Below are 115,343 nucleotides of genomic sequence, written 5' to 3' on the forward strand. Positions count from 1 at the left end.
CACCCGGGATTTCTTTTCAGTATTTTTGGGAACTTGTTTCCGCTGTAAGCGGCTGCAAATATACAATGCTTTTTCTTTATCTGCCAAATGTTTTTTGAAAAAAATTTTGACTTATTTTTAAAAGCAATACCATTTAAAAGAACTTCAAAACAACACCGCTTTTTAAAGCATAACACTCGTTGTTTTTGCGGCTGCAAATATACAACCTCTTTTGATTCTGGCAAGCAAAAAATAAACTTTTTTTGCTTTTATTTTTTTAAGCTTTCTCAATCCTAAAAAAAACACCGTATCCAAATATGTAATGAACTTCCCGCCTTATCTCTCAACCCTCGTTGTGTCGCAAAGCGGGTGCAAATATACTGCTGTTTTTTAGATGCGCAACTATAATTTTAAATTTAATTATTTTTCAGGATTTCCTATAAAATCATTGCATCTTATCCTAATTTCAGTAGCATAGGAGACACCTACAAAATAATTCAACATTTAAAAGGTTAAAAAAGGTCTAAAAGAAAATAACTTCCGCAGAAAAAACTAGAGAAAAAAGTTCCAAACAACACCAAATCGTATCTGGAAATCGGCATAAGGATAGCCGGGAGCAACAAAGTTATTATTCTTATCTATTAAAGAATTTAAATGCTGCAGTTTAAAAAAGATTCGAGTTTGATCTACTTTTCCATTAAAAAAGAAATCCACTACTGGATAATTACCAAATTCGGCTGAGTTCTGCACATAAAGTTCAGCTAACACGGGATCGTAGGCATTCATATTGTAATTCGTAAAATATTTAAAGGTAAATCCGGTTTGAAGGTAAAGCGCCTTATCAAACCATTCATCTTTATAATATATAGTATTACGGGTCACAAATTCAGGAAGGTTTAATACCGAAGCGCCGTCCATTACATTTTGATACATTAAGGTATTATCTATTGCAAACAAACCAAAATCAAAATCTTTACTGGCCTTTAATTTTAAATACCTAACCTGGTCTCCAGACTGGAAAGGCTTAACCAGCCTATCTTCTCCTTCAGTGAAATAAGTATAGTTCTGAATTTGGGTTAGCCTAGCTTCAATATTAAGCAATTTTTTAGAACGCAATTCTCCGTATATACTTTGTGTGTTTACATTATCAAAATTGTTTTGCCAATTGTAATTCACATAATTACTCTGATAAAGAAGAAAATTATAATTGGGCATATGGCTGTTTTGATTAAAACCAAATTGCAACCTGTTCTCCTCATCAAGGCTATAACCTGCCTGCGCCGCAAAATAGCTACCGGTAAAATCTCCAGCCAAATTAAGCATAGCGTCTGCCTTCACATCAAAACCACCTATACTCTTATTATATTCTCCACCTATTGCATAATTTACTCCGGTAAGTTTATTATTAATAGTGTCGTTTTCACGAATATAAAAAGTCTTATACCCATACTCAAAATTTTTGACGGCAGCTTTCGCCTTTACTTCGCCTAAAGTTTCATTAGACCATTGTACATAGCCCTCATTATAAAACTCGGTTAAACGAACGCGGTCTCTTAAATTAGTTTGTTGAAAAGAAGGCCCAAAAATCTCATTTACGGAGTTAGTTTGAAGGAAATCAAACTTTTTATAATCGTGATTAAAAATATGCCCAACTTTTAGCGCATTTGAAGATAAAGAATCTGGTTTAGCAAGGTGATAATAATGATCCAGATAGAAACGCTTTCCATATAGTGTATTTTCAGCATTTTCAAAATTCATTTGCAAAAGGGAACGGTCTTCAAATTCCTCTTCTTTATCAATGTATTGCTGAAGAGCTAAATCTGAAAAACCACCATTTTCCTGATTCATTAGATCATGCGAGACAAAGTGTGATCTTAAATGATACTTCTTATCTAAAGTTTTATAAGTAAGTCCGAATTTAAAAATCCCGGTACTGGTAAGCATGTTTTGATATCTTCCTAACGCACGAACACCTTTATAACCAACAGAAAAGTTCAATCTTTCAGAAGTATTCATGGTAAATAAAACATCTAGCTGCTGACCTTGCTCTGGCACCGTTTTAAAGTAAGCTTCTGTAAAAGGTGTAGGCACGTGATAGTAATTAATGTCTTCTACATCAAGAAAATTATAATGCCTCGCCTGGGCGCCAAATTCGGGATATAACTTTTGTGCGTCAAAATCTATCCCCAGTTTGTTATAGGGGCGCCCTGTATTAGAAAAAGACAATAATTCAAAATTATCTTTTCGCCGATAATTAAATTTATAATCTTTTTCTATGGTAAGCGTAGTATCTACAAAAGTAGTGTCATTTGCTATGGAAATAATTTTGTAAGCGGAAATTGGAGGTTTAATGGTGTCTTCTTGCTTACTTGCGTTTTCGGCATTTTGGCCTCCGGGACCGGCAGAAGGTCTAATTTGCGAAATAGCCACTAAAGGAATTAGTAGAAAAAAAAACAGTGTATAAATTTTCATATATAAAAAGGACTCCCACAAAAGTAAAAATAAAAATCACAGCAAACAGAAATTGCAAGAAACAAAAAAAATAGAGGTCCGTATGCTTTTGCTTTACAATTACCGTAACTAGGTATATTTTTCAAGATGAAAAAGTCTTTTTAAGATTACCTATAGGAAAAACTGTATTAATTCCAACGGTATATGAAGGAGTAATTTAAGCTGCAAGCGAGCAAAAACTATCGGTTAGACAAACAGCTAAAGAAATACTTTACACCGATATGTTATAGGTAAACCAAGTTTATAGAAATAAAAAAGCCGCCTAAAAAATTAATTTTTTAGGCGGCTTATATACATTTAATACTAACTATATCTTACAGCATCAAGTTAATCAGCACTAGAACTTCCACCAAGAGTGAAAGCTTCGGTTGCTTCCTCATCAAAATCACCAGGAATAACAACAAGCTCTTCTCCAGCAAAAGTAAGAGTTACAGAACCCTCGTTAGGAAATGTAAGACCATCTCCATAAGCATCAAAAATGCTAAATGTATAATCTCCATCAGGAAGACATCTTTCTACTGTAGCACTTGCAGCTCCTTCTGCATAAGGACCACCTTCCAAAATAGTGTTTCCATCTGTGTCTTTAACATTCCAGGTAGTTTCATTAGCATAGCCGTCAAAAACAAAATCAATCACCAAAGGACTATCACAAGATAAAGAAACATTTAGTTGAAAATCATCTCCGGTAGAAAAATTCTCCTGCGCAGCAAGGCCTATAATAAGGCTTTCTCCATTAGGACTAAAGTTAACATCCTGAACATCTACAGTAAAAGCAGCTTCGTTAGAACCACCTGGTATAACTACAGTTTCAGGCAGAGAATATGCAGCAGGACTCATGCTAGAAGATTCTCTTACTACTATATCGATAACCCTATCTTCATTTACAATATTAGCTGTATAAACATTTAGTTCATAAGATGTACTTCCCCCCAATTCAACCTTAATATCTGCAGGACCTGCTTGAAGCGCTGCATAATTAGGTGAAGTAAAATCACTTTCATGATCACAACCTGCAAAAGACAGTGCTAAGGTCGCAACAAATAACAATATATATTTTTTCATAATTGTATTTATGTTTTAAAATTTAGACTAATCGTTCTGCGTATTAATCGCGGGGTTATAGATAATCTCTTCTTCCGGAATTTCGAAAGTTAAACGCTCATCATCATAAGGAATCGCTTCTCCAACAAAAGACAAGTGGTTTGCTCCACGCACCACTGTTTCTTTATTTCTCTTCAGAGCCAAGTAAGACTTGCCTTCACCCCAAAGCTCAATACGAGTTTGTAAATAAATTTCATCCTTAAGTGCTGGTCCCGAAAGTGCATCAAGATATGATGTATCGTCCAATCTTAAATCTAAAATAGCAGCTAAAGAAGTCCTAGCTTCAGCATCCATATCCAGATTAGCAGCTGCTTCGGCATTTAATAAGTACATTTCGGCAATTCGCATATAGACTAAGTCTAGAGTAATTACCTGAGACGGCCCTCTTGGTACTCTTGCAGGGTCATAAAATTTCCCCCATGGTTGAAGGAAGTTGGACGAAGAAGGGTCACTCATAAATTGGTTCTTTCTTACATCTTCATCTGGAATCTGACTGTAAAGCCCGGCATCCATAGCCTTATAATCACCATATCCAGCGTAGCTATAAGAGAAGTAATCCATTTGTCCCCACCAGGACAGCAAACCTACACCTGAATCTGAAGTAAGATCAACACCCCACATCCATCCTGGAGTATTCACATCATTAAAACCTCCTCCGGTTGGGTTATCTACATCGTCATCGGTTCTGTCGGCTCTTGCAACATCCTCCGCTGTCATAATGGTAAAAGGAGTATTAGTAATAACATCATTAGTCAAATCCTTAACCTCTTGCCATCTATCACCCTGAGCGGCTAATACATAAGCTAATATACCTTGAGCCACTGGCTTATTAATTTGGTTTTTTGCTGATCTATTAAAACCATCCAACAACGATATGGCAGAATTCAAATCATCCTCCATTTGCTTATAGATTACAGAAGCTGCAACCTTTGGCCCGTTTTCATCCTCTGGCAAAAGATAAATTGGTAATATCTCTTGACTTGGATCATAAGAGTTTTGGTAGTATTGAGCTAGGTAAAAATAAGAATGTGCTCTCATTGCTTTTGCCTGACCGAGAATATACTTGTTTTCATCGGTTTCAGGAATAGCATCATTCCCTCCAACAGCTGCAATCACTAAATTTGCTGAACGAACAAGGCGATAGTAATATCTCCAGGGCATATAATTTCTTCCACTAGTAAAATCTAGAGGTGCCTGGAATTCGGTAATATCAGATCGATACCAACCAAATGAACTTACAGAAAGCGCAACGTCTCCTGACAACATATCTCCGAAAATATCATAACCTTTCTGACCAAAATCGTCGTGATTGGTAGTACCACCAGATCCATCTTCAAACTGTAACGAATAAATACCCGTTAAAGTTCCGGCAAGTACATCAGCATTGGTCTCACCGGCTTCAGAAACTTGCTCCTGTGTTAAAAACTCTGAGGGCTCCTTCTCCAGGTAGTCCTCGCTACACCCCACTAACGTAAGCAGTGCAGATGACAGCAGTGTTAATTTAAATATATTTTTCATTTTGTATTTTTTTTATTTTTAAAATTTAACCCTTACTCCTGCAGTAACTGTAGTTAAAGGAGCATATAAACGACGCCCTGAGTTAGCATCTTCTGCGGTATTCGGAAGAAAACCATCTCTAGCAGTATTCACGTAAAGGTTATCTCCAGAAACATAAAGGTTCACATATTTAATTCCTGTACTTCCAAACATCTCTTCTGGAATAGTATAACCCAATCTTACGTTATTAAGAGCCAGATAATCTGTACTTGTCACAAAACGATCAGAAGTGCTAGTTCCATTAACAAAAGCATTATCTGTTAAAGCAGGAACGTTTGTAATATCTCCTGGATTTTGCCACCTATTAAGGATATCAGAATGATAATTGTTACCTACAGCACCAAAACGGTCGCTCATTAATTCCGCATACTGAAAATCTACCGCGTGTCCTCCAAGGCTATATACTACTTGCGCACCAAAATTGAAGTTTTTCCAGTTTCCGCTCAATCTCATACCACCCCTTACATCTGGAATTGCAGATTTACCTATATACTTTTCTGTGGCATTAGCATAAGTATCAGTCACTTGTCTTTCTACGTTAGCATCTGGATTATCGTGCATGTAGATAGCCATAGTTTGAATGGCATCTTCACCTGAATCAAACAACCCGTTAGCATTAGCATCATTAAAATACTGATACCAAAGCGGCGCTCCATTTGAAGGATCTACACCAGCATATTCTCTAGTGTAAATTTCGAAAATAGATCTTCCTTCAGAATATGCAAAAGGAGCATTTGATACATCTAAAATTCTTTTTTCACCCGTAGAAGGATCTAAAGGCATTTTTGTAATCTCATTCTGAAGAACTTCACCATTAACACTAAGATCTAAATTGAAATCTTTAGTTTGAACTAAATGACCTGTCAAGTTAAATTCTAAACCGGCATTTCTTAAATCCCCATCGTTAACGGTAATAATAGCAATACCCTGAGAAGGACCTACTCTACGCTCAAAGATCTGATCTTCTGTATTCTTAATATAATAATCTACAGAACCATCTAACCATTTACCTAAACCAAATTCTGTACCTACCTGGAACATTTTAGAAGTTTCCCAGGTAAGGTCTGGATTTCCATTATCTAAGGTAGAAAGTGAAATTTCATCGTTAAGGTTATTGATACTATACGTATCGTACCCAGAGTAATAATCTACCCCTGCTTCATCCCCGGTAATACCGTAAGAAGCTTTTAACTTAAGAAAAGAAAATAAGTCGCTGTTAGCAAGAAAATCTTCATTAGACGCTACCCATGCAGCACCAACAGATCCAAAAGTACCCCACTTCTCGTTCACGAAACGCGATGAACCATCACGACGAACAGATCCAGTAAGGTAATAAGTATCTAAATAGTTATAGTTAACCTGACCGAAATAAGATTCGATAGACCTTCCTTCATTATATCCCGTAGCCGGACTTGCTGCAACTACATAGTTATTTAATTCATAAATATCTGCAGCAACTGCTTTAGTTTTAAATGCATCATTGTAATTTAACTCAAAATCATTTGACTCGTGTGCTATTAAAGCATCAACACTATGATCTCCAAATTGATTTTCGTAACGTAGCAACTGTAAGAAGTTAGTTGTCAACTCTTGGGTATCAACTTTAAATAAAGTACCTCCATCCCCTTGTGCAGTACCATAAAATGGATTATCTGCGCTTGTATATCTATCCATAGAATACTGAGCTCCAAATTTGGTCTCAAAAGAAAGATGATCTGTAAGAGTAAAATCTAAAGCAAAACTTCCGTTTAACTCGTGTCTATCTGTATTAACATAATCATACAACGCAGAACCAACAGGGTTCAATCCATCAGATTGTGGTCTTGTTCTAAATCCTGAGAAACTACCATAATCGTACTGATTTCCTCCAAAAATAGGATCTGGCACTAATTCACCATCATTATCTCTTAAAAATACTCCAAAAATAGGAGCGGTTTTATCAGCAAATTCAAAAACGTTTTCAGATCCTACAGTCTGCCCGTTTTCCATTTGCTCTGAATAAGCATAACCAATATTAGCTGCTACATTCAACCATTCTTTAACTTGAGACTTTACATTTAAACGGGTAGTATATCTATCATACCCAGTATTAACCGCATAACCATTATCATTAAGGTAACCTGCAGAAGCAAAATAAGAAGTCTTCTCGTTTCCACCACCAAAGCGAACGTTAGCTTCAGTTCTAATAGCCGCATCAAAAGTTGCATCTTCGTATCTCTCTGGAGTATATTTTCTAGTCACCCCATCTCTAACCATACGAGTATCAGGATTAATTAATTCTGAAGCAGAAGCTGCATTCCAAAGATTATAGCCTGCAGGCACATAGTTATCAGTAAATAATCTAGAGTTAGCATATTGTACTGGATCTGCAGCACCGGTAATTCTACCACGATTATAAATACCTTCCCAAACTAACCCAATATAAGATTCAGGAGATTTTATCACATCATATCTTGGGATCACCTGATCATTTATACCGGTTTTCACATCTACCTCAATATAATCCTCTCCAGAAGTTCCTGTTTTAGTAGTAATTAAAATTACCCCGTTTGAACCACGCGAACCATAAATAGCAGTAGCGGTAGCATCCTTTAAGACCGTAGTTGTCTTAATATCTGCCGGGTTAATAGAGTTAATACTTCCAGAAAATGGAACACCATCTACTACATATAATGGGTCACGGTTACCGTTAACAGAACCAAAACCTCTAATTCTAATAGTAGAAGCAGTACCTGGTTGCCCAGAGGTATTGATCACATTAACACCAGCAACTTCCCCAGCCAAAGCCTGAGAAACGTTAGCAAAGTTCTTGGTTTCTAAGTTTTCTGTATCAATAGTAGTTGCAGAACCAGCAAATGACTGTCTGGTTGCGGTACCATACCCAACTACTACAACTTCACTTAAAGCAGCAGCATCTGTACCAAGCGTAATGTCATAAACATCAGCCGCACCAACAGTGACTTGCTGAGTACCAAAACCTACATAACTAAATGTAATAACATCACCCATATCTACGGAAAGACTGTACTCACCATCAAAATTAGTTTGGGTTCCATTAGTCGTACCCTTTTCAATAACATTTACCCCGGGTAAGGGTAAACCATCTTCATCGATAACCGTACCGGTCACCACTTTTTCCTGTGCAAAAGTAAATTGCACTACAAACGCTAATAATAGCGTAAGAATTCCATGTAATTTGTTTTTCATTATTATTTAAATTTGAATTAGCCTTCGCCAAAAATCATAATAAATTCTTAATAAAACAAATGATTTTTCAATTGAATTATCATTTAATTTATTAAGGCTTTTTTAAAAGATGTAAAAATATGAACGTTTATGGACTTATTTTTTTACGAATTCAGCAAAAAAATGACAATTAAGCAGAACCTGATTTTAAGTAGCTTATAAGCATTTTAATGCCAAAAGAGCGATATCTAGGACAATTTACTATGCATGCCTTGTATTTTTAAAAACTGTACATATAATATATACGATTAAAAAAAGGCAATAGTTTTGTTTTAAACCGGGATTCTTATAATTTTTGCACCATGTTAAAAATGTACAACCTTCCATGCCAGATTGCCGGCACCGATGAAGCCGGTCGCGGCTGCCTTGCAGGCCCGGTAACTGCAGCCGCAGTGATCCTCCCAAAGAAATTTAAGAACAAACTGTTAAATGACTCTAAACAAACCAAGGAAGAAGACCGCAAGAGTCTTAAAGAAATTATAATAAATGAATCGATTTCATATGGCATTGCACACGTATATATGGAAGAAATAGACGAAATAAATATATTAAATGCTTCTATTTTAGCTATGCATCGCGCCTTAGAAAAATTGCAGTGTGAACCTGAGCACATTATTGTAGATGGTAATAAATTTAAACCTTTTCGCAATATTCCACACGAGTGCATTATAAAAGGAGATGGGAAATTTTTAAGCATTGCTGCCGCTTCTATTTTAGCAAAAACCGCTCGGGATGAATTTATGAAAAAGATACACCAGGAATTCCCAATGTATAATTGGCAACAAAATAAGGGATACCCAACCAAAGAACATAGACAGGCCATTAGGGAATATGGAAGCACTCCATATCATAGAAAAAGTTTTAAACTCCTGCCGGAGCAACTCAAACTTAGTCTATAACTTTTATATTTGTTGAAAATCCAGTAGTTCTATGAAGAAAAGCCTCTTCGCATTTTTTAGCATTCTTTTATTTCTTTCCTGTCAAAAATCGGAGAAAATCGAAAGTCTTATCGGTTTTATTCCAAACGATGCAGCGGTAATTATACAAACTTCTAATTTAAAGCAATTTCAACTAGATTTAAATTCACTTCCCTTTTTTGAGGAAAACTCACTCAGTGTAATAGACAATATTCAAAAAGATCTGGGCTTTCTTAAATATACCGACAGCATTACTGAAAGCATCATCACTTTATCTATTTCAAAAGAGGCAAAATTCAGATATACCTTTATAAGTAAGCAACAACCTAATTTTGAATTAGACTCCATTCCAAATAAATCTATTGAAAATATAAAAGTTGAAGGTTTAAATTATCAAAAATTAAGCTTAGAAGGAAATGAATTTTTTGTTTCTATAGGAAATGGACCGTTTATAATTTCAAGTTCTGAAACGCAGTTAAGGCAAATCTTAAAAAAAGAAGACCTGCTTAAAAATAAAAGTTTTACGAAAGCTTATAAAGCCATCTCCCCCAATAAAACATCCCTGATTATTAATCACGCCAAACTTAAAAGTTTTCAGCAAAATTTATTTCCAAATTTAGAACTTGAGAATGTAAAAAATTATGCCGGATGGAGTGCGGTAGATCTAGAGTTTTCTAAAAACGGGTTTTCCTTTAACGGTCTCAGTATTCCGGATAATGAAAAGAACCTTCATAAAATTCTTGCAAAAGCCGGGACAGTTTCAATAGAGTTCGCCAAAATTGTTCCGGAAAATTCAGGTGGATTTGCTGCTTTAGGCTATCAAGACTCGGAAATCTTTCTACAGAATTTAAAAGGATTTAAACAAGATTCAGTTAAAAGGCCCGAAGACAGAATCATATTAAACACCAGGGAAGCTGGAATTATTCTGGCTGAAGAAAATTCCTTACTCGCAATAAAAACATTGATAACCACTGAAGCGACCGACTTAATTTCTGGCTTTGCCAATTTAGAAGAGAACTATCGCGATTTTCCTATATATAAGGTAACGCAACCTGATGTTTTTAAAAACCTTTTCACTCCCTTTTTTAATCCAAAAGCTACTAATTTCGCAGCCGCAATTGATCAACACCTCGTATTTTCCGCTAGCATACCGCAACTTCGCGACTTAATTGCCGGTTATGTAAATAAAAACACACTGGCACATCAAGCTTATTATAAGGACAGTGAAAAAAACCTGGCGGAAGAATCTTCTATACTCATAACCGGAAAAACAGCACAATTAAAAAGCAACTTAGCTAAAGCGGTTTCTAAAGAATTTAGTGCCGAGATGGAAAATTTAAATTTCGGGAAGCATAAATTAGCGATCCTACAATTAGTAGAGGAAGACGATTTTGCCCACATACACGGTAGTTTTGAATCGCAGAACGAGCAAAACACTTCCAATAATAAAACCGAAGAAATGCTTTCGGTAAACCTGGAAGCTGAATTACTTAACGAGCCGGTTTTTGTGAAAAACCACCTGAATAATCAAATGGACATTGCGGTTCAGGATATAAACAACACGCTTTACCTAATCTCTAACAAAGGCACAATTTTCTGGAAGAAAAAACTTAAAGGTCAAATCTTAGGAGAGATACAACAGGTAGATCTTTTTAAAAACGGAAAATTTCAGCTTGCTTTTGCAACTCCTTATTCCATAGAGGTTTTAGATAGAAATGGAAATACAGTAAAACCATTTCCGCTAAAGTTTAAAGATGAAATTACGCAGTCGCTATCCATATTCGATTATGATAATAACAGGAAATATCGCTTTTTAATCACGCAGAAGAATGAAGTTTTTATGTATGATAAGAACGGAAAGAGCGTAAAAGGCTTCGATTTTAGGAAGACTAATTCTGAAATTTTAAAAGCTCCAAAACATTTAAGAATTCAGAATAAAGATTATATCGTTTTTCCTGAAAAATCGGGCAAACTCAATATTTTGAGTCGGCAGGGAGAGCATAGGGTAAAAGTAAAAGAGAGCATAGATTTTTCTGAAAACGAATGGTATGAGTTTGAGAATGATTTTCTCTCCAGCAATGCTGAAGGGAATCTTGTAAAAGTAACGCAAAATGGATCAGTAAATATAGAGAATACGGCTTTTAGCGAAAATCACAGCATAACAGCAAGACCTAATTTATTGGTTAGTCTTTCAGAAAACATTTTAAAGATAAAAGGGAAGGAATTAAACCTTGATTACGGACTTTATACCAACCCGAAAATTTTCCTGGTAAACAACAAATACTACATCAGTCTAACAGATTTACAAACACAAAAAGTATTTGTATTTGATAGCAATGCAGAACTTCTTCCAGGTTTCCCGGTTTATGGAACTTCAGGAATTAATTTAAACAATGCAGATATAGACCAGCGCCCCGAATTTGTGGTAAAAGGTGGCGAAAAAGAGGTTTTGATGTATAAACTTTAAAACTATCCTTCCTCAATTATTAGCTCTATTAATGGTTTAAAAGCATTTTCCACTTTAGCGGCCTATCAAAAATTTATCGTGAAATTTGAAGTGAAAACATCGTAAAATTTTAGGCTGTTTCAGCTAAACGTATTTTGATCCAGTTATTTTTATGAAGGGCGTTCCTAAAATTTAGGTGTAGAACAAAAAAATTAGATAAAATTTCGTAAACCTAAATTTTTTTGGTTCGTTTTTTCATCAATGAAAAAAATGAACATTATGATTTATTTGGAAAGATTTAATACATAAACTCTACTTGAATTCTGCTTCAAACAAATCAGCAAAATGTTTTAAAACCTTCTTCTGAACTTCTGCTAAAGGAATTTCTTTTTTCCCAAGTTCTACATTTAAGGAAGTAACGGCTTTACCTTCAATTCCGCAGGGAATAATATGGTCAAAATAGCCTAAATCAGAATTTACATTCAGCGCAAAACCATGCATAGTGACCCAGCGACTGGCACGAACGCCCATTGCACAAATCTTTCTGGCAAAAGGTGTTCCCACATCAAGCCAAACTCCCGTTTCGCCTTTGCTTCGTTCTGCTTTTAGACCATAATCGGCCAGCGTAAGGATTATAGTTTCTTCCAGAAACCGGAGATATTTATGAATATCGGTAAAAAAATTATCAAGGTCAAGAATTGGATACCCCACTAATTGCCCCGGCCCATGATAGGTAATATCACCACCGCGATTAATTTTATAATAGGTAGCTTGCTTTTTCTCTAGTTGAGTCTCAGAAATAAGCAGGTTCTTTATATCGCCACTTTTACCCAAAGTATAAACGTGAGGGTGCTCCACCATTAAAAGGTAATTTGGTGTTATTTCATTTAAATTCTGCCTTCGGTTTTTAATTTTAAGATCAAGAATTTCTTTAAAAAGACTTTCCTGGTAATCCCAGGTCTCTTTATAATCTTTATAACCTAAGTTCTGCAAATTTATCTGCTTATTCATACGCTTTTTCCAGGGTTATTCAGAATAATAAGTGCCGCGATCACTCCCGGAATCCATCCCAAAATAGTAAGGATCAAAACAATTAAAATAGACCCACAACCCCTATCGTAAACCGCTAGCGGTGGAAATAAAACAGAAAGAATAACACGCCAAACACTCATTTATCTAAAGCTATTACCAATTTATACCGCAAAGATAAGATTATAAATAGAGAAAACTTATTTGATAAAGAAGTGCATTTTTATCTTCCAAATATTATCAAAAATTCAGGTTTATATCCCATTGGTTGGTAGCCACATAGTCACTATATTTGCACTCGCTTTGCGAAAAACAGAAAGACTGTCTAAAAAGTCTCATTTCGTCAAGCTGAACTTGTTTCAGACTTTATCCCGAAAACTTCGGGATTCTAACACGTTTTTGACTATCAAGAACTTAGATTCTGAAATAAATTCAGAATGACGCTTTAAAAACTTTACAGACAGCCTCATAAATTAGAAAATAATATAATTCCGAGCGAAACTTGGGAAAATTAAACCCGAAATAAGGGATACATCAAATTACGAGTATGCAATTATCTGAACAGGAAATAGTAAGAAGAGAGAAGCTTTCTGCATTAAGAAAAGCAGGTATTAACCCGTATCCGGCAGATTTGTTCCCGGTTAAAGACACCAGTAAAGGTATTAAGGAAGACTTTGAAGAGGGAAAGAAAGTGGTGATGGCCGGGAGATTAATGTCTCGCCGTATCCAGGGAAAGGCCTCTTTTGCCGAAATACAGGATTCTAAAGGAAAGCTACAGGTTTATTTTAACCGTGATGAAATTTGTACCGGTGAAGATAAAAGCAAGTATAATGATGTTTATAAAAAATTGCTGGATATTGGTGATTTTATTGGGATTGAAGGGGAGCTTTTCAAAACCCAGGTTGGGGAAATGACGGTGATGGTAAAAGATTTCACTTTACTTAGCAAATCGCTTCGCCCGCTGCCACTTCCGAAAACCGATAAAGAAGGAAATACTTATGATGGCTTCACAGATCCGGAACATCGTTACCGCCAGCGATATGCCGATTTAGCTGTAAATCCAAAGGTGAAAGAGATCTTCGTAAAGCGTACAAAGTTGTTCAACGCCATGCGAAATTTCTTTAATGAAAGAGAGTATTTTGAGGTAGAAACGCCAATTTTACAATCTATTCCCGGGGGTGCCGCAGCAAGACCGTTTGTGACACACCATAACGCATTGGATATACCGCTTTATTTAAGAATTGCCAATGAATTATATCTAAAAAGATTGATTGTAGGTGGATTTGACGGGGTATATGAATTCTCAAAGAACTTCAGAAATGAAGGAATGGACAGAACTCATAATCCGGAATTTACCGCGATGGAAATCTACGTGGCCTACAAAGACTACAACTGGATGATGGATTTCACCGAAAAACTGCTGGAACATTGTGCTCTTGAGGTAAACAAGACTACCGAAGCTGTTTTTGGAGAAAATAAGATCAACTTTAAAGCGCCTTATAAGCGCGTAACTATGACCGACTCTATCAAGGAATTTACAGGATTTGATATTACCGGTAAATCTGAAGCTGAAATTAGAAAAGCAGCTGAAGATATGGGAATTGAAGTTGACGAAACTATGGGGAAAGGAAAGCTCATTGACGAGATTTTTGGTGAAAAATGCGAAGGAAATTATATTCAACCAACTTTCATAACCGATTACCCAAAGGAAATGAGTCCGCTTTGTAAAGAGCACCGTGAAAACCCTGAATTAACTGAGCGTTTTGAACTAATGGTTTGTGGTAAAGAAATTGCAAACGCATATTCTGAATTAAATGATCCTATAGATCAGCGCGAGCGCTTTGAAGAGCAGTTAAAACTAGCCAAAAAGGGTGACGATGAGGCTACTGAATTTATAGACCAGGATTTCTTAAGAGCCCTGGAATATGGAATGCCACCAACATCTGGATTAGGCATAGGAATGGACCGTTTAATTATGTTCCTAACCAATAATCAATCTATCCAGGAAGTGCTATTCTTCCCTCAAATGAAACCGGAGAAAAAAGCGGTGGAGTTAAGTGAGGACGAAAAAGCTGTTTTCCAGTTATTAAAAGATGATTTAATTCAGGAGCTGGAAACTATAAAAACCAAGTCTGGTTTAAGTAATAAGAAGTGGGACAAAACCCTGAAATCACTGAGAAAACATAAAATGATAGATGTTTTTAAAGATGATGAAACAATGAAAATCAAAGCGGTTTAAAGTTTAAAAAAGCTATATCCTTTAGCTAAACAATAGTTAAATTATTATTTTTCAACTTTAGTTTTAAACCTTTTTAATATAAATTAGTCAAAAGATCACCAAATGGTGGTCTTTTTTCGTTTTTGTAGCTTTCGCTTCAGAAAATATATCACTTCTAATTAATCACACAAACCAAAATTTCACTTTATGACCAAACGATTTACGAATAAGCTATTTTTAGTAGCCTTATCGATTTCGGTTTCCAGTTGTGCAGTGTTTCAGCCTAAATCTTCGGCTGATGCCTCCAAAAAAGAAGCCTCAAAAAAAAATGGCGACCTGGAACCTTACGCCAAAGTAATTACTAAAGATGCTAAAAGCGACCAAGGTTTATTCACTGTTCACCGGGTAGACGACAAATATTTTTATGAAATCCCAGATAGCCTTTTCAATCGGGAGATGCTTACCGTAACAAGAATCGCAAAAACTGCCACAGGAATTGGTTTTGGCGGCGGAAAGCAAAATACCCAGGTACACCGCTGGCAGAAAAAAGACGGTCACGTTCTTTTAAGAGTGGTTTCTCACCAAATATATGCTGCAGATTCTTTACCTGTTCACGAAGCGGTAGTTAACTCTAATTTTGAACCTGTTTTACAGCGTTTTCCGGTAAAAACCATAGGGAAAGATTCAGTGAATAAAACTACCGTAATTGAAGTAACCGATCTTTACACCAAAGATGTGAAAGCACTTGGATTAAGAGATGGTTCAAGAAAACAATATAAAGTATCCCGCTTAGACGATAGCCGTTCTTATATAGATACCATTCGTAGCTATCCTAAAAATATTGAAGTTAGGCACGTAAAAACCTATAATGCCGGCGATCCGCCTTCTAATGCAAGTACTGGCTCAATTTCTTTAGAGTTTAGTAATTCTATGATCCTGCTTCCAAAAGAACCAATGAAGCGCCGTTATTTTGACCAACGTGTAGGTTGGTTTGCCCGCGGACAAACAGATTATGGGCTTGATGCTCAAAAAAGTAAAGAAGTAAAATATCTTGACCGTTGGAGACTTGAAGTTAAAGAAGAAGACAAAGAGAAATTTGAAAATGGCGAATTGGTAGAACCAAAAGAACCAATTGTTTATTATGTAGATCGCGCTACTCCAAAACAGTGGATTCCATATATAAAACAAGGTATTGAAGATTGGCAGGTTGCTTTTGAAGCTGCCGGATTCAAAAATGCGATTATCGCTAAAGACCCACCAAGTAAAGAAGAAGATCCAGATTGGAGCCCAGAAGATGTTCGCTACTCGGTAGTGCGTTACCTGGCTTCACCAATTCCAAACGCCAACGGGCCTCACGTTAGTGACCCGCGTTCTGGAGAGATCTTAGAGTCTGATATCAACTGGTATCATAATGTTATGACCCTGCTTAGAAACTGGTTCTTTGTACAAACTGCTGCTATTAACGAAGATGCTCGTAGCGTTGAATTTGAAGACGAAGTAATGGGTAGGTTAATCAGGTTTGTTTCTTCTCACGAGGTTGGGCATACATTAGGTCTTCCACATAATATGGGAAGTAGTGTTGCTTACGCGGTAGAAGATCTTCGTGACCCTGAATTCACTGCTGAATATGGAACTGCACCTTCTATCATGGATTATGCACGTTTTAATTATATCGCACAACCCGAAGACGGTGATGTGGCTTTAATGCCAGATATTGGACCTTACGATAAATATGCAATTGAGTGGGGATACCGCCCAATTCTGGATAAAACGGCTAAAGAGGAAAAAGAAATTCTTGACCAATGGATCCTTGAAAAAGCAGGTGATCCTTTATATCGCTTCGGAAGCCAGCAAAGTGGCGGAGTTATAGACCCAAGTTCTCAAACTGAAGATCTTGGTGACGATGCTGTATTGGCTAGTGAATACGGAATTAAAAACCTGAAGCGCATTATGCCTAAATTGATCGAGTGGACCGCCGAAGACGGTAAAAACTACGATGACCTGGACGATATGTACAGTCAGGTTTTAGGTCAGTTTAACCGTTATATGGGCCACGTAACTGCGAATATTGGCGGAGTTTATGAACACTATAAAACTTACGACCAGGAAGGAGCTGTTTATTCTCATGTTTCAAAAGAAAAGCAAAAGGAAGCGATGAATTTTTTACAAGATCAGCTTTTTGAAACCCCGGAATGGATGATAGATCAGGAAATTTTCAATAAAATCCAGTTCGACGGCCAGGTAGAACGTATTAGAAATATGCAGGAACGCACGCTTAACAACCTACTTGATTTTGGAAGAATGGCTCGATTAATGGAGAACGAGGAAGTAAACGGTGATGAAGCTTACGGTTTAATTGATATGATGAGCGATGTGAGAATGGGAATTTGGAGTGAAGTTTATTCAGGACAAAATATAGACCGTTACCGCAGGAACCTTCAACGTGCTTATATAGAACGAATGGAATATCTAATGACTGAAGAGCAAAGCAATATTCCATCTCAATACAGAAGTTGGATAAGTAGAAGTGACGTTGATGTTGCTCAAAGTGATATTCGCCCTGTGGTAAGAGGAGAACTTAAAACACTACAAAACCGAATTAGAAGAGCAGCCAATCGCGGAGATCGTTTAACAAGATACCATCTACAGGATGCTTTGGAGAGAATTGATTTAATTTTAAACCCCATCAAATAATTCTAAGATTTTTTGATTTGTTAGTTTTTGAAACCACCGTCCCTACACGGTGGTTTTTTTATACACTCTATTAAACCTTTTTAAAGTTTGGAAGTCTAAATACAAAAGCACCAAATTGCTATGAAAAAGATTTTTTAGTAATTAAATATGCTAAAAATCGAACAGGAGCTTTTTTTGGTTAAATAGTTGAGTTTGTTTGAATTTTAAAATGAGAGCAGTATTAAGAGAACCGAAAATCTGAATTTTACATCTTATCTAAGTCAGATAAAATTTATATTCTTGTCTGCTCTCTTTTTTTTAAAGAAAAAACTTCGCTACCAGACCTCCCCCAAGCCACAGGTAACAAACAAAAGCTATATATTTCAAGCTAGTTTCCAATAACTGGCTTTTAGGTGCCATTTCTTTCATATGCATCACATCTTTACGCTTATAAAACCCAAGGTATATCAATACTCCAGAAATTGCTAAAAAGAGTAAATTCAGCCAAAAAGTATAATCTATTTCAAAATGTTCGGCATTGGTTATTTTTACCGCAGAAGGATCTGGCAATAAATTAAAAAAATTAAATCCGTAATGTAATAATAAGGAAGTGCCAATAAGCGCAGTAAAAAGTAGGAAAAGTATAAAGAAAGACATTTTCCAGCCATAATATTTGGCATTAATTCTTAATACTGGAAACACCACCAAATCACTAAAAATAAAGGCCATTACCCCGGCAAAACTTACTCCTTTTCCAAAGAGAAGAGCCGCTAAAGGAATGTTCCCCATAGACCCAATAAAGGTTAGAAAAGCGGCGATAGGTCCTACAATAATGTGCTCAAGAATGGTGAAGAAACCAAAATCTGTATTTCCATCTCCCGTGTTTATAAATAAAGTTTGAAAAAAAGAGTCTGGAACAAAAGCCGCTACTACCCCGGCAATAGTAAAGCCCAACGTCACATCTTTCCAAACCATTTTCCACTCCATAGCATATTGTTTGGATACTTTAGCCCAACTGGTTTCTGACTTTATTTTTTTCTTCCAGGATTTTTCTGAATCTTCATCATCCTCATCCTTTTCGTCCAATCGCTCTCGCGCTTTTTTAATTAATTTCTTCGGATTAATAAGCCTGATGAGTATCCAACTGATAAGAATTAGCAAAATTCCACCAACATATTCTCCTACCACAAATTGCCAACCCAAGAAGATTGCGATTAATATTCCTAACTCTATAACCAGGTTAGTTGATGCAAGTAAAAAGGCAATAGATGAAGAAAAACTGGCACCTTTTTTAAACAAACTTTTAGTTGAAGCTAAAGCAGAAAAACTACAGGAACTACTGATGAATCCAAAGAAAGTTCCCAATAAAATACTTTTAGATTCGTCTTTGCCCATAGTTCTTTCCATACGTTTTTCGGTCACAAAAATCTGGATACAACTACTTATTATATACCCTAAAATAAAGGCCCATAAAGCCATCCAGAAAAAACCGGCACTGGTATAGGCCGCTTCCCCCCACTTGCTTAAAAAATCCTGCATTTCTATTAACTTTTGGTTGTTAGTATTCTACTGTAATTTAGCGCTTTTTAATCTTAAAGCATTTGCAATTACTGAGACTGAACTAAAACTCATTGCTAAAGCAGCGATCATAGGTGATAATAAAAGTCCGAAAACCGGATATAAAACCCCGGCAGCAATAGGTACACCAAGCGTATTATATATAAGTGCAAAGAAGAGGTTTTGCTTAATATTTCGCATTACTTTCTTACTTAGCATTTTCGCCTTTTTCACTGCTTTTAAATCACCTTTTACCAAAGTAATTTCTGCGCTCTCTATCGCAACATCGGTTCCGGTTCCCATGGCAATACCTATATCGGCTTGCGCAAGTGCGGGCGCATCGTTAATTCCATCACCGGCCATCGCTACCTTTTTTCCTTTCTCCTGAAGTCTTTTCACTTCATTTTGTTTATCCTCCGGCAGCATTCCGGCTTTAAATCCGGTTAAGCCAAGTTCTTCAGCAACCGATTTGGCGGTTTTCTCGTTATCGCCCGTAAACATATAAACCTCAACTCCTTCATCCATTAAAGATTTTAAGGCTTCCCTACTCGTCTTTTTAATAGGATCAGTGATTGTGAAATACCCGGCTATTTTTCCGTCTACCGAAACAAAGGAAACGGTTTTACCTTTTTCCTGTTCAGCCGCTACTTGTTTAGTGATTTCTGAAGGAATTTCAATATTTTCAGCTTGCATCAGCTTATCATTACCAATGGCTATTTTTTTATCTTCTACCACCCCGGTCACTCCTTTCCCGGTAATCGAATTGAAATCTGAAGCTTCGGTATATTTCAGCTCATTTTCTTTTGCAAAATCTATAGTTGCTTTGGCCAGTGGGTGCTCGCTTTGTGAATTTACCGAGGCGATAAGCTTTATAATTTCATCTTTATTTTCTTCAGAAATCACTTCCACTTTTTCCACTTTGGGTTTACCCTCGGTAATGGTTCCGGTTTTATCAATAATCAACGTATCAATATCATCCATTTGCTCTAAAGCACGGGCGTTTTTAATAAGTACCCCATTTTGAGCACCTTTCCCCACCCCAACCATAACCGACATTGGTGTAGCCAGACCAAGTGCACACGGGCAGGCAATAATTAATACTGCAATAGCATTAACCAGGGCATAAACATACTGGGGCTCCGGACCGTAAATAGCCCAAACAACATAAGTTATCACTGCTATAATTACCACAACCGGCACAAAATAAGCCGAAATCCTATCGGCTAATTTCTGAATAGGCGCCTGTGAACGGCTGGCATCATTTACCATTTTAATAATTTGAGAAAGCAGGGTCTCCTCACCTATTTTTTCTGCTTTCATGGTAAAGCTTCTGTTCCCATTAATGGTACCCGAACTTACTTTATCACCTTCAGCCTTATCCATCGGAATAGGCTCTCCGGTAATCATCGCTTCATCAATACTGGAATTCCCTTTCTCAATAATTCCATCTACAGGAATTTTATCTCCGGGTTTCACCCTTAGGATATCTCCTTTTTGAATTTCATCTATAGAAACTTCTTTCTCTTCGCCACCAATTACTTTTATCGCTTTGTTAGGAGCGAGTTTTAATAATTCTTTTATTGCAGAATTTGTCTTGCTATGTGCGCGGGCTTCTAAAACCTGCCCAAGTAAAACGAGGCTAAGAATCACTGTTGCAGCTTCAAAATACACATGTACGGCACCACTTTCAGTCTTAAATTGCGGCGGGAAAAAATCTGGAAACAATAAACCAAAAACGCTAAAAAGCCAAGCTACCCCGGCACCAATTCCAATTAGCGTAAACATATTAAGGTTCCAGGTTTTTATAGATCGCCAGGCACGTTCAAAGAACATCCAGGTAGCATAAAAAACTACAGGAATGGAAAGTCCAAGCTGAACCCAGTTCCAATATTCCTGATCTAAAACTTTATAAAGTGGATTTCCGGAAATCATTTCAGACATCGCGATAATGAAAATAGGCAGTGTAAATACCACGGCTATTTTAAACTTCTTAAATAGCTTTTTGTAGGATTTACTTTCTGAAGATTCTTCGGGTTCTTTTGCTACCAGGTCCATTCCGCATTTTGGGCAGGAGCCGGGACCGTCTTGCTCTACCTCTGGATGCATTGGGCAGGTATAAACAGTAGCTTTTGGCGTTAAGCTGGCCTCTTCCACTAAATCCATTCCACATACCGGGCAATCTCCGGGCTTATCGTAAGTTTTATCGCCTTCACAATGCATGGGACAATAGAAAAAAGAGCCTCCCCCCGACCCCCCTCCCAAGGAGGGGGACTTTTTTTTATTTTGTTTTTGGCTCCTCCCCTTAGAGGAGGCTGGGGGGTGCTTTTCCCCATAGGGATGAATTTGATAATTCCCGCCATCATCTTGTAATGCCTGCTGTAATTTCTCTAATGAAACATTCTTATCACCTACAATTTTGGCCTCTTCTTTTTCGAGATTTACCTTGGCAGATTTCACTCCTTCAACTTTATTTAAAGTTTTCTCTACGTGAGACCTACAGCCGTTACAGGTCATTCCGCTTACGGAATAAATTTGCGGCACCTCATCTTTTAGGTGAATCTGATAATTACTGTCTTCCAGCACTTTTTGAAACTCTTCAAGATGAATATGTTTTTGCATCTCTATTTCGGCAGAAGCTTTTTCGAGATCTACCTTAGCATCGGTTACGCCTTTCACTTTTCTTAAGGAATTTTCTACATGGGCTCTGCAACCCATACAGGTCATTCCGGAAATATGATAATTGTGTTTCATAGATTTTATTGGAGAAAAAAGGCTGTTTGAACCTCTGTTATTAGCTACGTCATGCAGGAACTTGTTTCAGCATGTAAGTTGATAGGAATTAGACCCTGAAATAAATCAGGGTAACGTTTATCAGTAGAAATTCAAACAGCCTTAAAAAATTAAATTTTATGCTAAATAAGCCTCGCAAGCTTTTACACAATCGCGGCAGGCTTTTGCGCAGTCCTGACAGTGTTGGTGCTCATGTTGGCCGCATTCATCGGCACAGGCATTACAAACTTCTATACAGTATTGTACCAGTCCGTCTACATTTTTGTAACCGGTAGCTAAAACCTGGTTAAGGGTGCTACAAACCTCTGCACAAACCCTGTCGGTGCGAATACAGTCTTTCATCATTCTTACGTTGTCTTCATCCAAACATGCATCAGCACAATAGTTACAATGATTAATGCAGTTTCCCAAAGCTTTCAACATCTTTTCATTTCTCATAATATTGGTTTTTATTGGTTTAGCTCAAAATTAAGCACTAAAAACCGTAATGAGTTTTAAAATTATGGTAAGAATTTATAATAAAATTAGAAAAACCAGGATCTAAAGCTTCTTGAAAATCAAAGCGCCATAGGCTTAAATATCATCTAAGGATTTACGCTCAAAATGCTTGAGTTTATATTTAGAAGGGTTTAAGCCAGTTTCTTTCTTGAAGAATGTTGAAAGGTAGGCAGCGCTACCAAAATCCATTTTATAGGCAATTTCTGAAATATTTAGCTCACCGTATTCTAACAGCTCTTTAATACGTTCTGCTTTTATTTTGTTTTGAAAACTTTGGATACTTTGACCTTCCGCCTTACTAAAAAGACTGGTGAGATGACTATAATCGTAATTTAGTTCTTCGCTTAGTATTTCAGAAAGTTTTTTAGTTCCGTAATCTTTATGTTCGTAAACTAAATTGATAATCAAAGACTTTATCTCGGTTACGATTTTATTATTTCGTTTAGCTACAATTTCAAATCCGTTTGCGTTAAGTGCCGTTTCCAAATCCCGAAATTGCGCTGCCGAAAGTTGATTTTCAAATTCAATCCTACCTAAACTAACATTTATATAATTAAGGTTTTGTTCCCTAAGCGTGAGCTCTACACTCATTAGACAACGGTCACAAACCATATTTTTTATATGTAGGATATTTTCTTTCAAACTAGTTTTATTAATTAAAAAGTAAGCCAGGCTAAAAATTTTTCATTTGCTCTGTCAAAATCTATTTTAAGATTTTAATCGTGAACTTACCAAATTTTTAGCCAGGCTTTAGTTGAGTTAATTATTGGATAGTTGCTTCTACCCTACCACATTTTAACATTTTATCGCCATAATAAGGATTAAAAATATCTTTTGAGTTTGAATACCAATAATCGCCTTTTCCCTCAAAAGCCATTGGGCAATATTGCTTGAAAATTGCTCCAGATTCTAAAGCATTCATCAATATAGGCTCCATAGCTTCAGTAAGTTTAGAAAAAGCTTCTCGTTGTTTATTTACATCACTACTTTCTGCTATGGAATTAGCAATAGCAGCAATCTCATCATTTTCGGTGGTTTTAGCCAACTCTGATGCTTTTTCACTTGCCATTTTCGCATCAGTATTTACAAATGCATCCTTAATTTCTACATACAAATTATAGGTTTTCGCAGTCTTTTCGTCTTTAAATTGGGCTTGCAACTGTTCACCCTTATAAGTTTCTGTTTTAGCCTGTTCATCTGGCTGATGCATTTCATGTTGCATAGGTTCTGGAGCATCATTTTCTTTTTCCTCGTTCTTACAGGAAAATATCACTAAACTTCCAGCAATAATACTTAGCATTGTTAAGCTTCTAAGATTTCTTTTCATTGTTCTTGATTTATATATAATTTAATTGTTGAAATAATTAATTAATCTTTTATGTTAATTCGATTAATATTTGCGGTACCAAAGACCAGCACAAAGAAATAGAGTATTGTTTCCAAAATCACTAAAAATTTTGCCGATAGCGATAGAGGCACAAAATCACCATAGCCAACGGTAGAAAACGAAATTAGGGAATAGTAGAAAAACTCAAAGAATAAAAATATTGAGGGTTCTGCAACTATCAAATTTGTTTTAAAGTTAGCTGCTTCATTTAAATAAAGCGCATAATAATCTGAGGCAAACGAAAGAACAATAAGGCTTATTATAAGCGTAAAAAGGCTTAAAACGTGCTCTAAATAGTGACTATCTCCTAAAATCTTACTCAACTGTGTAAAAGTTATTCTTACTATTAAAAATGCTTTTACAATTGCAATAGCAATAATAGTCCATTTCCAGGCTTCATTATCTAATGATTTTGGCAGGAATAACACATATAGGAATGCAAGAATTACTATTATCCCTAAGGTCCAACCTGCTTTTGAAAAAAGTTGTCCATAAAATTTCTTGTCGGCTTCTTTTTTGTCACTCATTTATCTCTTATTTTTCATCATTAAATAAGCTAGCTTTTGTACCAATTCCTCTTTTATATTTTATCTTCATGAATTTTTATTTTCGCTTTCATCTTCTCCATGAGTTCCGGGTTTTCATTTGAAAAATCAGTCGTTTGGATCATTATTTTCTGCAAGGGTCTCCAATACAGTTTTTTTGGTTTCACAACTCTATAACAGTGAGAAAATGGACACCAATGTAAATCTGAATATAATAGTATTCAAACACTTTTAGAATCTTGGTTACACTATTTATTTCGCCTCATTCTCCAACCGGTCAATTATCTTTTTCATTTGTGCGATTTCCTTTTTCTGAGCTTCAATAATTTCTTCAGCCAGTTTTTTGGTTTCCAGATCTTTAATATCTGCACGTTTACTGGTTAAAATTGCAATAGAGTGATGCGGAATCATGGCTTTCATATATAAAACATCTCCAATAATTGGGCGTTGTGCTCTCACCAAACCTAATGCTGAAACGAATAAGACAAGACTTCCCAGGTAAATGGCAATATTCTTTTTCTTGTTTTTATACATTTTAAGCATTAAAGAAAGCATAATTACCGCCATTGCTGAAATTCCCAAACAGGCCATATAAAATCTTGTTAGGCTAAAATATACATGATCAAACTCATAAGTATTAAAATACATGGTTATGTACATGGCCATAAAAGACAGTCCGAGCATTAGAAAAAATCTAGCATAATTACTAACTCCACCATTTTGTTTCTTCTCTTTTGAACTCATTATTAATTAGTTTATGGTTATTAAGTACTTTTTATTTTTTCACTGAACCACAATCAAGTAGCCTATCACCAAAATATAGTTTGTATTTTTCTTTGGCACCTTTCTCCATTAAGTTCATTTATAGTTAACCTCTAATTTACAAGTATATAGCACCACCTCTTATCATATTTTCTTAAAGCTTCTATAAAATTTGGTCTATGGAAATTATGTTCTAGGTTTATGTGTGGCCTTACAATTTTCTTTGGGTATCTCCACAATTCATCATTTCATCGCCGAAATAGGGATTTCTAATTTCTTCTGAAAGGCTTAACCAATTGGCGCCTTTATTATTATTCACCATAGGACAATGCTGAATATACAATGGCGTTTCCAGTGTTTCTATATTAGAGACCAAAACAATTATATTCTCTGAAAGTACTTCAAAATGCTGCCGCTGCTGCTCTATATCGCTGCTTTCTGAAATTGCCTCAAGCATACTCTTGATCTTTTTAATATGTTGGGCTTCCATTTTCCCAAGGTTAGAAACGTTAAGGCGTTCTAACTGCTGATGCATTTTGGAAGCGGCAGCTTTAGCTCCCTCCGCATCAGTGTTTACAAATGCATCTTTTAAATCAAAATAAGCCGGTAGCGTATTGGAAAGTTTCTCCTGAAAAGTAATGGGCAAATTCATTTTCATTTGGGCCGGATCTTTCTCTTTTTCACTTTGATTCATCATAGAGTTTTTACCCTGAAGTTGCACTGCGGCATCTACGGTAAAGGTTCCGTGCACCACAATTTCTTCACCCTTTTGTAAGCCTTCTTCCACTACAAAGGAATCTCCCAGCGAAGTACCTAAAACCACTTCTCGAAGTTTAAAACCGGCACCGGCTTGCACTTCCTGCTTCACATAAACCAGAGAGCGTTTTCCTGTCCATAAAATAGCCGATTTGGGAACCACAATTTTATTGTTCTTACTGTCAAGGTTTTTTTCTATAATTCCGGTAGCGAAAACTCCTGGTTTTATACGCTTATCCTTATTGGTAATTTCTACTCTAGCATTAGCTACTCTTGTTTTATCACTTAATAAAGGATCTACAAAACTTATCTCGCCCTCAAAAGTTTCTCCAGGAATAGATCTCATGGTATAATTCACTTTGCTGCCTTCTTCAATCCATGACATGTTACCCTCGTAAACATCAAAAAGCACCCAAAGCTTATCAAGGTTTGCTATCTCGTAGATAGGCATTCCGCGTTCCAGGTAATCACCCTGCTCTGACAATAATTCGGTAACTACACCGCCTACATCTGCAGTAATAGAAAAACGTTCTATAGCCTTACCATTGCTTAGCACTTTATTGATCTGGTTTTCACTAATTTTCCAATTTCTAAGTTTTTGTTTTGCCGCTTCAAAAAGCTCTGGCTGGTTTTTCTTTATCTCTGCAGCTTGCAATAATTCTTCCTGCGCGGTTACTAGATCAGGTGAATAAACACTAGCCAAAACCTGACCTTTATTAACTCTTTCGCCGGTGAAATTTACATAGAGTCTTTCAATTCTTCCCGGTATATGGGTAGATTGCGTATACGTGTTACGTTCATCTACACTAACTTTACCATTTAATCTAATCTCTTTATTAGCTTCTTGTTCTCCTATAACAAGCGTTTCTACATTAGCGAGTTTCATGGCATTTTCACTCATTACAAATACATCTGAATCCAGTGTGTTTTCATTTTCTGCAAGCGGAATAAGATCCATTCCACAAATTGGACAATCTCCCGGTTCGTTTTGTCTTACTGAAGGATGCATAGAACAGGTCCAGGTTTGATTTTCAGCTAATTCTGAATGCTCGTGCCCCTCTTCCGGTTCCTTTTCATTTGCACCTCCAAAAATCAAATACCCCAATAAAATACCCAGCACTAATATGCCAGCGGCTTTCCATATATTCTTATTTCGTTTCATCGTAATTCTGGGTTTTAGCTGATAAATATTCCATTTTTGCCTCTGCCGTAAATCCGGTTTTTAAGGCTTCTATTTGCTGAATTTTCAATATTAAAATATCCTGATTCATCTCAAGGACTTCTTCAAAATCGCCATTATCATTACTAAAAGCGGAAACCAAAAGTTTATTGGCCTGGGCAGAACTTTCCAACTGCCTTTCATACAGCCTTAATAATTTATTGGTCTTCGTTAAATCGTAAAGTGTTGCTTCCAATTCACTTTGCAACTGATTTTTTCTCGCTTCTTTATTCTTAATTGCGGCCTCTTGCATTAATTCTGCCTCCCTTTCAGCTGCTTTATATTTTTTTCTGAAAATTGGCAAAGTCACTGACACCATGGGCATTATCGCATCCTGCCCATTACCAGGCGGATTAGCATCCATACGTTCTGAAATAATCGCGTAATCCAGGCCTATCCCAATGTTTGGTAAACCCGATTTTTGAGCGGTTTTTGCACGATTTTCGTAAGCTTCCCTTTCCCTGTCAAATTTGGTAAGTTCAGGATGCATATTAAAAGCTTCTTCTGTGTTAATCATTCCCTTCCTTAACTCAGCATCAAATACTAATGTATCCTGGATAGCGACTGTCGCTTCCTTATCCCTATTCAGTAAAAGGTTGAAACGTTTTTTTAGGCTTTCCAGTTGTTCTTGTTCAATCGCTATTTCAGTTAAAGCTGCATCTTGTTCTATATCTACTCTAACTACGTTCACCATTTTTGAGCTTCCGCTTCTAAATTTACTCAATGAAAGTTCCCGGTAAGAATCTAAGATATCCAGGTTCTTCTCTTTTAACAGGATCGTTTTATCTATAGCAAAGAGTTCGGCATAAGCCTTCTTTATTTCGAAAAACAAATTGGCCCGTTTCGCTAAATATTCCTGAAACCGGGCTTCTGCCAACAAATCTGCCGCATCTCTCTTTGTCTTTAAAGTTCCAAACCAGGGAAACATTTGCATAAAGCTAAAACGCGCTTCCTGAGCCCCCAGCCTCGTCTCCACCATTCTTCCAAAAGCACTCACCGTAAGTGTAGGATCGGGCAATGAGGCTACTTGTGGAGATTGCTGCAAAGCCGCTTCAAAGTTTGTGTATGCCGATTGTAGTTCCGGGTTATTTTCTGCCGCAATCCTGAGATAATCATTTAATTCCTGAGCTACTGCCCCTCCTAGAGGAAAGGCAATTAGCAACAGGCTTATCATTATTTTTTTTATATCTAATTTCATGATCTAATATTTAATTTCTTCAGGAATTCTGAGTCTCAATTGTGGTTGGTTCTTCTCCACCATTTTCTTCAGCACTATATGGAGCATTTTCTCTCCAAATAGCCTGTAAAATAGGCACAACGAAAATCGTCATAATTTGAATCAACATTCCACCTACAATTGGGATAGCCATTGGCACCATGATATCAGAACCTTTTCCGGTAGAAGTTAATACCGGGAACAGGGCGATTATAGTTACCGCTGTTGTCATCATTGCGGGGCGTACTCGTTTTAAGCCTGCTTCCATTACTGCCTCCCGAACTTCAGTTACAGTTTTTGGCTTTTTTCGTTCAAAAACCTGGTGAATATACGTTCCCATTAAAACGCCATCATCTGTCGCAATACCAAATAATGCGATAAAACCAACCCAAACGGCTACACTTAAATTAATCTCTTGCATTTGAAAAAGATCTCGCATATTGGTTCCAAAAATGCCAAAATCCATAAACCATCCCTGCCCATACAGCCAAATCATAATAAACCCACCGGCAAAGGCAACAAACACGCCTGAAAAATGAATGGTAGAAGCAATAATGCTTTTAAACTGGAAGTATAGTAACAAGAAAATAATTACCAGGCAGATAGGAATAAGTATTGAGAGACGCTTTACTGCCCGCACCTGGTTTTCGTAGTTTCCGGAGAACTTATAACTAATTCCCTCTGGTACATCTAAATCTCCTGCAGCTATTTTATCCTGTATATGCTTTTTAGCATCATTAACCACGTTTACTTCGGCAAAGCCGTCACGTTTATCAAAAAGCACATATCCCGTTAGAAAAGTATCTTCACTTTTAATCATTTGTGGGCCCTGCTCATAATTAAGCTCAGCGAACTCTCTTAAAGGAATTTGGGCTCCCTTTGGAGTTGGAACCAGAATATTTTTAATGCTTTCGGGATCGTCCCGCAATTCCCGAGGATATCTTACCCGTACGGGGAATCGCTCACGCCCTTCTACGGTAGAAGTAATTTCCATACCACCAATAGCGGTTTCTATGGTTTGTTGCACATCTTCAATACTAAGCCCATACCGGGCAATTGCATTTCGATCTATATCTATTTCCAGATAAGGTTTTCCCACGACACGATCTGCAAAAACAGCTTCAGACTTTACCGAAGGAACTTCTTTTAGCAATTCTTCCAATTCCATTCCAAAATCCTGTATGGCTCTAAGGTTTGGCCCGTAAACTTTTATTCCCATTGGTGCACGCATCCCTGTTTGTAGCATTACAAGACGGGTTTCTATAGGCTGTAACTTTGGAGCCGAAGTCACACCCGGAAGATTTGTGCGCTTTGTAATTTCATCCCAGATATCATCTGGACTATTAATATGTTCACGCCAGTTTCGATAGAATTCTCCATCCTCATCTTCAATTAAATGATCGGGAAAAACATCTTGTTGAATAGCTTCAGCGTTAGTTATTGTATCACCAGATTTTAAGATAAACCGGTTTTCATCATCAACTTTAAAGCGTTGCATAGAACCATCTTCAGCAAGAATAAACTCAGGTTTATAATTGATGATATTTTCAAACATAGAAATTGGTGCAGGATCCAGGGCCGTTTCTGCCCTCCCTAATTTACCTACAACAACATCAATTTCTGGGATGCTAGCTACTGCCATATCAAGCTGTTTTAAGGTTTTGGTAGTTTCCTCCATTCCAGCATGAGGCATAGTAGTTGGCATTAACAAAAAGCTACCTTCGTTTAATGATGGCATAAATTCCTTACCTACCCCTGGAAAAGTATGTGCCATGCCGCTCCAAACTGGAGTGGTCTTTACATTCCATCCTATTTTATCAAAACCTTTAGCTACAAAACCGAACATATTTGGAAACCCAAACCAGATCATGGCCCCAAAAAAGATAGTGATAATAGGTAGTGAAAGGAATTTTGCTTTATTGTTTAAGCACCAATTTAAAATTGGTTCGTAGAATTTCACGATCATCATTAAAATAACTAACGTGATACTTAAGAGTAGGATAACAAAAATATAGTTAGCAAAAGCAGATTTTTGAAACCCAAGTGGCATCCACTCTTCAGCAAGGAAGAAAATTGTTACGGCAAGTATTAAACCGGGAATGACGTACCTGGAATATTTACCAAGAAATTGTGGGTCTCTATCTTCAGCAATTTTCACCAATCCAATAAGCGTAAGGGCCAGAGATAACCAGAAACTAAAAACAATAGCCAGCACTATTCCTGAAATTATAAGTATAAAATTCCAGATTCGTTGTGTCTTCTTTTTATTGATTTTAATATTAAAAAAGAAATAGGAAAGCATTGGCAGCACAAAAACTCCGATTAAAAAAGCCGCAACAAGTGCAAAGGTTTTGGTAAAAGCTAAGGGCCTAAATAATTTTCCTTCAGCATTTTCCATAAAGAAAACCGGAATAAAGCTTACAATAGTGGTTGCTAAAGCGGTGGTTACCGCAGGAGCCACTTCAACGGTAGCTTTATAGATTATTCCTGCAAGCTTATTACCTCGGGCATTTTTATTTTCGGGCATTTCGAGCCATCGAACAGTATTCTCAACAAAAACAATCCCAACATCTACCATAACCCCAATCGCAATTGCAATACCAGAAAGCGCCACCACATTAGCATCAACTCCAAAATAACGCATGGCAATAAACGTCATAAGAACTGCCACCGGCAACAAACTGGAAATTAAAATAGAGGCTCGTAGGTTTAAAACCAGTACAATAATTACTATTATACTAATAAGTACCTCGTGAGAAAGTGCTCTCTCCAGCGTATTAATAGTTTCATTGATAAGTTGCGTTCTATCATAAAAAGGCACTATAGTTAATTGGCTTTCGGTACCATCGGCAAGAATTTTTGAGGGCAAGCCTGAAGCTAATTCCTGAATTTTATCTTTAGTATTTTGGATAACTGCCAGTGGATTTGAACCATACCGGGCCACCACTACACCTCCTACTACTTCAGCTCCGCCTTTATCCAGAACACCCCGGCGTTCGGCAGGGCCTAAATTTACCTGTCCCAGATCTTTAATAAATATTGGTGTATTTTCATTCTCGGCAACAACGGTATTTTCAATATCCTCAATAGACTTTATATAGCCCAAGCCTCTAACGAGGTACTCAACTTTATTAATTTCCAGAGTTTTTGCACCGGCGTCACGATTGGAATTTTTTACGGCTTTCATCACCTGATCAATACCAACTCCATAAGCTTTAAGCGCATCGGGATCTACATCTATTTGATATTCCTGGACAAAACCACCTATAGAAGCAACCTCAGAAACCCCTTTAGTTCCACTTAAACCTAGTTTAACATAATAGTCCTGGATTTTTCTCAATTCATGTAGGTCCCAACCCCCGGTTACATTCCCATCTTTATCACGGCCCTCCAGGGTATACCAAAACACCTGGCCTAAGCCGGTAGCATCTGGCCCTAAAGTTGGTTGAACATCTGGAGGAAGCAAACCGGTTGACAGTGAATTCAATTTCTCCAAAACCCGACTTCTAGACCAGTAGAACTCTACATTTTCTTCAAAAATGATATATATGCTGGAAAACCCAAACATAGAAGAACTACGAATAGATTTCACTCCAGGAATTCCCAGTAGTGTACTGGTAAGTGGATAGGTAATTTGATCTTCTATATCTTGCGGAGAACGCCCTGCCCAATTAGTAAAAACAATTTGCTGATTCTCTCCTATATCAGGGATAGCATCTACGGGAACAGGATCGCTTGGAAGAAACCCAGTATTCCAGTCAAAAGGAGCCGCAACCAGGCCCCAGCCTATCAAGGAAACCAATAGCAAAATGGAAACGAGGCGGTTGGAAAGAAAATATTTAATGATCTTATTGAACATGGACTTTGATATACATTTATAAAACAACGAAACGATGTAAAAAAGAATGAGATGAAGAAGTATCTCAAAACCAAACTGTAAATGCAATTATGAATAAAGTGAAGTAAACTGTTTTATAACCTATAAACACAGATTACAATTGGCCTTCCAATAATTAAGATCATTGAGAGACAAAATCACATTTACAAAAATGTATATCAAATAAGAAAAACCTGGTCTTCAAGCTGAATGTCTTTGACCAGAAGTGGTGGAGTGTAATATTTAAACGGAACAATTTCCTTTGGATTATCCTCTAAAATAAAGATATAGGAATAAGCAAAGCCGATAAGAAAAACCTGCTGATTTAAGTCTAAAGAATCAAATTTATGTTTTAACTCATCCTGACCTTCTATCGCTAATTTCTCATTGCTACAACAAGAATCCTGGGCTGAAGCTTCCATATCCATACCACAGGTTTGGGCTTCTGAAAAAATTGCCGTATCTACTAAAAAGCTTCCACAGAAATGTTTATCAACCGTAAAAGAAAAGGTTGAAAACAGCACTAGAAATGCCATGGCTACAGAAATGCTATGTTGAGAAGCTTTTTTCATCAGCTACAAAAATAGGCAAAATTTTGAAATAAAGTACTTTCCGGTTTTTGGGAATAACTTTTAAGATTATGGGTTTTCCCTTTTTTTTAATCGATAATAGTAAAAAGCAGGCAGTAAAATAAGAACGAATAATGGATGAATTAAAAACCTTCTCACATAAAACAAACCCATAACATTTTGTTCATTTAGATTAAAATAAAGCAGACTAAAAGTAGAAAGGCTAATTCCAAATAGCACAGCAAATAGTAAAGTGGCGAATTTCAGGATATTTTTATCCCGAAAAGCTACAAAAAGGATAACAAGAGAAATAATGGTGTTTAGCCAATAACGTAAACTTATATTCAGCAATAGTTTAGGAAAGATAATTTGGGGTACATCCATAGCCAGGTGCCCACCATAGCGATAAAAATCAATTAAGGGATCATAAAACAGCTGATGTTCAAAAAGCCTTACCAATACCAGCAACACCACTAAAATTCCAATCTGCAAAAGTCTCAATAAGTTTTTCATACTATATGCTTTCGGCTATAAATTCGAACCCAGATTACCCAAAGCAGAAATACGGTGCCGTAGATAATTAATGGAAAAATGATGCTATGGAAAAATTCGGTGTGCTGCGGATATTCATAGATCCCAACTGCAAGAATAGCAATTCTAATTATATTCATCGTATAAATTATCACGCTTCCCGCCAGTAAATAAAGTAGGGTTAATTTTAATTTCCCAAAGAAAGAAAGTACAAAGGAAGTAAATAGAATTATAATACTAATGGCGTTACAACCCTCTATAATTCTCGCTAAATAGGCATCATTAACAATTAGTTTCATTGAAAGTTCTGACTGGTGCGGTAAAATTTGCGCGTTATAACCAAAACTATTTATTAAGGCTTCACTTTGTTTGGCTACCAAATGGGTAAAATAGTCGGGGAAATAAACCGGAGATCTAAAAAACTCCAGGTAAAGATTATAGATTAATGTAAGAACCAGATAACTTCCCAAAAACATAAAAATAAAACGAAGTACCGATTTGTATTTAACGAATAACCTGATCAATTTTTGAGGGGGTTTTTAACAAATTTATATAAATATGTGTCTGCGCTTACTATTATTTTTAAATACTTTTGCACTAAAATATCAACTATGCCTTTTCAGAAATTAAAACCGGAAATTAAAACAATTATTGAAAACGAAAATCTATCTGTAGACCATAGATTATCGCAGGTTTGTGAAGTTTTAAAAGAAAATATCCCTTATTACGATTGGGTAGGTTTTTATTTTAAGAATGGCGATAAAGAAGAATTAAAATTACGCTCTTTTGCCGGGGAACCTACAGATCATACTATTATTCCTTTCGGAAAAGGGATTTGCGGGCAGGTAGCGGTTTCTAATGAAAACTTTGTAGTTCCAGATGTAAAAGCACAAAACAATTATATAGCCTGTAGCATTAATGTAAAAGCTGAAATTGTTGTGCCGCTTTTCTTAAATGGTGAAAATGTTGGTCAGATAGATATTGATTCCCATACACCAGATCCATTTTCTAAAGAAGATGAGGCGTTTTTACAATGGGTAAATGAAGAAGTTGCAGAAATTTTAAAAGCCCCATCTGCCTGAAGACATCTTCCCCAAAGGGAAAGAAAAAAACTATCTCCTTACACAAATATTTCACCAAAACTCACCACTTTTACTCCTTACTAAAACTGCGAAAAAAGCATTTATAATCTCGGCAATTGATGGCAGTAGGGTTTGAAACACATGACTTTATAAGGAGGTTTTAATTAAAATCGGCTTAGCCTTCTCTCCCCTTTGGGGAGATGCCGATAGGCAGAGGGGCTTTTTTTACATTCCCGTTCTAATGGCTTCCACCGGATCTAATTTTGAAGCCGAAACGGCTGGAATTATTCCCGATATCAATCCAATTACTGCTGAAACTGCAGTTCCTATAAACATATTCCAGGGCGAAAGTACAAACTCAAAATCACCGGTAAATTGTGAGGCGGCAAGGGAAACTAACCAAACGAGTCCGAGACCAACCAAACCTCCAATTACAGCCAGGATTATAGCTTCAAATAAAAACTGAAAAAGAATAAATTTATTTTTTGCACCAAGAGATTTTTGAATTCCAATTAAATTGGTTCGTTCTTTAACGCTCACAAACATAATATTGGCAATTCCAAAACCGCCAACCAGTAGTGAAAATCCACTAATAATAAGCCCTATCAAGTTCAGTTGTCCGGTTATATTATCTATAAAATCGGCAAATCCCTGAAGCTGATTTACAAAAAAGTTATTAATGTCACCCGGCTTAATTCCGCGGTAATTACGCAATTGTTGCTCTAATACAGCTATATATTCAGCGTTATCAACATCATCTTCAGGTTTTAAGATCAACTGCGGAAAAACGCCCATATTATTATCGCCATAGACCCTTCGTGCTATATTTACGGGAAGAAAAACCTGGCCATCTCTAGAACCACCAAATAGACTGGCACCCTGTTTAGCCAACACTCCAATTACCGTGAATTTACGCCCATACATTCGCACTTCCTTACCAAGCGGATTAAAATTTCCAAAAAGATTATTGGCAATTTCGTGGCCTAAAACAATTACCGGCGAGCCACTAACCGATTCAGATTCGTTAAAAAACCGACCTTCCTCTAATTCAAGTGCTTCAATATCATAATATTCGTGGGTAACTGCACCAACGCCTACACCGGTGCTGGTAACGTCCTGATGTTTTATAGATTCATCTGGAACTCCAATAGTAAAACTCACCGATTCAGTATTGGGAAGATTCCTTTTTAGAAATTGATATTCATCATAGGAAACATTGGGAAATTGCCGGCGTTTCCATTGCGGAACTTCGGTAGGACCAAAAGAAAAACGCATTACAATTATAGTGCTATTATCTAAGGCACTCAAACTGCCTTTGATTTCCCGCTCTAAAGAATCTACCGCGGCGAGCACTCCAATAATGGAAAAAATACCAATAGTCACACCAAGCAAAGACAAAAAAGTTCTTAGCTTGTTGTTTTTTAATGCATTGATCGCAAAATTAAAACTCTCTTTAAGTACGCGTAAATATATTAGCATAATAAATAAAGCTCGGGATATACCCACGAGTCATTGGGTTGAAAAATTAAAAAGACTTTAATCAATTTCAGCACTTTTTAAACCTCATTTATTTAGTAAATAAAACCAGAATTTTTATGTGCTTAGTGGTATGACGCCCGGCTTTATAATTCGTTACAAAATTTCTCGATAAATAAAAGAAATGCCTTTTATGTTTTTGGCTTAAATACTTACTTTTGCCACTTTAACAAACACAACACAATGAGCGACTTAAAAAAAGCAAAATCTGCTTTAATTTCTGTATTTAGCAAAGATGGCCTGGAACCTATCGTAAAAAAACTAAACGACCTGGGAATCACCATTTACTCTACCGGAGGTACTGAGAAATTCATCAAAGATCTGGGTATTGACGTAGTTCCTGTAGAAGATGTGACTTCATATCCTTCAATTTTAGGCGGACGTGTAAAAACACTACATCCAAAAGTTTTCGGCGGTATCTTAAATCGTCAGGATAATGAAAGTGATGTAAAAGAGCTTGCTGAATACGAAATTCCGCAAATAGACATTGTAATTGTAGATCTCTATCCGTTCGAAAAAACTGTAGCTTCAGGAGCTTCTGAACAGGATATTATTGAAAAAATAGATATTGGTGGCATTTCGCTTATTCGCGCCGCCGCAAAAAACTTTAAAGATGTGCTTTGTGTTTCTTCGGTAGAAGACTATAAAAGTTTTGAAAATTTACTGGAAGAAAAAAATGGCGAAACAAGCCTAAGCGATCGTAAACTTTTTGCAGGAAAAGCTTTTAATATTTCTTCGCATTATGATACCGCTATTTTCAACTATTTTAATGCTGAAAACGAAATTGAAGCCTATAAAGAAAGTATTCAAAATGGAAAAACGTTGCGTTACGGCGAAAACCCACATCAAAAAGGTGAGTTTTATGGTGATTTTGATGCGATGTTTGATAAACTTCACGGAAAAGAACTTTCTTACAACAATCTATTAGATGTAGATGCCGCTGTAAATCTTATTAATGAATTTAAAGGCGAAGCACCAACTTTTGCAATATTAAAACATAATAATGCTTGTGGTTTAGCGCAACGAGACACCCTGCACCAGGCTTATGTAGATGCATTGGCGGGAGATCCGGTTTCAGCTTTTGGCGGGGTTTTAATCAGTAATGTTGAAATTGATAAAGCTACGTCTGAAGAAATTCATAAATTGTTCTGCGAAGTAGTGATAGCTCCTTCATTTTCTAAAGAGGCCGAAGAGATCCTTAAAGGAAAAAAGAACAGAATTTTATTGATCCAAAAAGAAACCGAAATTCCACAGAAACAAGTTAGAACTTGTTTAAACGGAGTATTAGTTCAGGAAAAAGATCATAAAACCGATGTTGCTGAAGATTTAAAACAAGCTACAAACAATAATCCAACAGGTGATGAGTTATCTGACCTGTTATTCGCCTCAAAGATCTGTAAGCATACAAAATCTAATACCATAGTATTGGCAAAAAACAAACAATTATGTGCCAGTGGTACCGGGCAAACTTCTCGTGTAGATGCTTTAAAGCAAAGTATTGAGAAGGCAAGATCTTTTAATTTTGATTTAAAAGGAGCGGTAATGGCCAGTGACGCATTTTTCCCTTTTCCTGATTGTGTAGAAATTGCAGGAAACGAAGGGATTTCAGCAGTAATTCAGCCGGGCGGTTCTATAAAAGATCAGCTTAGTATAGATTATTGTAACGAAAATAATATAGCGATGGTGATGACCGGAACACGCCATTTTAAGCATTAATTTTATTACATTTACCAAACCTCAATACCAAATAAACCATGGGATTTTTTGATTTTCTCATTGAAGAAATAGCAATAGATTTAGGAACTGCTAACACCCTTATTATTCATAATGATAAAGTAGTGGTAGACAGTCCCTCTATAGTTGCGCGAGACCGTACTACGGGAAAAATAACCGCAGTAGGGAAAGAAGCTGCGATGATGCAGGGAAAAACCCATGAGAATATTAAAACCATTAGGCCTTTAAAAGATGGTGTAATTGCAGATTTTGACGCGAGTGAGAAAATGCTTACCATGTTCATTAAGGAAATCCCGGCACTTAAGAAGAAAATGTTCACTCCGGCACTTAGAATGGTTATTTGCATCCCTTCAGGAATTACCGAAGTAGAAATGCGTGCGGTAAAAGAGAGTGCTGAACGTGTTAATGGGAAAGAGGTTTACCTTATTCACGAGCCTATGGCCGCTGCAATTGGTATTGGAGTAGATATTATGCAGCCTAAAGGAAATATGATTGTGGATATAGGTGGTGGTACTACTGAAATTGCAGTAATTGCACTTGGTGGAATTGTTTGTGATAAATCGGTTAAAATTGCCGGTGATGTATTTACTAATGATATTGTTTATTATATGCGTACGCAGCACAACTTATATGTTGGAGAGCGTACTGCTGAAAAAATAAAAATCCAGATTGGTGCAGCGACTGAAGATTTAGAAGTTCCGCCAGAAGAAATGAGCGTTCAGGGACGTGACCTTTTAACAGGAAAACCCAAACAGGTAAACATTTCTTATCGGGAAATTGCCAAAGCTTTAGACAAGTCGATATTAAGGATTGAAGATGCGGTAATGGAAACTTTATCGCAAACTCCTCCTGAACTTGCTGCCGATATTTATAATACCGGTATTTATCTTGCCGGAGGTGGCTCTATGCTAAGAGGCCTGGATAAAAGATTATCTCAAAAGACCGATCTTCCGGTTTATATTGCCGAAGATCCATTAAGAGCAGTAGTAAGAGGTACTGGAATATGCTTAAAAACCCTAAATCGCTATAAGGGAATTTTGATAAAGTAGGAGAAGTAGTTTTATGCAGCAAATTTTCAATTTTCTTATCCGGAATAAGAATAATATTCTATTCTTATTTCTGCTAGCCTTAGCTGTATTTTTCACGATTCAATCCCATTCCTTTCACAAAAGCAGTTTTATAAGCTCAGCTAATGTGGTTACAGGAGGCATCTATTCCTGGGCTAACGATTTTGATAAGTATATGCATTTAGATGAGTACAACGAGCGCCTTATGGAGGAGAATAAGCAATTGCGAAATGTACTTACTAATTTAAATGATACAATTTCTGTTGAAAATTATACAGATACCTCCAGTTTTGATGGTACTTATTATTTTAGAACCGCAAGAGTAATTAATAACAATTACGCCAAACCCAACAACTTCCTTACCCTGAACCAGGGTAAAGAAGCCGGGATAAAATCTGAATTTGGAGTAATAACCAGTAAAGGTGTAATTGGTATTATAGACAGGGTTAACAATAGGTTTTCACGTGTGATTTCCATATTAAATTCAGAGTCAAGGATTAATGCACAACTAAGCAAAACCAATCATTTTGGGAGTTTGATTTGGAATGGAAAAGATCCAAATATTGTTCAATTGATTGATGTTCCAAGGCAGGCGCCGGTAAAAAAGGGGGATACCATTGTTACCGGAGGTAAATCATTAATTTTTCCTGAAGGAATTCCTATAGGCAGCATTGAAGATTTTAAACTTGACCAAAGCGAAAGTTACTACAACATTAATGTCATGCTCTTTAATGATATGACCAACATTGGTTACGTATATATTATTGAGAACCTGGAACGAAAAGAAATACTGGAATTAGAGCAGGAAGATGAACAATAGTATTCTAAAAAATATCATCAGGTTTGTGGGTTTAGTATTTATACAAGTACTTATACTTAACAATATTAATTTTTTGGGTTACATCAACCCATATCTGTATGTGTTATTTATCCTACTTTATCCTTTTAATGCTAATCAGAGTGTATTTCTAGTATTGGCTTTTTTATTAGGCTTCAGTATAGATCTTTTTGAAGATAGTGGTGGGATTCATGCAGCAGCCTGTACGGTAATTGCTTTTATTAGACCTAATTTACTCCGCTTCTCTTTTGGAATAAGCTATGATCATCAAAACTTAAGACTTTCTACAACCCCAATTGGGGCCAGGTTGAGTTATATTTTTATAAGTATTTTAATTCATCATTTTATATTATTTTTCTTGGAAATGTTCAGCTTAAACCATATAATAATAGTCCTAAAGAAAACGTTATTTTCAGGTATCTTTAGTGTTATTATGATTATACTAAGTTTAGCCGTTTTCAGCAAAAAATATAGATGAGAAAATTATTATTATACATTATTATCTTTACTACCGGTCTCGTATTTCTCGCCCGGCTTTTCTATCTACAGGTAATTAACGATTCTTTCGCGGTAAGATCCCAGGATAACGCCATAGAAGTAGTTTATGATTATCCGCAACGGGGTTATATTTCAGATAGAAATGGAAAATTAATGGTTTCTAACCAGCCTTCTTATGATGTGATGGCCATTCCCAGAAACCTAAAACCTTTTGACACTACTGAATTTTGTGAAATTCTAAGTATTGAACCCGAAGAATTAGGACGCCGACTCGATAAAGCAAAAATCTATTCTCCTATTCTTCCTTCGGTAATCATCCCGCAGCTCACTAAAGCTGAATATGCCTATTTACAGGAAAAAATGCGTAAATATGAAGGTTTTTATATTCAGAAACGTTCTTTAAGGGATTATCAGGTAGATAACAGCGCCAATGTATTGGGCTATATTGCCCAGGTAAATCAGAAAAAAGTTAATGAAGATCCTTATTACATTTCTGGTGACCTTATTGGTAGAAGCGGTGTAGAAAAAGTTTACGAAGAATTACTACGTGGCGAAAAAGGCGTAAAATACATCCAAAAAGATAGGTTTAACAGAGATATTGGGCCGTATAAAGAAGGTATTTACGATACGCTACCAACCAAAGGAAAGGATATTAGCATAACCATAGATGCGCAACTTCAGGCCTATGGGGAGAAATTAATGAAAAATAAACGCGGTGGAATTGTAGCTATAGAACCCGGTAGTGGCGAAATTTTATCCCTGGTAACAGCACCTACTTATGATCCCGCTCTATTAGTGGGCCGAAAAAGGTCTCCTAATTACACCAGGCTTTATTATGATTCCATTGCCCAGCCACTTTATGATCGTGGACTTTTAGCCGAATATCCTCCCGGCTCACCTTTTAAAGCTTTAACCGGTTTAATTGCGTTACAGGAAGGTGTTGTAGATATCAATGATACCTTTTCCTGTAATCATGGATATACTTATGGTAGAGGCAGAAGAATGGGTTGCCACCCACATGCAAGTCCGTTAGATTTAGTTCCGGGTATTGCAAACTCCTGTAATTCTTATTTCGCCCAGGTATATAGAAAAACCATTGAAAAATATCCCAGTCCACAAGAAGGAATGGATACCTGGAACAAGCATTTAAAAAGTTTTGGTCTTGGACAGTTTATGGGGAATGACCTCAGCACGGGAAGGCCCGGAAAAATACCTGATGCAGATTATTATAACCGAATTTACAATTACCCAACTTATAAATGGTATGCTTCTGCCACACTTTCTAATGCTATTGGCCAGGGGGAGGTTTTAATGACACCCATTCAGCTAGCGAATATGACGGCTATTATTGCAAATCGCGGTTGGTATTACACCCCGCATATTTTAAAGAAAGTTGATGGAGAACCTATTAAGGAAGAAAAGTTTACCGTAAAGAATGAAACCACTATAGATAGAGAACATTTTGACCCGGTAGTTGAAGGAATGCACCAGGTTTATAAAAATGGAACTGCCAGGAGTCTACAAATACCTGGTATTGAAATTGCCGGAAAAACCGGTACTGCAGAAAATTTCACAAAAATAGATGGGAAGCGCACCCAACTTACAGATCACTCCATCTTTGTGGCTTTTGCACCGGTAGACAATCCAAAAATTGCCATTGCCGTATTCGTGGAGAATGGATACTGGGGGAGTCGTTATGCCGGAAAAATTGCAAGCTTGATGGTTGAAAAATATATTAAAAGAGAAATAACCCGAACAGATTTGGAAAAGTGGATTCTAGAACACAGCCTTGAAGAAGAATATGCAAAACCAATAAGCGGGGAACCTTTTATAATCAATCAATAAATGGCGAAAAGCAATACCGGATTCGATTGGATCACTATTTTAATTTATATCTTACTGGTAGGTTTTGGTTGGGTTAATATTTATTCGGCCTCATTGGGAACAAACAATCCCGTTGATTTCCTTAATATGGATGCGCCTTATGGGCGGCAAGCGCTGTTTATATCTTTAAGTATTCTCCTAATAATTTTACTACTCTCTATAGAAGCAAAGTTTTACCAACGCTTTTCTAGTGTTATCTACAGCATAAGCTTACTTAGTTTGGCAGGACTTTTTGTGTTTGGTAGTACCATTGCCGGCCAAACTGCCTGGTATAAAATAGGATCTATTAGTATTCAACCCGCAGAATTTGCGAAAGCTGCAACAGCACTTGCTGTAGCTAAATATTTAAGCGGCATACAAACTAATATTAAAGATTTTAAGCACCAATTAAAGGTTTTCCTAATTATAGCATTACCAATGATTTTAGTGCTTCTACAGCCAGATGCAGGAAGTGCTATGGTTTATTTCTCCTTTGCTTTCGCACTTTATCGGGAAGGGCTGCATTTCGCTTATTTATTATTAGGCTTCTTTGCCGCTACTCTTTTTGTAGCTACACTAGCTTTTGGACCTTTATGGGTAATTGGTGGCATATTATTAATCGCCGTGTTAGTTTATCTTAAAAACTTAAAAAGAAAACCAAACCTTATTAAATATCTTTTTTTTGCAGCCGTAGCCGTAGGCTTCTCTCTTTCGGTTAATTATGTGTTTGAAAATATTTTCAAACAGCATCATAGGGATCGTTTCAATATTGTATTAGGAAAAGAAGTAGATTCCCGCGGAATTGGTTATAATACGAATCAAAGTGAAATTGCAATTGGCAGCGGCGGCTTATTTGGCAAGGGCTGGACCGAAGGAACTCAAACAAAGGGTCATTTTGTTCCAGAACAACATACAGACTATATTTTTAGTACGGTAGGAGAAGAATGGGGCTTTTTAGGCAGCACATTTATACTTATTCTTTTCGTCCTACTTATGCTGCGTCTACTCTATTTAGCAGAACGGCAACGTTCTACCTTTACCCGGGTTTATGGATATGGTGTAATTGGAATTATTTTTATGCACTTCCTGGTAAACATTGGGATGGTTATTGGCATTTTTCCTACTGTAGGTATTCCTTTACCATTCTTAAGCTACGGTGGCTCAGGCCTTTGGGCTTTTACAATCCTACTCTTTATTTTTATAAAGCTAGATTCAGAAAGGATATCTTTTTAATTGCAACGTTCTGCTAGGAGAAGCATTGCAGCGACAATTAAAATGACTAACGGGTAAATATATTTTCGTTTAAGCATAATGCAAATCTAAGTTTTTCAGAAACAGTTTCCTGGCTAAATTGAACAGAATTAGATCAATTTCGCTTTGATGATAAATAAGATACAAACGCATAAAAAAAGCGCCTCATTTCTGAAGCGCTTTTATCTCTTTTAATAGAAAAATTAGTCTCGAATCTTAGCTAATTTATCCTGTCTTATATTATTCTTTTTCATATCGGCCAGCACGTGAATTGCTTCTTCAACATATACATCTTTACTCAAGTTTGTATGCCAACGGTCTCTTTTCTCCTTTAGAATAGTATCGTTTTGAAATAACTCCTCTTCATAAGGTAAAGAAATAAAAGTAAGATTGGTCTTATAGTTCTTAATAGAATCGAAACTTTTAGCCATTTCCTGGTTTCTTTCAGCTGTTAAAGCATATTCATCAAAATTCAGGGAGTGGGAATTATCCTCACTTTGATCTTTTATCCATTTAGCGTGTTTCTCTATAAGCTGTAACTGCTCGTTGGAGTTCATTCTTTCTTTACTTTCTGCAATGGTCTTTTCAAAATTTACATAGCCTTCCCAAACATCATAAGTAGCAGGATCTATTTTATCCCATGGTAACGGATTATCCTGATCTTTCTCTCCTATATCTATAAAGCTGTAACGATCTGGGACCACTACATCACTTTTTACACCCTCTAATTGCGTAGAGCCACCATTTACTCTATAAAACTTTTGCGTAGTCAACTTAAGTGCACCTACATCCCCAAATTCGTTACTTCTTAACCAACGATTTAGATCTATTACATTTTGAACAGTTCCTTTTCCATAGGTTTGTTTGCTACCAATAATAATTGCCCTTTTATAATCCTGCATTGCAGCGGCAAGAATCTCTGAAGCCGAAGCCGAGAGCTCATTTACCAAAATTACAAGTGGACCATCCCAAAGTACGGAAGGATCTTCGTCTGAAAGTACATCCTTTCTTTGTCCATTAGATTTCACCTGAACTATTGGACCTTCTTCAATAAAAAGTCCCGCAATATCTACAACCGTTTTTAAAGATCCTCCACCATTATTTCTAAGGTCAAGTACCAGGCCGTCCATATCCTGTTCCTTCAATCTAATAATATCTTTTTTTATATCGGAAGCAGCGTTTCGCTCTTCATAATCTTCCATATTAAAATAGAATTTAGGCAAATTTATTATTCCAAAATTCTTTCCTTCTTCTTTAACCATAGCTGTCTTAGCATAGGTTTCTTCAATTTCTACAATATCACGGATAAGTGTGATCTCTTCTATATTACCCATTAGTTTTTTACGAACTGTCAAGGTAACTTTAGAGTCTTTTGGGCCTTTAATTAAATCTACGGCATCTTCCAGGCGCATCCCTACAATACTTACAGGATCATCCTCTCCATCTTGCTGCACTTTCAAAATCTGGTCTCCGGCAGAAAGCTCTTCACTTCTCCAGGCAGGACCACCTGAAATAACTTCAGTAATGGTAATATTGTCACTTTTCTTTTGCAGTCTGGCTCCAATTCCCTCAAGTTTTCCTGACATGGCAATATCAAACCTATCTTTATCCTGAGGAGCAAAATAAAAGGTATGAGGATCAAAAGCTTCTACAATTGAGTTCAAATAAATAGAAAAATAATCTTTACGCTGAAGATCATCAGTGAAATCATAATACTCTTCCAAAGAACTTAAAGTCACCTTACGGGCTTCTTTTTCCAGCTCTTCTTTAGACTTCATTTCGTACTCTGAATCTTGTTCCTTTTTCTGTTCTTCTTCTTCAACTTTATCGTAGTAAGTAATAAGCGTAGAAAATTTAAGCTGCTTTCTCCAACGCTCTTTTAATTCCTGCTTTGAAGAAACATAATTGGCTTCAGAAAAATCTGTATTTATATGTTCAGTTTCAGAAAAATCAAAAGGTTTTTCAAGCACTTCTTTAAATATACCTCGTGCTTCTTCAGATCGTTTTATAAGTCGATTGTATGTCAAATCAAAAAAGTCGATTTGCTTTTCTTTGATCTGGTCATCTATTTTACTTCTGTAATCATCAAATTCTTTAATATCACTTTCATAAAAGAAACGTTTAGACCCATCTAAACCTTCAAGATATTTGTCATATACACCTTCAGAAAATTCGTCATTAATATCACGGGCATCATAGTGACCTTCATTAAGTACGTAAGTAATAAGGTCTATAAGAAGCTTATCTTTATTAGGGTCGTCAAATTTTTTAGTAGTAAAACTACAGGAGGTGGCAGCCATTAGAAGCACTACCACTAAGATTTTTAAATTCCTTTTCATAAATCGCATAAATTTCATCATTAAGAGCTCTCCAAAATACATTAAAAATTGTGCCAATAAAGCTAACAGGTAATAATAATTTGTTAAACTACTAAGATAAGGTTTCTGCCTTAAATTACTATTTTAGCCTATATAAAATTAAGCTATGACTAAGAAGAGACCTTTGATTTTAGTAACCAATGACGATGGCATTACAGCCCCGGGAATAAGAACTTTAATAGAAGTAATGAAAGAGCTGGGTGATGTTGTAGTTGTGGCTCCAGATAGCCCGCAAAGCGGAATGGGCCACGCGATTACTATAAGTGACACCCTATTTTGTGAACAAGTAACTATCAAAGAAAACTACAAACATAAAGAATACAGCTGTTCTGGTACCCCTGCTGATTGTGTAAAAATCGCCACTCAGGAAATTCTGCACCGTAAACCAGATCTTTGTGTTAGCGGAATTAATCACGGTTCTAATTCCTCGATAAATGTAATTTATTCAGGTACAATGAGTGCTGCAGTAGAAGCCGGCGTAGAAGGTATTCCCGCTATAGGATTTTCTTTACTGGATTATTCTCTTAATGCCGATTTTGAACCGGCAAGAAAATTTGTAAAAGCCATTACCAAAAATGTGCTTAAAAATGGCCTGCCAACCGGCGTTGTTCTAAATGTAAATATTCCAAAATTATCTTCCTCAGAAATTAAAGGAATGAAGGTTTGTAGACAGGCAAATGCGCAATGGGAAGAGGAATTTGACAAAAGAACTAATCCGCAGGGCAGGGAATATTATTGGCTTACCGGTAAATTTGTAAACAAAGATAAAGGTGAAGATACAGATGAATGGGCTTTACAAAATGGTTTCGTTTCAGTTGTACCGGTACAATTTGATTTAACTGCTCATCACTTTTTAGACGATTTAAATAATTGGGAGCTTAATGATTAAGCAAAACATCTTTATAGGATTTCTGACAGGGATTTCTGCCAATATTGGCGGTGTTTTCCTTTATATCTTAATTTTTTCTGAAATGGGAATAGATGAAACCCTGGACGATGCGATTGCGCAAGGCTATATTGGAAAATTAATTGCCCTGGGTGCAATTTTAAACTTTTTGCCTTTTTTTATTTTTATAAGGAAAAAGCAAAACTATCACGCAAGAGGTGTTTTATTAGCTAGTATAATAGCTGCAATTTTTATTTTCATCTCTAAAATTGTTTAAATAAAGTAGGCAATGCTGGATGTAAATAACTTCAGGCAAGGCCTAAGAAGCATTTTTATAGTAAAATATAATTTGATTTCGAGACAATCTCGATTATCGAGTAAATAGGAAAACGTACACGGATATGACTAAAACCTGTGATAAATTCCCAATTCGGGATTAATTTATAAACTGATGAAATACTACATTATTGCTGGTGAAGCTTCTGGAGACCTGCACGCATCTAACCTGATGCGCGCTTTAAAAGAAAACGATCCCCATGCTGATTTTAGGTTTTGGGGGGGCGATCTTATGCAGGAACAAGGTGGACACATGGTGAAACATTATCGGGAATTGGCCTTTATGGGTTTTGTAGAGGTTCTTTTCAATCTAAAAACTATTCTTAAGAATATTTCCTTTTGCAAGGAAGACATCAGTGCGTTTAATCCTGATGCCATTATTTTTGTAGACTATCCCGGCTTTAATTTAAGAATCGCCAAATGGGCTAAAGAAGAAGGCTACCAGACCCATTACTATATTTCCCCACAAATTTGGGCCTGGAAAGAAAACAGGATCAATGCGATAAAACGGGACATAGACCATATGTATGTTATACTTCCTTTTGAAAAGGAGTTTTATGAAGAAAAACATAATTTTCCGGTTCATTTTGTAGGGCATCCGCTTATTGATGCCATTGGCCAAAAAAACCTCCCAGATGTAGCGGCATTAAAAAAAGAATATGAGCTGGATACAAGACCTATAATTGCCATATTGCCGGGCAGTCGTAAACAGGAAATTTCAAAAATGCTAGAAGTTATGTTGAGCATCACCCCAGATTTCCCTGAATACCAATTTGTAATTGCAGGTGCACCCAGCCAGGATGCAGAGTTCTACGCTCCCTTTATTAAGCAAAAGAACATTAAATTGATAATGAACAAAACCTACGATGTACTAAGTCTTGCCCACGCAGCTATGGTAACCTCGGGCACTGCGACTTTAGAAACCGCATTGTTTAAAATCCCAGAAGTGGTTTGCTATAAAGGCAGCTATGTTTCCTACCAAATTGCCCGTAGAATTGTTAACTTAGATTATATCTCACTGGTAAATCTCATTATGAATCGTGAGGCGGTAAAGGAATTAATTCAGAACGATTTCAATACTAAAACACTCAAAAAAGAGTTTAAGAAAATACTGGAAGAAGAGCATCGCACCAAAATCTTCAAAGACTATTTTGAATTAGAGCAAAAATTAGGAGGAAAAGGTGCCAGCGAAAAAACAGCGAAACTTATTGTCAAATCCATTCAAAAACCTGGAGGCAAAGCCACGAGAAATTAGTAGGGTTTTTTATAATTTCGAGCCAGGCCTCGGAAAATTTAAACCCTCAATGAGGGATTAAAAATTGATCTATGTTGAAAGTTTTTAAATCACTTTTTTTAGGCTTTTTTGTTATAAGTCTTATTTCCTGCGGAAGCTCACGCTCTAAGGTCATCACTACTAAAAGTGAAGAAAATCGTTCTGAGCGATATTCACGTTCAGGAAATACTGAAGTTGAACCCGCCAATAGAAAAGTTTATGATATCATTTCTAATGCAAAAAGTTTTGAAGGAACACGCTATAAATACGGCGGAGCTACGAAGCGAGGCATGGACTGTTCCGGACTTATTTACACCGCATTTTTAGAAGAAGATATCGCAATTCCCAGAACTTCTCGTGCAATGTCCCTGGAAGGTGAACGCTTATATATAAAACAGGTAACTGCGGGCGATTTGCTCTTTTTTGAAACAAATAAGAATAGAAAAGTAATTAATCACGTTGGCTTGGTGATAGAAATAGAACAAGACGATATCTATTTTATTCATGCCTCCACCTCCCGCGGTGTGATTATCTCCTCCCTATCTGAACCTTACTGGAACAACTCTTTTGTAATGGCTCGCAGAATTTTATAAATTTTAGTATCTTCAAAACATTATTGCTGCCCTACTACAAAAAACAATAGGGATGCAATTTTTGAATTTTACCATCATAAAACTTTCCATATTACTGATCCTGGGAATCATTACCGGATTTTATATTGATCTACCCTCAATACTGCTTTTCATATTTTTGGGTCTACTATTTCTTATTTTCTGTATAAGTTTTTTCAGAGCGCGTAGGAAACTATTTGACGATGCCTTCTTCGGAATATGTACCTGGAGTTTGATTTTTAGTTTAGGAATGGCAACCGCTTATTTGCACCAGCCTAAAAACCAGCCGCAACATTACATCAATCTCCAAACTGCGGAAGCAGATGTCATGCAAGTTCGTGTTATTGAATCCCTGAAGCCCAATCTTTATAACCAACCGTATATCGCTGAAGCGGAAAGGATCTTTTCAGATAAAAATTCAATTGCGGTAACAGGAAAGATCTTACTAAATATTTCAAAGGATTCTATTTCCAGTAATATAAAGCCTGGAATGAAATTGCTAGTGCCAAGTAAGCTTAGAAATATTGCAGAGCCCCTAAATCCCTATCGGTTTAATTACCGAGAGTTTATGCAAAAACAGAAGGTAGAAAAGCAATTGCAACTAAGTAAAGTCGAAATACAAATTTTACCGCATACAGAAAAGAAGCTTTTTACTCATTTCTCTAATTTCAGGGAACAACTAGTCCAAAACCTTTCTGAAGCTAAATTCAACAAAAATGAACTGGCCATAATGCAGGCTTTATTATTAGGGCAGCGACAGGATATTTCAAAAGAGATTTACGATGAGTATGCTGCAGCGGGTGCCATTCATATTCTAGCAGTTTCTGGCCTCCACGTGGGTATTATTTTACTTATTTTAAATTGGCTCTTCGCTCCTCTTAATTATCTAAAAAACGGACTTGTTTTAAAAACCTTTATTCTAATTTTTTTAATGTGGAGCTTCGCTATGTTAGCAGGCCTTTCGCCATCGGTAGTTCGGGCGGTAACGATGTTTTCTTTTATCGCTATCGGAATGCAAATGCGAAGAAAAACCAGTGTTTTGAACAGTTTGTTTATTTCCCTGTTTATTTTACTCCTCGTAAATCCATATTTCATATTTCAGGTTGGCTTTCAACTGAGTTATCTTGCGGTTTTTGCAATTGTTACCATTCAGCCTAAACTATTTAAGCTGTGGCAACCAAAATTTAAAATTACAAAGTATTTCTGGGGACTATTGACTGTGAGCATCGCTGCGCAAATTGGGGTGCTGCCCTTAAGTTTATTTTATTTTCACCAATTTCCGGGTTTATTCTTTCTTTCTAACCTGGTAGTTTTACCGGTTCTGGGAATAATTCTCGGCCTGGGAATTCTCGTTATTCTACTAGCTTTATTGAAACTCCTGCCGGACATTCTAGCTAAAACCTACGGAAACCTTATTGGTTTGATGAATCATTTTATTGGTTGGGTGGCAGGAAAAGAAGATTTTGTGTTCACCGATATCCATTTCAATATCTGGCAAAACCTTAGTGCCTACCTATTGATATTCATTTTTATTCTTTTAATCTATCAAAAAAGCTTCAGAAATCTTATTTTCTTTCTCTGTGGAGTTTTAATATTTCAGAGCAGTATGCTCTATAGTAAGATGCAGAATTCAACTTCAGAAAGCATTGTTTTTCATAAACCAAGAAAAACCATGATAGGTCTTAAAAAGAATAATCAATTTACGATTTACCATAATCTGGAAAACCAAATGGAAGCTGAAATTCGGCTTAAAGATTACAAAACAGGGAGGAATATTCACAAAATTGAAGAAAAGCCAATTCCTGATATTTTGAATAATTCTAAGGCATCAATTTTAATCGTTGATAGCAGCGCAGTTTATAAGTTGAGTCATTTTAATCCAGATATAGTCTTACTTCGAAATTCTCCTAAAGTCAATTTAGAACGTCTAATTAGGAATTTAAATCCGAAGCTAATTATAGCCGACGGAAGTAATTATCATAGCTATGTAACTCGCTGGGCAGAAACAGCCAGAAAACAAAAAGCCCGTTTTCACCATACTGGTAAAAACGGGGCTTTCCGCATCTCTACTGAACCTTAAGGCTCACTATCAACTAACACTTAAATTTTACTCTATAAGTAAGACAAACGCGTTGAGATTTGTCCCAATTCAAAAGTATTTTTCAAATTATACCTCATTAAATTCTGCTGAAATATTTCACTCGATAATCAAGTTTTAATGCTCCGAGATTTGCCTCGAAGAAATTTATTCAAAAGAACCTTCAAAATTCTCCTGGTATACTGCAAAAGCTTCCTTTGAAGTCATTTTTTTATATTCATCTTCGGCAAAGAGTTTTAGATAAAGCTCCAGCTGTTTTGGTGTTCTATAACCGGCAATAGGAGCAATTAAATTTGCTTCTTCGTCAAAAAAAACAAGGCTGGGATAGCCGGTAATCTTTAAAGCTCTTGCTAATTGATGCGGCGAATTTCTTCTTTTTTTCTTTTCAGGATCGTATTGCGGATTTTCAAATAGCTGCCCTTTAAAATCAATTTCCTCGTTACCTTCAGCATTAAACTTTACCGGATAATAATTTTCATTTACAAACTCAATTACATCACTGTGGCTAAACGTATTTTTATCTAACATTTTGCAGGGGCCACACCAAACGGTATAAGCATCCATAAAGATCTTTTTAGGTTCTTTTTCCTGTGCTGCCAGAGCTTCGTTCATGCTCATCCAATTAATCTCCTGAGCTTGAACAGCAACTCCTATAAAAATTAAGAAAATAAAAAAAGTAAGTTTCCGCATTATTCTGAATATTTTAAACACTTGGTCGATTTAGATGTTGAACCTAACAAGAAACAAAAAACGTTCCTAAAATTAAAGAACGTTTTTTGTTTTAAAATAGTTTAAGAGTTTCTATTATCTCTTTCAGTATCTGCAATTTCGTATTGTTCCTGCTCCAGCATTTCACGCTCGTTATCTTCAGCACCGTGCGTTAATCGCTTTAAAGGTTTCAGCATAAAAATCACAATTAATCCAAATATCGTTGTGAATATGGTAATACCAATAAAAGTTCTAAACTCTAACTGAGTTTGTACTTCTTCAATTACAAAATCTCCGTAATATCCAACTTTATCTTCCTCCTGCCTAAAATTAAGCATTACATGATAAGGATCCTGGGCAGTCACACCTTCTTCTTTAAGATTTTCTATGATCTCTAACTTTTGATTTTCGTTCTCAAATTCTATAAGCCCCATTACCGGTGCCTCAGTTTCCATATTAGTTACCGCAAGCTCATTATTATCCAGGTAAACGAACCCGTTAAACGTAAAGTCATTTTTATTTTGAAGTATTGTATCGTTTAATTGCAATCTATTAGCCATATCACTGCCCTCTGTGCTTAACTGGACAGTAGCTGGTTCTCCCTGAGAGAATTCCCCAATAAGTCCTGCCATTTTATTTCCAAGTCCTGTAGCAGCAAAATAAACACCCATCATAAGAGAAGCATATTTTACAGGCGCAAGTTTGGTAATAAAAGAAAGCGCTACAGGGGAAGAACAAAGTTCTCCAATGGTATGTAGTAAGTAAGCAAGCACTAACCAATACATAGCCGATTTACTTTCAAAGGCAGAATACTCTTTTGCAGCTATGGCCATAAATAAGAAGCCGAGCCCCATAATAATTACCCCTGTAGACATTTTAAAGATTGAGGAAGCTTCTTTATTCTTCAATTTTCTTTTTGCCCAGAAATTTGCAATTATTACTCCAAAAATAATGATAAACATAGCATTTAAGGACTGAAACCAAGTTGCCGGCACCTCATTACCAATAAGCGGTAAACTAAAAGATAAAGTACGGTCCGTCTTATCGGCTGCATAAATATTCATTAATCCTCCGGCTTGCTCAAAAGCTCCCCAAAAAACAACTACAAGCAGGAAAGATAAGATCATTACCACATATCTATCCTTCATAACCTGCGTAGTAAGGTCTTTGTATACCATAAGCATTAAAGCAACTACAAGAGTTAAAAAGATAAACAGTAATCCAAATGGAATAGATTCTATAATAAGAACATATATAGAGCCTATCATTAATATTGAAGTAATAACCAGTTGTAGTGGTGATTTTAATAGCTCACTAAACATATTACTTAAAGAAGCTCCCTCACTACGCTCTACCTTGGATAAAAGATTCCCAACATTTAACAAATACTTTTGTCCCCATAGATAGACTATTAGTCCAAGTGCCATAGCTATACCAGCAAGGCCGAAACCATAGTGCCAGCCAATATTCTCACCAACATATCCAACAATTAAACTGGAAAGAAAGGCTCCAAGGTTTATCCCAATATAAAAGATGGTAAACCCTTTATCTCTTCTTATATCGCCGGGCTTATATAAACCTCCAACCATTGTTGAGATATTTGGTTTAAGCATTCCAACTCCAACAATAATTAACGCCAGTCCACTATAAAATGCCCACATTTCTTCTACAGCCAAAATACCATGACCAGCTACCAGGATTATTCCTCCCCATAATACTGTCTTCTTTTGGCCCAGAAGTTTATCTGCTATAATACCCCCGGGAATAGAGGCTACATAAACAAGCATGGTATACCAGCCATATAGCGCAATGGCTTCTCCACCTGTCCAACCAAGACCTGCGTTCCCACCGGTTGTGGCACTTACCAAATATAAAACCAGGATTGCACGCATTCCATAATAGGAAAAACGCTCCCACATTTCAGTAAAAAATAAGATGTAAAGTCCTACCGGGTGCCCAAAAAGTTCTTTTTGAGGTGCTCTGTTTGTTGCTGTTGCCATTTAAATTATAGTTTTTCTTTTATAAAATCAGTCATCAGTGTATACAAATGTAATCTTGTATTTCCACCATAAATCCCGTGATTTCTGTCTGGATATATAGCCCAGTCAAATTGCTTATTCGCCTGCACCAAAGCTTCAACCATTCTCATGGTATTTTGAAGGTGTACATTATCGTCTCCCCCACCGTGAATTAAAAGATAATCTCCTTTTAGTTTCTCTGCGTGGTTAATAGGTGAATTCTCATCATAACCTGAAGGGTTTTCCTGAGGCGTAGTCATGTATCTTTCGGTATAAATAGTATCGTAGAATCTCCAGCTAATTACCGGCGCTACAGCTATGGCCATAGAAAAAGTATCGTTTCCTTTAAGAATAGCGTTAGAAGACATAAAACCACCGTAGCTCCATCCCCAAATTCCAATTCGGTCTTCATCTATATAATCCATTGCACCAAACTTTTTTGCCGCAGCAATTTGGTCCTCAACTTCATATTTACCAAGTTCATTTTGGGTTACTTTTTTAAAGGCTGCACCTTTAAATCCTGTACCACGGCCGTCTACAGTTACTACAATATAGCCTTCGTTAGCCAATAATTGATACCAGTAATCGTTAGTGCCGAAATAAGAATTAGAAACCGACTGTGAACCCGGGCCGGAATATTGAAACATTAATAAGGGATATTTTTTATTTTCGTCAAAATCGTTTGGCTTGATCATCCACATATTAAGCTCGTTGCCATTCACCTCAATAGTGCTCAATTCCTTTGGAGCGAAGTTATAAGCCGCTTCTTTTTCCAGTAAAGCCGAATTATCTTTAATCTTTCTTACCAGTTTACCGTTTTTCGCATTATGTAAGGTGAATTCATAAGGAGTTTCGGTGCTTGTGTGAGAATTGATGAAATAGGTATAGTCTGCGCTAAAATCGGCGCTGTTCATCCCTTCTTTTTCAGTTAAACGGTTTTTGTTTTTACCGTTAATTTTTATAGAATATACATCGCGGTTAACGCTTCCGTTTTCTGTACTCTGATAAAAGATCTTCTTAGAATCTTTATCGTAACCATAATAGTTGGTTACTTCCCAGTTTCCTTCGGTTATCTGATTTTCCAGTTCACCGTCTTCATCATAAAGGTAGATGTGATTCCAACCGTCTTTTTCACTGGTCCAAATAAAACTGTTGTCTTCAAGAAAAGTAAGGTTGTTCGTGATATCTATATAAGCTTCATCAGTCTCATTCATTACCACTTCAGCTTCATTATCTTCAGCATCAACAAAAATAAGATCTAAATCGTTTTGGTGTCTGTTTAATACCTGTACACTTAAAATCTCAGGATCCTGCGTCCACTTAATTCTTGGAATATAAAAATCATTATAATCTCCAAGTTCAACTTTTTTACTTTCTTCAGCAGCTAACTCATAAGTGTAAAGGGAAACTTCAGAATTTGTTTCTCCCGCTTTAGGATATTTAAAAACCTGTTGACTCGGGTATAGATCCTGGCCAAACATATCCATAGAAAATTCCGGAACTTCAGATTCATCAAACTTTAGATAAGCCAAATGAGTTCCTGTTTTATTCCAGTCGAAAGCTCTTACAAAGGCAAATTCCTCTTCGTAAACCCAATCGGTAACCCCATTGATCAGCTTATTTTTCTCGCCATCTGTAGTTACTTGAGTTTCTTCGCCTGAAGCGATATCGTAGGTGTAAATATTATTTTCAAAAACATAGGCTACTTTTGAAGCATCTGGAGAGAAAGTTGGTTCCTGTACTTTGTTGTCGCTTAATTTGGTAAGTGTTTTATCTTCTACATCGTAGATGTAATAAATTCCGCGCGAGGAGCGTCGGTAAATTTGCTCTAAATTGGTAGAAAGCAAAATCTTATCTTCATTTTCACTAAGTTCAAATCCCTGAAAACCGGAAATTTCACTAAGATCTGCACTATTCAAAAGACTTCTAAGCTTATCACCACTTTTATAAGAAAATACATCTATGCTGCTCGTATTGGCATTACGGTCGCGATTTAAAACAACGTATTCTTTACCATTATCCAAAGATTGCAGGGACTGTAAACGTTCCTGTCTAAAGGTACCATCGTAGATTTCTTCGAGGCTAACCTCTTTATTTTGAGCGTAAATAGTTGAGGTTGCCGCAATTAACAACCCAACCAATATTTTTGAGAACTTCATAAAATTTATAGAATGAATTTTAAATGCCAAGTTTACTAAAATTTCAGCAAAAAGAGTAGTATTTGAGTGTTAAATACTAAGGATTTGTTAAAGATAAAATGTTTGAATTTTCCAAAATTTGAAAGACTAATGTACTTAAATAACAATTGTATCTTTGTGCACTCTAAATTAGCTTCAAAAATGACAAAACCTATTACCGGCTTTTCCAGGCTAACCAAAAAGCAAAAAATAGACTGGCTTGCTGAAACCTACCTTAAAGACAGTCCAGAAGATGTGGCTGTGCTTAGACAATACTGGAACGAAGACTCCAGATTACAACAGTTGCACGATGAATTTACCGAAAATACCTTATCAAATTTCTATCTGCCTTTTGGACTGGCACCAAATTTCCTGATAAACGGAGATTTACTTGCTATCCCTATGGCTATTGAAGAAAGCTCGGTGATTGCGGCAGCAAGCAAAGCGGCTAAATTCTGGGGAAGTCGAGGCGGATTTAAAGCTGAAGTGATTGACACCAAAAAGATTGGTCAGGTACATTTTAATTTCTTCGGAAATAAACAAAAACTGGAATCCTTTTTTGAAACTGTAAAACCTAAACTTATAGAAGCTGTAAAACCTATTACCCGCAATATGGAAAAACGCGGCGGCGGGGTTTTAGCTATAAAACTTAAAGATAAAACGGCTGAAATAGCAAATTATTACCAGCTGCACTGCGAGTTTGAGACCAAAGATTCTATGGGTGCGAATTTTATAAATTCCTGCCTTGAAAAATTCGCAGAAGTGTTTCAGGATGAAGCCCAGAACTATGCCGATTTTTCTTCCGAAGAAAAGGACATAGAAATCATTATGAGTATTCTTTCTAATTATGTCCCGGAATGTTTAGTGAGAGCGGAAGTTTCCTGCCCGGTAGAAGAACTCAATGAAAATAAAGACATAAACGGCGAAGATTTTGCAAAGAAATTTATACAGGCGGTAAATATCGCTGAAGTAGAACCTTATCGTGCCGTGACCCACAATAAGGGAATTATGAACGGCATTGACGCAGTTGTTTTAGCAACCGGAAACGACTTTAGGGCAGTAGAATCCGGAATTCATGCTTATGCCGCACGAAATGGCAAATACTCCAGCCTAACCCACGCCAGCCTTGAAAACGGAATTTTCAAATTCTGGATAGAAATTCCTTTGGCTTTAGGTACCGTTGGCGGATTAACAAGTTTACACCCCTTGGTTAAACTTGCTTTAGATATTTTACAAAAACCCAGCGCTAAAGAATTGATGAAGGTTGTGGCCGTTGCTGGACTGGCGCAAAATTTTGCCGCAATTAATTCGTTAACCACAACGGGAATTCAACAAGGGCACATGAAAATGCATTTAATGAATATTTTAAATCAGCATAATGCTACCGAAGCTGAAAAGAAAAGCCTTACCCAACATTTTACCACTCACACCGTAACCCACAGTAGCGCTGTTGAAGAACTAAAAAAATTAAGAAATTCATGAGGAAAGAGTTTTACAGCAATGGCAAACTTTTAATTACCGGAGAATATGCTGTTTTAGATGGCGCAAAAGCCCTGGCTCTTCCCACAAAATTTGGACAATCCCTGGAAATACAAGTTTCGGATAGCGAAAATCTAGAATGGAATAGTTTTGATGAAAATGGAATTTTATGGTTTCAGGTAGAATTTGAGTACAAAAATGATGCATTTCAGCTGATTAAAGGAGAGCAAGAAGTTTCAAAACGACTAATAGAGATACTAAACGAAGCTCACAAGTTAAATCCCCAATTATTTTCGACCGAAAAAAGCGGAGTTCAAATTAATACTCGTTTAAATTTCAACAGAAACTGGGGCCTGGGAACCTCTTCAACTTTAATTAATAACATTGCCAGCTGGTTTAAAATTGACGCCTTTAAATTGCTTAAAAACACCTTTGGAGGCAGTGGCTACGATATAGCAGCAGCACAAAACAACCAGGCGATCACGTACCAACTTACCGAAAATGGCCCTTCGGTTCTAAGAACCAGTTTTAACCCTGATTTTTCTGAAAACATCTTTTTTGTTTACCTAAACGAGAAAAAAAACAGTCGTGATGCTATATCGCATTACAGAGCTTTACCTGAAGCTAATAAAGCCGGATTAACCGAAAAAATCTCTTCGCTAACCGAACAGTTTGTGGATTGCAACACGCTCACTGAATTTGAGCTTCTAATCAATATTCACGAAACTTTATTGGCAAAAGCACTCAAAACACCAAAAGTAAAACAAGTACGCTTTCCTGATTTCCCTGGAGCTGTTAAAAGCCTTGGCGGCTGGGGCGGTGACTTTGTAATGGTTACCGGAGACCAAGCAGCGGTTTTTGAGTATTTTAACAACAAAGGTTTTAAAACGATTTTCGCTTTTGAGGATATTATTCTTTAATCAGTAATGCATAAAGATCCTAGGCCTCCGAATAAATTCAGGAGCAGGCTCTGAAATAAATTACCAATAACATATTTTAAAATGTTATTAATATTATTTAAATCGAAAATTTTCTTGATATAGAAGTTTCTTCTTTCATTTTTTGCTCGCCCAAAAAACGAAACAAAAAAAGGCGTCCTATGTGGAGGTGTTTTTTTGGCTACAGGGCCAAAAAATTGCAAATAAGCAGCTAAATTTTTTCCAGGGCTTCAAAAATTATTTACGCTGCTGATTTGCCACACTCACACACGGATTTTACAACTCGCTAAGCTCGCCGAACGTCAATTTTCTACGCTAGATATTTTTTTATCACGGGTCTCAGGGGAACTTAAATATAATCTTCTAAACAATGCTCCTCCCCTTATTTTAAAGGGGAGGTGGCTGATAGGCCGGAGGGGTTTCCTTCTTTCCTGCCCTAATTTCTTCCGCAACTGATCTTCTTTCAGACTTTATCCCGAATTTTCTTCGGGAATCTAATTAGTTTTGAGTTTTAAAAATAAAAAAGCCCCGGCAAAAATCACCGGGGCTTTTCTATTTTTAAACGCTTGTTCTACTAGTAGAATCTTGCACGATTATCTTCAATTTCTGCTTTTTCACGAAGGGCTTGAAAAAGTCTTTGTGAAGCATTCTGTCTTCTTTGTGCAGTTTCTTGTTGAGCGATTCCGCTATACGAATTCATTGCAGGCGCCTCATTTTTACTTTCAAGTTCCACAACGTAAACTCCGTTGTTCCCTACTATAGGACTACTTACACTACCTGGCTCTAAAGCAAACACAGACCCTACAACTTCTGGCTCTCTACCTGCTCCCGGTAATGTTGGACTACCAAGGTTAACCGCATTTGCAGTTTGCACCATGGTATTATTATTGGAAGCGATCTCCTGAAGGTTTTCACTACTAATTCTTTCTTTAAGAATTTCAGCTTTCTTTTCTTTGGTAAGAATTGGAAGCACTTTAGAGGAAGCATTTTCTGCAGTCATCAAACCTTCTTTATTCTTAGCTGTTAATTGCGCAACCACATATCCTGTTGGAATGTCGAAACGCTTAATATCGCCAACATTCGCTTCATCTTCAAATGCCCACTGAACAATTCTTCTTTGTTGTCCAACTCCGGGGATATTCTCATCTAAAGCTTTTACATTATTAACAGTTCTTACATTGTAGTCACCTTCTTTAGCTACTTCGGCGAAATCTTCCTCTCCTGAAGCGATCTCAAATTTAGTAGTTTCGTTAAAAAGGTTATTTCTGGAACGTTCTGAAGCTTCTAATTCTCTTGCGATAGTAGCAATTTTTACTGCTTTTTCTCTATCGGTTTGTTCTTGAATATGAATTACGTGGTAACCAAAATCGGTTTCTACAACTCCAACATCTCCGGGACTATTCCCTAATACGTAGCTATCAAATTCTGACACCATATCGCCTGGCCCAAAATAACCAAGGTCTCCGCCATCCTGGTTGTTAGAACGGTCTGATGAGAATTCAGCTGCTAATTCAGCGAATTTCCCTTTATTTCCTTTAATAACATTCGCAAGGCTATCGGCCAATGCTTCAGCTTCTTCTTTGCTTCTGGTTACATCTGGCGCAAATTGCTGTCCCTGGTAGGCCACAAGAATATGACTTGCTTTAGTTGAATCTGGAATTTCTTTGGTTTCTACTAATTTAGAAAGTTTGAAATAGCCCTCATGTTTGTATGGTCCAAAAGTTTCTCCTTCGTTTAAATTAAAAAGCTCTTCAGCAAATTCTGAAGGCAATTCGTTTTTGAATTTAAATCTATCATCGTAAGGAAGATCTGAATTTGCTTCTACAAAATCTTCATAATCATTTGTAGTATTAAAGCCAGGTAAAGTATCATTGCTACTTGTTACCGCATTATATTCCACACGGTTTTCCTGCAATAAACTTAAAGCCTCTTCAGCTTCTTTTACATCTTCATCTGAAGCTGTTTCTTCAAAATAAACATACCTGATATTTCTTGAAGCTTCAGTTTCAAATTGCGCAGGATTTTTTTTAATGTAGTCTCTTATTTCATCCTTAGTCACCTCTACTTCATCATCTGAAACCGAAGAATATGGTAACTGAATAAAACGAAGGTCTACACTATTATTCTGAAAACGGTAAGCCTGCTCGGCTTCAACAATTGTCGCACCAATACCGGCGGTTACCATAGAGAAGTACATATTTTGGCGAGCAATATCCCCCATATTTTCTTCCATCTGAAGCCATTGTTGGTAAGCCTCAGGCTGTGTAGATCTCAGGCTGGCAATATATTCACGCACCCGGTTTTCATCAAACATACCGGCTTCATTTCTAAAAGCAGGATTGTTCCCCATTTGGGTACGCATCACCTCTCTAATTTGAGCTTTTCCAGCTCTAATACCAAGCTTCTCCAACTCTTCTTTAAGAATCGTTTCACGAAGAGTTTGTTCCCAAACCTGGTTTACAGCCTGACTGGTGCTTGCATTAGCACCCATTTGACGCTGATAACCTTCTACCTGCCGGGCAAAATCTTCCCTGCCCACTTCTTCACCATTTATGGTTGCGATGGTATTTTGGTCTTTTTGCGAAGAAAAGCCTCCGTTACGTATTACATCGGCAAGCACAAAAGAAAAAAGTGCCAATGCAATGATAATGATCAAGAAAACAGAACGCTGTCTGATTTTATTTAATACTGCCATTTGTAGTTGTTATTTATCGAAATATAGTGGGCGAAAATAATGTTTTTAACCTAATTATAAAACTTATAATTAGCAAAATAATAACTAATCGCTATTTAATCTACAGACTTTATTTTTAATTCTACTAATTCTATTTTGGTATTGGAAACTTCCAGTATTTTAAATGAAAAATTATCTATCTGCAATTCTTCATTTTGCTGCGGAATTTCTTCGGTATGGTTCACAATATAGCCACCAAGAGTTTCATAATTTTCCCCTTCCGGAACATTCAATTTATAATTTTCATTTAAATAATCCACCTCTAATCTTGCTGAAAACTTATAGTGTGCTTCTCCCAACTCTTCTTCGGTAAGCACCACGGCATCGTGTTCGTCTTCTATTTCACCAAAAAGCTCTTCCACAATATCCTCTACCGTAATCATCCCGCTAGTACCCCCATACTCATCAATAACTACAGCAATACTTTTACGCTTTTTGGTAAGATTATTCAGCACATCTTTTACCCACATGGTTTCTGGCACAAAAACTACCGGCAGGAGTATAGATTTTATAGATTCAGGTTTTTTAAATAACTCGAATGAATGCACATAACCTATTACATCATCTATAGTTTCATTATAAATTAAGAGTTTGGAAAGGCCTGTTTCGGTAAAAGTATTCACAAGGTCTTTGGGTGCCTGGTGCTGATCTACCGCAATAATCTCGGTTCTTGGCACCATAACCTCCCTGGCTTTTATATCTGAAAACTGCAATGCGTTTTGAAAAATCTGAATTTCAGAATCAACCTCCTCATCGTCTTCCACGGTTTCCATCTGCTCGTTAATGAAATTCCCCAATTCAACTTTGCTAAAAGCGAGTTGCACTTCGTCCCCTTCGGTTTTAAAGAATCTTTTTAAAATAACATCGGAAACCCATATTACAAAAGAAGAAACGAAACTAAAAAGCAGATAAAATATATAGGCCGGGATCGCAAAAAATTTAAGCATTGAATTTGCATAAATTTGAAAGAACACCTTTGGCAGGAACTCAGCGGTAAGCAAAATAACAAGGGTAGAAATTACAGTTTGTGTAAATAAACTTAGATCTACCACTAAATATTCTAGAAATGCACTATTTAAAGGCTGAAGTCCCAGAAGCCAGTTCATCAGCAAATCTCCCATAAAAAAACCATACACCACAAGGGCAATATTATTACCCACTAACATTGTAGCTATAAACTTTGATGGTTTTTTAGTTAATCTCTTTAGAATGGTTGCCAGGAAATCATTTTGACGTTTTTCAATCTCAATATAGATCTTGTTGGAAGAAATATAAGCAATCTCCATCCCGGAAAAGAAAGCAGACAGAATTAAAGAAAGTATAATTATAAGAATTTCAACCTCCATTATTCCTGCTTGTTACGCTCTTCAATCTTACGTCTAAATCGTCTTTTAAAGAAAAACATAAGGATAGATATAACCACAAAAAAGATAAACAAATAGGCTCTACTGCGCTCTGTATTCCATATTCTAAAACTTTCAAAAAGGAAAAAAGCAGCTATAAATAAGTAAGCGTATTCAAAATATTTAAAATATTTACTCATCAGGTTTATCGTCTTTAATTATTTGAACCCCAACATTGGTTCGCGATCGAAAATTACCGAAATTTTGATTAGCATCAAAACCTTCCCCCTCGTTAAGCGCACCATTTGGAAATTTAATGGTATTTGGTTTGTCGGTAAAAATCCAGTTTATGTTTTGATCCCAAAATAACTGAGAAGCTTCAAGCCGCATACTATCTGCGGTAAAAATCACCACATTCCCCTGTAAGTCTACAAGATTAGTGCCTTCGTAGATAATTCCATAATCTGAGGTAACCGTACTTTTCTCATTATTTTCGTCATAAATCTCCAATTCCAATCCATCGGGAAATTCGTGATACGGAAATTCTTTATTGGTAAAATCCATCATTTTGGGGCTTTTTAAATTAGCCACCATTCTGCCAGAATCGGTATACTTTAAGTTTATTCCCTCGGCGATAGCTTGCGGCGCGTCACCTTCTATGTCCAGCGCCCTTATTTCATTTAAATTACCCTGACACGAAAAAAGCATTGTCACGCCTATTAGCGTGACAATGCCTGTTATTATTTCCTTATATGTTAAGCTCATATTACATTTGTGGGATACGCACAGTTTCCCCTATCCAACATCCAATCTTTATAGCTTCACCGGCGCTTCTACCTTGCTGAAAAACATCAGCTTTTTGTGGTGCTCTACCTCTATAAGCAGTTGCAGTTTGATTTGCATTAGATGCAATAGATGGATCTACTCTTGCAGCTCTGGCAGCATAATCTGCTGCTAACCAATACACAGCTCTTTTATCAAAAGTAGTTTCTCCACAACTGTTTGCACTTTGAGCAATCATATTTGCTATTTGCAAATAAGCCCTACCAAAAGATGGTTTGGCATTAATTGCCTTTCTATAAAAATTTCTCGCTTGAGAAAAACTTCCTCTTTCCTTGTAATTAGAAGCGATTCTATAGTAAATTCTAGCCTGATCGCTTGGATCTTTTTCTAACTCTGCAGCCTCATTATAATACTCCAAAGCTTTTCCTCTATCGCCATCTGCTTCAGCCAACTGTCCTAAAGAGTAAGCAGAATTTGCAGAAGGCTCTAGTTGGTGTAATGCTTCAGAAACCTGGAAGAATAATGGATCTTCGGTACAATCTTTAGCAGACAATCTTGCGTTTGCATTCTGCAACCAATTTACATCAGATTTTTTCTCTTCGAAATCTTTCTTATAAAGTGGAATTAAATTATCACAATCTGCTCTGGCACCAAGTTTAGCGTTCAAAGCACCTTTCACCATATTGTAATTTTTCAAATTAATCTCGGCATATTTAATTTGCTTCTCCTCCTTAGACGTAAGCTCTTCACCTGCATCTTGCTTTTCAATTAGCGGCGCTAACTTCACAGCTGCTTGATTTTCCTCTTCTTCAATTTTCGCCATTACTTTATCGTAGTTATCAAAAACGTCCTGAAGTTCTCTCTCCCCGGCATCCTGCATATCTACCATTAACTGGAAGTAAGCATAAAGCCCTTTTGGGCTGGTAAAGTTCTCACGATCTTCTGTGTAAACTCTATCAAAAGCATTATAAAGCTCTTCGGTAGAACCAATTTTATTATCAAATTTTATTTGAGCGATATCTGAATACACTTTTCCTTTTGAAGTTTTATTTGGAAATAACTCCAAACGCTCTTCCCACAAGCCGATAAGCTCTTTTATAAATTGCTCTTTTTCTGCACCTTCAGCATTCTCAATTTTATAATTAAGAGCACGCTCTCCATACTGGAAAGTAGCCAGGCTATATTTTGGGCATTCTTCCCTAACCTTCATTAAAGGCTCATAAGCGGCATCATAATTTTTAGCCTTAGCATCATCATAAGCCAAAGCAGCCATTGTCGCACAATCATTAGATTGTGCGCTTAAAACACTTGAACCTAAAACAGCCCCTGTAATTAATGCTATAAATTTCGCTTTCATCTTTTTGTTTTATTATCGTGGTTAATTAAATTTTCTTCTTTCGAACCATCTTCTGGCTTCGGTAAGGGAAAGCCCTACTGAAAGCCTAAAGTAATCTTCCTGAATTAAACCTGAATCTGTGGTACCGCGCTGTCCATACTCAAATCCAAGGTTTATATTAGAAAATCCCGGCCCTACAGGTAGTCCAACTCCAAAAGTGATGCCAAACTCATTAATATCCTGACTGTTGATACTTAAACCTGTCTCTTCATACCTGAATCCTGCTCTATAAACAATGCGGCTAAAGTAATTAGTAAAAGAATCATGTTGTGGAATAAAATACCCACCAAATTTATATTGCGCAGCATTTGCAAAATTTGCATTCGCGCCCCCTGCACCATTTACACTTAAGAACGAATTATCATCTGTACTCACATATTCCCCACCAAAAAACCACTTTTTAGGTCTTCCAAGACCAAGACCAATTGTATATTTCGCCGGAAGTGTCAATTCAGAGTCTGAAACATCTACATCTCGCTCTTCCACCACTGTCTCACCGCCGTTACCCGAAAAAGCTATTGTCGCCAATTGCCTGGAATTTTCAGCATCTATAGTTGTGGTTGGCGAGTAAGAAGCCGCCGCATGTAATTTAAGTCCGTTTTTAAACTTTTGCTGAAAATCGGCTCCAAAATTATAATTAAAACCTAATAAATCTGTTCTACTTATATCACGAGAGCCCAATTGCACATCTTCACGAACTAATGTTCTTTGATTTTGAAGATTTCCAAAGTTATAATTTACGTCTACCCCAAGGCTTAAAGCAGGAATCACCTGATAACCCGCAGAAAGAAAAACTTTATTCATTCCGCCACGACCTTCCAGCCTACTGGCAACAGATTCTCTAATATCTAAAATTTGATATCCAACCGAAGTATATGGCAACACACCAATACCAAACCCAAGATTCCCACCCACGGGCACCCCAATGGCAAGGTAATCTAAAGAAGTAACCTTCGCGTTATCTTCGGCTGTATCCGAACTTAAGTTTAACCTTTCATGAGAACCACCAACCGCATAGGTTGTTCTGGTTAATCTCCCATATCCAGCGGGATTTCTAAGGTTTAGGTGAATACTATCAGAAAACACACTTAAGCCTCCCATAGATCGGTTCTCTACGGTCCCTTTAAAAGTGTTAAGGCCAATCCCATAATAAGAATAGGGCGATGATACATTCTCCTGAGCTGAAGCAACCACTGTAAAAAAAACAGCTACGATTACTATAAATCGTTTAATCATTGAGTCTTGTTAAATTCTAAAATGTAGTTTAAACCCTCTAAAAGAAAATTCGGGTTGGCAAATATGCTATTTTTTACCCGCTTTGACAAAATTTGCGTATCCCCTCCTGTTAAAATAACTGTTAAATATTTATAATCAGTCTTGTAGCGATCAATAATTCCATCCAACTCTGCACTTACACCGTTTAACACCCCAGATAAAATACTATTTTGAGTAGAATCGCCTATTAAAGGGGCATTTTCACCCAAAGTTACAAGCGGAAGTTTGGAGGTAAAATACTGAAGTCCTTTTAAACGCATTTGCAAACCGGGAGAAATGGCACCTCCCAGGTATTCATTCGCAGAATTTTTAAAATCGAAGGTTATACAAGTACCCGCATCTATTATCAATACATTTTCATTTTGAAAGTTCAACGAACCGGCAGCAACTAGCGCCAATCTATCTTTCCCTAAAGTTTGAGGCGAAGCATAATTGTTTTTAAACGGAAGTTTAGTGTTTTGGTTCAAAATATAAAGCTTAGTTTCCTTTTCAAGAATTTTCTCAAGCTCTGAAGTATCTTTTACCACTGATGAAAGCATGGAAAAAGCGATTTGAGGATAATCTTTTTTGATTTCCTGAAATTTTTCAAAAAAATTTTCAACTAAAAAAGAATAGAATCTCAAAACCCTAGACTCCTGAAAAACAGCAGCTTTTACAGAAGAGTTTCCTACATCTACAATTAAATTCATAGCAATTTGGTTGTGTTGGCTAAATTACAAAAGCATTTTTTTAAAATTTCGTTTGTGAGATTATAAAAATGAATATATATTTGCACCCGCTTACAACAATAAGCAACTGGTGCCTTAGCTCAGTTGGTAGAGCAAAGGACTGAAAATCCTTGTGTCCCTGGTTCGATTCCTGGAGGCACCACCTTAAAAGCCCGATACACTTTGTGTTTTCGGGCTTTTTTAATTTTGGGCTACACATAAATGAGAGATTACGGATCATTTTCAAAAGTTGTGTGTGTGAATTGAAATAATAGTTTGATTTTTGTCTTCTAAACAAAAAACATAAGACTAATTTATAGATTTGATCAAAATCTTATAGCAAGAATTATTGTTTATCCATTTTGATCTAATCCAACACGGGGTGACGCACTAAAATATAGAATTCTTCCTGTTCAGATTAACTACAATTTTTGCTTAGTCCCCAACAATCATGCTTGATCCCGAATTATTCTGTACTTATTCTGTACTAAAGGAAATAAAAAAAGGCTTCACATTTCTGTGAAGCCTTGTCTTTCCTAGTAGCGGGAACTGGACTCGAACCAGTGACCTTCGGGTTATGAGCCCGACGAGCTACCTACTGCTCTATCCCGCGATATCGACTGCAAATATAAGACTCTTTTTGAGTTTCAACAAAGCTTTTTCAATAAAAATTTAAAGAAAAAACAATAATGATATTGCATTACTGAATATCAGTAAATTACCTCGTGGCAAGCCAACAAAGCATTAAATGGAAAGATTTTTTTCGAGACAAGCCTCGGAGCATTAAATCTCGATTATCGAGTAAATTAAAGAAATAATTATTGCTCGATGTTATTCGCTTCAAAAGTCTGAAGCTCATTTTCACTGAATGAGACTCTAAATTCTATCGGATTACAACAATTCTCGCAATCCTCAATGTACGTCTGCTGGCTTACTGACGGATCCAGCAAAACCGAAATTTCCTCCCAGCAATATGGGCATTGAAAAAAATGCTCAAACATAAACTATAAATCAACATTCAACAATTGCCCGGTGAGTTGCAACAATTCCAATTCTGCAATCTTAGCATCGTATTTCGCGAGATTAAGACTGGTGTTAGCGTCTAATAGATTAACCTGAGCCTGCCTAAATTCAATAGAAGTAATTCTTCCTAAATTAAATTGCTCTCGGGAACGCTCAAAATTATCCTTATTAGTAGCTACATTTTCCTCCTGAACTTTATAAATATATAGCCTATTTTCATAATTACCAAGTGCATTAGCAATGTCTCTTCTAATTCCAAGTGCAACCTGCTTTTTTTGTAACTCCTGGTTTTCGTGGTTTATTTTAGCATTCTGAGTCTGGACGCTGGTGGTTCCACCATCAAAAAGATTCCAGTTCAAACTGACTCCTCCAGAAATCCCATCAGTAGTTTGCCTACTTCCCGGGAAAAATGCGGTTGCCGCACTTCGATTGTAATTCCAGCCATAAGACCCGCTAAGATCTATAGTTGGCAAATATCCAGATTTGCTTATTTTTATATCATAAGTTGTAATTTCCAGGTTCTTATCAAGCTGAAGTAAAGAAACATTATTGGTTTCAGCTTCCATAATAAAGGATTCCAACTGAAGTTTTGGAATAAAATTTACCGTAGTATCTACCGTGAAATCTTTACCGGTAATTTGGCGATCCAGCAACACGTTTAAATCCCGCTTTGTATTATCAAGCTGTTGGCGTGTTTGAAGTAGATTAACGCTATCGTTATTAACATCTACGCGGGCATTAAGTACTACCAGGTTATTGCTTTGGCCATAATCAAACTGATATTGCGCCCTTATTACACGGTCTTTTGAAGTTTCTAAAACATTTTCTAATATTGCTACATTTTCGGTAAGCCTGGCAATTTCATAATAAACCGTCAATAGTTGCAGCATTGTATTCTCTATAGTTTCTCTGGCCTGAAGTTTAGAGAGATCGTATTGCTCTTTTAAGCTTTTATAATTGTAGAACCTGCCTAAGCCATCAAAAAGAGTATAATTTAAATTTACTGAAGCATTATAAGAATTACTTTCTATACCTTTCTGATCTAGCGCCTCACCATCTTCAGGCTCGGTTAATCTATCGTTTAAATCGTAGCCTGCTCCTGCCCTTCCCGTAACCGAAGGCAAGTAACCAGAATTAAGAATCCCCTGATTATTCTCAGCTATTTTAACTTCATTTTCAGCTATTTCAATTCCGTAGTTACGCTCTAGAACAAGTGCGATTGCCATTTCTTTAGTAATAACTACTTCCTCCTGAGCAAAGATATTGCTGATAAAAAAAATAGCGATCACAAATATTAGCTTACCCGATCTCTCCATGTGCTTTCTCTTCTTTTTGTTCCTTTATAGCTCTTTCTACTTCTTCATTAGAAACCTTATTTCCACTGGCAAGCCATTTTCCACCTACCTTAATATTATTGCTGATAGATAGCAACAGTGGCAACAGAAGCAATGTTAAGACCGTAGCAATAGCGATTCCGTAAGAAATAGAGATTGCCATGGGCTTTAAAAATTGTGCCTGCCTGCTTTTTTCCAAAAGCAATGGAGCCATCCCTGCTATAGTGGTAAGCGAAGTAAGAAATATAGCTCTAAACCTGGCGCGGCCGGCTTCATAAAGTGCATTTTCAAACTTCATCCCATCCCGCAGATTTCCGTTGAATTTACTAATAAGCACCAGCCCATCGTTTACCATAATTCCCACCAGGGCAATAATTCCCAAAGCTGAAAGTACATTAACCGGAAAGTCGTGAATCCAGTGCCCCCAGGCTACTCCAATAATACTAAAAGGAATCATAATCATTAATAATAATGGCTGACTGTAACTTCTGAAGGTAAAGGCTATTACTGCATAAATAAGGAATAAAACAACCGGCAAAACTCCTTCTGCAGAACTGGTTAATTTATTTGCCTCCCTGTTTTGCCCTTCATAAGAAACAGACAAACTGGGATATTTTGATAGTAATTCTGGCATTACTTTACTTCTAATATCGGCAAGTATTTCAGTAGAACTTCCGTTAGGATCCTCCATATCTGCACTCACCCTAATTTCCCGAAGTCCGTTTAAATGACTTATAGATTCGGTACCGCGAACAATCTCATAATTCGCAATTTCTTCAAATGGCACACGATCTCCACCTGGAGTAGTTAAACGCATATCATCTAAATCGTTAATAGAAGAACGGTTCTTAAGATCATAACGTACCCAAACCCTAATTTCATCCTGACCACGCTGAAAACGCTGTACCGGGGTTCCAAAAAATCCGTTTCGAACCTGACGCATTACTTCATTAAGATCCAAACCTAAAGCATAGGCACTCTCCTTAAGTTGAATATTAATTTCTTTTATCCCCTGCGGATCATTATCTGTCACATCCTTTAAAAGCGGATTGTTTTCGAAATTTTCTTTTAATTCTTCCTTCGCAGCCTCCAATTCCTGAAGGTTATTTCCTAATAATGAAACCGAAACTGGCGATCCACCAAAATTACCTCCAGAGCCAAAAGTAAGATTCTCCACGCCATACACAGGGCCTACTTCATCCCTAATAGCATTGGTAATCTCAGGAGAACCAAAATCCCTTTCTTCTCCGGGAAGTAAATTCACCTGTAATGAAGCTTTGTTGTTTCCGGGACCAACCCGTTTTATAATATTTTCTACAACATTTTTATTTCCACTTTGGCGTTTACTAAAATCTTCGTTTACCCGCCAGGCTGCATCTTCTACCATAGAAATTATAGAATCTGTTCTTTCCGGGTTTACTCCTTCAGCCATTAAAAGGTTTATACTTACACGATCACTGGCAATACTGGGAAACAAAGTAACTCTAATCCAGTTTCCGCCTATAGCTCCAATAGTGAGAATTAAAACAGCTACCAAAATCCCTAAAGCTAACATTTGTTGCCTAAGAACGAATTTTAACACCGGGCTATATGATTTATCTCTCAAAAAGCTCATAACCCTATCTCCGGCACGGTTTACAACCCGCATTTTAATGAAGAGTTTTGCAAGTCCTTTTTTCTTTTTATCCTCTTCTGGATTTCTTGCCTGCAAAGCTTTAGAATGGGCAATATGCGCCGGCAAAATTATAAGCGCTTCTACCAGGGAAACTATCAGTGTTAGAATAACTACTGTGGATACTTCTCCAAAAAACTCCCCTATTCTACTATCTAAAAACAGGAAGGTTGAAAATGCTAAAACCGTAGTTAAAATGGCCGAGATAATAGGCGGAATTACTTCCATAGTACCATCTAAGGCAGCCTGAACGGGAGATTTTCCCATTTCGTAATGCTGATAGATATTTTCACCAATTACAATACCATCATCTACCAGGATACCAATTACAATGATCATCCCGAATAAAGAGAGCACATTAATGGTTACGCCGAATTGCCCGGCAAAAATAAACATCCCCAGAAAGGCAATTGGAAGTCCAAAAGCCACCCAAAATGCCAGTCTTATATTTAAAAATATTGATAAGAATAGTAAAACAAGAAAAATTCCAACCGCGCCATTCTCAAGCAACAATTGTGTTCGCTGACTTAAAGTAATAGAAGAATCTGAAACAACATCTAACCTAATGTTGCTGCTTTTTGCATTGTAATCTTTTATATACGCCTTTACCTTCTTTGCCGCCGATAAAAGATCTTCATTATTTGTATTACTTATGGCAACATTTACTGCGATATTTCCATTGAAATAAGAGGAATTGGAGGTCTCCCCAAATTGATCCCGAACTTCAGCGACATCGCTTAGGCGGGTAATTTGCCCTGTAGCTGAAGATCTTATCACAAGGTCGTTTAAAGCATCTGCGTAGTAACTTCTACTATTTGCCCTTATCAGGTAATCCTCGGCTTCTGTTTTAATAGTACCACCGGTACTTAAAATATTTGCTGCACCAACAGTTCTGGCTACTTCTTCAAAAGTTAAATCATAAGCTAGAAGGTCGTCTTGACTAACGGCTATTTCAATTTCTTCTTCAGGAAATCCTGAAATTTCAATTTGTGACACACCATCTAACTGTCGTAAATCATTTTCAACCTGTTCGCTAATGCGTTTTAACGTTACCAACGGGACACCTTCACCACTAATAGCAAAACTTATAGATTGCCTTACCCTCTCTTGTTTTGAAACTACAAGTGGCTCCATACCACCGGGAAATGTGGGCACACGATCTACCGCGTTTTTCACCTCGGTAAGCATCACATCTATATTCTCGTCCTGTTCAATTTCTACAGTAATAGAACCCCCACTTTCGCGTGCGGTAGATGTTACCCGATCTATACCTACCAGCCCCTTAAGGTTGTCTTCTATTTTTAGAATAATACCTTCTTCAATTTCTTCGGGAGCTGAGCCGGGATAATTTACATTTATATTGATAATCCTGGAGTCCTCCAGTGGAAAGAAAGAAGAGTTTAAACTGGCAATTCCTACAAAACCGAAAATTACAAATGCGAGGATTAGTATATTTACGGCTACCTCATATTTTATAAAATAACTGATTAATTTTCTCAAAGTTTCTCGGCTTTAGCGGTGTCCTCCTTTTCTTCCTGAATCTGCACCTTCATTCCCGGATAGGCACCGGGTACAGGAGCAGAAACCAACTTCTCACCGTTTTTTAGCCCCCTTATCACCACTTTATTACTTGAAAAATAAACAGGGTTAATTTCTTCTAAAACCAGGCTGCTATCTTTCACTACATAAACTTTAGAGCGGTCTATTAGCAGTTCTCTGGCAATTTCTATCGCATTGGCTTCATCCCGGGCATCTAATTGCGCTTCCAGGTACATTCCTTCTCTAATTTCAGGATCTTCAATTCTAATAAAAACCTGAATGGTTTGTGAAGCGCGATCTACTCTTGCGTTAATTCGGCTTACCGTACCCGTGTAGGCTTGACTCCCATCAAGATCCTGTAGCGCAACGTCTTCACCTATTTTTAATAGATCTGAAAACTTTTTAGCCACGGCCACTTCCAGTTCGTAAACCGATGGGTCTATAAATTCCCCAAGTTTTTGTCCCGGTCTTACTAAAGTGCCTGGATTTACCGTAGCTTCAGTTAAAACTCCATCAAATGGAGCTATGATAGTAAACTTCCGAAGACGTTCTTCCAGATTTTTGATCTCGTAATAAGCCGACTGGATTCCGCGACCGGTAATAAAATATTTCTCTTTATCTGAATCTGGCTCAGGTAATGCTTTTGTGGTATTATTTACATCGAAATTATTGAGGTAATTCTGCCATTTCTGAAAAGATTCTGGATAATCTAATCGAAGATCTGGCATGATGGAAGTAATATTATTGAATAATTCACTTTGAGCGGAACGCACACTAGCTGCGTATTCTTCTGAATTTATACCTAAAAGCACCTGCCCACGACGATAAGGTTGTCCCGGCCTAAAATCTTTACTGCTTCTTTGAAAAATTCCCTGTACTTCAGAGAAAAGTTCCAGTTTTTTAAGAGCGGTCACATTCCCATTTGCAGGAACAACAATAGGCACCTTCCGGTTTTCTACTGTCTCTACAAATACATTTTTTACAACTTTGGTGCTTTCCGGCACTTCCTTTACATTACTATCAATAATTGCTTTTGCCCCAAAAATTGCTAAAACAATAAGTAACACTCCAATAACAGAAAGAATGATTTTGCGTTTATCCATGTTTATAAGACCTCTTTCTTGTTATTTGGTTTAATTTAGAACTTAAATTTTATAAAGAGCTACTGTAAACCATCCAGCCGCTCCTGAATATCTTCCCATTCCTGCATTAAAGAATTCAGCTCTTTCTTTTTAGTTTTATACTTATCTAAATATCCTGGCTTCGCTACAACTTCATCATAACTTGTAGCTAATTCCATATCCCTTGCTTCAAGATCTTTCTCCAGCTTAGTAATCTTAGATTCGGTATTACTAAGTTTATTTTTTAAAGATTTCAGCTTCTTCTGGTCTTTGTAGGCTTTTTTGTTGGTAGAACCGGCAGCGTCTTTTTGTACTTTAGCCGCTTTTTCCTTTTTCTCTACACTACGCATATCTTCCAACTTACGCTGATCTAAGAAGTAATTAATATCTCCCAGGTATTCCTTAATTTTTGAGTCTTTAAATTCGTAAACCTTATTGGTAAGGCCCTGAAGAAAATCCCTATCGTGAGAAACTATAATTAAAGTACCTTCAAACCTGTTTAACGCTTCTTTTAAAACGTTTTTAGATTTAATATCAAGGTGATTGGTAGGCTCATCCATAATAAGCACATTAAAAGGCTGTAACATTAGTTTACAGAGCGCCAATCTATTTCTTTCTCCACCCGAAAGCACTTTTACCTTCTTATCTACTTCATCACCTCTAAAAAGGAAAGATCCCAGCATATCGCGAACCTTGCTTCGGTTCTTTTCGTTAGCAGCATCAATCATAATCTCATGAACCGTTTTTTCGCCTTCCAGATAATCTGCCTGGTTTTGGGCAAAATAACCCAATTGCACGTTATGGCCCAGTTTCAAGTGCCCTTGGTAAGAAATTTCATCAATTATAATCTTTGCAAGCGTGGTTTTACCCTGTCCGTTTTGCCCTACAAAGGCAATTTTACTACCTCTTTCTATTAAAAGATCAATTCCCTTTAATACCTGGTTATTACCATAAGCTTTCTCTATATCTTCAGCTTCTATAACTACTTTTCCCGGTTGTATAGAAAGCGGAAAACTAACATTCATCACCGCATTATCATCTTCATCTACCTCTATACGATTTATCTTATCCAGTTTTTTGATAAGCGATTGCGCCATAGAAGCTTTTGAAGCTTTTGCACGGAATTTTTCGATAAGCTTCTCAGTAGTTTCAATTTCCTTTTGCTGGTTCTTCTGTGCGGCCAGTTGTTGCTCTCTTAACTCCTCTCTAAGCACAAGGTACTTTGAATAAGGCTTATTGAAATCGTAAATTTGCCCGAGCGAAATTTCTATGGTTCGGTTAGTTACATTGTCAAGAAACATCTTATCGTGAGAAACAATAACCACGCAGCCCGAATAATTATTAAGGAAGTTCTCCAGCCAGATAATACTTTCAATATCCAGGTGGTTGGTAGGCTCATCCAGTAGAAGAATATCATTATTCTGAAGTAAAAGCTTTGCAAGTTCTATACGCATTCTCCACCCCCCCGAAAAAGTTTCGGTAAGTTTATCAAATTGCTCTCGCTGAAAACCAAGCCCTAATAATACCTTTTCTGTATCGCCTTCATAGTTATAACCGCCAATTATTTCGTAGGTATGCGTAACCTCACTTAAGTCCTGAATAAGCTGGCTGTAAGATTCGCTTTCATAATCGGTTCTTGTAGCCAATTGATGGTTAATATCATCTATTTGCTTTTCAAGTTTCTTTATTTCCTCAAAGGCCTGTTGCGCTTCTTCCAAAACAGTTCGGCCCTGTTCAAAATCAATATCCTGTTTTAAAAAACCTATATTCAGTTCTTTATCTCTCGCAATCTGCCCTTCGTCATACTCCTGTTCTCTGGCAAGTATTTTAAGCATTGTAGATTTTCCGGCACCATTCTTTCCAATTAGTCCCACGCGATCTCCCGCACCAAGTCTAAAGGTTAATTCCTCAAAAAGATATTCTCCGCCAAAAGAAACAGAGAGGTTATGAATATTAAGCATTTGTATATTTTATTTTTGCAAATATGCCTAAATTTACAATGTGAAAAAAATATGTTCACGCTCAATATACACACTCACATAAATATATAACTCCCTGAAAACCAATTATGAAATTTTTAGAAGGAAGTAAACTTTACAGTATTTTCACTGGAACCTGCCCAGTATGCCACGAAGAAAGCATGTATAAGGAGAGTAACCCCTATAAATTGAACCGCGTTTTTGATATGCACGAGCATTGTTCTAATTGCGGCACTAAATATAAAATAGAACCCTCTTTCTTTTTTGGAGCTATGTATGTGAGCTATGCTGTTGGGATCGCTTTTGCCGTTGCCGCCTTTGTAATTGCTTATTACTTTCTTGGCGGTGGCTTAATGACTTCGTTTTGGGCCATCATAGGAACCCTGGTGGTTTTTATGCCATTAATTATAAGATTATCCCGGAATATCTGGATCAATCTGTTTCTTCACTATAAACCAAATGCCGGTAAGAATTAGACAGGAAAATGCTTTTTACTCGATAATTGAGATTTAATGCTCCGAGTCTCGTCTCGAAATTGAAAATATTATTTCTATGAAGGCCCCGTGTGCTTGTTCCGAGGTAGTTTACTGAACCTTTGTATATCTATTTCGGGGGGAAGCTGAACCTCATTTTCAGCAAACTCAATTAATTGTTCTGAAACCATTGGGGAAATAAGCACACCTCTACTTCCAAAACCATTACAGCAATAAAGGTTCTTATGTTTTGGATGCCTCCCCAACATTGGTTTTCTATCTTTACTGGCAGGCCTTATTCCTGCCGACTGGTCTACTACCTCAAATTTACAATTGATGAGTTTTGATAGTTTTTTTTCCAGTTCTTCCCTGGCTTCCAGGCTGGGTTGTGGGTCTTTATCCTGATTATTGTAAGTTGCCCCCACTTTATATAGACTATTTCCCAGAGGAATAATAAAAACCGAGGACTTCACGGCTTCCTGAAGTTGCAATTCTTCTGAATAAATTGTGAGGTATTCTCCTTTATTTCCGCGTAGCGGAAGATAATTAAAGAAAGGATTATGTTGCATTCCAAAACCTTCGCAAAAGATAATTTGCCTGGCTGAAATACCTTTATATTCTACTGAATCTAAATTAATTTTAAGATCATTGTATTCAAATCTTTCAAATTTTATTTTGCCCTCTTTCTTTAAATAAGTTCGGTATTCGCTTATTAAAACATCAGTATCAATAATTCCGGTTTGCCGAACCCTACCAAATGAAAATTCAGAAGGAATACAAGGATTAATCTCCTTAACCAGATCGGTATCCAAATATTCCGACAGCAGAGGTTTATCTGCTGCTTCAAACCAATTATTCTGTTCTTCAGCAGAAAAGAATTTCCTATAAATATCTAATGGATAAACGATCTTAGCCTGCAATTTAGTCTCCATTTCCTTATAAAAAGGAATCGCAGTCTTCATATGATCATTTGCATTCCAGGCCAGTGTAAACCGCTTAAGAATTACCGGATTAAACAACCCGCCGGCAACGAGAGAAGACTTTTGAGAGTTGTCCTCAAAAACTACAAATTGCTTATTCCTTTTTTCTAAGCCTCGGCTTATGGCAATACCACTTAAACCTAATCCAACTACTATATAATCTAACATAAGTCAAAAATAAAAAATTAAAGGCAATTAAACCCTGGCCTATAACTTAGAAGAGAAGTAAACTACTTCGGAGCAAGCTCACGAAGCATTATTATTGAAAAATATAATTTGATTTCGAGGCAAGCCTCGGAGCATTCAATCTCGATTATCGAGTAAACTAGTAATTGAGGAACGGCTTTGTAATTAAGGCTATCGATTCCTTTATCAGGATTTTAAGTTTTCAATATTGGCATATGATAAAACAATTTAGTTTTGAGACCCAATCCTAAATAGACCAAAAAAGAAAAGCGCTCCCAGGGGAACGCTTTTTTATAATTTATATAAGCCATATTGGAATTAGTAATTCCACATATCCAACTCAAAATTTCGAATCTGTTCTTTTATGCGCTGTGCTTCCAGAAGCTCCATAAACGCATTATCTACAATATAATCATCTACTTCACGATCTCCATAAACATTATCTTCTTTATAGATCATTGAAGAAAACCTTCTTGAGTTAAGCAAATGATCGAATGTGACCGTTTGCGCAGAGCTACTTCCTGTAAAGGCCTTGTTTTCGTGTAAAACCTCTCTGGCATCAGGAAACCATATCCAAAATAGTTCAACAAGATCGGTTTGACCAGAGTCTATAAAGTTAACATCTGGAGCAACGGGTGCAATACCTAAAAGACGATACTTCATTTCAGCCTGGCGTTTATCAAAATACCACATTCCACGAATATGATATTCGGCTATATCAGCAGCACCAAGATCTCTACGATCTATAAACTGCGCATCTACCTGTTCCCCTGCATTATATTGTTCAATACCAAGATCTGTAGTATCAACTTTAGAGATAGTTGCCTCAATATCTTTTAAAGTACGCTTTTCGGTAAAATAAGAATCGGCATAGATATTTTTAATTTTTCCATCTTTAATAGCAGTAACCAAAACATCATAAAGTGAACGGCGATTATTTCCAATATTATTAACATCTATTGGGTAATACAATGGGAAATTCACTCTTTCATCAAGATCAATTTTCTCCCATACGTTTTTAGACCATAACACATCCCGATCTTCAATGTATCCATACTCAAGTGGCTTATCGTTAAGGTCACTTTGAGTCTGAGCCTCGGTTTTCTTACCTATATCATCTGGACTCTTGGCGTTTAAAATATTCGCCTGACCGTAGGATGCTACCGTAAAAACCAACACCAAAGCATTCAATAAAAATCCTCTCCAACTCATCTTCTAAATTTTATTAGTTTGTCAACTCAACAATAACAGGAGCTACCTTTTTAAGCTTGTAACTTGAGTTACCAGCAATACCGGCCTGAATATCGAAAATCTGTACAGTCTCACCTCTACCTGCTCTTCTTAGAGCTGCCTTTGCATTGTTATCTAGCTTACTCCCGCTAACTCGTATAGTAGGCTGTCCAGGAACCTTGAAACTGAAGCCTGAAACATTAAGATTAAGATTAAAGTCAAAGTCTGGTAAACTTGCACTAATAGTAGAGATTTCTAAACTATTACGTTGCATCTTAACCGCTCCATCTTCACCTCTTACTGTTCCTACTGGTTGAGGAATATCTTTAATCCTAAAGGTTTTACTATCTGAAACAGTTTCTCCCCCTGGAAGTTTACCACTTACATTAATAGCAACTTCCCTTGCCTTTAATGTAGTAACATTCATCACATATTTCCCAGCACCACCGGCTGAAGAAAGTCCAGGTGCCTGGGCGCTAACACTACCTACACCAGGAATGGAAATCGTCATAGGGTTTTGAACCCCACGATAAAGCACATTCATTTTATCAGCCGAAATAACAGCTGAATTTGGTTTTGGTATAACAGCATAAGAACTATTAATTGGAATTCTAACAATTGAATCCCCTTCTTTAAACTGAAGCTCCCCATTTATCTCTTTTTCTCCTACATTTCCTGCAGGAAAATCCAACATTACCTGACCGGCTTGAGTACTTTCTACATCATTACCGTTTATGGTTACGTTTTCAAATTTTAAAGTTGGGTCTACACGACCTAAAACAACTTTACCTTTAAAATTCTCTCCACTAAAAAAAGCAGTCTTATCTGGCACCACAATTGCCTGGTAGTTTGTTAAAGAAACATCGCTTTGCAGCTGTCCTTCAAGCATTGCAGACAAGATATCATTTTCTGTTGATGTCACATCAGATTGTATCTGCGTTAGTTTTGTAAGCGAAGCAATTAAAGGAAACCCCTGATAGTTATACATTAACCAGGGTTTGGTTACATTTTCATTATTTGTTACTTCTTCAGTAGAAAAATCTTTTGCTACTTCACTTCTAATTTGCGGGAAACCATCTCCCAAAATAGCAAGCACTTCATTTCTATAATTATCTATTTCAGCTACAAATTCTTCACCTCGTGGGGTTACTCTTCCACTGGCAAAAAATAAATTGTCGAGCTTATCTGCCCTATCCATAGCCTCATAATTACTCTTATCTTCTACCTCAAATTCTGACAATAATTCGTCTTTAAGACTTCCTATGGTGGTATATAAATTATCTGAAAGCGTACTAATTTGTTCTGCTTTAGCTTTTAATTCTTCATATTTTGCAGGTTGTTCCTGGGCTTTAGCGGCTAAACCAGCCATTGCCATATCGTTACGTTGAGATGTAGTAGCATTAGATTCCTCCAGGTCCTCATTCATTTGACCGAAGGCTGTCAATACTTCTTTAGACATATTTAGTGCCATCATCGCGATGAATACCAAATACATCAGGTTAATCATCTTCTGTCTTGGTGTTTCTTTTCCAGACGCCATGTGCTAATTAGTTTGGTTCATTAATAATTTAGTTTTTCAGGTAATGCAATCACTAATTAGACATGCTACGGGTACCATTCATTGCTGTAAGCATACCCCCATAAACTCCGTTTAACGAGGAAAGGTTTGCAGCAAGCGATCCCATTTCCTGGTTTAATTTACCGGCATTCTCAGCAACCTCCTGGTTAATTTCTGCTTGACGAGAAGCTGACTCTACCTGAACTTTATAAATGTTATTTAATGTTTCCATTTGAGTAGCAGCCGTGGTAAGTTCTTCACTATATTTCTTTTGTGAAGCCATAGCGTCTACAGTTGGTGCAATTCCTTTTGCAGCTCCTTCAAAATTGCGAATGCTATCTCCAAGACTATGCATTAAACTTGCATCTATTTTAGCTTCTTTAAGCATTTCATCTAATTTCTTAGAAAGTTGCCCTTGCGTTTCTTTGTTTTCCTCAATTACAGTAGCGCTGCGGCGACTTCCCTGTCCACCGGCTAATTCTGGATATACCAAAGACCAGTCAAGATCATCATCTGCCGGTTCAAAAGCAGAATAAGCAAATACAAAAGCTTCTACCACAAGCCCCGCAATAAGCATAGGGTTTGCATAAGGCCAGTGCATAATTTTAAAAAGGGCACCTAGTATTACAACTGATGCACCTAAACCGTACACCATGTTAGTTATTCTCTTAGTTGAATTTGATTTTGCCATAATAATAAAATAGATTTAGATTCTCTACTGGTTAAATAGGTTATTAATTATCTGTTAGGTTGATTTAGGGTAACATCTGTCCCAAGGTAATCCTGAACTGTTCTAAAGCCAATGTAGCTTCTTGCTGAATCTGCATACTCGTAATCCCTTGAGCTTACCTGAAGGAAATAAGCAACATCCTTCCAGGAACCTCCACGAACTACTTTTCGCATATCATCAGGATTATTTACGGTTGGGTTCATTGAAGACATATATTCATAAGACGCAGGATCGTAAGACGAATCTACCCACTCTCCAACATTTCCTGCCATATTATAAAGTCCATAATCATTAGGATCGTAAGATTTTGCCTCTACGGTATACAATGCCTGATCTGCTGCATAATCTCCTCTTAAAGGTTTGAAATTAGCCATAAAGCATCCACGGTCGTTTTTAGCATAAGGCCCTCCCCATGGATAAGTAGCTCCTTCCAATCCGCCACGTGCAGCATACTCCCATTCACCTTCAGTTGGCAAACGGTAAGAAGGCACATTGTGATCTCCTTTTTCTCTTCTGTAATAATTATGATATAAAGTTCTCCATTGCGCAAAAGCCCTTGCTTGTTTCCACGAAACTCCTACTACCGGATAATCATCAAAAGCGCTATGCCAAAAATAATCGTTATGCATAGGCTCATTATAAGAATAATTAAAATCTCTAATCCATACCGTGGTATCGGGATATACCGAAATCTCTTCTCTTTTTATAAAGTTACTTCTATTACCTTGTTCTTTCGCAGCGTTCTGAACATCCATCCACGAATAAGTAAATTTCAATTTTTCAACATCAATGGTACGCTGTCCATTATAAACCTCTTCCATTGGAATGTACATCATATCCATTACCTCGGCATAATATACATCTGGATAATCTTCAGTATCCCAAATAATATCTATATCCTTATTTAAACGACGATTCTCGTAAGTATCTGAAACACCACCCTGGCCATAAGTATTCAGCATATATTCTTCATAGGGCGTCATATCGGCTTCATCGGTATCTAGAAATGCATAATCACCAATCCCATCAGAACCTTCGGTTTCACCCATATTTTCAGCCATAATAGCCAATTCAGTCCTAACTATAGAGTCTTTCACATAATCTACAAACTGACGGTATTCGGCATTAGTTATTTCGGTTTCATCCATATAAAAAGAACGCACTGTTACCGTTTTTGGTGGTGCATTACGTTGGCCTGCGATATCATCATCAGACTTACCCATAATAAAGGCACCTCCAGGAATTAATGTCATCCCCAGCGGTTTCTCCGGATTCCACTTTTCCCCTTTCGCACCAACCAGCTGTCCACGATCTCCACGCCCACAACTTGCAAGTAAGGCTAGAACAGCTATTAGCGAAATAAATTTCTTCATAGTATTTCTTAGGTTAAGACATCTCAATTTACGGCAGTAAACCTATCTAATTATTTTTTAAAAAACAATATTTTGGATAAAAATACAGTAAATCAAATTAATGCGTGAATTTATTTTAAACTTCGTTTTTTCTTTTTGCTTTGTACCACCTTTCAGGAATTACCTGATTACAGGCCTCTAAATAATCTTCCTCACTGCATGGTAATAACGTACTTCTTTTAAGTTTAGTATCCACATGAGCAAGAAATGGAATTTCTATCCACCACCGCCCACTCACAGGACTTTTGTAAAAAACTAAAACTTCATCATCTATAGGCACCTGGTACTTTATAAACTCTTTTTTTGCCGAAATAGTATTTTCATTAGTTCGGTAATTTACACCTTCAGCAAAATACCACATCATTTGCGCCATTAACATAGCTCCTAAATTCCCGAATTTAAGGTTATCATATTCGTAAATTCCGAAAGAGCTCACTTTGTCGCTAATCCCGGCATAGCGAGCTAATGCGCAAATTTCTTTACCGTCAAATCCGTTAGGCGAAGAAATATCACGTGAACCAGAAGAAGGAGCACTAACCGCTGCTAAATCTATAGCAACCATATTTGCATCACGCATTACCGGTTCTACCAATTTAAAATTATTACTTACCTCCCCCAGACGATATGCATCAAAAAAGAGGCGCTCCATTAATTCTATTTCGTCCTGGGAGTTAAAATAGGTTTGATAGCCAATATTTGAATAATTAAACAAATTATATGGCTGATTCACCACTATTTTACTAATATAAGACCTGTTGCTAATCGAATTTTCCGTATCTCCCAAATCGAAACGGCTATCTATATTTACAAGATTTACCATTTGATCTAAAGTATCGTAAGCCCGGTATTGTGCGTAAACCAAATCCTGACTTCCACCTAAAAGCACTGGAATCACATCTTTTTTCACCAATTGGGCCACCAAAGTCTGCACCGCAAAATAAGTATCTTCTACTGTTTCTCCTTTTTCAATATCTCCCAGATCAGCAATATTAACATGCCAGTTCCCTGGAAATAAACTATAAAAAGCCTTTCTTACATCAACAAAATCGAGAAAATCTATTTCTTCACCAAGACGGTTTTCTTTAATACCAACAATGGCCATTTGCACGTCTTCCATGTCTGGAAAACCTTGAGCAATGGTATGTTTCTTAACTAAATTAGCCAGAGAATGCTCACCAAAACCGGCAATTTCTCTTAGTAAATCTTCAGAAAGGGGACTCAGAAAATCTAAATCCATATATTATTTCTTCTTTTTGGTAGTGGTTTTCTTTTTAGCCGTGCTTTTCTTAGCTGCCGACTTTTTAGCCGGAGCTTTCTTTTTGGTGGTTTTCTTCTTCTTTTTAGACTTTTCTTCTAAAATCTCCTGCACCTCCTGTAAAGTCAAATTCTCGGCATCTGTGGTTTTCGGCATTTCAATTTTAGTCTTGCCTTTTATGATATTATATCTTCCCCAACGTGCTTTCTCAACTCTAATTCCTTCTTCTTCCCAATTGTGGATCAACTTCTCACGCTCTTTACGTTTTTTATCCTCAATTAGGGTTTCAATATCTTCAATAGAAAGATTATCAAAATCGTATTTCTTATTTACGTTAATGAAAATACCATTCCATTTTAAGAAAGGACCAAAACGACCCACACCTTTTTGCACCGGCATATCTTCGTAATGGTGAATTGGCGCATCTGCCTTTTCCTTTTCCTTTATCAACTCCATTGCACGTTCAAAATCTACGTTTAATGGATCTTCTCCTTTTTCAAGGGAAACATATTTCTTACCAAATTTCACATAAGGCCCAAAACGGCCATTATTTACCTCAACTTTTTCATCTTTATATTCTCCTAATTCCTTCGGAAGCTGGAAAAGATCCATCGCTTCTTCGTAAGTAACCGAATCTAAAGTTTGGTCTGGACCAAGGCTGGCAAATTTTGGTTTTTCATCGTCTTCTACCGAACCAATTTGAACCATAGGCCCAAACTTTCCTAAACGCACACTTACAGGTTTACCGGTTTCCGGATCTTCGCCTAAAATTCTTTCTCCAACTTCACGGTCGGCATTCTTAGCAACATCTACAACCTGCGGATGAAAGTCTGCATAGAATTCTTTCATCATATGCGTCCACTCTTCATTTCCTTCCGCGATATCATCAAAACTTTGTTCTACTCTCGCGGTGAAATTATAATCAAGAATGTTTGAAAAATGATTTACAAGAAAATCGTTCACCACCATTCCCACGGCAGTTGGCACTAATTTTCCTTTATCACTTCCAACGGTTTCAGATAATTTATTTTCTTTAATATCAGCACCTTTCAGTACAAATTGCAAATACTCCCGCTCTGTACCATCTACCGATCCTTTTTCTATATAATTTCTATTCTGAATGGTAGAAATTGTAGGCGCATATGTAGAAGGACGCCCAATACCCAACTCCTCTAGTTTCTTAACCAAAGAAGCCTCTGTATACCTATAAGGTGGTCTGGTAAATCGCTCTGTAGCGGTAATATATTTATTGTTAAGCGGCTGATTTTCCTTTAAAGCAGGCAACATCCCGTTTTGTTCTTCTGCATCTTCATCATCGTCTGTACTTTCTAAATAAACTTTTAGAAAACCATCAAATTTCAAAACTTCTCCATTTGCAGTAAACTGCTTATCGTGTTTAGAAGCTTCAATTTTCACATTGGTACGCTCTAGTTGGGCTTCACTCATTTGTGAAGCGATAGCTCGCTTCCAGATCAGCTCATATAAGCGTTGTTCGTCACGATCTGCTCTTACCGAATGGTTAGCAAAATTAGTTGGCCTAATCGCCTCGTGAGCTTCCTGTGCACCCTTTGTTTTTCCTTTAAACTGCCTGGATTTAGCGTATTTATCTCCGTACGCCTTTAAGATTTCTTCTTTGGCACCTTTTCTCGCATCTTCGGAAAGATTCACCGAATCTGTTCTCATATAAGTAATATGACCCGCTTCGTATAAACGTTGCGCCATAGTCATGGTTTTACTTACTGAAAAATACAACTTTCTGGCAGCTTCCTGTTGTAAAGTGGAAGTGGTAAAAGGCGGTGCCGGGGATTTCTTCGCAGGCTTGGTAGTAAGTTCTGCTACTTTAAAATCTGACCCAAGGTTTTGTTGAAGAAATGCTTCGGCTTCTTTCCTGGAATCGAAGTTCTTTGGAATTTTAGCTTTAAAAGATTTACCATCTTCCGTAGTAAATTCGGCGTCTATTCTAAATGAAGCTTCCGCAGTAAAATTTTGAATTTCTCGTTCTCTTTCTACAATAAGTCTCACTGAAACAGATTGTACTCTCCCGGCAGAAAGACCTCCTTTAACTTTCCGCCATAAAACCGGTGATAGTTCATACCCCACCAACCTATCTAAAACCCTACGGGCTTGCTGGGCATTTACTAGGTTATAATTAATTGCTCTTGGATTATCAATAGCTTTAAGAATAGCCGATTTAGTGATTTCGTGAAAAACAATTCTTTTTGTTTTATCCTCTTTAAGCTTAAGCTCCTCTGCAAGATGCCAGGCAATAGCTTCTCCCTCCCGGTCTTCATCACTTGCCAACCAAACCATTTCAGCATCTTTAGCAAAGCCTTTTAGTTTTCTAACTACATCTTTCTTGTCTTTAGAAACTATGTATTTTGGTTTAAAATCGCCTTCAGTATCTACACCCAATTCTTTTGTAGGTAAGTCGGCAATGTGCCCAAAACTGGACGCTACCTTATAATCTTTACCTAAAAATTTTTCGATGGTTTTTGCCTTGGCAGGGGACTCTACAATCACTAAATTCTTTGCCATAACTCTCTTTTTTCTAGCTGCAAAAGTATATCAATTTTTTTTTAACAACCTAAATGATTTTACAAAACAACTATAATTAGCTGGCAAAACAGCCACATTCAAGACTTCCCACCATAAAATTTTTTTATTCAAAAGGTATAAAAAAACCCCACAAGAATGTGGGGTAACCTTAAAAAACCAAACATAACAAAATCAATTCAGACTGAAAGTACTTAGTAATTCAATCTCATTTCCCTTATAAGTATATTGGAAAAGTGTATTATCCCCAACCATTAACAGCACCTCCTCTAAAGGGATGACGTCATAGGTGTTAATGTCCTGAAAGTGATCTGTTAATTCCAGGCTGGGGGTATTTTTTGTATCATATATTTTTAATCCGGCGGTACCATCGCAAACAAACAACCAATCGTCTTTTACACCCAACCCATAAGGATTTTCCATATCATAAGATTGCAGTAATTGCGGATTGGACTTATCGGTTACATCTATTACATCAAGCTGACTCCACTCCTGTCCACAAGCATTTCCGCCCCTAATAGTCACATAAGCAATATCATCCTTTACCACCACAGGATCACAACCTAAAATATGACTAAACATAGATTTAAATTGAGGTACAGCCGGGTCTTCTAAACTATAAATGTACATACCACGAGAACTTCCAAGATACAGATGGTTCTCTTTATAAAAGATGGTTTCTATATCTCTTCCCACCCATTCGCTTTTTATCAATTCCGGATTTTCTAAGCCCGCAATATTAAAAACTGATAATTCATATTCATCTACTATATATAAATAATCCTCGTTGATATTAAATCGGGCAAGTGAACCACCGGTTCCCGATCCGCCTGCGGAGTTTGCTTCTGAATTTCCAAAGAAAGAATCCTCCCACACTGCTTCATTCGCCATTTCAATCTTCCTGGTTTCCATTAAATATCCCATTACAACTTCGGTTTCGGGATTAAATTTATTTCCATCTACAAAAGATGCATTAGCAGGAATTCTACTATTATGGTTGGGAAAAACATTCTTCATTCTTTTTTCCTCCTTAATATTATTCATGTCACTAACATCAAAAACCACAAGATCCATTGCTGAATTAGCAAACAGTATATTATCCTTTATCGCGACATCTGTATTTAGCGGAATTTCAAGAAATTTAATTTTAACGGGGTTATAAGGATCGGTATTATCTATAATATGCACTCCTTTATGAGCGTCATTTATAAAAACATAATCGCCATAGGTATATATTTTACCCGCTTCTGTAATAGCTCTTGGTTCAGATATTTTAACCATCGCCCTAAATTCTTCAATAGGTTTTACTATAGGGACTGCAACATTATAAAAATCTCCTTCAACATCATCTTTTTCACAAGAAGTGAATAGAGCCACTATGGCCAGGAGAAGCAACATAATTAAGCTGTAGAAAAACTTCATAATTATTAGGTTGGTTTCTATATAGATACAGCAAACACGAAAAGGTTGCGTAAGAAAATTAAAAAAATTGCTGTCACTTTGTCAGAAGTCGGTTTTACCCTTATCTTTGCATTTCTTAATCCTGAAAAAGGAACTTTGAATTATGGAGAAGAAAATAGACGAAAAAAAACAGGGAAACACCCTGGTGATGGAGCCTAAGCAGGAAAATAGCCGTAAACTTTTTATTGAAAGTTATGGGTGTGCAATGAATTTTAGCGACAGTGAGATTGTAGCTTCTATCCTGGCAAAAGAAGGTTTTAATACTACGCAAAAACTTGAAGAAGCCGATCTTGTTTTGGTAAATACCTGTTCTATCAGAGAAAAAGCAGAACAAACCGTTCGCAAACGGCTTCAAAAATACAATGCGGTAAAAAAAATAAACCCGGGAATGAAAGTTGGCGTTTTAGGCTGTATGGCCGAGCGTCTCAAAGAGAAATTCCTGGAAGAAGAAAAAATAGTAGACCTTGTAGTTGGGCCAGATGCCTACAAAGATCTACCCAACCTAATAAACGAGGTAGAAGCAGGTCGTGATGCTATAAATGTGGTTCTTTCTAAAGAAGAAACCTATGGCGATATTTCTCCTGTGCGACTACAAACCAACGGAGTTTCTGCCTTTGTTTCTATAACCCGTGGTTGCGATAATATGTGCACATTCTGTGTAGTACCTTTTACCCGCGGAAGAGAACGAAGTCGCGACCCACAAAGCATTGTTGAAGAAGTAAACGAGCTTTGGGATAAAGGTTTCAAGGAAATTACGCTTTTAGGTCAAAATGTAGATAGTTATCTATGGTATGGCGGCGGACTCAAAAAAGATTTTAAAAATGCTTCTGAGATACAAAAAGCTACCGCTACCAATTTCTCCCAGCTTTTGAAATTAGTTGCAGAAGCACAACCAAAAATGAGAGTTAGGTTCTCTACTTCAAATCCGCAAGACATGACCTTAGATGTGATTGAAGTTATGGCTGCCTATCCAAATATTTGTAAACACATTCATTTACCTGTTCAAAGTGGAAGCGACAGAATCTTAAAAGAGATGAACAGGCTGCATACCCGGGAAGAATATTTTAAACTTATAGATTATATAAGAGAATTAATGCCGGAATGCTCCATTTCCCAGGATTTGATAGTTGGTTTTCCAACTGAAACCGAAGAAGATCACAAAGATACTTTATCATTAATGGAATATGTAAAGTATGACTTTGGATACATGTATGCTTATTCTGAAAGACCGGGCACTATGGCTGCACGTAAACTGGAAGATGATGTTCCAGCCGAAACAAAACAACGGAGATTAGCTGAAATAGTAAAACTTCAACGGGAACATAACCACTTTAGAACGCAACGATTCCTTGGAGATACCGTAGAGGTTTTAATTGAAAGAGAATCAAAAAAATCCAGTGAACACTGGAGCGGCCGAACCACACAAAATACAGTAGCTGTTTTCCCAAAAGAAAACTACAAAGTTGGGGATTTTGTAAACGTAAAAATAAACGATTGTACCAGTGCTACATTGATAGGCGAAGCCTCCCCTAACCCCTCCGAAGGAGGGGAATAAAAAAAGGAAGAAAACAAAAAAGATATAAAAGTTATGACATTCTTAAATATAAATATTAACTACCGCATCTCACCCTTTGGGGGTTGGGGGGCTTTTAATTCCCCCTTTGGGGGCTAGGGGGCCTATGGAATCAATTCAGGCAGTAAAACAGCGATTTGGAATAATTGGCGACGATCAACGCCTTAACCGCGCTATAGAAAAAGCAATCCAGGTTGCGCCTACAGATATTTCGGTATTGGTAACCGGGGAAAGTGGGGTTGGTAAAGAAAGTATCCCAAAAATTATTCACTCGCTTTCTCATAGAAAACACGGAAAATACATTGCGGTAAACTGCGGTGCAATTCCCGAAGGAACTATAGATTCTGAATTATTTGGACATGAAAAAGGGGCTTTTACCGGCGCCACCCAAACCCGTAGTGGTTATTTTGAAGTGGCCGATGGCGGAACGATATTTTTAGATGAAGTTGGAGAATTACCACTTCCTACACAGGTTAGATTGCTTCGTGTTTTGGAAAACGGGGAATTTATAAAAGTAGGTTCTTCTAAAGTGCAAAAATCTGATGTTCGCATTATAGCGGCTACCAATATTAACATGCAGGAATCTATCAAAAAAGAGCGCTTTAGGGAAGATCTTTATTATAGGCTGAGTACGGTAGAAATCAATCTTCCTCCATTACGAGATCGTAAAGAAGATATCCATTTATTATTTAGAAAATTCGCCTCAGATTTCGCACTGAAATATAAAATGCCTACCATTAAACTTCAGGATGATGCGGTTAGTTTATTGCAAAAATACCGATGGGGAGGTAATATTAGACAGTTAAGAAATATCGCTGAACAAATTTCGGTTTTAGAGCAGGAACGCATTATTGGCCCTGAGCGTCTAAAAGAATACCTTCCAAATATTGGCAGTAATTTGCCCGCGGTAATTTCCGATAAAAAGAAGGAAAGCGACTTTAGTAATGAGCGTGAGATTCTATATAAAGTGCTTTTTGATATGAAAAGCGACCTCACCGATCTTAAGAAACTTACCTTAAAGTTAATGGAAAGTGGAAATACAAAGAAGGTTCAGGATGAAAATGAAAGTCTTATCCAAAAGATTTATGGTGACAATGAAGAAGGGGAAGATATAGATGCCGAAGAACTGGACGCGCTAAGCAACGAAAACCTGGAAGTCTTACAAATCCCGCAAAACAGTCCCAAATCTGAACTTAACAGAGAGAAAGACAAATATTATTTTGCTGAAGAAATTGAGGAAGAAGAAACCCTTTCTTTGCAGGATAAAGAACTAGAACTTATTAAAAAATCTCTGGAAAGACACAGTGGAAAACGCAAAGCTGCTGCTGAAGAATTAGGCATAAGTGAACGTACACTTTATAGAAAAATAAAACAATACAACCTCTAATTTTAGTCCCCGATTTTATGAAAAAGTCTGCTTTTATTTTATCTATGGTGCTTTTATTTTGCACACAATCTTGTGGGATCTACTCCTTTACGGGTGCTGATACTGGCGCTGCCGAATCTTTTCAGGTAAATTTCTTTCAAAATCAGGCCGATTTGGTAGAACCGGGAATAGATAGAACCTTTACCCTGCAATTACAGGATCTTATTCAAAATCAAACCAGTTTAAGCCTGGCCAATAGCAACGCCGATCTAATTTTTGAAGGTGAAATCATTGATTTTTATGTAGCCCCAATTACCGCTACTTCCGATAATACAGCAGCACAAAACCGGCTCACCATTGCAGTGAATGTTCGGTACTACAACACTTTGGAGCCCGAAAAAGATTTTGAAAGACGATTCTCTTTTTATGAAGATTATCCTGCGGAGGCTCAACTGGTTGGGGGCACCCTGGAAACCACGGTAAATGAAATCTTTACGCGTTTAACCCAGGATATTTTTAATGCGGCGTTAACCGATTGGTAATTATGGAAGCACCCGAATTCATAAAATTGCTGCAAAAACCTGCTAGCATTACCGCTGAACAAACTGGCGCTTTAGAAAAACTTATTCAAAAAGCTCCATATTTTCAGTCAGCTCGTGCAGTTAGACTAAAAGGTTTAAAAGAGCATCAGGAATTTAGTTACAATAGTGCGTTAAAAAAAACAGCTGCCTACACTACAAATCGTAGCGTTCTATTTGATTTTATTACTTCTAAAGAGTTTAATCAGAACAAAATTGCCAGGCAAATTCAGGATCAGGAAGAGCAATTGCGAAATATTACCGTTTTTGAACCCGAAGAGGTTTTTGCCAAAAGAAGCATGGCCATAGATGAAGCCATTAAGATGCAGCAATCAGAATCGGAACAGGTGATGGATCCCGATTTGTTTTCAGAAAAACAACAGAAAGCTAAAGTTCAAAAGGAACCTGATTCAGAGAAGAATGAATTAAAGTTAGGTGAACCTCTGGAATTTGATGCTTCAGAATCACATTCTTTTTCAGAATGGCTAAGACTTACATCGGCACAACCGATAAAAAGAGAAAAACAGTTAGAGCAAGAATCTCAAAAAGATGAGCTTCAGCATAAAAAGTTTGAGCTTATTGATAGGTTTATTTCCAAAAGTCCTAAAATAAAACCAGGCAAACCTACTAATAAATCCAACCTGGCCGAAACCAATACAACTCCACCAGAGTCCTTGATGACAGAGACTTTAGCCCGGGTTTATTTGGAGCAAAAAAATTATAAAAAAGCCATTCAGGCATATAAAATATTAATTTTGAAAAATCCCGAAAAAAGTGGTTTCTTTGCTGACCAAATTCGGGCAATCGAAAAATTACAAGAAAATAACACAAAGCAAGAATGAGCACATTCACGATTTTTTTAGCATTAATAGTTATTGTAGCCTTTTTACTGGTAGTAGTAATTATGGTACAGAATCCTAAAGGCGGTGGTCTATCTTCCTCTTTTGGCGGTAGCGGACAACAAGTAGGTGGAGTTAAGAAGACCGGAGACTTTTTAGATAAAAGTACCTGGACCCTGGCTACCCTTTTATTAGTCCTTATTTTACTTTCTAACGTAACAATTATGGATGATGCTGGTTATGGTGAATCAAAGGTTTTTGATGAATCAGCAATGCCTGAAAACACTGCTACTCCACCGGCTCAAATGCCAGGACAGTCAACAGAATCTGACAGCGCTCAATAAAGGCTTCATTCTTTATAGATATTACAAATGCCAGCTTATGACAAGCTGGCATTTTTTATTGGTAATTGGCAGTAAAAAAGAGGTGGCATAATTTTAGAAATAGGCCTAGTCGCTTATTTAAAGATTAATTAACCTAAATAAATTTATAAAAAATGGGACTAAACATTAAACCGCTCTCAGACAGAGTTCTTATTGAACCTGAAGCAGCCGAAACTAAAACGGCATCTGGAATTTATATTCCCGAAACAGCTAAAGAAAAACCACAACGTGGCAAAGTAGTGGCAGCAGGTAAGGGTACTAAAGATCACGATATGACTGTGAAAGTTGGTGATACTGTGCTTTATGGAAAGTATTCTGGTACAGAATTAAAACTGGAAGGAACAGACTACCTAATGATGAGAGAAGACGATATCCTTGCAATAGTGTAAGACTTCTTTTCCCCATTCCCGGGGAAATTTCAAAATAAAATATTATTAATTCAATTTCTGCTTCGGCGGAAATGACAAAATTAACTAACAATGGCAAAAGATATAAAGTTTGACATTCAAGCTCGCGATGGAATTAAACGCGGTGTAGATGCATTGGCAAATGCCGTAAAAGTAACTTTAGGTCCTAAGGGGCGTAACGTAGTAATAAGCAAATCTTTTGGTGCACCCACCGTAACTAAAGATGGTGTAACTGTAGCAAAAGAAATTGAACTAGAAGACCCACTAGAAAATATGGGAGCTCAAATGGTTAAGGAAGTTGCTTCTAAAACCAATGACCTTGCAGGAGATGGTACTACTACCGCTACTGTACTTGCCCAGGCTATCGTAAAAGAAGGTCTTAAGAACGTTGCAGCAGGTGCAAGCCCAATGGACCTTAAAAGAGGTATAGATAAAGCTGTAATTGCAATCACTAAAGATTTGGAGAAACAAACCAAAGAAGTTGGTGATTCTTCAGAAAAAATAAAGCAGGTAGCTTCTATTTCAGCAAATAACGACGAGCATATTGGTGATCTTATTGCTAAGGCTTTTGGTAAAGTTGGAAAAGAAGGTGTAATTACCGTAGAAGAAGCTAAAGGTACCGAAACTCACGTAGAAGTAGTTGAAGGTATGCAGTTTGACCGTGGTTACCTTTCTCCATATTTCGTAACGAATTCAGAGAAAATGACTGCAGATCTTGAAGATCCTTACATTTTATTGTTCGATAAAAAGATCTCTTCTATGAAAGATCTGCTTCCTGTTCTTGAGCCGGTAGCACAATCTGGAAAGCCACTTTTAATTATTGCTGAAGATGTAGACGGCGAAGCCCTTGCTACTCTAGTAGTAAACAAACTACGTGGTTCTCTTAAGATCGCTGCTGTTAAAGCTCCAGGTTTTGGAGATCGTAGAAAAGCAATGTTAGAAGATATCGCTATCCTAACCGGTGGTACTGTAATTTCTGAAGAAAGAGGATTCTCTTTAGAAAACGCTACTATTGATATGCTAGGTACTGCAGAAAAAGTAGCTATCGATAAAGATAATACTACTATCGTAAACGGTGCTGGTGATAACAAGCAAATTGAAGAACGTGTAAACCAGATCAAAGCTCAGATCGAAACCACTACTTCAGATTATGATAAAGAAAAACTTCAGGAGCGTCTAGCTAAATTAGCTGGTGGTGTTGCCGTACTTTATGTTGGTGCAGCTTCAGAAGTTGAAATGAAAGAAAAGAAAGACCGTGTAGATGATGCCCTTCACGCAACCCGTGCGGCTGTAGAAGAAGGAATCGTTGCCGGTGGTGGTGTTGCGCTTGTAAGAGCTCAAGCTGTTCTTGCTAAAGTAAAAGCTGAAAATGATGATGAGGCTACAGGAATTCAGATAGTGGTTAGAGCAATCGAATCTCCACTTAGAACTATCGTAGAAAATGCTGGTGGTGAAGCCTCTGTTGTAATCAATAAAGTTCTTGAAGGCAAGAAAGAATTTGGTTACGATGCAAAAACCGACACATTTGTAGATATGATGAAAGCCGGAATTATAGATCCTAAGAAAGTAACAAGAGTTGCACTTGAAAACGCTGCTTCTGTTGCCGGAATGATCTTAACTACCGAATGTGCCCTTGTTGATCTTCCAGAAGACGACAAAGGTGGCGGAGGTATGCCAGGCGGAATGGGTGGTGGAATGCCCGGAATGATGTAATAGCCCATCCATAACAAATATTAAAAAACCCGTTTCTTAATCGAAACGGGTTTTCTTTTTTTTCAGGAGCCTAAAAAGATAGATCCTCTTAATCTCAATTAGAAAATTATTATTCCAATCCTGGAACAATTCTTTTGCCGTGATAAGCCTTAGCATTGATTTTTCGGTGTAATTCTTCGATATTTTTTGAAGTGATTTTCCCAGCACAAATAACTTCCATATCCCCCGCCGTGGCAATTATATTTTCCAGCTGAGAAAGACCTTCCATTGCGGTACTTTTCCCACCGGAAGTAAGGATACCATTTACAACACCTGATTCTCTTAGAGATTTCACCGCTTCTAAAATAGCCGGGGTTTCATCAATGGCTTTATGAAATACAAGCTTTATTGGTTTTGCTATTTCCGCCAGTTTTTCAATAGCCTCAATATCTATTGATTTATTTTCTTTCAAAATCCCTAATACCACGCCATCTACCCCGATTTCTTTACAAAAGCTAATATCCATGGCCATTTGTTCCATTTCGGCATTATTATACATAAAATCACCAGCCCGGGGCCTAATCATAACGCGCACCGGAATATCCAGTTGAGAGCTAACCGAAGTAATCAATTCTCTTGAAGGCGTTAAACCGTCCAGCTCTAAATTTGCACAGAGCTCAATTCTATCGGCTCCATTTTTTTCTGCAATTACTGCCTGTTCCAAACTTTCTACACAGGCTTCTTTTAAATAATACATCACACTAATTTAATTTTTCTTCATAAAATCAAAGCCTCCTTTTCTAAGATTGATTCCAAATTCTAAATAAGCCTTTAAACAAGCAAGGAAATTCGCCCAACCCTCAGTATTTTGACCATACCACTTAATTCCCTTATCGTCGGCTTGCATTTTACCTTCGGTGATTTTTACAAGTGTACTATTTTGGGAAACTTCGGTCAGACTAATCTCAACATGCAGATTTTCATCTTTCATACCTTCCCATTCAAAAGAGACCAATTCATTTGGAGTTAATTTTAGCACAGTTACCGGTACATGTTCATCAAATTCGGGAAACTTCCAGCTTATAGATTTCCCCTCTTCCATCATCCCGGAGCTTTCAGCAATAAAATAATGCTTCATATATTCAGGATCTATAATAGCGTGGTAAATCTCAGCTTTTGGTTTAGCGATTTGCAGGGCGGTTTTAATTTCTAGCATTTTCATAAGTTGCAATTTACATCAATATAAAATAGAAATTCCAAACCTCATAGGTTTCAAAAACTTGTGAGGTTTAGTTTGGTTTTCGCAAAAAAATAGCAAAAAATGATTTTACGGATTCCTAAAACGAAGTTGTCAGGAATAACTCGTATTAAAATTTTTGAACAAGGTTAGTTATAGCGATACAGATTTCGGTAATTATTAGAATAAAATCATAATATACCCGGTTCATATCTTAAATCACTTCTGAGGTTCCTTAATGCAGTAATTGAAAGCCATTTCTCAAAACGCTTCCAGGGACTATAAAGCAAACAAAATACCTAAATTTTTCAAATAAAAAAGAGGAGATATATCCCCTCTTTTTTTTAACAAACAACTATTCAGGCTAATCCTGTGCCCACCATAATTCAGTTCCCTGTTCATCAGGCCCCTGCTCCTGTAGAGCTGCTTCAACATTTGCTCCATTGGTATTATATTCCTGGTTTCCATACCTCATTCGCTGTGGATATTCTCCATTTAAGTCTCCTGCCGCATAAATATCATAATCAGAAACTCCACTTGCTAATTCAGTCGGATAACCTGTATCTCTCACTACAGCCCAGGCTTCAAACCCATCTGTATAAGCAACAATCCATCTTTGAATAGCAATTTTCTCTAAGTTTTCCTCATCGGTTCCGTTTAATAGCGCCATGTCTTCGTTAGCAATAAAGGTTTCTATTGCGCTTTCTTCTACACTCCAGATTTTCATAGCCTGTCTTATTCCTTCTTGATATAATGCCTGGGCATCGCCAGAGCTAAGACCTTTTACGATAGCCTCAGCTTGCAAAAAGTTTCCTTCGGCTGCAGTAAATACTACTTCAGGAAAAATTTCTAATCCCTGGTTTTTTGGATTAATTACCCAATCTGCCGGTTCAGAAAATAAATTGTTTTTTACATGCGGATAGATTTCAGGATTTAATCTTGAAGGTTGACCAACATAATAATCCTGATCTGCAGAAACAGAAAGTGTGAATTCATCTCCCGAGCCAGTTTTTGTATAAGATACTCCGGCATTATCGAGTTCATCCAAAATAAATTCTACATGCTTATCAAAAAGGCTTGCTCCTGCCCCCTCAGCTGGTCTTGTAAAGGTGAAATCTCCACCAATTATTGGCTTGGCGTAACGGGACAGTCTTGGATCGTTATTATCTCTTAAATAATCAATGAGTGTTTTTCCTACATTCCATTTCGAGCCAATCCCTCCGAAATTATGCCAAATATCACCATAAGCTGCATTTCCAAATTGATCTATTTCGGTATCTTTTGCCATAAGTGCATTATCCATCTCAGTATTTAAAAGTGGAGCCTGCATAGCTTCTGAAATAGCTGTTTCGGCAAAATCTGCTCCTGGAGATCCCTGAGCTCTCAATGCCATTCTTAGCTTCAAGGTATTCGCTAATTTTTTCCATTGTTGAAGATCTCCATTAAAGAACAAATCGTTCTCTGCAAGAAACTCAATACCATCACCTGTTTCGGTTTGATCACCAATAATACTCATTGCCTGGTCTAACTCGGCTATCACCCCACGATAAATTTCAGATTGACTATCTAATTTTGGAGTAATGATATCTGGGTCTAATGCTTCTGAATACGGCACCATTCCAAAAGTATCGGTATACATTTGGTAATACAGTCCTTTCATCACAAGACCAAGAGCGTAAAAATTCTGATTTTCCAGATCTCCGCCTTCACCCACAAAATTTTGATAAACACTTAGGTTACTAACATAACCAGCTATCCAATTATAAGTGGCATCGGTATAACCTGCGCTGTAATCATACCCCAGGGAGCCAGTCCACCAGCAACCGTTATAACCAAAAGTAAATTGACCTGCATACCTATCGGCGTGTATTAATTGCGCTCTCCAGTAAGGAAACCGGTTAGGCGCATAAAGTTCTATTTGAATTCCGGTAAGAAAGTATTTTGCACTTACTTCTTCAGATCCAAATGCATCGGGTCTTGTATTGATCTCCTCAAAATCGGAACATCCGGCAAGTAAAAAGACCAACAACAAGCTTGTGCTAATTGTCTTTAAAATTCCTTTCATAATTATGTTATTAAAATTTAATATTAATATTTAAACCCAGACTACGAATAGTTGGTGCATTGTTAAGGGAAATACCCTGTCCTGTAAGCCCTGTACCTATTGAAGCTTCAGGATCAATATCATCGGCTTCCTTATAAATAAAGAACAAGTTTCTACCAATTACACCTACAGAGGCGGAAGTTAAACCTATATTACTTATAGATTCCCCTGGCAACCTGTAAGTTAAAGCAAATTCTCGTAATCTCACATTGGTTTGATCATAAACATAAGGCGCGGTAATATCAGAATAATTGCTCCAGTATTGTTGCGCGGTAATCTGAATATCATTTTGTTCTCCAGTAGCTTCATTAATTGCATCTATTGTTATCCCGCCATCTCTATATTGAAGACTTCTTTCAGAAACACCGGCACCATCAAGATAAGAGGAAGTAGCCGAGTAAATTTCGCCACCGAATCTTCCATCTATCAAAAATCTGAAATTCCAGTTTTTATAGGTAAAAGTATTGGTTAAACCTCCAATAAAATCTGGCTGAGCATTCCCTAGTTTTTCACGTTCAATAGAAGTTACCGGAAAGCCCTCTGCGTTTACTAACCTTTCTCCATTTTCATTGGTTTTCCAGGTTGTACCATAAAGATCACCAATTCCGCCACCAACTTCTGCTCTAACAGAAAGGCCTCCTAAACTATTTAAAACAGTATAATCTAAACCATCAATTAATTCTACCAACTTGTTGTTATTTCTGGACATATTTACAGAAACATCCCATCTAAAGTTTTCGTTTTGAATAGGTATTCCTCCAACCATAAGCTCAAATCCATTGTTCTTTACTTCCCCAACATTTTCTTTAAAGAAGCTGTATCCGGTTGAAAAAGGAACAGGTACATTAAAAATCATATCGTTCGTTACGATCTCATAGATTGAGAAATCTCCATACAACCTATTTTTGAACATATTAAATTCAACCCCAAATTCAGTAGATTTTACACTCTCTGGTTTTAGGTCTGGATTTAATTTTACGCTAGGACCCTCTAAAACAGTTAGTCCTAAGTAACCTTGTTGTGGAACACTAAATGTTTGGTATAATTGATAAACTCCTGTATCGTTACCTACTTCTGCCCAACTAGCTCTTAGTTTAAGCATATCCAAAAATTCTCTATCCGGATCTATAAAACGGTTCACTAGCAATGCATAACTTACGGAAGGATAAAAGAAAGAACGATTATCTTCACTTAATGTCGAGGACCAATCATTCCTGGCAGTTAGATCCAGATACATAAAATCATCGTAGGAAAAGCTAAAAGACCCATACAGTGAATTAATCTTCTTAACCCCTAAAGGAGTATGTGTACTAGTTTGAACGTTGGTGTTATTTAAAAATGCTCTGGAAGGCAATCTAAATTGATTTCCGCTAACACTCATTCCTTCAAAAGTACGTTTAGACAAACTACCCCCAACGTTGGCAACCAGGTTTAGTTTTTCGGTAAGATCTTTATCGGCTGTAATTAGAAAGTCACTATTTATTTCTACGTTTTTCCGATTACCAAAATTTAAGCGACCATCATAGAAAAAGTGATGTCCATAATCCTGAATATTTTCTGTTCTAACATTAGTCACATCACCACCAATTCTAATAAATGCAGAAATCCAATCATTAAATTCATAGTTTAATTTTGTGAACCCCAAAAAACGATCTCTACGCTCATCATTCGTGTCCTGTTTTAACATCCAATATGGATTACCAATACTTTTGTTCTGGCCTGCATAACTTATGGCCGCATATTCGTCGGGAAACATTTCTGGATTAGGCCATAGCGAAGGCTTATATCTTTTAAGATCATCTATAGCCACATTTCTTGGCGTTCTATACACATACGCCAAAACACCCTCTGTACCAACATTCACTCTATTTTCAAGTTCCTGGGTAAAATAGGTAGCTTTAGTATCTAATGTTAATTTATCAGATAAATCTATAAGTCCTCTTAGATTAAAGTTATGACTATGAAGTTCAGAATTTGGGATAACCGAAGTTGTCTGGTTATTAGTGTAGGAAAATCTTACACTGTGGTTTTCTCCACCCTGATCCATTGAGATGGTGTTTATACTTTTGATTCCATTTTCAAAGAAATCTTCTACATTATCTGGTTGTGCGGTATAGGATCTTTGTTCTCCTGTATAATATAACTGTTGAGAACCATCTAATAATGGCCCCCAGGAGCTAGAGCCGAAGTTATCTAAATCTGAATAAACTGCAGCGTTAGTTCCCTGTCCATATTCATTTTGATAATCTGGAAGAAACATGGTTTCTTCTATAGAGATATTAGAGTTAACAGAAATACCTAAACCTGCACCTCTTGTTCCTTTTTTAGTAGTAATTAGTATCACACCACTAGCAGCCCTTGAACCATAAAGCGCAGCAGCGTTTGGCCCTTTTAGCACTGATACTGATTCTATATCTGCAGGATTAATATCTGTAATTCCCCCGCCTGTAACGGTACTATTAAAAATACTTCCGCCAGATTCATTTCCTGAGGCATCAATTGGAATACCATCTACAACTACCAAAGCCTGGTTATTTCCCGTTAAAGTGTTATTACCACGAATAGTAATACGAGAACCAGAACCTACTCCACTAGCCTGATTAACTACTAAACCGGCTACCTTACCTACCAAAGAATTCGCAACGTTATAATCCTTTACAGTGTTTACCTCTTCCGAATCTAACTCGGTTACGGCATAACCCAGGGATTTTTTCTCTCTTGTTAATCCTAAAGAAGTTACCACTACCTCATCTAAAGCCTCAGTATCTGCAGAAAGTTGCAGATTTATTGTGGTTTGTCCATTTACAGGTATTTCCTGTTTCATATACCCTACCATAGAAAAAGCTAAAGTAGCGTCATTGGCAACCTCCAAAGAGTAATTCCCGTCAAAATCTGTAGAGGTTCCGTTACTGGTTCCTTTTTCCAATACAGTAACTCCCGGTAAAGGCATTCCGTTTTCAGAATCTGTTACTGTTCCTGTTACTGTCTGCTCCTGCGCAATCAAGTTTTGATTAAATGAAAAAAACATTAATCCTAGCAGGAATAATAATTTTTTACCCATGTGTAAATAGTTTTGGTTAGAATTTCACGCCTTAATGACGCATTTCAATTCTAAATATAACTAAATGTTACAAGAGTGTTAACTATTTAACAGTTTATTCGAGAAAAAACATATTTAATACGTTAAAATACACATTATACACAAAAACATTACGAATAAAAATTAATAAGCATTATATCTTTTATAAATTTTTAGGCTAATTTTCAGGAGTAATTAAATTTATTTCTTTAGAGTTTAAGAAAGTATTATGATCTATAAAAAAATCATTGGTGAGAAATTCAGGGATTTGATCACTAACAATTGTTTCTTTTGAAGGCTGAAAATTCAATATAATACTCTGATTATCATAATATTTAGCATTCAGATTTATTTTTACTTTTTCAAAAGCTGGTTTCGTAAAGGTATAATTAGGCTCTGAAGGAGTCACAGGATAAAATCCCATCATTGAATATACCAACCAGGCACTCATAGTACCGGTGTCATCATTACCAGGAAGACCATCTGGGCTATTTTTATAATATTTTTTTATAAGTTCAGTAACTTTACTTGAAGTTTTATTTTCACTGCCTTTAATATAATTATATAGGTAAGGGTAAAGTATATCTGGCTCGTTGGCCATATCGTAATGCCCCCCATCAAAAACCTTATCCAGTTTATTTTCAAATGCTGCAGCGCCCCCCATTATGTTCATCAAACCTTTGATATCATGAGGCACCATAAACAGATACTGCCAGGCATTCCCTTCTATATATCCAACATTCTTCTCAAAATTTGCTCCTGCTAACGGATCAAAAGGCTCATACCATTTACCGTCACTATATTTTGGTTGCAAAAAGCCTGTTTTTGGATTATAGAGTTTTTTATAAGACAAAGATCTGTCTAAAAAGGTGTTGTAATCCTTTTCTTTACCAAGACTTTTTGCTAATTGCGCGATAGCATAATCGGCTATATTATATTCCAGGGTTGTTGATACCGGCCCCGCAACGCCGCTATCTACGCCTAAATATCCATTATCTATATAGCCTTTAAGACCCGGACGCAATGGATTGTTAACAGTATCAAGCGCACTTTTCACCATAGCCTCATAAGCTTTCTCTACATCAAAATCTGTTAAGCCCCTCAAATAGGTGTCAGCTAAAACTACTGCTGCAGGATCTCCTACCATGGTAAAAGTCTCTGTTGAATTTAATTCCCATTTCGGCAACCATCCATTCTCATCGTACATCTCAAGCATAGAATTTACCATTTGCAGCTGCTCTTCAGGATATAACAAACTCATTAACTGATGATAATTTCTATAGGTATCCCATAATGAAAAAGTGGTATATCTTGTACCCTTGGTTTTACCAATTTTCCCGGTAGACACCTCAGGGTATTCCCCATTAAAATCGTTTAAAATATTAGGGTGAATTTGAGTGTGGTATAAAGCCGTGTAAAAAATAGTTTTATCATCCTTACTTCCGCCTTCAACCTCTACCACCTGGAGTTTTTTATTCCAGGCCTCTTTTGTTTTCGCATAAACTTCTTCAAAAGACGAAGCACCGACTTCTTTTTCTAAGTTCTCCCTTGCGTTATCAATACTCACGTAAGAAACACCAATTTTAACTTCTACCTCTTGTGGCTGCTTAAAATTGTAAGTCATATAAGCCCCGATACTATCACCTACTACTTCCCTTGTAAAACCTTCTTTTATTCGGGTTTTACCATTGTAAGCCATCCATTGAGCTTCTTCGCCTTTATATTTATAAGGGGTTTTCCATACTCCAAACTCATCTGCAGGCTTCGAGAATTTCGCCACGAAGTAAACGGGATAAGCTGCCTCAGCATTGTTATAGCAAAAAGATCCCACTGTGCGCATCCCTTCAATCTCGTTAGAAGAAACAACACGAACCATTGCTCCCTGCTCATTGGTAAGCCCTAAGCCTAAATTCAATAGAACATTAGATTTTCCCGCCGGAAAAGAATATCTGGAAACACCAACTCTTGTACTCGCTGTAGCTTCTGCTTTTACATCATATTTATCAAGATTAGCCGAATAATACCCAGCCTTTGAAACTTCATTTTTGTATGTACTCCCATATTGTAAATGATCTGTTTGCAACTCTCCTGTGGTGGGCATAGTAATAATCACTCCAAGATCGGGACAACCTACTCCGCTTAAATTAACATGCGAAAATCCTGTTAAAAACTGGTTTTCATTAACGTAAGGATTAGACAGCCATTGGCTATCTTTCTCCAGGGGGTTAAGTTCTATTCTTCCTGCAACATTAAATGGAGAAACGCTAGCCATACCTCTTGGAGCTATGGCTCCAGGATTAGTAGCTCCATAATTAGAGGTTCCTATAAATGGGTTCACATAATCTACCGGAACTTGTTGGGCGTTGATACATCCCGAAATTACAACAGCGAGAAAAGGTAAAATGATATTTTTCATAAATCGAATTAATTTTTATCTGAACTCAAAGAAAAAGGAAGCGCTTCTTTATTAACAGCTCTATTAGTATTAGGAGTATCGGTTAATTCAAATTTAAGTGTACCTCCTTGCATTAAATCCTTATAATTTAGATAGGTTTTATCCCATTCCTGCCCATTGAGGGAAGCCGATTCTATATAAAAGTTATCTTCGGAATTTTGATTAGCTATAATCTCAAATTTATTCCCATTCTCTAATTGTAATGTTGCTTTATCAAAAAGCGGACTACCAATTACATATTGACTGGCTCCCGGTGTAACAGGATAAAATCCTAATGAACTAAACACATACCAGGCTGAAGTTTGCCCATTATCTTCATCTCCAGGGTAACCATCTGGTGTTGGAGCATAAAGTTTAGTAAGTACTTCTCTAATTCTCTGCTGTGTTTTCCAGGGCTGCCCGGCGTAATTATACAGATAAATCATATGCTGAATGGGTTGGTTCCCGTGCGCATAATTACCCATATTCACTATTTGCATTTCTCTTATTTCGTGAATAGTAAACCCGTAATAAGAATCATCGAACTTAGGAGGCATTTCAAAGACAGTATCCAGTTTTTTGGTAAATGCCTTTTTTCCTCCCATTAAATCAATAAGTCCATTAATATCCTGAAATACACTCCAGGTATAATGCAAGCTATTACCTTCTGTAAAAGCATCTCCCCATTTTAGAGGATTAAATGGTTCCTGAAAAGTGCCATCTTCATTCTTTCCGCGCATTAGGTTGGTGGAAGGATCAAATAACTTTTTATAATTATAAGCTTGTTTATAAAAGCGATCTGCAATTTTTTCTTTTCCCAGCTCTTTCGCCATTTCTGCTATGGTCCAATCGGCATAGGCATACTCCAGCGTTCTTGCAGCATTTTCATGAATATCTACGTTGTATGGAACATAACCCAATTCATTATAATAATCTACGCCTTCCCTTCCTACAGAAGATACCGGCCGCCCTTCTTCAACATTGGCATTTTTTAGGATTGCCTCAAATAACACATCAACATCTTCAGGGTATACATTTCCTTTTAAATAGGCATCTACAATTATAGGAGCAGAATTCGAACCAATCATTACACCTCTATGACCCGGGCTGGCCCATTCCGGCAACCAGCCAGATTCTTTGTAAGTATTGGCCAAACCAGCCATTATTTTTTTATTCAGCTCTGGATACATCATATTAAAGAAAGGAAATACAGCTCTAAAAGTATCCCAAAAGCCATTATCGGTAAACATATAGCCCGGTAAGATTTTACCATTATATGGACTATAGTGCACGCGTTCTCCCTCTTTATTTATTTCATGAAATCTTCTTGGGAACAATAAAACCCTATATAAACTTGAGTAAAAAGTTTCTATATGATCTGAATTTTCTCCCTCTACCTTTATCTTACCAAGTTCCTGGTTCCATATTTTTTTGGCATTGGTCTTTACCTCCTCAAAATCCCTATCTCCAATTTCTGAATCTAGATTTAGTTGTGCCTGCTCTGCACTAATAAAGGAAGAAGCAACTTTCACATTCACTTCCTCACCTTTTTTGGTTTTAAATCCAATAATGGCCCCCACATGGTCGGCTTCTGCACTTGTAGAATTTCGCTGAAGCTCCCAATCATCTTTCCAGGTGTGCTTAATCTCAAAATCCTTATCAAATTGAGCAACAAAGTAATTATGAAAATTTTCAGGTACACCGCCGTGGTTGTTTCTGGCATAGCCAATTATCTTACGCTCTTCGGGAATAATTTTCACCATAGATCCTTTATTAAAGGCATCTAATACAATATATGAGCTGTCAGAATCTGGAAAAGTAAACTTAAAATGCGCCGCTCTTTCTGTTGGCGCTACTTCTGCCGTCACATCGTAATCGGCTAGATAAACACTGTAATAATGCGGTTTTGCAGTTTCAGCTTTATGAGAAAACCAGGATGCCCTTTCCTCTTCTTCAAATTTCAAATCCCCGGTTACTGCCATTAAAGAAAAAGCTGCATAATCATTTAACCACGGACTTGGCTGATGTGTTTGTTTTATTCCGCGAATTTTATAATCGTCATATTTATAGGCCCAACCGTCTCCCATTTCAGCCGTTTGTGGTGTCCAGAAGTTCATCCCCCAGGGAAGTGCAATTGCAGGATAGGTATTCCCATTAGACAAATCGAAAGCAGAATCTGTACCCATTAAGGTATTTACATAATCTACATAAGAGACTTTACTTTCTTGCGCGTAAGTACTTGCTGAAAAAACAAGCGCAAAGAGTGTGCTGAACAATAGACGTACTTTCATTTTTATATTTTTATTTTAATTCCACAACATTTGCCTAACGGCAATACCATTATAATCCGGTTAAGCAGAACTTTATTCTACAATTATTTCATCTAAAAATAGCCAGGCTCTACCTCTTCCGGGTAAGCCTTTATAAACATCTACTTTTAACTTTACAAACCTGGCTTCCTGCGGCTCAAAATTGATCTCAAAATCTTTTAAGCCAATAGCTCCATTGATTTTAAACTCCCTGGAAACTTCACCAACCTCAGTATAATTTTCTCCATCCTTAGAAACAAAAGCAGTTACTTTAACCGGAAAATAGATCCCAGAGCCCTGGTTTTCCATAGCTCCAACTTTCAGATTTTCTATTGTTGTTACTTCACCTAAATCTACAGTGGTTTCCACATCTTCTCCTAACCATCCAAGCCACTGCCCATCATGGAAATTCTTGGTAGCCCTAATCACGTTAACCGTAGTATTTTCTCCTACCCCTGTATAACTATCGTGATACATAGGTTTATAAGTAACTTCTTTACCTACAGCTTTATGAAAATGAAAATCTTTAACCAGGGTATCTCCTTTAGGTTTTCCATTCTCAAAGACAGCAGCTCTTAACAAACTGCTACTATCAACATTAATAGGTTCCTTATATAAAGTTGAGGAAGCATTTAAATCCTTATCGTTTAATGTATACCTGATTTCAGAACCTGGGAATTCATTTTTCAAACCTATTTTAATCTCACCGGAGGTAGCATCTACTTCGCTCTCTGCAGTTACTGAATATGCACTGGTAGCATAATTGATTCCCATAAGGTCGAAACGCTTAAAAATTACCTGCATCCTTCTGGAAAAATCTGCCCAATCCTTATCCTCTTCCGGAATCCAAAGTACTTCAGACAAAGCTGCTAATCTTGGGAAAAGCATATATTCTGAAAGCTCTGGAGTATCGATAAACTCAGACCATAAATTTGCCTGTCCGCCTAAAACATGTTTTTTCTGAGCTACGCTCATGCTATCTACTACCGGATCAAAATCATAGACTTTACTTAGCGGTGTAAAACCAGAAAATGCCATTGGCTCAGTATCAAAGTCTCCCTGATAAAAATTAAAATACACGTGACTTCCCGGGGTCATAATCACATCATGACCTTGCTCTGAAGCTTCCCAGCCACCTTTGGTGCCTCTCCAGCTCATCACTGTAGCGCCAGGCGCCAGACCACCTTCTAAAATCTCATCCCAACCAATTAAAACCCGATCATGAGAACTCACAAACTCTTCCATACGGCGAATAAAATAACTCTGCAGCTCCTCTACATCAGCTAATCCTTCTTCTCTTATTCTACGTTGACAATCGTCACATTTTTCCCATTCTGTTTTTGTAGCCTCATCGCCGCCAACGTGAATATATTTTGCAGGGAATAATTCCATTACCTCCAACAATACGTTCTCTAGAAACTCAAAAGTTTCGTCTTTACCTGCACAATAAATATCGGTTATTGGCCAAAGACCCCCCGAAGGTACCGCTACCGGTTTCCCGGTACAGGAAAGCTCTGGGTATGCAGCAATCGCACTAGTAACGTGTGCAGGCATTTCAATCTCAGGAATCACATCAATTCCATGTTTACCGGCATAAGCTACAATCTCTTTAATATCTTCCTGAGTATAAAAACCTCCATAAGTTCCTTTTTCTCCAGGTTTATTATCGCTACGGGCATCCCAATGTTTATTTTCCTGGTCTACTCTAAAACCTCCAACTTCGGTAAGTTTTGGGTATTTCTTAATCTCAATTCTCCATCCCTGATCGTCTACCAAGTGTAAATGCAGGGTATTCATTTTCAAGAAAGCAAGTCTGTCTATAGTTTTAAAAATATATTCTTTCTCAAAAAAATGTCTGGAAACATCCAACATTAATCCACGCCATTCAAACCTAGGTTCGTCGCTTATCTTTATTTGTGGAATTTGCCAGCTTATATCATTTACTTCTTCTTTACTTTCAATTTCCAGGGGCAATAACTGTCGTACAGTTTCAAGCCCATAAACAAAGCCCGAATAAGACGCCGCTTCAATAACAATCTTTTTGTCATCTACTAAAAGCTTATAAGCTTCTTCATTCAAATCCTGATTCCCTTTAAACTGAATAAAATTAGTTTCGGGTTTTTCCTCAAGTATTTTTAGCTCCCATCCTGCAACAGCTTCAAACTTCGCACTTAATAATTCTGCAATATCACGTTGATTTTCTCCTTCTAAGACAAAGCCGGTTTCATTTGTAAAATTAAAACTACCCTCGTTTAACTTTAATTCTTTAGGCTTGGGAATAAGGTTTAATTCATCTTCTGAAAAAGTCTTTTGCTTGTTCCCGGAACAGGCCGATAAAACTAATACTGTTAAACATAGTAGGTAAGAAAGAGATTTCATCATTTGTAAATTTTATTTGGCTTTGGTGTTTTAATTTGAATATTTCCAGGTTTCTGCTTTTCGGGCTTATTAGTCATTTTAAAAATTAACTCCCCTCCAGAAACTATTTCCTTATGAGTTATATATGCACGATCCAGCTTTTTACCGTTAAGGTGCACACTTTTCACATAGATATTGTTAGGAGAGAAATCTTTTGTTTTTATGCTAAAAATATTACCCTCCGGCAAACTTATTTCTGCGTTTTCAAAAAGCGGAGCTCCAAGAATATAAGTACCCTGCGCAGGGTTTACAGGATAAAACCCAAGAGAGCTAAATATATACCATGAAGACATTTGTCCGCAATCTTCATTTCCACAATGGCCAGCAGGCTCATTTTTATATTGGGTTGTAAGTATCTCCCTTACCAATTTTTGTGTCTCAGACGGATTATTTAAATAATTATATAAATAAGCGACGTGATGACTAGGCTCATTACCATGGGCATATTGGCCAATCATTCCTGTACTAAAAATTGGTAGCTTATCTGTGGCCAGTGGATGATAAGCAAACATAGAATCTAATTTTTGCTCAAACCTTTGCTCCCCTCCCACTTCTTTAACCAGTTCCGGAATATCTTGTGGTACAAACCAGAAATATTGCCAGGCGTTACTTTCACTAAAATATTTTGTATATTCCTTTGGAATAAAATTCTCTACAAATTCGCCATTTGCAGTTTTGGGACGGAAAAAAGTACTTTGTTCATCATAAATATTTTTCCAGTTTTGAGAACGTTCTAAAAAATATTCATAATCTGCAGTTTTACCTAAATCTTTAGCAAACATAGCTATGCACCAGTCGTCGTAGGCATATTCCAGCGTTTTTGAAACACTCCAATCTTCATTTTCTTCTCCCGCAGGTACATAACCCAATTCCCGGTAAACGTCGATTTCCCTGTCATTGGCCATAGCACTTGCTTTACAGGCTTTATAGGCTAAATCGGCATCAAATTCGAAGCCTTTAAAATAAGCATCCACAACCACGGGTACTGCGTGATATCCCAGCATCATATTGGTTTCGTTTCCTTGCATAGACCAAACCGGAAGCAAACCGGTTTCTTTATAATGAGCTAACATCGATTTTATAAAATCTGGCACTTTTTCCTGCTGAATAATAGTATAAAGTGGATGCGCTGCACGAAAAGTATCCCATAACGAAAAGGTATCGTAGCGCTCAAAATCTTTGGCTTTTTCTACTTCTCCATTTGCACCTTTATAATTTCCATTAGGGTCACTAAGCAGGGTTGGTGCCAACATAGACTGATACATCATGGTATAGAAAACCGCTTTTTGATCTTTATTGACTGTCTTAATTTTTATTTTCTCCAGTTCATGCTGCCAAACCTCATCGGCCTCTGCGCGGTAACTATCAAAATTAAAATGTGGGGCTTCTGTTTGCAAACTGGCATAAGCTCCCTTTATATTCGCTGAAGAAACTCCTGTTTTTAGAATGATTTGCTCTCCTGAAGTAGTTTTATAATTCAGGATAATTTTAGTATCGGCTGCTGTAATTTGTTTTTCTGAAACCTTTTTTCCGGCTTCGAAAAGCTCAAAATCTTTAAATGGTTTAGAAAACTTCATTACAAAATAAACCCTTTGATCATTTGCCCATCCGGTAGACTTTCTATAGCCCTCAATCACCGAATCATTTACTACTTTAATATGAGTTTCAGTTGGGCGATCCCAATTAAGCGCATAGCCCAAATCAACATGAATTTGAGACCTGGAATCTTCAGGAAAGGTGTATCGTTGTATTCCTGTTCTTTTGGTTGTAGTAAGTTCTGCTTTAATATCGTAATCTAGCAGTTGCACCGAATAATAACCAGGAGAAGCTTCCTCCTGCTCATGACTAAAATTTGAAAAAGGCTTATTATTATTTTCCGGAATTCGTTTAGAAAAACGACTATTGGTTGGCATCACCAAAATATCATAAAGATCTCCTGCACCGGTTCCGGAAAGGTGCATATGGGAAAAACCACTAATTATAGAATCCTGGTAAAAGTAACCAGAAATACGATCCCAACCTCCAATCCCATTATCGGGACTTAACTGCAGCATCCCATATGGAACTGTGGCACCGGGATAGGTATTTCCCGGGCCATCGGTTCCAATAAAAGGGTTTACATATTCCGTAAGTCTTTGCTTTTGGGCAAAAACGGAAACAGTAAACAGCATTAATAAAAACAAACCTAAATTCTTCATCTACTTACTTGCTTCTTTTATAGCTTTTAATTGCTCTTTGGTAAGTGCATTTCCATCAAAAAACGAAATACCTTTAGCACCATTTTCTTTAGCAAGTTTAATTGCCTCGGTAACATCTTCTCCACTCATAGGAGGTAAATACACTCCCGTATGCAAATCAGTATTTCTGCCTTTTAGATCTTCTACACCCTGTTTTGTTGCATATCCAATCCAGTCTAGCTCTTCGTTATAGAAATTATGGTAAATCATTGGTAAAACGGCGTCAATTTTCCATTTATCCCAACGTTGTCTCACCATGTGATCTGCCATCTCTGGATAAGGAAATACAGCTGCAGTTAATTCTTTATTATTCGCATGTACAATTTCGTAAGCATCGTTAACTACATCTCTAATTTTATTTAAACGGAATTGCTTCCATTCCATATCTATAGCAGGATTTTCAAAATCTCTCGGGTTTTTGTGGTGAATTTGTTCAAATTCAGCAACACAAACATCACAGTAACAGAAATCAAACTCAGCAAGTTCTTCCTCCTGTTCTAAATCATATTTAGGCAATAATCCTATTGGCAAAAAGATATCAGAAAACCGTATATAATCAAGGTGTACACTCGCAACACCATCAACCTTAGACAAACCTTCCACTAAACCTAGCACGTGATTTCTTGATTCTTCTCTTGTAGGGCATAGCCATTGGTAATAATCTACATAAGGCCTGGTATCGTGAGTAGAATTTCCATCTCTACTTACGGTATACCATTCTGGGTTTTGTAGTGCAACACTATCTCCCGGGCGGTTCATAGCCATAATCCAGGCGTGTACTTCCAGCCCTTCTTTTTTAGCCAAAGGAGCTAAACGAGAAAGCAACTCAGGATCGGTATTGGTATTTATAAGTACCGCTTCAATTCCATTTTCGCTATATTTTTTAAATTCTGAAGTATAAGAAGAGTCTGCTCTTTTTACATCTGCAGTGGTCCAGACCCAGAATTTAAAATCTTCCTGTTCTTCTTCAGTATTATTATCCTGATTCTTTTTTGAAGCTGTCGCATTATCCAGGCAGGAAGTAAAACCAAAGGCTAACAAAACAATTAATAAAAGTTTAGTTTTCATATTATTTATTTTTGGAGGTTAAAATTTTACCATCTTCTCTAATGATATACTGTTTTCCGGTAAATGGACTTTTTACAGAAATATTCCATCCGGCAAGGTGATTTTCCAGTTTAGGCTGAATGGTCTTACCATTTAATTTAATAGCGCCTTTCTGAATTTCTTTTAGGCTTGACGCCCATTTTTCATTTCTATTAAAATAACCTTTCTGCTTTCGGTAGAGCTCATAAAGTTTCCATTTAATCTTTTCGTCTTGAGGTATTTCAAATTCATCGTGCTCACCTGCATTTTTAGAAGAAAAGTAAACATAACCCCAATGTTCAGGTTCATGCATATTGATAACTCCCTGAGGGGACCATACCCAATTATATTCGGGTAGGTATTCTCCATTTTCGGCTTTCTTACGGGAATATGTGCCATCATTAAGATCAAAATCCCAATTTACACGAGAGAAATTAATTCTCCAGAACTCCTCTTCCGGAATTTCATTATGTGAATTTGCTTCTTTTAAAACATCCCATGGAATAGCAACCTCAACACTCCAAAATTTATCTTCATCTGAAGCATCATTTAAAGTACCGGAAATATGTACCGCAGATTTCAAGCCTTGAATATCCCAGCTATCAACAATAGGAGCAGGTTCACGATAAGGTTTTACAATAAAAAGGTCCCACACGGTATTAAGAGCGTTCACTTCAAACTCCATATAATTATGTGTATCCCCATCTGGATCTATAAAAATTTCAAAATCATTATTGTAAAAGATCACCGTATCTCGCTGCTTAAGTGTGCCCCAAATATGAGGCTCTTCCATTTTCGCATAGAAATAGAGGTTCTCTTCATCATAAACCATTTTCATATTAGTTTGATATGTTGGGGCTTTTTCACCTTCAATATCAATAAAATCTTCGCTGTTAGGAGCTTCTTTCCAGGAGGCTTCCTCAGCTTTACCATCTATATTAATCTCCCCAGTAGTTTTATAAGCCACATAAGATCTTGGAGGGTTTTGAGCGTAAGCGAAATTCGCTATAAGCACCCCAATAAAAACCAAAAGCAATTTATACTTCATAATTAAAGACTGTTATTTTTAACGAAATCTATAATCTCACTAAGATGGCCGAAAGCTACCGAGGTCACGGTATCTGCAGCACCATAATAGAGTGCCAGTTTATCTTCCTCCTCTGAATGTAAAGCCGCACAAGGGAAAAGTACATTTGGCACATCTCCCGTGGTTTCATAAAGTTCTGCCGGAGCCAATAAATAAGGTTGAGAACGGTATTTCACTTTGTCTGGTTCGTTTTCATCTAGAATAGCAGCACCTACCGAATATCTAAACCCATTACAGGTGTTGATTACCCCATGATAAAAAAGCAACCAACCTTCTTTGGTTAGGATAGGAACGGGACCAGCCCCAATTTTAGTACACTGCCAGGCGCTTTTTTCAAAGGGAGAAACTTTCATAACACAGCGATGTTCGCCCCAGTATTTCATATCTGGACTATAGCTAATATAAATATCACCAAAAGGAGTATGACCATTATCACTAGGTCTACTCAACATCGCATACTTCCCGTTTATTTTCTTTGGAAATAAAACTCCATTACGGTTAAAAGGAAGGAATGCATTTTCACATTGATAAAATTCTTTAAAATCAAAAGTATATCCAATTCCAATTGTTGGTCCGTGATAACCATTACACCATGTAATCCAGTAACGGTCTTCAATAAAAGTAACTCGCGGATCGTATTTATAGTCTGAATCGATCATTTCAGTATTACCAGGATTGAAATCTATAGGATTATGCTCTATTTCCCAATCGATTCCATTTTTACTAAATCCGGCAAAAATATTCATTTGCACCGCTTTATTATCACACCTAAATACCCCTGCATAACCATCTTTAAAAGGAACCACTGCAGAATTAAAAATACTGTTTGAACTTGGTATGGCATAACGATCAATAATAGGGTTCTCGTTATATCGCCACATCACCTCTTTAGAGTTACCTGGTCTATCCTGCCAGGGTATATTATTTTCCATCTTAGTTTTCATATTTTCTAATTTTGTCTAACCATGTAAATTTAAGAATAAGGGAACTTAAAAGAAAGATCAGGAAGGTTAACCCCATTTTCGAATAATCCCGAACTACCAAAAATATTGGTAAAAGTATCATACTGGATTGCCATACTATCCCAATAAGGCAGTTTAGCATATCTATCCAGAAATCTTTATTGCTCTCTATTTTAGTGTTTTCTAATTTTAATTCTTTTAATACCGGTTTCCACAATCCCCATGGCCTTACATTTTTATAAAAACTCTTTAGTGTTTCCATATTTGTTGGGGCTGTAAAATAAGTACCTAAAAAAGACCCTAATAAAGAGAATACAAAGATAGCCGGAAAAAGGTATATAGCCGGAATATGGGCAATCTCGTACAGAAAGGAATCCGGATTAAAATTATCTTTATTTTGATCTATAAAAAACTGCGAGGTGGCAATTAATAAACCAGAGAGCATACCCCAGAAATATCCCCAACCATTAAAACGCCACCAAACCCATTTTAGGAAGTTAGCAGCTACATATCCACCATATAGAGCACTAGTGATCCATAGGGTTATAGAGTTAATTGAATCTGCAAAAAAGCCCATAATCACCCCAAGCAAAACCACTAAAATAGAGGTAATATGACTCGCCTTTATATAATGTCTATCTGTAGCTTTAGGCTTAAAGTATTTTTTATAAATATCGTTTACAATATACGCCGGTCCTGCGTTCACAAAGGCAGAGAAAGTAGACATAAATGCTGCCAGTAAGCCTGCAAGCAATAAGCCTTTAATCCCTACAGGTACATGATTATTAATTACTTTTGGCAGAATAACCTCTAAGTCATTTCCAGTTAAACTACCAGAACCAGTCATCTCAGGCGCTACAAAAAACAGCCCTAATAATACTACACCGGCTATCAAAAGATATCTTGGCACAAATAATACCAGGTTGGTAAAACCACTCATATATGCCGCTTCTTTTACTGTTCTCGTAGAGAGTATACGCTGCATATCGTAGCTAGGGGTAGGCCCAGCAATACTGGCAAAAAAGCCTTTAAATAGCGTCATTCCAATAAAAGCGCCAAACATTTTATAACCCTGGGAATCTATAAGAGCATTAAAAGGTTCTTTTTTTCCTTCCCAAAAACCTTCAAGTTCGTTACCAAAAGAAACACTTTTCCAGGCTTCAGGTATAAGGTTATTAACTTCGGCATCAGTAAAACTCACAAAAGTATAACCAGCCACCAGCAAACCGGCTAGAACCATAATTCCATATTGTAAAACTTCAGTAGTAACTACTGAGAACATCCCTCCTTTAATGGTATAGATGGTAGTAAAAAAGATTATTAGCAAGGCATAGGATTGCTCAGAATTCAATAAGTTCAGTTCTCCTATATTAAGCGCAAGGTCCCATGGAAGGATCACGGTCATAAACTTACCTACACCTTCAAAAAAATAAGCAATAAAACCTATGGAAGCAATTACAGCAAAAATAGCCACAATAAGGTGCGAAGCCCTTCCGGCTTTATCGTCACCAAACCTGGTAAGAATCCATTCAGAGCCTGTCATCACCCCAGAACGTCTAATCCAGACCGCCAGGAACATCATTACAAAAATTTGGTTCCAAATAGGCCACATCCACATAAACATAAAACTCTTAACCCCATACAGGAAGAGAATTCCTACCATCCAGGCAGTTCCAGAAACATCAAACATACCCGAGCCGTTACTCAAACCCAGGTAGTACCATTTTATACTATTACCACCCAGGAAATAAGAATCTAAACCTTTGGAAGCCTTCTTTGACACCCATATTCCAATAAAAACTGTAAGGATAAGGTAAAGCGCAATAATTAAAACATCTATTAGCTCCATTACTTAGTCTTTATGGTTAACACCCCAATTTTTATTAGGTGTACTGCCCATCTCAAATACTAATTCCCCACCTTCTAAAAGTGTCTCATGAGAAATTGTAGTCTGGTTGAAATCTTCACCATTTAGAGTAGCAGACTGGATATAGATATTTTCTTCGGAAACCTTATTAGCTATAATTTTAAAACTATTACCGTCTTTTAAGTTAATTGTAGATTTCTCGAATATTGGACTACCTATTTCATATTCAGCTAAAGCTGGATTAAAAGGATATAGACCCATGGAGCTAAAAACATACCAGGCAGACATTTGCCCCGCATCTTCGTTCCCACTTAAACCATCTGGCTGTGTACTATATTGGGTTTTTAATATTTCACGAACCCAATATTGTGTTCTCCATGGTTGACCTGCTTTATTAAACAAATAAGCAATATGATGACTAGGCTCATTCCCATGCGCATATTGCCCAATTAGGCCTGAAATATCTGCCGAAGTATTATCTCCGGTAATTTCAGAACTTTCACTAAACAATTCTTCTAACTTAGCAGTGAACGGCTCAGCTCCTCCGTGAAGCTCTATTAAACCTTGTGGCTCGTGTAACACAAACCAGCTATGCTGCCATGCATTACCTTCAGTATAATCTGTATTTACTCTATGATTGGAATGCTTAGGATCAAAAGGTGTATTCCACTCGCCCGTGGGAGATTTCCCTCTCATAAATCCGGTTTCTGGATCAAAAAGTTCTTTATAAGCCTTAGCTCTTTCTGAGAAATACCCATAATCTTCTTGTTTCCCTAAAGCTTCAGC

At 37.0% G+C, this 115,343-nt stretch carries 83 protein-coding genes and 2 tRNA genes (1 of these 85 running past the window's edge); 26 read left to right on the plus strand and 59 right to left on the minus strand.

All coding sequences use genetic code 11. From position 1 onward, the window contains the following. The 5 genes from B5X51_RS15985 to B5X51_RS04415 all read right to left on the minus strand — a co-directional run. Positions 1–224 (minus strand): hypothetical protein (locus B5X51_RS15985; RefSeq protein WP_217699531.1); only part of this gene is annotated, 224 nt, incomplete at its 3' end. A gap of 307 nt (positions 225–531) precedes the next feature. After that, a complete protein-coding gene (locus B5X51_RS04400; protein ID WP_079719682.1) occupies positions 532–2,451 on the minus strand; it encodes a putative porin in 1,920 nt (639 codons plus the stop codon). Positions 2,452–2,817: 366 nt separating this feature from the next. After that, positions 2,818–3,552, minus strand: coding sequence for a hypothetical protein (locus B5X51_RS04405; protein WP_079719683.1), 735 nt, complete (start codon positions 3,550–3,552; stop codon positions 2,818–2,820). Between the two features lie 27 nt (positions 3,553–3,579). Continuing rightward, complete coding sequence (locus B5X51_RS04410) at positions 3,580–5,109, minus strand: RagB/SusD family nutrient uptake outer membrane protein (protein WP_079719684.1); 1,530 nt, start codon at positions 5,107–5,109, stop codon at positions 3,580–3,582. Between the two features lie 18 nt (positions 5,110–5,127). Beyond that, entirely contained in the window at positions 5,128–8,355 is a 3,228-nt protein-coding gene (locus B5X51_RS04415) for a SusC/RagA family TonB-linked outer membrane protein (protein ID WP_079719685.1), read from the minus strand. A gap of 341 nt (positions 8,356–8,696) precedes the next feature. Here B5X51_RS04415 and B5X51_RS04420 point away from each other — a divergent pair, with 341 nt between their 5' ends. After that, positions 8,697–9,293, plus strand: a complete 597-nt coding sequence (locus B5X51_RS04420) for a ribonuclease HII (RefSeq protein WP_079719686.1) — start codon at positions 8,697–8,699, stop codon at positions 9,291–9,293. 31 nt (positions 9,294–9,324) lie between these two features. Further along, positions 9,325–11,778: a hypothetical protein gene (locus B5X51_RS04425; RefSeq protein WP_079719687.1), complete on the plus strand. Its 2,454-nt coding sequence runs from the start codon at positions 9,325–9,327 to the stop codon at positions 11,776–11,778. Between the two features lie 291 nt (positions 11,779–12,069). On the opposite strand, the gene lipB is transcribed toward B5X51_RS04425, so the two are convergent. Both lipB and B5X51_RS04435 read right to left on the minus strand, forming a co-directional pair. Then, positions 12,070–12,768: a lipoyl(octanoyl) transferase LipB gene (gene lipB, locus B5X51_RS04430; protein WP_079719688.1), complete on the minus strand. Its 699-nt coding sequence runs from the start codon at positions 12,766–12,768 to the stop codon at positions 12,070–12,072. Further along, positions 12,765–12,929 (minus strand): YqaE/Pmp3 family membrane protein, encoded by a 165-nt coding sequence (locus B5X51_RS04435; RefSeq protein ID WP_079719689.1) that lies wholly within the window; start codon positions 12,927–12,929, stop codon positions 12,765–12,767. The genes lipB and B5X51_RS04435 overlap by 4 nt, the downstream gene beginning before the upstream one ends. A 404-nt stretch (positions 12,930–13,333) precedes the next feature. On the opposite strand from B5X51_RS04435, the gene lysS reads away from it, so the two are divergent. Both lysS and B5X51_RS04445 read left to right on the plus strand, forming a co-directional pair. After that, the gene (gene lysS / locus B5X51_RS04440; protein WP_079719690.1) at positions 13,334–15,025 is read left to right on the plus strand and encodes a lysine--tRNA ligase; all 1,692 of its coding nucleotides are present in this window, start codon (positions 13,334–13,336) and stop codon (positions 15,023–15,025) included. A 186-nt stretch (positions 15,026–15,211) separates the two neighbouring features. Then, positions 15,212–17,698, plus strand: coding sequence for a zinc-dependent metalloprotease (locus B5X51_RS04445; RefSeq protein ID WP_079719691.1), 2,487 nt, complete (start codon positions 15,212–15,214; stop codon positions 17,696–17,698). Positions 17,699–17,995: 297 nt separating this feature from the next. On the opposite strand, the gene B5X51_RS04450 is transcribed toward B5X51_RS04445, so the two are convergent. From B5X51_RS04450 to xrtF, 13 genes are all read right to left on the minus strand, one after another. Then, complete coding sequence (locus B5X51_RS04450; RefSeq protein WP_079719692.1) at positions 17,996–19,216, minus strand: permease; 1,221 nt, start codon at positions 19,214–19,216, stop codon at positions 17,996–17,998. A 27-nt stretch (positions 19,217–19,243) separates the two neighbouring features. After that, positions 19,244–21,985 carry a heavy metal translocating P-type ATPase gene (locus B5X51_RS04455; protein ID WP_079719693.1) on the minus strand — a complete coding sequence of 914 codons (2,742 nt, stop codon included), beginning with the start codon at positions 21,983–21,985 and terminating at the stop codon, positions 19,244–19,246. Positions 21,986–22,141: 156 nt separating this feature from the next. Continuing rightward, the gene (locus B5X51_RS04460; protein WP_079719694.1) at positions 22,142–22,462 is read right to left on the minus strand and encodes a four-helix bundle copper-binding protein; all 321 of its coding nucleotides are present in this window, start codon (positions 22,460–22,462) and stop codon (positions 22,142–22,144) included. 135 nt (positions 22,463–22,597) lie between these two features. Beyond that, positions 22,598–23,164 carry a helix-turn-helix transcriptional regulator gene (locus B5X51_RS04465; protein WP_079719695.1) on the minus strand — a complete coding sequence of 189 codons (567 nt, stop codon included), beginning with the start codon at positions 23,162–23,164 and terminating at the stop codon, positions 22,598–22,600. Between the two features lie 121 nt (positions 23,165–23,285). Continuing rightward, complete coding sequence (locus B5X51_RS04470; protein WP_079719696.1) at positions 23,286–23,849, minus strand: DUF3347 domain-containing protein; 564 nt, start codon at positions 23,847–23,849, stop codon at positions 23,286–23,288. A 41-nt stretch (positions 23,850–23,890) separates the two neighbouring features. Next, complete coding sequence (locus tag B5X51_RS04475; RefSeq protein ID WP_079719697.1) at positions 23,891–24,436, minus strand: ion channel; 546 nt, start codon at positions 24,434–24,436, stop codon at positions 23,891–23,893. Positions 24,437–24,706: 270 nt separating this feature from the next. After that, positions 24,707–25,198, minus strand: coding sequence for a DUF305 domain-containing protein (locus B5X51_RS04480; RefSeq protein WP_079719698.1), 492 nt, complete (start codon positions 25,196–25,198; stop codon positions 24,707–24,709). 229 nt (positions 25,199–25,427) lie between these two features. Next, positions 25,428–27,134: an efflux RND transporter periplasmic adaptor subunit gene (locus B5X51_RS04485; protein WP_079719699.1), complete on the minus strand. Its 1,707-nt coding sequence runs from the start codon at positions 27,132–27,134 to the stop codon at positions 25,428–25,430. Then, the gene (locus B5X51_RS04490) at positions 27,121–28,389 is read right to left on the minus strand and encodes a TolC family protein (protein ID WP_079719700.1); all 1,269 of its coding nucleotides are present in this window, start codon (positions 28,387–28,389) and stop codon (positions 27,121–27,123) included. Before B5X51_RS04490 ends, B5X51_RS04485 begins: the two co-directional genes overlap by 14 nt. 19 nt (positions 28,390–28,408) lie before the next feature. Then, positions 28,409–32,266, minus strand: coding sequence for an efflux RND transporter permease subunit (locus B5X51_RS04495; RefSeq protein WP_079719701.1), 3,858 nt, complete (start codon positions 32,264–32,266; stop codon positions 28,409–28,411). Between the two features lie 197 nt (positions 32,267–32,463). Further along, entirely contained in the window at positions 32,464–32,856 is a 393-nt protein-coding gene (locus tag B5X51_RS04500) for an HYC_CC_PP family protein (RefSeq protein WP_079719702.1), read from the minus strand. Positions 32,857–32,922: 66 nt separating this feature from the next. Then, the gene (locus B5X51_RS04505) at positions 32,923–33,366 is read right to left on the minus strand and encodes an exosortase F system-associated membrane protein (protein WP_079719703.1); all 444 of its coding nucleotides are present in this window, start codon (positions 33,364–33,366) and stop codon (positions 32,923–32,925) included. Then, entirely contained in the window at positions 33,363–33,908 is a 546-nt protein-coding gene (gene xrtF / locus B5X51_RS04510; RefSeq protein WP_079719704.1) for an exosortase family protein XrtF, read from the minus strand. Before xrtF ends, B5X51_RS04505 begins: the two co-directional genes overlap by 4 nt. An 87-nt stretch (positions 33,909–33,995) precedes the next feature. On the opposite strand from xrtF, the gene B5X51_RS04515 reads away from it, so the two are divergent. Next, a complete protein-coding gene (locus B5X51_RS04515) occupies positions 33,996–34,466 on the plus strand; it encodes a GAF domain-containing protein (RefSeq protein WP_079719705.1) in 471 nt (156 codons plus the stop codon). A 225-nt stretch (positions 34,467–34,691) separates the two neighbouring features. On the opposite strand, the gene B5X51_RS04520 is transcribed toward B5X51_RS04515, so the two are convergent. After that, positions 34,692–35,945 (minus strand): ABC transporter permease, encoded by a 1,254-nt coding sequence (locus tag B5X51_RS04520; protein WP_079719706.1) that lies wholly within the window; start codon positions 35,943–35,945, stop codon positions 34,692–34,694. 240 nt (positions 35,946–36,185) lie between these two features. Here B5X51_RS04520 and purH point away from each other — a divergent pair, with 240 nt between their 5' ends. The 5 genes from purH to rodA all read left to right on the plus strand — a co-directional run bounded on the left by purH (position 36,186) and on the right by rodA (position 43,235). Next, the gene (gene purH, locus B5X51_RS04525) at positions 36,186–37,718 is read left to right on the plus strand and encodes a bifunctional phosphoribosylaminoimidazolecarboxamide formyltransferase/IMP cyclohydrolase (protein WP_079719707.1); all 1,533 of its coding nucleotides are present in this window, start codon (positions 36,186–36,188) and stop codon (positions 37,716–37,718) included. A gap of 38 nt (positions 37,719–37,756) precedes the next feature. After that, positions 37,757–38,785 carry a rod shape-determining protein gene (locus tag B5X51_RS04530; protein ID WP_057482684.1) on the plus strand — a complete coding sequence of 343 codons (1,029 nt, stop codon included), beginning with the start codon at positions 37,757–37,759 and terminating at the stop codon, positions 38,783–38,785. A gap of 13 nt (positions 38,786–38,798) precedes the next feature. Further along, positions 38,799–39,623 carry a rod shape-determining protein MreC gene (gene mreC / locus B5X51_RS04535; RefSeq protein ID WP_079719708.1) on the plus strand — a complete coding sequence of 275 codons (825 nt, stop codon included), beginning with the start codon at positions 38,799–38,801 and terminating at the stop codon, positions 39,621–39,623. A gap of 492 nt (positions 39,624–40,115) precedes the next feature. Further along, the gene (mrdA, locus tag B5X51_RS04545) at positions 40,116–41,984 is read left to right on the plus strand and encodes a penicillin-binding protein 2 (RefSeq protein ID WP_079719710.1); all 1,869 of its coding nucleotides are present in this window, start codon (positions 40,116–40,118) and stop codon (positions 41,982–41,984) included. Then, a complete protein-coding gene (gene rodA, locus B5X51_RS04550) occupies positions 41,985–43,235 on the plus strand; it encodes a rod shape-determining protein RodA (protein WP_079719711.1) in 1,251 nt (416 codons plus the stop codon). It begins immediately after the preceding gene. A gap of 221 nt (positions 43,236–43,456) precedes the next feature. Here the strand turns inward: rodA and B5X51_RS04555 are convergent, their stop codons facing one another. Beyond that, positions 43,457–45,592, minus strand: a complete 2,136-nt coding sequence (locus B5X51_RS04555; RefSeq protein ID WP_079719712.1) for a carboxy terminal-processing peptidase — start codon at positions 45,590–45,592, stop codon at positions 43,457–43,459. A 145-nt stretch (positions 45,593–45,737) separates the two neighbouring features. Here B5X51_RS04555 and surE point away from each other — a divergent pair, with 145 nt between their 5' ends. From surE to B5X51_RS04580, 5 genes are all read left to right on the plus strand, one after another. Next, the gene (gene surE, locus B5X51_RS04560; protein WP_079719713.1) at positions 45,738–46,520 is read left to right on the plus strand and encodes a 5'/3'-nucleotidase SurE; all 783 of its coding nucleotides are present in this window, start codon (positions 45,738–45,740) and stop codon (positions 46,518–46,520) included. Then, positions 46,513–46,794: a hypothetical protein gene (locus B5X51_RS04565; protein ID WP_079719714.1), complete on the plus strand. Its 282-nt coding sequence runs from the start codon at positions 46,513–46,515 to the stop codon at positions 46,792–46,794. The genes surE and B5X51_RS04565 overlap by 8 nt, the downstream gene beginning before the upstream one ends. Positions 46,795–46,968: 174 nt before the next feature. Next, positions 46,969–48,108, plus strand: coding sequence for a lipid-A-disaccharide synthase (lpxB, locus tag B5X51_RS04570; protein ID WP_079719715.1), 1,140 nt, complete (start codon positions 46,969–46,971; stop codon positions 48,106–48,108). A gap of 71 nt (positions 48,109–48,179) precedes the next feature. After that, complete coding sequence (locus tag B5X51_RS04575) at positions 48,180–48,719, plus strand: C40 family peptidase (RefSeq protein ID WP_079719716.1); 540 nt, start codon at positions 48,180–48,182, stop codon at positions 48,717–48,719. 52 nt (positions 48,720–48,771) lie between these two features. Further along, entirely contained in the window at positions 48,772–50,817 is a 2,046-nt protein-coding gene (locus tag B5X51_RS04580; RefSeq protein WP_079719717.1) for a ComEC/Rec2 family competence protein, read from the plus strand. A gap of 165 nt (positions 50,818–50,982) precedes the next feature. Here the strand turns inward: B5X51_RS04580 and B5X51_RS04585 are convergent, their stop codons facing one another. From B5X51_RS04585 to B5X51_RS04595, 3 genes are all read right to left on the minus strand, one after another. Then, positions 50,983–51,525, minus strand: a complete 543-nt coding sequence (locus B5X51_RS04585) for a thioredoxin family protein (RefSeq protein WP_079719718.1) — start codon at positions 51,523–51,525, stop codon at positions 50,983–50,985. 101 nt (positions 51,526–51,626) lie between these two features. Beyond that, complete coding sequence (locus B5X51_RS04590) at positions 51,627–53,543, minus strand: peptide MFS transporter (protein ID WP_079719719.1); 1,917 nt, start codon at positions 53,541–53,543, stop codon at positions 51,627–51,629. A gap of 5 nt (positions 53,544–53,548) precedes the next feature. Then, complete coding sequence (locus tag B5X51_RS04595) at positions 53,549–55,720, minus strand: S9 family peptidase (RefSeq protein WP_079719720.1); 2,172 nt, start codon at positions 55,718–55,720, stop codon at positions 53,549–53,551. Positions 55,721–55,849: 129 nt separating this feature from the next. On the opposite strand from B5X51_RS04595, the gene B5X51_RS04600 reads away from it, so the two are divergent. Then, positions 55,850–57,220, plus strand: a complete 1,371-nt coding sequence (locus B5X51_RS04600) for a hydroxymethylglutaryl-CoA reductase, degradative (RefSeq protein WP_079719721.1) — start codon at positions 55,850–55,852, stop codon at positions 57,218–57,220. Then, positions 57,217–58,137 (plus strand): GYDIA family GHMP kinase, encoded by a 921-nt coding sequence (locus B5X51_RS04605; RefSeq protein WP_079719722.1) that lies wholly within the window; start codon positions 57,217–57,219, stop codon positions 58,135–58,137. The genes B5X51_RS04600 and B5X51_RS04605 overlap by 4 nt, the downstream gene beginning before the upstream one ends. 592 nt (positions 58,138–58,729) lie before the next feature. Here the strand turns inward: B5X51_RS04605 and B5X51_RS04615 are convergent. The 7 genes from B5X51_RS04615 to B5X51_RS04645 form a co-directional block, all read right to left on the minus strand. Next, entirely contained in the window at positions 58,730–60,850 is a 2,121-nt protein-coding gene (locus B5X51_RS04615; protein ID WP_079719724.1) for a peptidylprolyl isomerase, read from the minus strand. A 95-nt stretch (positions 60,851–60,945) separates the two neighbouring features. Next, entirely contained in the window at positions 60,946–62,235 is a 1,290-nt protein-coding gene (locus B5X51_RS04620) for a hemolysin family protein (RefSeq protein ID WP_079719725.1), read from the minus strand. Then, positions 62,235–62,432, minus strand: coding sequence for a hypothetical protein (locus tag B5X51_RS04625; RefSeq protein WP_079719726.1), 198 nt, complete (start codon positions 62,430–62,432; stop codon positions 62,235–62,237). The genes B5X51_RS04620 and B5X51_RS04625 overlap by 1 nt, the downstream gene beginning before the upstream one ends. After that, positions 62,425–62,997 (minus strand): LPS export ABC transporter periplasmic protein LptC, encoded by a 573-nt coding sequence (gene lptC / locus B5X51_RS04630; protein ID WP_079719727.1) that lies wholly within the window; start codon positions 62,995–62,997, stop codon positions 62,425–62,427. The genes B5X51_RS04625 and lptC overlap by 8 nt, the downstream gene beginning before the upstream one ends. A 1-nt stretch (position 62,998) precedes the next feature. Continuing rightward, a complete protein-coding gene (locus B5X51_RS04635) occupies positions 62,999–64,372 on the minus strand; it encodes a hypothetical protein (RefSeq protein ID WP_079719728.1) in 1,374 nt (457 codons plus the stop codon). 21 nt (positions 64,373–64,393) lie between these two features. Continuing rightward, complete coding sequence (locus B5X51_RS04640) at positions 64,394–65,647, minus strand: BamG family beta-barrel-assembly machinery protein (RefSeq protein WP_079719729.1); 1,254 nt, start codon at positions 65,645–65,647, stop codon at positions 64,394–64,396. After that, positions 65,644–66,375 carry a type III pantothenate kinase gene (locus tag B5X51_RS04645; protein WP_079719730.1) on the minus strand — a complete coding sequence of 244 codons (732 nt, stop codon included), beginning with the start codon at positions 66,373–66,375 and terminating at the stop codon, positions 65,644–65,646. The genes B5X51_RS04640 and B5X51_RS04645 overlap by 4 nt, the downstream gene beginning before the upstream one ends. A gap of 108 nt (positions 66,376–66,483) precedes the next feature. Between B5X51_RS04645 and B5X51_RS04650 the strand changes: the two genes are divergently transcribed. Then, positions 66,484–66,556 (plus strand) — tRNA-Phe (locus B5X51_RS04650). Between the two features lie 377 nt (positions 66,557–66,933). Here B5X51_RS04650 and B5X51_RS04655 read toward each other — a convergent pair. The 6 genes from B5X51_RS04655 to B5X51_RS04680 form a co-directional block, all read right to left on the minus strand. Further along, a tRNA-Met gene (locus tag B5X51_RS04655) sits at positions 66,934–67,006 on the minus strand. Positions 67,007–67,211: 205 nt separating this feature from the next. Further along, complete coding sequence (locus tag B5X51_RS04660; protein ID WP_079719731.1) at positions 67,212–67,394, minus strand: CPXCG motif-containing cysteine-rich protein; 183 nt, start codon at positions 67,392–67,394, stop codon at positions 67,212–67,214. 3 nt (positions 67,395–67,397) lie between these two features. Then, positions 67,398–68,732 (minus strand): TolC family protein, encoded by a 1,335-nt coding sequence (locus B5X51_RS04665; protein WP_079719732.1) that lies wholly within the window; start codon positions 68,730–68,732, stop codon positions 67,398–67,400. Continuing rightward, positions 68,716–71,922, minus strand: a complete 3,207-nt coding sequence (locus B5X51_RS04670; RefSeq protein ID WP_079719733.1) for an efflux RND transporter permease subunit — start codon at positions 71,920–71,922, stop codon at positions 68,716–68,718. Before B5X51_RS04670 ends, B5X51_RS04665 begins: the two co-directional genes overlap by 17 nt. Then, entirely contained in the window at positions 71,919–73,064 is a 1,146-nt protein-coding gene (locus tag B5X51_RS04675) for an efflux RND transporter periplasmic adaptor subunit (RefSeq protein WP_079719734.1), read from the minus strand. Before B5X51_RS04675 ends, B5X51_RS04670 begins: the two co-directional genes overlap by 4 nt. Positions 73,065–73,123: 59 nt before the next feature. After that, the gene (locus B5X51_RS04680; protein WP_079719735.1) at positions 73,124–75,043 is read right to left on the minus strand and encodes an ABC-F family ATP-binding cassette domain-containing protein; all 1,920 of its coding nucleotides are present in this window, start codon (positions 75,041–75,043) and stop codon (positions 73,124–73,126) included. A gap of 107 nt (positions 75,044–75,150) precedes the next feature. On the opposite strand from B5X51_RS04680, the gene B5X51_RS04685 reads away from it, so the two are divergent. Then, a complete protein-coding gene (locus B5X51_RS04685; protein ID WP_079719736.1) occupies positions 75,151–75,537 on the plus strand; it encodes a DUF983 domain-containing protein in 387 nt (128 codons plus the stop codon). 74 nt (positions 75,538–75,611) lie between these two features. Here B5X51_RS04685 and B5X51_RS04690 read toward each other — a convergent pair whose 3' ends face one another. The 8 genes from B5X51_RS04690 to B5X51_RS04725 form a co-directional block, all read right to left on the minus strand. Then, on the minus strand, positions 75,612–76,682 hold the full coding sequence (locus tag B5X51_RS04690; protein WP_079719737.1) for an NAD(P)/FAD-dependent oxidoreductase: 1,071 nt from the start codon (positions 76,680–76,682) through the stop codon (positions 75,612–75,614). 336 nt (positions 76,683–77,018) lie between these two features. Further along, positions 77,019–77,912 (minus strand): type IX secretion system ring subunit PorN/GldN, encoded by an 894-nt coding sequence (gene porN / locus B5X51_RS04695; RefSeq protein ID WP_079719738.1) that lies wholly within the window; start codon positions 77,910–77,912, stop codon positions 77,019–77,021. Positions 77,913–77,925: 13 nt separating this feature from the next. Beyond that, on the minus strand, positions 77,926–79,470 hold the full coding sequence (porM, locus tag B5X51_RS04700) for a type IX secretion system motor protein PorM/GldM (RefSeq protein ID WP_079719739.1): 1,545 nt from the start codon (positions 79,468–79,470) through the stop codon (positions 77,926–77,928). Positions 79,471–79,522: 52 nt separating this feature from the next. After that, positions 79,523–80,179 carry a type IX secretion system motor protein PorL/GldL gene (gene porL / locus B5X51_RS04705; protein WP_079719740.1) on the minus strand — a complete coding sequence of 219 codons (657 nt, stop codon included), beginning with the start codon at positions 80,177–80,179 and terminating at the stop codon, positions 79,523–79,525. 47 nt (positions 80,180–80,226) lie between these two features. Continuing rightward, a complete protein-coding gene (gene porK / locus B5X51_RS04710) occupies positions 80,227–81,591 on the minus strand; it encodes a T9SS ring complex lipoprotein PorK/GldK (RefSeq protein ID WP_079719741.1) in 1,365 nt (454 codons plus the stop codon). Positions 81,592–81,706: 115 nt separating this feature from the next. Then, positions 81,707–82,867, minus strand: a complete 1,161-nt coding sequence (locus B5X51_RS04715; protein ID WP_079719742.1) for a formimidoylglutamase — start codon at positions 82,865–82,867, stop codon at positions 81,707–81,709. Positions 82,868–82,870: 3 nt separating this feature from the next. Beyond that, positions 82,871–85,420, minus strand: coding sequence for a type I DNA topoisomerase (gene topA, locus B5X51_RS04720; RefSeq protein ID WP_079719743.1), 2,550 nt, complete (start codon positions 85,418–85,420; stop codon positions 82,871–82,873). Positions 85,421–85,612: 192 nt separating this feature from the next. Beyond that, positions 85,613–86,860, minus strand: coding sequence for an LVIVD repeat-containing protein (locus tag B5X51_RS04725; RefSeq protein ID WP_079719744.1), 1,248 nt, complete (start codon positions 86,858–86,860; stop codon positions 85,613–85,615). Between the two features lie 142 nt (positions 86,861–87,002). Here B5X51_RS04725 and miaB point away from each other — a divergent pair, with 142 nt between their 5' ends. The 7 genes from miaB (at position 87,003) to groL (ending at position 93,758) form a co-directional block, all read left to right on the plus strand. Continuing rightward, positions 87,003–88,454, plus strand: a complete 1,452-nt coding sequence (gene miaB, locus B5X51_RS04730; protein ID WP_079719745.1) for a tRNA (N6-isopentenyl adenosine(37)-C2)-methylthiotransferase MiaB — start codon at positions 87,003–87,005, stop codon at positions 88,452–88,454. Between the two features lie 124 nt (positions 88,455–88,578). Beyond that, positions 88,579–89,859, plus strand: coding sequence for a sigma-54 interaction domain-containing protein (locus B5X51_RS04735; RefSeq protein WP_079720717.1), 1,281 nt, complete (start codon positions 88,579–88,581; stop codon positions 89,857–89,859). A 17-nt stretch (positions 89,860–89,876) separates the two neighbouring features. Next, a complete protein-coding gene (locus B5X51_RS04740; RefSeq protein WP_079719746.1) occupies positions 89,877–90,380 on the plus strand; it encodes an LptE family protein in 504 nt (167 codons plus the stop codon). Positions 90,381–90,382: 2 nt separating this feature from the next. Further along, complete coding sequence (locus B5X51_RS04745; RefSeq protein WP_079719747.1) at positions 90,383–91,258, plus strand: hypothetical protein; 876 nt, start codon at positions 90,383–90,385, stop codon at positions 91,256–91,258. Then, entirely contained in the window at positions 91,255–91,599 is a 345-nt protein-coding gene (secG, locus tag B5X51_RS04750; protein WP_079719748.1) for a preprotein translocase subunit SecG, read from the plus strand. Before B5X51_RS04745 ends, secG begins: the two co-directional genes overlap by 4 nt. Before the next feature lie 152 nt (positions 91,600–91,751). Further along, positions 91,752–92,027, plus strand: a complete 276-nt coding sequence (locus B5X51_RS04755) for a co-chaperone GroES (protein ID WP_079719749.1) — start codon at positions 91,752–91,754, stop codon at positions 92,025–92,027. Positions 92,028–92,117: 90 nt separating this feature from the next. Then, entirely contained in the window at positions 92,118–93,758 is a 1,641-nt protein-coding gene (gene groL / locus B5X51_RS04760) for a chaperonin GroEL (RefSeq protein ID WP_079719750.1), read from the plus strand. Between the two features lie 109 nt (positions 93,759–93,867). Here the strand turns inward: groL and B5X51_RS04765 are convergent, their stop codons facing one another. The 13 genes from B5X51_RS04765 to B5X51_RS04825 all read right to left on the minus strand — a co-directional run. After that, positions 93,868–94,494 (minus strand): copper homeostasis protein CutC, encoded by a 627-nt coding sequence (locus B5X51_RS04765; RefSeq protein WP_079719751.1) that lies wholly within the window; start codon positions 94,492–94,494, stop codon positions 93,868–93,870. A gap of 9 nt (positions 94,495–94,503) precedes the next feature. Continuing rightward, the gene (locus B5X51_RS04770; RefSeq protein WP_079719752.1) at positions 94,504–94,959 is read right to left on the minus strand and encodes an SRPBCC domain-containing protein; all 456 of its coding nucleotides are present in this window, start codon (positions 94,957–94,959) and stop codon (positions 94,504–94,506) included. A gap of 379 nt (positions 94,960–95,338) precedes the next feature. Continuing rightward, positions 95,339–97,039, minus strand: coding sequence for a SusD/RagB family nutrient-binding outer membrane lipoprotein (locus tag B5X51_RS04775; RefSeq protein ID WP_079719753.1), 1,701 nt, complete (start codon positions 97,037–97,039; stop codon positions 95,339–95,341). A 10-nt stretch (positions 97,040–97,049) separates the two neighbouring features. Next, a complete protein-coding gene (locus B5X51_RS04780; protein ID WP_079719754.1) occupies positions 97,050–100,139 on the minus strand; it encodes a SusC/RagA family TonB-linked outer membrane protein in 3,090 nt (1,029 codons plus the stop codon). 196 nt (positions 100,140–100,335) lie between these two features. Further along, on the minus strand, positions 100,336–102,573 hold the full coding sequence (locus B5X51_RS04785) for a GH92 family glycosyl hydrolase (RefSeq protein WP_079719755.1): 2,238 nt from the start codon (positions 102,571–102,573) through the stop codon (positions 100,336–100,338). Positions 102,574–102,581: 8 nt separating this feature from the next. Next, the gene (locus tag B5X51_RS04790; protein WP_079719756.1) at positions 102,582–104,882 is read right to left on the minus strand and encodes a GH92 family glycosyl hydrolase; all 2,301 of its coding nucleotides are present in this window, start codon (positions 104,880–104,882) and stop codon (positions 102,582–102,584) included. Positions 104,883–104,954: 72 nt separating this feature from the next. Beyond that, complete coding sequence (locus B5X51_RS04795; RefSeq protein WP_245828703.1) at positions 104,955–107,282, minus strand: glycoside hydrolase family 20 protein; 2,328 nt, start codon at positions 107,280–107,282, stop codon at positions 104,955–104,957. Next, on the minus strand, positions 107,279–109,516 hold the full coding sequence (locus tag B5X51_RS04800) for a GH92 family glycosyl hydrolase (RefSeq protein WP_079719758.1): 2,238 nt from the start codon (positions 109,514–109,516) through the stop codon (positions 107,279–107,281). The genes B5X51_RS04795 and B5X51_RS04800 overlap by 4 nt, the downstream gene beginning before the upstream one ends. Continuing rightward, on the minus strand, positions 109,517–110,623 hold the full coding sequence (locus tag B5X51_RS04805; RefSeq protein WP_079719759.1) for a family 10 glycosylhydrolase: 1,107 nt from the start codon (positions 110,621–110,623) through the stop codon (positions 109,517–109,519). Between the two features lies 1 nt (position 110,624). Continuing rightward, positions 110,625–111,689 (minus strand): carbohydrate-binding family 9-like protein, encoded by a 1,065-nt coding sequence (locus B5X51_RS04810; protein ID WP_079719760.1) that lies wholly within the window; start codon positions 111,687–111,689, stop codon positions 110,625–110,627. A 2-nt stretch (positions 111,690–111,691) separates the two neighbouring features. Beyond that, positions 111,692–112,660 (minus strand): glycoside hydrolase family 130 protein, encoded by a 969-nt coding sequence (locus B5X51_RS04815; RefSeq protein ID WP_079720718.1) that lies wholly within the window; start codon positions 112,658–112,660, stop codon positions 111,692–111,694. 1 nt (position 112,661) lies between these two features. Beyond that, positions 112,662–114,539 (minus strand): sodium:solute symporter family protein, encoded by a 1,878-nt coding sequence (locus tag B5X51_RS04820; RefSeq protein WP_079719761.1) that lies wholly within the window; start codon positions 114,537–114,539, stop codon positions 112,662–112,664. Positions 114,540–114,542: 3 nt separating this feature from the next. Next, positions 114,543–115,343, minus strand: the end of a protein-coding gene (locus B5X51_RS04825) for a GH92 family glycosyl hydrolase (protein WP_079719762.1). The gene runs 1,458 nt beyond the window's last position; the window shows 801 of its 2,259 coding nt (coding positions 1,459–2,259); the start codon falls outside the window, past its right edge; the stop codon is at positions 114,543–114,545.

Origin of the sequence: Salegentibacter holothuriorum, from assembly GCF_900168045.1 — a bacterium.
GTDB classification, from domain to species: domain Bacteria; phylum Bacteroidota; class Bacteroidia; order Flavobacteriales; family Flavobacteriaceae; genus Salegentibacter; species Salegentibacter holothuriorum.

Bases quoted from the DNA above. Each gene is read 5' to 3' on its own strand.
- B5X51_RS04530 (WP_057482684.1), top strand. From the start codon at position 37,757: ATGGGATTTTTTGATTTTCTCATTGAAGAAATAGCAATAGATTTAGGA.
- B5X51_RS04805 (WP_079719759.1), bottom strand. From the start codon at position 110,623: ATGAAAACTAAACTTTTATTAATTGTTTTGTTAGCCTTTGGTTTTACT.
- B5X51_RS04555 (WP_079719712.1), bottom strand. From the start codon at position 45,592: ATGAAAAGGAATTTAAAAATCTTAGTGGTAGTGCTTCTAATGGCTGCC.
- B5X51_RS04595 (WP_079719720.1), bottom strand. From the start codon at position 55,720: ATGAAGTTCTCAAAAATATTGGTTGGGTTGTTAATTGCGGCAACCTCA.
- B5X51_RS04620 (WP_079719725.1), bottom strand. From the start codon at position 62,235: ATGGAGGTTGAAATTCTTATAATTATACTTTCTTTAATTCTGTCTGCT.
- B5X51_RS04640 (WP_079719729.1), bottom strand. From the start codon at position 65,647: ATGATTAAACGATTTATAGTAATCGTAGCTGTTTTTTTTACAGTGGTT.
- B5X51_RS04480 (WP_079719698.1), bottom strand. From the start codon at position 25,198: ATGAGTTCAAAAGAGAAGAAACAAAATGGTGGAGTTAGTAATTATGCT.
- porK (WP_079719741.1), bottom strand. From the start codon at position 81,591: ATGAAGAAATTTATTTCGCTAATAGCTGTTCTAGCCTTACTTGCAAGT.
- B5X51_RS04435 (WP_079719689.1), bottom strand. From the start codon at position 12,929: ATGAGTGTTTGGCGTGTTATTCTTTCTGTTTTATTTCCACCGCTAGCG.
- B5X51_RS04785 (WP_079719755.1), bottom strand. From the start codon at position 102,573: ATGAAAAATATCATTTTACCTTTTCTCGCTGTTGTAATTTCGGGATGT.
- purH (WP_079719707.1), top strand. From the start codon at position 36,186: ATGAGCGACTTAAAAAAAGCAAAATCTGCTTTAATTTCTGTATTTAGC.
- lysS (WP_079719690.1), top strand. From the start codon at position 13,334: ATGCAATTATCTGAACAGGAAATAGTAAGAAGAGAGAAGCTTTCTGCA.
- B5X51_RS04580 (WP_079719717.1), top strand. From the start codon at position 48,772: ATGCAATTTTTGAATTTTACCATCATAAAACTTTCCATATTACTGATC.
- surE (WP_079719713.1), top strand. From the start codon at position 45,738: ATGACTAAGAAGAGACCTTTGATTTTAGTAACCAATGACGATGGCATT.
- B5X51_RS04715 (WP_079719742.1), bottom strand. From the start codon at position 82,867: ATGGATTTAGATTTTCTGAGTCCCCTTTCTGAAGATTTACTAAGAGAA.
- B5X51_RS04575 (WP_079719716.1), top strand. From the start codon at position 48,180: ATGTTGAAAGTTTTTAAATCACTTTTTTTAGGCTTTTTTGTTATAAGT.
- B5X51_RS04770 (WP_079719752.1), bottom strand. From the start codon at position 94,959: ATGAAAATGCTAGAAATTAAAACCGCCCTGCAAATCGCTAAACCAAAA.
- porL (WP_079719740.1), bottom strand. From the start codon at position 80,179: ATGGCAAAATCAAATTCAACTAAGAGAATAACTAACATGGTGTACGGT.
- B5X51_RS04495 (WP_079719701.1), bottom strand. From the start codon at position 32,266: ATGTTCAATAAGATCATTAAATATTTTCTTTCCAACCGCCTCGTTTCC.
- B5X51_RS04485 (WP_079719699.1), bottom strand. From the start codon at position 27,134: ATGAAACGAAATAAGAATATATGGAAAGCCGCTGGCATATTAGTGCTG.
- B5X51_RS04815 (WP_079720718.1), bottom strand. From the start codon at position 112,660: ATGGAAAATAATATACCCTGGCAGGATAGACCAGGTAACTCTAAAGAG.
- topA (WP_079719743.1), bottom strand. From the start codon at position 85,420: ATGGCAAAGAATTTAGTGATTGTAGAGTCCCCTGCCAAGGCAAAAACC.
- B5X51_RS04400 (WP_079719682.1), bottom strand. From the start codon at position 2,451: ATGAAAATTTATACACTGTTTTTTTTTCTACTAATTCCTTTAGTGGCT.
- B5X51_RS04500 (WP_079719702.1), bottom strand. From the start codon at position 32,856: ATGAAAAAAGCTTCTCAACATAGCATTTCTGTAGCCATGGCATTTCTA.
- B5X51_RS04635 (WP_079719728.1), bottom strand. From the start codon at position 64,372: ATGAAAGCGAAATTTATAGCATTAATTACAGGGGCTGTTTTAGGTTCA.
- B5X51_RS04780 (WP_079719754.1), bottom strand. From the start codon at position 100,139: ATGGGTAAAAAATTATTATTCCTGCTAGGATTAATGTTTTTTTCATTT.
- groL (WP_079719750.1), top strand. From the start codon at position 92,118: ATGGCAAAAGATATAAAGTTTGACATTCAAGCTCGCGATGGAATTAAA.
- B5X51_RS04615 (WP_079719724.1), bottom strand. From the start codon at position 60,850: ATGGCAGTATTAAATAAAATCAGACAGCGTTCTGTTTTCTTGATCATT.
- B5X51_RS04455 (WP_079719693.1), bottom strand. From the start codon at position 21,985: ATGAAACACAATTATCATATTTCCGGAATGACCTGTATGGGTTGCAGA.
- B5X51_RS04515 (WP_079719705.1), top strand. From the start codon at position 33,996: ATGCCTTTTCAGAAATTAAAACCGGAAATTAAAACAATTATTGAAAAC.
- mreC (WP_079719708.1), top strand. From the start codon at position 38,799: ATGCAGCAAATTTTCAATTTTCTTATCCGGAATAAGAATAATATTCTA.
- B5X51_RS04745 (WP_079719747.1), top strand. From the start codon at position 90,383: ATGGAAGCACCCGAATTCATAAAATTGCTGCAAAAACCTGCTAGCATT.
- B5X51_RS04755 (WP_079719749.1), top strand. From the start codon at position 91,752: ATGGGACTAAACATTAAACCGCTCTCAGACAGAGTTCTTATTGAACCT.
- lipB (WP_079719688.1), bottom strand. From the start codon at position 12,768: ATGAATAAGCAGATAAATTTGCAGAACTTAGGTTATAAAGATTATAAA.
- porM (WP_079719739.1), bottom strand. From the start codon at position 79,470: ATGGCGTCTGGAAAAGAAACACCAAGACAGAAGATGATTAACCTGATG.
- B5X51_RS04775 (WP_079719753.1), bottom strand. From the start codon at position 97,039: ATGAAAGGAATTTTAAAGACAATTAGCACAAGCTTGTTGTTGGTCTTT.
- B5X51_RS04565 (WP_079719714.1), top strand. From the start codon at position 46,513: ATGATTAAGCAAAACATCTTTATAGGATTTCTGACAGGGATTTCTGCC.
- B5X51_RS04460 (WP_079719694.1), bottom strand. From the start codon at position 22,462: ATGAGAAATGAAAAGATGTTGAAAGCTTTGGGAAACTGCATTAATCAT.
- B5X51_RS04410 (WP_079719684.1), bottom strand. From the start codon at position 5,109: ATGAAAAATATATTTAAATTAACACTGCTGTCATCTGCACTGCTTACG.
- B5X51_RS04645 (WP_079719730.1), bottom strand. From the start codon at position 66,375: ATGAATTTAATTGTAGATGTAGGAAACTCTTCTGTAAAAGCTGCTGTT.
- B5X51_RS04800 (WP_079719758.1), bottom strand. From the start codon at position 109,516: ATGAAGAATTTAGGTTTGTTTTTATTAATGCTGTTTACTGTTTCCGTT.
- B5X51_RS04590 (WP_079719719.1), bottom strand. From the start codon at position 53,543: ATGGCAACAGCAACAAACAGAGCACCTCAAAAAGAACTTTTTGGGCAC.
- B5X51_RS04425 (WP_079719687.1), top strand. From the start codon at position 9,325: ATGAAGAAAAGCCTCTTCGCATTTTTTAGCATTCTTTTATTTCTTTCC.
- B5X51_RS04405 (WP_079719683.1), bottom strand. From the start codon at position 3,552: ATGAAAAAATATATATTGTTATTTGTTGCGACCTTAGCACTGTCTTTT.
- B5X51_RS04470 (WP_079719696.1), bottom strand. From the start codon at position 23,849: ATGAAAAGAAATCTTAGAAGCTTAACAATGCTAAGTATTATTGCTGGA.
- B5X51_RS04735 (WP_079720717.1), top strand. From the start codon at position 88,579: ATGGAATCAATTCAGGCAGTAAAACAGCGATTTGGAATAATTGGCGAC.
- B5X51_RS04475 (WP_079719697.1), bottom strand. From the start codon at position 24,436: ATGAGTGACAAAAAAGAAGCCGACAAGAAATTTTATGGACAACTTTTT.
- B5X51_RS04765 (WP_079719751.1), bottom strand. From the start codon at position 94,494: ATGTATTATTTAAAAGAAGCCTGTGTAGAAAGTTTGGAACAGGCAGTA.
- rodA (WP_079719711.1), top strand. From the start codon at position 41,985: ATGGCGAAAAGCAATACCGGATTCGATTGGATCACTATTTTAATTTAT.
- lptC (WP_079719727.1), bottom strand. From the start codon at position 62,997: ATGAGCTTAACATATAAGGAAATAATAACAGGCATTGTCACGCTAATA.
- B5X51_RS04820 (WP_079719761.1), bottom strand. From the start codon at position 114,539: ATGGAGCTAATAGATGTTTTAATTATTGCGCTTTACCTTATCCTTACA.
- B5X51_RS04685 (WP_079719736.1), top strand. From the start codon at position 75,151: ATGAAATTTTTAGAAGGAAGTAAACTTTACAGTATTTTCACTGGAACC.
- lpxB (WP_079719715.1), top strand. From the start codon at position 46,969: ATGAAATACTACATTATTGCTGGTGAAGCTTCTGGAGACCTGCACGCA.
- B5X51_RS04605 (WP_079719722.1), top strand. From the start codon at position 57,217: ATGAGGAAAGAGTTTTACAGCAATGGCAAACTTTTAATTACCGGAGAA.
- B5X51_RS04450 (WP_079719692.1), bottom strand. From the start codon at position 19,216: ATGCAGGATTTTTTAAGCAAGTGGGGGGAAGCGGCCTATACCAGTGCC.
- B5X51_RS04625 (WP_079719726.1), bottom strand. From the start codon at position 62,432: ATGAGTAAATATTTTAAATATTTTGAATACGCTTACTTATTTATAGCT.
- B5X51_RS04520 (WP_079719706.1), bottom strand. From the start codon at position 35,945: ATGCTAATATATTTACGCGTACTTAAAGAGAGTTTTAATTTTGCGATC.
- B5X51_RS04585 (WP_079719718.1), bottom strand. From the start codon at position 51,525: ATGCGGAAACTTACTTTTTTTATTTTCTTAATTTTTATAGGAGTTGCT.
- B5X51_RS04795 (WP_245828703.1), bottom strand. From the start codon at position 107,282: ATGATGAAATCTCTTTCTTACCTACTATGTTTAACAGTATTAGTTTTA.
- B5X51_RS04490 (WP_079719700.1), bottom strand. From the start codon at position 28,389: ATGAAATTAGATATAAAAAAAATAATGATAAGCCTGTTGCTAATTGCC.
- B5X51_RS04600 (WP_079719721.1), top strand. From the start codon at position 55,850: ATGTACTTAAATAACAATTGTATCTTTGTGCACTCTAAATTAGCTTCA.
- porN (WP_079719738.1), bottom strand. From the start codon at position 77,912: ATGAGTTGGAGAGGATTTTTATTGAATGCTTTGGTGTTGGTTTTTACG.
- B5X51_RS04725 (WP_079719744.1), bottom strand. From the start codon at position 86,860: ATGAAGTTTTTCTACAGCTTAATTATGTTGCTTCTCCTGGCCATAGTG.
- B5X51_RS04790 (WP_079719756.1), bottom strand. From the start codon at position 104,882: ATGAAAGTACGTCTATTGTTCAGCACACTCTTTGCGCTTGTTTTTTCA.
- B5X51_RS04810 (WP_079719760.1), bottom strand. From the start codon at position 111,689: ATGAAGTATAAATTGCTTTTGGTTTTTATTGGGGTGCTTATAGCGAAT.
- B5X51_RS04665 (WP_079719732.1), bottom strand. From the start codon at position 68,732: ATGGAGAGATCGGGTAAGCTAATATTTGTGATCGCTATTTTTTTTATC.
- B5X51_RS04680 (WP_079719735.1), bottom strand. From the start codon at position 75,043: ATGCTTAATATTCATAACCTCTCTGTTTCTTTTGGCGGAGAATATCTT.
- B5X51_RS04420 (WP_079719686.1), top strand. From the start codon at position 8,697: ATGTTAAAAATGTACAACCTTCCATGCCAGATTGCCGGCACCGATGAA.
- B5X51_RS04660 (WP_079719731.1), bottom strand. From the start codon at position 67,394: ATGTTTGAGCATTTTTTTCAATGCCCATATTGCTGGGAGGAAATTTCG.
- B5X51_RS04690 (WP_079719737.1), bottom strand. From the start codon at position 76,682: ATGTTAGATTATATAGTAGTTGGATTAGGTTTAAGTGGTATTGCCATA.
- mrdA (WP_079719710.1), top strand. From the start codon at position 40,116: ATGAGAAAATTATTATTATACATTATTATCTTTACTACCGGTCTCGTA.
- B5X51_RS04505 (WP_079719703.1), bottom strand. From the start codon at position 33,366: ATGAAAAACTTATTGAGACTTTTGCAGATTGGAATTTTAGTGGTGTTG.
- B5X51_RS04445 (WP_079719691.1), top strand. From the start codon at position 15,212: ATGACCAAACGATTTACGAATAAGCTATTTTTAGTAGCCTTATCGATT.
- secG (WP_079719748.1), top strand. From the start codon at position 91,255: ATGAGCACATTCACGATTTTTTTAGCATTAATAGTTATTGTAGCCTTT.
- B5X51_RS04740 (WP_079719746.1), top strand. From the start codon at position 89,877: ATGAAAAAGTCTGCTTTTATTTTATCTATGGTGCTTTTATTTTGCACA.
- B5X51_RS04675 (WP_079719734.1), bottom strand. From the start codon at position 73,064: ATGGATAAACGCAAAATCATTCTTTCTGTTATTGGAGTGTTACTTATT.
- miaB (WP_079719745.1), top strand. From the start codon at position 87,003: ATGGAGAAGAAAATAGACGAAAAAAAACAGGGAAACACCCTGGTGATG.
- B5X51_RS04415 (WP_079719685.1), bottom strand. From the start codon at position 8,355: ATGAAAAACAAATTACATGGAATTCTTACGCTATTATTAGCGTTTGTA.